Origin of the sequence: Alcaligenes faecalis, assembly GCF_005311025.1 — a bacterium.
Taxonomy (GTDB): Bacteria; Pseudomonadota; Gammaproteobacteria; order Burkholderiales; family Burkholderiaceae_B; genus Alcaligenes; species Alcaligenes phenolicus.
This window is the reverse complement of record NZ_CP031747.1, coordinates 56215-170834: the sequence shown is the minus strand read 5'-3', so window position 1 is coordinate 170834 and position 114620 is coordinate 56215. Positions and strand designations below refer to the sequence as shown.

Sequence of the window (114620 nt, the reverse complement as noted above, 5' to 3'; positions counted from 1 at the left end):
CACCCCGGTGCGACCGGCCAGGGAGGCCTCGACCGCACGAGCGGTCAGGACGTCCCCTTCAAAGGCAGGAGCCAGGTAATCGATAGTGCAGCCGGACGCAACAGTCGGTGCATTGCGAGAATTGCAGGCAAACGCAAAGGTGCTGTCAGCCAACGCAAAAATGAAACCACCGTGACAGGTCTTGTGCCCGTTGAGCATGTCGGCGCGCACCGTCATGCTCATGTCGGCCTTGCCCGGTGCCACGCTATCCAGGCTCAGGCCCAAAGCCTGAGATGCCTGGTCATTGCCATACATATGGTCACTGACCTGCTCGGCCAGTGCTTGTGGGTCTTCAACAGCCATTGCGTTGCTTTGCATTACTTTCCTTTAAATTGGGGGGCACGCTTGCCCAGGAATGCATTAACACCCTCGCGGTAATCCTCGGATGCACCCAGTTCACGCATCAAGTCGCGCTCCAGATCCAACTGTTGATCAAGCGAATGGGCATCACTGGCATAAATCGCTTTCTTGGCGTAAGCCAGACCTTTGGTCGGTGCCTGCGCAAAATGGGCGGCCAGTTCGTTCAGGCGAGCCTGGAAAGCGTCATCGTCCACGCACTCCCAGATCAGGCCCCACTGCGCTGCCTGCTCGGCCGAGAGCTTGTCACCCAGCAAAGACAGGCCCATCGCGCGTGCCGTGCCCACCAGACGAGGCAGGAAGAAGGTACCGCCAGTGTCAGGCAGCAAGCCCAGGCGGCAGAATGGCTGGATAAAGCTGGCCGAACGAGTGGCGATCACGATGTCGCCGGCCAGAGCCAGGTTCGCGCCAGCACCGGCGGCCACACCATTGACACCCACCACCACAGGGGCCGCCAGCGCACGCAGACGGCGCACCAGCGGTGCGTAGAATTTTTCAATGGTGGCACCCAGATCCACGGGGGCATCGCCCGCGCTCATCTGACGCTCGGACAGGTCCTGGCCGGCGCAAAAGCCACGGCCATTACCGGTCAGAATCAGCACACGCAGATCCGCGCACTGTTCCACTTTATCCAGAGCCTGAGCCAGCTTGCCGTGCATATCGGCCGTGAAGCTGTTGAGCTTGTCGGGACGATTCAAGGTAATGCGTGCTACGCCATTTTCCAGCTGAAATTGAATACTTTGGTCAGTCACCTGGCCACCCTCCTTTAGAAATGCCAGCGAGTCTGAACGACGCGGAAGCGGTTAGCAACGTAGGCCGAATCCGACAGGGATGCGTTGGCAGCCGGGTTGGCGCCGGTGCCGTGGAAGTCACTATAGGCTGCGGTCTGGTTGATGAACACAGCGCCGGTCAGGTTCAGGGACAGAGATACGCCGGAACGCTCGGCCATGCGCTGAATCTTGGCGGTCACGGCATCATCGGTGCTGTAAGCCGACAAGGTCAGTGCGCCGTGCTCGATCACGTTGCGACCTGCCACTTCAATGCTTTGCTCGGTCGAATCGGTTTGCACCACAAAAACGATGGGGCCGAACCATTCTTGTTGAATCTCGGGCTGATCCACACGGGCCTGCAAGACCAGCGGTGTACGTACGCGGGCACCGGGGAATGCGGGGTGTTCCAGCGTTTGGCTATCAGCCAGGATAGGCATGCCCAATTGGCGAGCCTGATCAATACGCTGTGCGCAGGCTTCGTTTTGCACGGCACCCGTAATTTCAACGGCACGGGCCGGATCGGACACCAGCTTTTGCACTGCCTGGGCCAGACCTTGAGCCACTTCGTCAAAGCTCATCACGCCATCGGCAGTACGGATACCGTCACGAGGCACGTAAATGTTTTGAGGGGCGGTACACATCTGGCCGGAGTACAGCGCAAAGGAGAACGCCAGGTTGCGGGCAACCGCTTTGAAATCCTCAACCGAATCAATAATCACCTGATTCACACCAGCTTTTTCGGTGTAGACCAAAGCGTGGCGAGCATTTTCTTCCAACCAGTTGCCGTTCTGGCTGCTGCCGGTAAAGTCGATCAGCTTGACGGCCTTGTTCAGTGCCAATTGCTGGGCGGTGTCTTCCGATGGCTCGTGAGCGGCCAGCAAGACCACATTAGGATTGAAACCGGCTTCGGCCAGCACTTCGCGGGCGACAGCAACGGTAATGGCCAAAGGCAGAATCGCGCCAGGGTGCGGCTTCACAATCACGGTATTGCCGGTTGCCAAGGAAGCAAACAGGCCTGGGTAACCGTTCCAGGTTGGGAAGGTGGAGCAACCAATCACCAGACCAATGCCACGGGGCACGACTTTGAACTGTTTCTTCATCTGGATGGGATCGTGCTTGCCCTGGGGCTTGATCCAGTCAACCAGACCGGGGATACGGGACATTTCCTGCCAGGCGTAGGCCACGGCTTCCAGCGCACGCTCCTGGGCGTGAGGGCCACCGGCCTGGAAGGCCATCATGAAGCCCTGACCCGTGGTGTGCTGCACAGCGTGAGCGATCTCGAAGCTGCGCTGATTCAAGCGATGCAGGATTTCCAGGCAAATGCCAACCCAGGCTTGCGGGCCAGCATCGCGCCAGCTGTCCAGCGCCAGTTGCGACTGAGCCAGCAATTGGTCCACCGGCACTTTGGGGTAGCTAATGCCCAGATCAAAACCAAAAGGCGATTGCTCGTTGCCGACTTCACCTTGTGCGCCTTCCAGCGTCAAGGGAAAGGCTTTGCCACGGTAGGCTTCAAAAGCAGCCTGACCATCCTGAGCCGCGGTTTCACCGTAGGCGCGCGGGCTGGGATTTTCAGGATAAGCGCTCCAGAAGTTGCGCTCCAGAATACTGCTCAAAGCCTGATCCAGCGTTGCCTGATGCGTCTTGAAAAAATCTGCTGCCATACAATGTGCTCCTGAAACTAGTAGGACGCCAAGCTGGGAAGCTGGCGTCCAGATTCTTGAAAAACCGCTATGTTGCTGCGGTCTTAGGTTTCCTGATCGAAGTCAATCACCACCCGGTCGGTAACCGGAAAGCTTTGGCAACTGAGCACGAAACCGCGGGCGACTTCGTAATCTTCCAATGCAAAGTTGGCGTCCATGTCCACTTCGCCCTCTACCACTTTGCAACGGCAGGTAGAACAAACCCCACCTTTACAGGAGTAGGGCAATTCCAGCCCTTGCTCCAGTGCCGCGTCCAGAATGCTGCTGTTGCTTTTGCTGATAGTCAGGTTGCGGGTAATGCCGTCCTGAATCACGGTCAGCTCGCACTCTTCCTTGCCCGGAGCCTTGCGCGACTCTTCGCCCGTACGTAGTGCTCGTGGGCCTTTGGGAGCGCCGAACAGCTCGAACTTGATCTGGGATTTTTCCAGGCCGTTTTCCTGCAAGGCCGCAACCACCTGCTCGCTCATGTCCTGGGGGCCACACACAAAGGCCACGTCCACACTGGCCGGGTCAAACCATTGCTGCATCAGCTGGCGCACTTTTTCGCCATCCAGACGGCCGTTGAACAGGTCGATATCCTGTGTTTCCCGGCTCATGATATACACGATGGAGAAACGTTCCATATAGGTGTTTTTCAGGTCCTCGATCTCTTCGCGGAACATGATGGCCGAGGAAGCACGGTTACCGAAAAACAGCGTGAAAGTGGACTTGGGCTCGGTATCCAGCGCGGTTTTTACCAGCGACAGAATAGGTGTAATGCCGCTACCGACCGCAAAGGCGGCGTAACGGTGAGCCTGGCTGGGATCAAAGTCCACGGTGAAATTGCCATCAGGCGGCATCACTTCCAGAGTGGCGCCCGCTTCCAGATGGCTATTGGCCCAGGTGGAGAAAGCGCCATCATTCACACGCTTGATCGCCACGCGCAGCAAACGATCGTGCGGAGCCGCACAGATCGAGTAGGAGCGGCGCAATTCCTGGCCATCCAGGTGGGTGCGCAAGGTCAGGTACTGACCGGGACGAAACTGAAACACATCCTGCAAATCCTCGGGCACGGTAAAGGCCACCACCACGGCGTCGCGGGTGCTGCGGGAGACCGAAGCCACAGGAAGAGAATAAAACTGACTCATAGGACTAATGCGCCTTAAAGTAATCGAATGGTTCACCGCAGCTGATGCAGCGATACAGCGCTTTACAGGGTGTGGAGCCAAACTGGCTGATCACCCGTGTATGCGTGGAGCCGCATTGAGGACAGGCCACCACGGGCGCCTCGGGCTGACGCAGCAAACCAGAAATATCAACCGCACTTTGGGCCGGAGGAGCGATACCGTAGTCGCGCAAGGCCAGCTTGCCCTGCTCGCTCATCCAATCGGTCGTCCAGGCCGGTGACAACTTGGTATCCACCCGAACCTGCTCGATACCGGCCTGTTGCAAGGCCTGTTCAATCGAGTGGCTCATTTCGTACATCGCCGGACAACCGGAGTAGGTCGGTGTGATGGTGACCACACACACGTCCTGCTCCCAACTCACGTCACGCACAATGCCCAGGTCCAGCAAGGAGATCACGGGGATCTCCGGATCTGGAACCGTGGCCAGCACTTGCATGACCTGCTCGGTGCTCCAGGTCTGTGTCATGGCGATCACCAAGTGGCGTCAGGATACATACGTGGCAGGTGCTGCATTTCTGCCAACAGAAACCCTAACGCTTCCGTGTGACGGCCTTGCGGACCACCACGGTAGGCCTTGTGCTGAGCATCCTGCTCGGCCGGGCAACGCAAGGTGGCGCGCTCCAGCGCATTCTGGATGTACTCCAGGCAAGGCTGCCACAGGCTGGCCATCAAAGGCACAGCCTGACGCTGAGCCAGTTCCTCAGTGACCTCGTCATCCAGGAACAGCTCACCCAGGTAGAACCAGGCATCATCAATGGCTTTTTGCATGCGCTTGTGGCTTTCCGGGGTGCCATCACCCAGGCGCACGATCAAGTCGGTCGAGCGGCGCAGGTGATACAGCACTTCTTTATGTGCCTTCTGGGCAATCTCGCGAATCTGCTCGTCGCTGGATTCGATCAACTGCTCCAGCAGGAAGCAATGCCAGGCATCAAACAGGAACTGACGTGCCAGCGTGTCGCCGTAGTGACCATTCTCACGCTCCACCAACAAGTAGTTGGTGTACTCGTGGACGTCTCGGTGATAGGCCAGACGATCTTCGTCCCGGCCCTGACCTTCGGTCTCACCTGCCAGTGTCAGCCACATACGGGCCTGACCCAGCAAGTCCAGTGCCGTATTGGCACAGGCCAGTTCTTCTTCCAGAGCCGGGCCGTGGCCAGTCCACTCACCCAGGCGCTGAGCCAGCACCAGGGTGGAATCGCCCATGCGCAGGGCGTAGGAAAACAAAGCTTTGTCCATACCAGTTCCTACATATTGATGCCGTCAGGCATGGGGAAAAACGTAGGGTGACGGTAGACCTTGGTGTTGGATGGCTCGAACAGCGGGCCTTTGTCACCAGGGCTGGAAGCAGCGATATCGGCTGCACGTACGACCCAGATGCTCACGCCTTCGTTACGGCGGGTGTACACATCACGGGCATTGTTGATGGCCATTTCGGCGTCCGGAGCATGCAGGCTGCCTACGTGCTTGTGGGCCAAGCCATGCTGGCTGCGAATGAAAACTTCCCACAGGGGCCAATCGTTCTTGCTCATAACTGAAAATTCCTTGCTGTGCAGCGGCGCTGTCAAAGCGCCTGCTGCGAATCGGATCGAATCAGAAACCGTGCTGGTTTCCTAGCCTTCTTGATCAGGCCACCTTGCGGACGGCTTCCTGCTTTTGGGCATGTGCATCCAGTGCATCACGGAACCAGGCGCCGTTCTCGTGGGCCTGGACTCGGGCTTCGAGTCGCTCACGATTACAGGGACCATTGCCCTTGATCACCGCCCAGAATTCTTCCCAGTCGATCTCGCCAAAGTCGTAGTGACCGCGCTCTTCGTTCCAGCGCAGATCAGGGTCAGGAATGGTCAGACCCAGGTACTCGGCCTGAGGCACGGTCTGGTCCACCATCTTCTGGCGCAGTTCGTCGTTGGAGAACAGCTTGATCTTCCACTGCATGGACTGGGCGCTGTTGGTAGAGTCCGCATCCGAAGGACCGAACATCATCAAGGCAGGCCACCACCAGCGGTTGATGGAATCCTGAACCATGGCCTTTTGCTCCGGCGTACCGTGCAGGCACATCTGAATCAGCAAGTCGTAACCCTGGCGCTGGTGGAAGGACTCTTCCTTGCACACGCGCACCATGGCACGGGCATAAGGACCGTAGGAGCAGCGGCACAGCGGAATCTGGTTGATGATGGCCGAGCCATCGACCAGCCAGCCGATCATGCCGATATCGGCCCAGTTCAATGTTGGGTAGTTAAAAATACTGGAGTACTTGGCTTTGCCCGACAGCAGATCGTCGACCAGTTTGTCACGGCTTACGCCCAGCGTTTCGGCCGCGCTGTACAGGTACAGACCGTGACCGGCCTCGTCCTGCACCTTGGCCATCAAGATGGCTTTGCGCTTGAGCGAAGGGGCACGAGTAATCCAGTTACCTTCGGGCAGCATCCCGACAACCTCGGAGTGTGCGTGCTGAGAAATCTGGCGAACCAAGGTTTTGCGATAGGCTTCGGGCATCCAGTCCCTGGCTTCGATGCGGACACCCTCATCGATGCGCTCTTGGAACCGACGCTCTTCGTCGGACATCTGCTCGATATCCTGGACCTGCTTGACGCCTGTCTCTACAAGTTGTGCATACATGACCATCCCCGGTAAGAGTGCAGAAAGCGCCCAAACAAATTTGTTTCGACGCAAACCATATACACTTCATTATTTAATACGAAAAATGTGATGTCAATCGTAAAACCGTATCATATGGCCTTGAAGCAGATACTTTAAGGGTAAATACTTAGACGTAAAAAAACCGAGGTGCGACAAATCGCTATCCTCGGTTTTGATCCTGCCAATGTGTCCCCGCCTACAGCTGCAGCGCGCTCACGAACCGTGCCGGGACCCGCATCCCTTCCGCCCTGCCTGCCCTTCCCGTTTACAGACGGATGAAGTGCTCGCGGTAGTGTTTCAGCTCGTCAATGGACTCGTAAATATCGGCCAAGGCCTCGTGGCGGCTTTGCTTGACGAAACTTTTAACCACTTCAGGCTTCCAACGCAAAGCCAGTTCTTTCAGAGTGCTGACATCCAGATTGCGATAGTGGAAGAAAGCCTCCAGACGAGGCATGTAGCGGTACATGAAACGACGGTCCTGGCTGATGGTGTTGCCACACAGGGGCGACTTGCCAGCCGGTACGTGCTCTTTCAGGAATTCCAGCAACTGATCCTCGGCTTGCGCTTCGGTCAGGGTAGAAGCTTTGACCTTGTCGATCAGGCCGCTACGGCCATGCGTACCCTTGTTCCAGGCGTCCATGCCATCGAGCAATGCATTGCTTTGATGAACCACCAGAACCGGGCCTTCCGCCACCAGAGTCAAGTCTGCTTCTGTTACCACGACCGCAACTTCGATGATGCGCTCTTTGTCCGGATCCAGTCCTGTCATCTCCATATCGAGCCAGACCAGACGCTGTGTATGAACCGCCATATAATCATTCCTCAAAACGCCCATTTTACATATAGCCGCCTACATGCTGACTTTGTTGTTCATTATCTTTCTGCTTGCAGACGTTTTGCTGCGCTTTTATTTAGGCCTGCGGCAGATCCGGCACGTTTATCGTCATCAGAACGAGGTGCCGGCCGAGTTTTCCGAACGCATTGGCCTGCATAGCCATCAACGTGCGGCACGCTACACCATCGCACGCACCCGGCTGGGTTTAAGCGAGCGTCTGGTAGAGGCCCTGGTCTTGCTGGGCTTTACGCTGCTGGGCGGTCTGCAATGGCTGGATGTCACGCTGGGCAACTGGATCAGTCATGAACTGCTGCGTCAGCTAACCCTGATTGGCGCTGTCCTGGCGATTATGGGTGTCGTGGGCCTGCCTTTTGCCTGGTATCGCAAGTTTGTACTGGAAGCGCGCTTTGGTTTTAACCGCATGAAGCCTGCCCTGTTCTTTGCCGATACCGCCAAAACTCTGATCATCGTCCTGATTCTGGGTACACCCTTGTGTGCCGCCCTGCTCAGTCTGATGGATTGGGCAGGCCCTTCATGGCCCTGGTACGGCTGGGGTCTGTGGCTGGTTTTCAATCTGCTGGTGCTGTGGCTGTACCCGCGCGTTATCGCCCCCATTTTCAATACCTTCAAACCACTGGAAGATGCCAGCCTGCGTGAACGCATCAATGCCCTGGCACAGCGTTGCGGCTTTCAAGCCAATGGCTTGTATGTGATGGATGGCTCGCGCCGCTCTGCCCATGGCAATGCATACTTCACCGGTCTGGGTCGCCAAAAGCGCATCGTGTTTTTTGATACCTTGCTGAACAAGCTGCAGCCCGAAGAAGTGGAAGCCGTGCTGGCGCATGAGCTGGGCCACTTCAAGCATCGCCATATCCAGCGCCGTCTGCTGATCAGCGTATTCACATCCCTGATCTTTTTTCTGCTGGCCGGCTGGGCCTGGGGCAAGGTGGGTTTTTATACCGGGCTGGGCGTGATTCCCCAGTTAGGTCGCCCCAACGACGCCCTGGCCCTGATCCTGTTCTTTATGGTGGTGCCTACCTTCACCTTCTGGATGGGCCCCTTGAGCGCCCTGCTCTCGCGCCGGGACGAATATCAGGCCGACAGCTTTGCCGCCCTGCACAGCCAGGCCCAGGACTTGATCAGCGCCTTGCTCAAGCTCTATAACGACAATGCCGCAACCTTGACGCCCGACCCTATGCACTCTGCCTTTTACGATAGCCACCCCAACGCGATTGATCGCATTCGACACCTGAAAAGCCTGGCATGACATCTAAATACATTAGCGGTCTGGTGACCGCCGCCCACGGTCGTCACTACTTTGTCGAACTGCCTGATGGCGAAACGATCAAGTGCTTCCCTCGTGGAAAAAAAGCCGGGATTGCAGTGGGCGATCAAGTCGATGTGTTGATGCAAGCCAAAGGGGAAGGCTCTATTGAGGCGGTGCAGGAACGGCGCAATCTGCTGTATCGCTCTGACGACTTCCGCACCAAGCAGTTTGCCGCCAATATTGATCAGCTTCTGATTGTGGTGGCACCGGAACCCGTGTACTCCGAAGACCTGCTGGGGCGTGCCCTGGTCGCGGCCTGGAGTGTGGATATTGAGCCGGTGATTATTCTGAACAAGGCCGATCTGAGCACCCACCTGGAACGGGCACGCACCAAGCTGGCCCCTATCGCCGCCCTGGGCGTCCCTATTCTGGAAATGGTGGCGCTGGAGCCAGAACAGACACGGGAAGCCCTAGCTCCCTGGCTGGCGAACAAGCGCACATTGCTGCTGGGGCAAAGTGGCATGGGTAAATCCACCCTGCTCAATGCTCTGGTCCCGGATGCCGGCGCACTGACCCAGGAATACTCGCAAGCCTTGGGTGCGGGCCGACACACGACCACCAGCACCCGCCTGTATCACCTGCCCAATAGCGGCGACCTGATCGACAGCCCCGGCTTCCAGGCCTTTGGCCTGTCGCATATGACACAGGAAGATATTGCGCACGGCTTCCCCGATTTCCGAAAAGCGGTGGAGTCCTGCCGCTTTTATAACTGCACCCACAGGCATGAACCGGGCTGTGGCGTGCTGGCGGCCATCGAAGCAGGCAGCATTCACCCTGAACGGCACGCGCTATACCAGCGTTTGCTGGCCGAGCACGAAAACAAGCCACGCTATTAAGGGAACAAGGGGCAAAGCAAAATGCCCCTTTTTTGTGAAGGCGGGATACGCTGCAAAGCGCCCGCCTGTCAGGCCTGCTTACAGGCCTTTGTGAGTATCCCCACCGGCAGACAACTGCACCCAGGCAGCCGACAAGTGGTGGTAAAGATTACGGATCAAGACCGCCGTAGCACCCCAGATAAAGTACGGCCCCCAAGGGATGGAGAAGTAGTAACGCCCTGCCCCGTCCGGCAAATCGGCGTGATGCAATTGATGACGCTGCGGGTCCAGCAGGACCGACAAGGGCACTTCAAAGACCTCGGCCACTTCAGAGCTATCGGGCAACACCTGAAAACCCTCTTGCAGCTCGCCAATAATGGGGCGCATCGCAAACTGGGTACTGGTTACAAAAATAGGATGCTGACCCAGATAACGCACAAAGCGCGGCTCGATGCCGATCTCTTCCTGGGTTTCACGCAAGGCGGCTTCGACCGGCCCCAGATCCGAGGCTTCAATACGACCACCGGGAAAACTGATCTGCCCCGCATGATTGTGCAGGTGCATGGCCCGACGCGTAAAAATGACGGTAGGTCCTTCGGGGCGCTGCATCACGCCAATACAGACGGCGGAGCGCACATTCATGGAACCGGGCAAAAACTCTGGATAAAAGGAGCTGCGAAACAAAGGCTCGACCTGCCACTGTATGGGCTGGGCAAAAGCGCTACGCAGAAAATCCAGTTGCTGGGCCTGAGCAGGCAATTCAGGCAAAGAATCTAATGCAACCAGAGGCTGGCTGCGAGGGTCGAATCCAGGAACGATAACGGGCCTGATACGAGGCTTATCCATAAGAACTGGTATGTGATCCCACATAAAAACAAAGGCACCCGCCTGGGTGCCTTTGCATCGCTGTTCGCTTGGGAATTAGTTACCCGAACGACGAACGAGTTTTTCTTTGATGCGAGCGGCTTTACCCGAGCGATCGCGCAGATAGTACAGTTTAGCACGACGCACAGCGCCACGACGCTTGACTTCGATGCTGGCGATCTGAGGGGAATACAGCTGGAATGTACGCTCAACAGCTTCGCCCGAAGAAATCTTGCGAACGATGAAAGAAGAGTTCAGACCACGATTGCGACGGCCGATAACCACGCCTTCGTAAGCCTGGACACGCTTACGCGTACCTTCAACCACGTTTACGTTCACAACAACAGTGTCACCAGGACCGAACTCGGGAGGCAGCTTGCCACCGGTCAGGCGCTGGATTTCTTCTTGCTCAAGAATAGCGATCAAATCCACGATTGACTCCAAAACCATCGTATCAGCCGCACACATTATAAAAATCGCGCTGACAGAGGATGAAAAAATGATTAGCCCATGATTCTATCAGCAAAAAGCCTGAATTACCAAGCTTTTTGACTGATCGCAGCGTCGTTTCCCGGCGTTTAACTACGCTAAAATACGACACTTTGGGCACGGTGCCCCCGTATTAAACGCAGCAAAGGCGGAAATTTACTCGCTTCGCCCTCCCCTTGGCAAAAAGGGGCCGACCTTATCAAAGGACACAGTCTATGCATGCTGAATACAAAGTCCCTGGCGGCAAGCTGGTCGTGATCGATCTGGATGTCAAAGACCATATGATCGAACAAGCACGATTGAGCGGCGACTTTTTTCTGGAACCCCCCGAAGCACTAAGCCTGATCAACCAGGCTCTGCAGGGTCTGTCCGTCAACAGCAGTGCCGAAGAAATTGCGGCTCACGTTAGCCGCGCCCTGCCTGCCGACATCGAAATGTTCGGTCTGGACCCGCAGGCCATTGGCGTGGTCGTGCGGAGGGCCTTGGCATGATGAGCTGGAACGAGTTGCCCTGGGAACTGGTCCATATGGAGCCGCAACCCGCTGCCCTGCATATGGCCCTAGATGAAATCATCACCCAGGAAGTCAGTGAAGGCACCCGCGCCCCCACCCTGCGCATCTGGGAGTGGCAAGAAGCGGCAGTGGTGATTGGGCGTTTCCAGTCCCTGCGCAATGAAATTGAAGCCGAGGCAGCTGCCCGTCACGGTATACGCGTCGTGCGCCGTATCAGTGGCGGTGGTGCCATGTTCATCGAGCCAGGCAACACCATAACGTATTCGCTTAGCGTACCCAAGCAGTTTGTAGCCGGCATGACGTTTCAGGAGTCCTACGAGTTTCTGGATTCCTGGGTGATCGAAGCCCTACGGGAAATTGGTATTGATGCCTGGTACCAACCGCTGAACGACATTACCAGTGCTGGTGGAAAAATTGGCGGCGCCGCACAAGCACGCCGTGGCAATGCTGTATTGCACCATGTGACCATGGCCTACGATATTGATGCTGACAAGATGCTGGAAGTCCTGCGCATCGGTAAGGAAAAACTCTCGGACAAAGGCACCACCAGCGCCAAGAAACGCGTGGACCCTATCCGCAGTCAAACCGGCATGAGCCGCGAGGCTGTGATTGAAGCCATGCTGGACGTGTTCCGCAAAAAGACGGCACTTCAACCCCGCACACTGGAAACACCCACACTGGAGCAGGCCGAAAAACTGGCACGGGACCGTTTCCTGTCAAACGACTGGACACAACTGGTGCCCTGATCGCCCCTTGGAACAGCACAAGGGCGTGGCCTTAAAACCCGCCCATGCTGCCCAACCACAACAAGCCAGGAATACTGGCACCCCACACGGCAACCAAACATACATCCATGACCTTGGCCTTGAAAGACAGAGGCTTGGTAAATGGACTGGACGAGGCCGCGGAACGGACAGGGCCACGGAAACGTGGAGTGGCTTGAGGACGGTAATGACGGCTTGGACTGGACATGGCTAACTCCGTTTACTGTTTTCTTATACAGTACTGTACTTAAAACCAGCATCGAGTGCAATTAGTACCTGCGCTGATGTTGCGCCTTGTCCACTGATGCGCTGAGCCCAAGCGAGAGCCGTCTACCTGAAAAGGCTGTACCCACAAAAAAGCCCTCGTACCATAAGCAGGAGGGCTTTTTGTCTGAGCCTAAAGGCCAAGTGGCGATTACTTGTTAGGCTGAGGCGTCACACGCAGGTAAGGACGGATCTCGGTGTAGCCTTTGGGGAATTTCTGCTTCAGAACTTCCGGATCTTTCAGGCTGGGAACGATGATCACGTCGTCGCCGTCTTCCCAGTTCACTGGCGTGGCCACGCTGTGGCTGTCGGTCAGTTGCAGGGAATCGATCACGCGCAGGATTTCGTTGAAGTTGCGGCCCGTGCTGGCTGGGTAAGTGATGATCAGACGCACTTTCTTGGCCGGGTCGATGATGAACACCGAACGTACTGTCACGGTGGTGCTGGCGTTGGGGTGGATCATATCGTACAGATCCGACACCTTGCGGTCAGCATCAGCCAGGATGGGGAAGTTAACGGTGGTTTTTTGAGTTTCGTTGATGTCATCAATCCACTTGCCGTGGGAATCAACGTCGTCAACGGAAACGGCAATCACTTTCACGCCGCGCTTGGCGAACTCATCCGCCAGCTTGGCGGTGTAACCCAGTTCGGTGGTGCACACAGGCGTAAAGTCGGCTGGGTGGGAGAACAGAACGCCCCAGCTATTACCCAAGAACTCGTGAAACTTGATGGTGCCAGCGGAGGATTTTTGTTCAAAATCAGGGGCCAGGTCACCCAGACGAAGTGTAGCCATTACGTTCCTCTTTTCGAAATGCAGCCGCGATCAGGAGATCACCGACTTAAATAATCAGGACTAGTCAGATGATTTTGTCAGTATAAAGAGTACGTTTCAAATAATTAAACGTTATATCAATATACCCAAAAAAGGCCCGGCAGCCAAAGAAGCTGCGCGGGCCTTCATGCCTTGGGGCTGATCGAGTTACAGCAACTCAGTCGACAGGTAAGGAGTCAGCTCCACACCATCCGCTACGGACTGTGCCAAGGCACCGGCACGTGGCAGCAAGTGGCTGGCAAAGAACACGCTGGTCGAGAGCTTGCGGCGCAGGAATGGATCCTGACTGCCTTCGCTCAATGCTTTCTCTGCAGCCAAAGCGGCACGGGCCATTTGCCAGCCAGTCAGCACATAGCCGGACAGCATCAAGAATGGCACGCTGCCAAGGAACACGGCAGGCAGGTCTTTCTGAGCGTTCATCAAGGTGAACATGGCAGCGCGTTCCACGCTCTTCACACCGGCTTCCAGACGATCGGCGATCAGGGTCAAGGCCGCTTTGTGATCACCGCCTTGAGCCGCACGTTCACGCAGCTTGGCAACAGTTGCGCCCAACTCGGGAGCCAGACCCTGGATCACAGCGCCGGCATCACGCAGAACCTTGCGACCGATGAAGTCATTGGCCTGAATCGCGGTTGTCCCTTCGTAGATAGGCAGAATGCGCGAGTCACGGTAATGCTGGGCCGCACCAGTTTCCTCGATAAAGCCCATACCACCGTGCACCTGCACGCCCAGGGAAGTCACTTCCAGGGACATTTCAGTGCTGAAACCCTTGACCACAGGCACCAGGAACTCGTACAGGGCCTGGTAGCGCTTGCGGGCATTTTCGTCAGCACTGTGACGCGCCTTGTCATTCACACCGGCAGCAAAGTAAGCCAAGGCACGGGAGCCTTCTGTCAGAGCACGCATTTGCACCAGCATGCGCTGCACGTCGGGGTGATGGGCAATCGACACAGCCTTGCCGCCAGTCAGAGGCGCACCCTGCACACGCTCGTTGGCGTACTCAAGAGCCTGCTGGAATGCACGTTCGGCCACGGCGATACCTTGCACGCCCACCGCGTAACGGGCCGCGTTCATCATGATGAACATGTACTTCAGGCCTTCGTTTTCCTTACCGACCAGGTAGCCGACGGCACCCTCGCCCACATCACCCTTGCCCGAGCCGTACAGCAGCACAGCGGTTGGGCTACCGTGGATGCCCAGTTTGTGCTCCAGCGAAGCACACCAGACATCGTTACGCGCGCCCACGGAACCATCGTCGTTCACCATGAACTTGGGCACGATGAACAGCGAGATCCCTTTCACACCGGCAGGCGCATCAGGCGTACGAGCCAGCACCAGATGGACGATGTTCTCGGCCATATCGTGCTCACCGTAGGTGATGAAAATCTTTTGACCGCTGATGCGGTAGCTGCCGTCATCCTGAGGAACAGCACGGCTGGCAACCTGGGCCAGATCCGAACCGGCCTGAGGCTCGGTCAAGTTCATGGTGCCGGTCCAGCGGCCTTCCAGCAAAGGAGGCAGGAAACGTTGTTTCTGTTCTTCCGAGCCAACCATGGACACAGCTTCGATTACGCCGTCGGTCAGCAAAGGACACAGGGAAAAAGCCAGGTTGGCAGCATTGATGTTTTCACATGCCACGGCGCCGATCAGCTTGGGCAAGCCTTGGCCACCCAGTTCGGCTTCGTGCTGCAAACCCTGCCAGCCAGCTTTTGCAAATTCTTCAAAGGCTTTCTTGAAGCCGGGTGTGGTGGTGACCACACCATCATTCCACTTGGCGCCATTCTGATCACCGGCGCGGTTCAAAGGTGCTACTTCCTGCTCAACGAAGCGGGCGTTCTCATCAATAATGGCATCGATCAACTCGGCCGAGAAATCCTCAAAGCCAGGCAATTCCAGCACACCAGGTAAATCAGCCAGCTCTGTAAGTGCAAAGCGGATGTCTTGGGTGGGTACACGATACGTCATGAACACTCCTACACAGAAACAAAAAGGACCGAAGCCACAATCAGGCCCCTAGGATATACGCACTGAAAAAAAGCCTGCTGGAGAAGTCCCCAGCAGGCCGATGGGCGCTTAGAGCGCTTTTTCTAACTCAGGCACAGCTTCAAACAGATCCGCGACCAAACCGTAGTCGGCCACGCCAAAAATAGGCGCTTCGGGATCTTTGTTGATCGCCACGATAACCTTGGAGTCTTTCATGCCAGCCAAGTGCTGGATGGCACCGGAAATACCCACGGCCACGTACAGCTGAGGAGCCACGATCTTGCCTGTCTGACCCACCTGCCAGTCGTTCGGAGCATAGCCGGCGTCCACTGCAGCGCGCGAAGCACCCAGTGCGGCACCCAACTTGTCAGCCAGACCGTCCAGCAATTTGAAGTTTTCGGCGCTGCCCATACCGCGACCACCGGACACGACCACACCGGCACCCGCCAGCTCAGGACGGTCGCTCTTGGCCACTTCACGGCTGACGAACGTAGAACGGCCCGAATCAGCCACGGCGCTCAGCTCTTCGACAGCGGCGCTACCACCTTCAGCGGCCACAGCGTCAAAGGCGGTGGTACGCACGGTGATCACTTTAACGGCATCGCTGGACTGAACAGTCGCCACAGCATTACCGGCATAAATAGGACGGGTGAAGGTATCCGCCGACTCCACGGACAAAATGTCCGACACTTGGGCAACATCCAGCTTGGCCGCAACGCGAGGGGCAATGTTCTTGCCCGAAGCGGTTGCCGGGAACAGGATGTGGCTGTAATTGGAGGCGATGGCCAGCACTTGGGCAGCCACGTTCTCGGCCAGTCCTTCAGCCAATGCAGGGCCATCGGCCAACAGGACTTTGCTGACACCCTGAGCCTTGGCAGCCGCCTGGGCCACGCCAGCAGCCTGGTTACCTGCGACCAGAACATGCACATCACCGCCGATCTTCTGAGCGGCAGCCAGGGCGTTGAGTGTTGCAGCCTTCAGCTGCTGATTGTCGTGCTCGGCAATAACAAGGATAGCCATTTAAATCACCTTCGCTTCGTTCTTCAGTTTCTCGACCAGTGTGGCAACATCGGGCACCATAATGCCGGCAGCACGAGCTGGAGGCTCAGTCACTTTCAGAGTTTTGATACGAGGAGCCACATCAATGCCCAGTTCTTCGGGAGTCAGGGTTTCCAAAGGCTTTTTCTTGGCCTTCATGATGTTGGGCAGTGTCACGTAACGAGGCTCGTTCAGGCGCAGGTCGGTGGTGATCACAGCGGGCAGGCTCAGTTTCAGTGTTTCCAGACCGCCGTCCACTTCGCGAGTGACCGACACGCTGTCGCCCGAAACTTCAACTTTGCTGGCAAAAGTGGCTTGTGGCCAGTCCAGCAAGGCAGCCAGCATCTGACCAGTCTGGTTAGCGTCGTCGTCGATCGCCTGTTTGCCCAGGATCACGAGCTGAGGCTGCTCTTTGTCCACCACGGCCTTGATCAGCTTGGCCACGGCCAAGGGCTGCAATTCAGCGTCGGTTTGCACCAGGGTGGCCCGATCCGCACCAATGGCCAAGGCCGTGCGCAGCGTTTCCTGGCTTTGTGCAACGCCGCAAGAAAGAGCGATCACTTCAGTGGCTGCACCGCTTTCTTTGAGGCGAGTGGCCTCTTCGACAGCGATTTCGTCAAAGGGGTTCATGGACATTTTCACATTGGCAATGTCCACCCCGGTTTGGTCAGATTTCACGCGCACCTTGACGTTATAGTCAACTACGCGTTTCACGGGTACTAACACCTTCATGTAATGTTCTCCAGTGCAGTCTTAAATAAAAATTATTCTGTTGAAATAAGGCTTTAGAAGAATTCCAAAGCCCGAAGCCACTCGCCTAAAGCCCGGCGAAGGCCTTGATGTGAGCCACCACGCTGCGCCCCAGGGACGAGGGATCGTACCCCCCTTCCAGCATACTGACCAGACGTTGTCCGGCACTAGGCGCACTGGCCTGGACCACCATAGCGGTCAATTCCGCATAATCGGCCTCAACCAAGCTGAGCTGTCCCATTTCATCTTCACGGTGGGCATCAAAGCCGGCCGAGAAGAAGACAATTTCAGGGGCAAACGCCTCTATGCGGGGCAAACAAACCTGTTTGAACAGATCGATAATCTGAGCAGACTTGGTGTAGGCCTCAACCGGTATATTTACCATGTTTTGCGCCGCCGGGTCCTGAAAGGAATCAGGAAAAAACGGGGACTGAAAGAAACTGCACATCAGAACCCGCTCGTCGCCGGCAAAAATCTGCTCGGTTCCATTGCCGTGATGCACATCAAAATCCACGATCAGCACACGCTTGAGGCCATATTTTTCCATCGCATAGGCCACGGCCACAGCGATATTGTTAAAAAAACAAAACCCCATCGCCCGCGCCCGCTCGGCATGATGACCGGGAGGTCGTACCGCACAAAATGCGCCCGTCGCCCCTTCGTCCATGACGCCATCGACTGCATCCAGGCCCGCTCCGGCAGCGGCATAGGCTGCTTCCAGAGTGTGCGGATTCATCAAGGTGTCCGGATCGATATTGAAATACCCCTGCTGCGGCAATTGCTCTTTGAGCTTTTGCACATAAGCGGCATCGTGTACCCGCAAGATATCCTCATCCGTCGCCAGCCTTGCCTGTCGCTGAGCCAGATAGGATGCCAAACCGCTTGATAGCAGTTGATCGTTTATGGCATCCAGTCGCTGCGGACTTTCCGGATGCCATCGGCCCATCTCATGCAAATGGCATGATGGATGGATAAAATATAGTGTCTCCATGAGGATGGATTATGTTCAGACCCACTCGAATTTTGCAAGCAGTACTGATCGCGCTGAGCACTGCCGGCTGCGCCACAACCACTTCCCAAGCTCCGTCCACGGACACCAAACCCAGCAGCGGCGCGGCTTTCCAGACCTCGGCCAAAAAAACCGGCACCGTCGCAATCAAGGCTTTGGCCGAACCTGCGTCCATTCAGGCCGGTGAATCTCGCTCTGGTCGGACACAATTTTTTAAATTAAACGGTGAATTAAACGATGATATTGCGAGCTACGCCCAGGAAGTGGCGACAGTACGCAAGATCCCACTGGATGTCGTCACCGATATGTTGCAGCAAGCTCAATATAACGAGACCGCCGCCAAATTAATGCGCCCCACCAAAGGGCGCATCAAGCGCAGTTGGGTAACGTATAAAAAACGCAATGTAGACCCGGCCCGCATTCAAGGTGGCGTCCAGTTCTGGCAAAAACATCGCCTGGCCTTGGACCAGATTTCCAAAGACTATGGTGTACCGCCCTCTATTATTGTGGCCATCCTGGGCGTGGAAACCGTCTACGGCAAAATCATGGGCGACTTCAAAGTGCTGGATGCCTTGTTTACGCTGGGCTTTGCCTATCCGGATGACAGCCGTCCCGAGCGTGGTCAGTTGTTCCGTGATCAATTAGCGGACCTGATCGAATTGCATTATCAAGGCGAGCTGGACGCACGTATTGTTCAAGGCTCGTTCGCAGGCGCTATGGGTATGTCCCAGTTCATGCCCGGCAGCTTGATACGCTATGCCGTCGATGGCGATGGAGATGGCCGTATTGATCTGCGCAATAACCCAGCCGATGCCATGGCGTCGATTGCCAACTTCTTGCGTGCACACGGCTGGGAACCCGGCCTGCCGGTTTTCGCTCCGGTCGAATTGAGTAACGCAAGTAAAGCGATGGTGGACGGCGGCATTTATCCCAAACTTAGTTGGGCACAATTGAATAATGCCGGTGCGACGGTGAAAGGTCAGAGCCAGAACGCAGGCCCCTGGCAGCAGGCTCAATTAGGTGTAGTGAACCTGGTGGACGAGCCACGCAATACCACCGAGTATCGCCTGGGCACGCCCAACTTCTTTGCCATTACCCATTACAACCGCAGTTACTTTTATGCCAGCTCGGTCGCCGATCTGGCTTCCGAACTGGCCAAACAAATGGGCTATGGCAACCCTAATTAATTAAAGATGCCGGTAGACAGGTAACGGTCGCCACGGTCGCACACAATGAACACGATCGTGGCGTTTTCTACGCGCTGAGCAACGCGCATGGCAGCCACCAAGGCACCGCCGGACGAAATACCGGCACAGATCCCCTCTTCAGCGGCCATACGGCGCGTCATGATCTCGGCCTCTTGCTGGCCAATTTCCTCGAACATATCCACTTTGGAGGGATCGTAAATTTTGGGCAGATACTCTTCTGGCCATTTACGAATGCCGGCAATTTGCGCCCCTGGTGCAGGCTGAGCCCCCACCACCACTATGCCGCTGTTCTGGCTGCGCAAGTAATTACCCACCCCCATGATGGTGCCCGTCGTGCCCATGGCGCTGACAAAGTGAGTGACCTGACCATCGGTTTGCTGCCAGATTTCCGGGCCGGTGCTATGCACGTGCGCCGCTGGATTATCCTTGTTGGCAAACTGATCCAGCACCTTGCCCTGCCCTTCAGCCTGCATCTTCAATGCTAGATCACGGGCATATTCCATACCGCCTTGATCCGCAGGCGTCAGAATCAACTTCGCGCCATAGGCTGTCATGGAAGCACGACGCTCCAGCGACAGGTTATCGGGCATGATCAAAATCATTTTGTAGCCACGCACGGCCGCAATCATGGCTAAGGCAATACCAGTATTGCCACTGGTGGCCTCGATCAAGGTGTCTCCCGGCTTGATATCACCGCGGCGCTCGGCCTCTTGAATCATGGAACTGGCAGCACGGTCTTTCACCGAACCGGCAGGGTTATTGCCTTCCAGCTTGGCCAACACGACATTACCGCGTGCCTGCCCAAACTCGCCTGGAATACGCTGCAAGCGAACCAAGGGGGTTTGGCCAACGGTATCTTCAATGGTGGGATAGTTTTTCATCGATCAATCTCTTACCTTGAGCAAGAAGGCAGCCAGCTCGCACTGACTGCCCATGCAGACTAAACAAACTACTAGCTTAAAGCGAGTCTACGCCCAGGGCTACGGCTTTCTTCTTATATCCGCATCGACCGTATTGGAAACCGCCTTGCTGGCGGCTTTGGCAGGCTCCACTTTCAGGCCCGACTGCTCCATCGTAACGATCTTTTTCGCGCCTATCCCTTTGACCCGGTCCGCCAAATCCTGCAAAGAGTCGAAAGGGCCACCCCGCTGGCGCTCCTCCAGAATCAACTCGGCCGTGCGGGGGCCTATACCTTTAATTTGCTGCAATTGTTGAGCATCAGCCGTATTCAAATCCACCGCGGCAGCCAAGTTCCAGGGCCCCAATAAGCATAGGGCAAGCAGAAAGCGAAGAACGGACGCACGCCAACCTTGCATTGAGTGCAACCAGCGATGGGAAACGGGGGACAAAATCAGGGAGGTAGACATGATAAAGGCTCCTTGGAAAGAAGCCTTTATGGTGCTGCCTGGGTGAATGCAAAAGCGGGCCGGAGACCGCATTTAGCCATGCGTGGCAGCCCGCATGGACTTTAAAGCCCTACTGCTTAGCGCAGAGCCCCCGACTGCAGCAGACGGCGTACGTACTCAGCGACACCCGTCTGTACATCGTGGAAAGGCTTGTCGTAACCAGCCGCACGCAGCTGTGTCAGGTCTGCCTGGGTGTGGCTTTGATAACGGCCTTTCAGATCATCGGGAAACGGGATGTATTGCAGAAACTGCTGCGTCACCAACTCTTCCAATGTCAGGGTAGGCAAGCCATCATGCTCACGCAAGGTGTTGACGACGGTCTGGGCTACATCATTGAACGGCTGGGCACGTCCCGAACCGCAGTTGAACACGCCCGACTGCTTGTCCTGACCCAGGAAATGCAGATTCACCGACACGACATCATCAATAAAGACGAAGTCACGTTGCTGACCACCATCCACATAGCCATCCCAGCCACCAAACAAGAGCACATGACCGTCGCGACGGTATTGCAGCATATTGTGATAAGCCACCGAGGCCATACGACCTTTGTGCTGCTCTTGTGGACCATAGACATTGAAGTAACGCAGGCCGACCACTGGCGCACGCAGACTATCCAGATGACGACGCAGCACTTGGTCGAACAGAAACTTGGAATAGCCGTAGACGTTCAACGGCGCTTCGTTGCTGAGGTCCTCGGCATACAAGGGACCCGCACCGTAAACAGCGGCGGACGAAGCATACAAGAGAGGAATACGCTTGGCCTGGCAGTACTCGAAGATTTCCAGCGTCACGCGGTAGTTGTTGTCCATCATGAACTGACCATTGCGCTCGGTCGTATCCGAACATGCGCCCTGGTGCAACACAGCTTCAATATTGGAGAACTCGTCGCGCGCCAACCGGGCACGGAAATCGTCCTTGTCCATATAGTCGGCAATTTGGCCATGCACCAGATTGACGAACTTGTCGCCATCGCTCAGGTCGTCCACCACCAGAATGTCAGTCACACCCTGCTGGTTCAGGCCTTTCACCAAATTGCTGCCAATAAAGCCAGCGCCACCGGTCACTACGATCATGCCAATTCCTTTGCCGTCACAATGGACGTACCCAATTTTCCGACCACGATACCACCCGCGCGGTTCGCCCAGCGCATGGCCTGCAACCAGTCCAGACCTGCCGCTCGCATCACCGCCAGCGTTGCCAATACCGTGTCCCCGGCACCCGAGACATCGAACACCTCTTGTGCCTGCGCATCCACATGCTCACGCCCCTGCTCGGTGAACAAGGTCATCCCTTGTTCGGAACGGGTAATCAGCAAGCATTCCAAATTCAGCTTGCGACGCAAATCTTGAGCGCGTCGCATCAAATCATCTTCATCTTTCCAGGCGCCCACGGCTTCCTGCATTTCGGAACGATTCGGCGTCAGGATAGTAGCCCCTTGATAGCGCTCGTAGGTTTTGCCTTTGGGATCGACCAGAACAGGAATGTTCTTCGATCGTGCCAACGCAATCAAACTTTCTACCTGGGCCAAAGCGCCTTTCGCGTAGTCCGACAAGACCAGCACCTGATGCTGATCCAGCAAGTCGCTCATGTTTTGCTGCAACTGATCCAAAGCGCTGCTGGCCGGGCTTTCTTCAAAATCCACGCGCAGCAATTGTTGCTGGCGACCCAGCACGCGCAGCTTCAACGACGTAGGCATGATCGGGTCTTGTACCCAGTGAGCCTGAACATGGTCCGCTTCAGCCAGTTCACGCACGGTCTTGCCCGCTTCGTCCTGCCCAATCACGCCCAAGAGACTGGCCTGGGCACCCAAAGCGGCAATATTGCGTGCCACGTTGGCGGCACCACCCAGACGGTCCTCTACCCGCCCCATCTTGACCACAGGAACGGGTGCTTCGGGAGAGATACGATCCACATCGCCAAACCAGTAACGGTCCAGCATGACGTCACCCACGACCAGCACACGGCTGGCAGCAACAGCCTCACCAGGGAAGGTCATCATTTCAGCTCCTCAAGGCGGCGAGGTGCATAGGTTTCCCAGGAGTTGCAGCCGGGACATTGCCAATAGAAATGGCGAGCCTCAAAACCGCAAGAACTGCAGGAATAACGATCCAGACGCTGGGTGTGACGATGTATCAAGGAACGCAGCAGGCTTAAATCCGCACCTGCAATAATCTGATCGACACCGACAGCCTCCGCGCCTTCGGTACTTTCCTTGCCCTGCCCTTGATCCTGGAGTTCAACTTCCAGCATCTTGTCCAGACCCAATAAAGAAGGATGGGCACGCAAGGCATCACGGGCAAACGCCCAAGCCTGCAAATGGCCTTCCTGTTCGCGCAGAACACGGAACAGCACATTGAAAATATCCAGGCTGGGATGCTGCTGATAATGACTGCGCAACATGGCAACGCCCTCTTCGCCCCGACCCAGCTTGCGGTAACTGTCCAGCAGCTCGGTCGCGTACAGGCCCACATATTCAGGCGCACTGCTCAAAATGGAAACCAGGTAAGCCCGCTCCTGCTCGCTCTGGCCTTGCATACGCGCCACACGAGCACGCAAACCGGCAACCCGCGCCTGAGAAGCATACATGCCTTGGCCCGTGCCCAGCTTGCGAATGGCATTATCCGCCTCGTCCAAAGCTTTGGCGGCACGTTCAAAATCAGGCTGCTTGCCTTGCAACGCCCCTTCAGCCTGCTCACACTGGTAATGCACCAGTTGCGGCACAGGCTCATCGACCAAGGCACGCAAACGGCGCACCGCTTCAATGGCACGCGGCCAATCGTGCTCGGACTCATAAATACGGATCAAGGCGCGCATGGCCGGAATAGCAAAGCGCGTTTCACGCACCGCTTCAAAAGCGGCCTCGGCCCGGTCCAGCATGCCAGCTTTCAGGAAATCCTGGGCAATCTGAAACTGGGCATTTTCACGATCTGCAACCGGCAAATCAGCGCGCGACAGCAGACTTTGATGCACTCGGATGGCGCGCTCCATTTCACCACGACGGCGAAACAGGCTACCCAGTGCAAAGTGCAGCTCGGTGGTTTCGGGGTCCAGCTTGGCCACTTCCACAAAGGCGTCAATGGCACGATCCGGCTCTTCATTGAGCAGGAAGTTCAAACCCTTGAAATAGGAGTCCGGCAAGGTGCGAGTTTCGGACATCATCTGTCGAAAATCCACCCGCGCGGCGACCCAGCCCAAGGCAAATAGAATTGGTACAAAAACCAACCACCAGGTTTCAAAATCCACTGTTTACTCCAAGGACTTACAAAGGCGCCAGCGGGGCGACGGTCTCGGGCGCCACAGCAGCCGTATTCACGGGCGATTGCTGCGCTTGCTCCAGTCTGTCTTGCAGACGGTCCATTTCGCGGCGCAAGCGGTTGACCTCGCGACGGCGGCGCATCACCGCGCCCACCATCAAAAGCAGCCCCAACACCAAACCTAAAATAAACGCGGCCAGCATTACGACGATCAGCGGAACGTCTTGAATAATATGCTCGGCGAAAAAGCTGACTTGCACCGGTTCCGTGTTTTTCAGTGCGAACAGCAGCACGATCACAAAAACGAGCAGACGCAGTACCCAGACTAGATAGCGCATTTTTAGGGCTCCAACAGTGTTTTTATAATGTCTGATTGTACGTGCAAGCGGAATTTAGCGCACACGCAAAACAGGCCCTGAAAAGGGCCTGTGTAATCAGTATGCAAGTAGGTCTTAACCGTGACGGACTCTCGCATTGAGCTGCTCGAAGGCAGACGACTGGTCGTCTGCTTCGATTTGCTCTTGCTCGAGAAAGACAGAATCGACTCGCTCGCGCAATTCCTTGCCGGCCTTGAAGTGCGGCACCTGTTTACCAGGCACCATCACTTTTTCACCCGATTTGGGATTGCGCCCTACCCGCGGCGAGCGGGTAGAGAGCGAAAAGCTGCCAAACCCTCGGATTTCGATCCGTTGACCGCTGGCCAGGGCCTGGGTCATAGAATCCAAAACCGTTTTCACGGCGAAATCCATATCGCGCAGAGCCAGCTGCGGATAGCGGCTGGCCAACAACGCGATCAGCTCAGACTTTGTCACGCTGATTAACCGTCGTCACGTTGCTGCTGGTCCAGCTTGGCACGCAGCAGAGCACCCAGATTGGTCGTACCGGACGAAGCGCTGGCTTCGGTCAGGCGGGCCATGGATTGAGCGGTTTCGGCGGTATCACGAGCCTTGATGGACAACTGAATCGAACGGGTCTTGCGATCCACGCTCAAGATCATGGTTTCGATTTCCTGACCTTCTTTCAGAGCCGTCGTGGCATCTTCAACACGGCCCGAGGAAATCTCGGAGGCGCGCAGGTAGCCTTCAACGTCCAGCGACAGAGTTACAACAGCACCCTTGGCTTCCACGGACTTGACGACGCCGCTAACCACAGCACCCTTGTCGTAGGTTGCTACGAAGTTGTTGAACGGATCGCCTTCCAGCTGTTTGATACCCAGGGAAATGCGCTCTTTGTCGGTGTCGATGCCCAGAACCACGGCGTCAACTTCGTCGCCCTTCTTGAAGTTGCGAACGGCTTCTTCGCCAGTCTCGGACCAGGACAGGTCGGACAGGTGAACCAGACCGTCGATGCCGCCAGGCAGACCAACAAACACGCCGAAGTCGGTGATGGACTTGATGCCACCGCGAACCTTGTCGCCGCGCTTGAAGTTGATGGCGAAATCTTCCCATGGGTTGGCACGGCACTGCTTCATGCCCAAGGAGATACGACGACGATCTTCGTCGATTTCCAGAACCATGACTTCGACTTCCTCACCCAAGGTCACAACCTTGCGTGGGTCAACGTTCTTGTTGGTCCAATCCATTTCGGATACGTGAACCAGACCTTCGATACCGTCTTCCACTTCAACAAATGCACCGTAGTCGGTCAGGTTGGTAACCTTGCCGAACAGACGGGTGTTTTGTGGGTAGCGACGTGCCAGACCGATCCATGGATCTTCGCCCAGCTGCTTGACGCCCAGGGAGACGCGGCTCTTTTCCTGATCGAACTTGAGGACCTTGGCTTCGATTTCCTGACCCACCTGCAGAACTTCGGATGGGTGACGAACACGGCGCCATGCCATATCGGTGATGTGCAGCAGACCGTCGATGCCGCCCAGATCCACGAACGCACCGTAATCGGTGATGTTCTTGACGATACCTTTGACGATAGCGCCTTCGGACAGGGTTTCCAGCAGTTTCTGACGCTCTTCGCCCATGGAGGCTTCCAGCACAGCGCGACGCGACAACACGACGTTGTTACGCTTGCGATCGAGCTTGATGACCTTGAATTCCAGGGTCTTGCCTTCGTATGGCGTGGTGTCCTTGACAGGACGCAGATCAACCAGCGAACCGGGCAAGAAGGCGCGGATGCCGTTGGTCATGACGGTCAGACCGCCCTTGACCTTACCAGTGATGGTACCGTTGACCAGTTCGCCGGACTCAAGCGCTTGCTCGAGGGACAACCAGGCCGACAGACGCTTGGCGCGGTCGCGGGACAGAATGGTGTCACCGTAGCCGTTTTCGAAGGCGTCGATTGCCACGGAAACAAAGTCACCAGCTTGAACTTCCAGTTCGCCCTGATCGTTCAGGAACTCTTCCAGAGGGATCAGTGCTTCGGACTTCAGGCCAGCATTGACCAGAACGTAGTTGTGGTCAATACGCAGAACCTCGGCGGAGATAACTTCGCCGCTTTTCAGGTCTTGGTTTTTAATGCTTTCTGCAAACAAATCGGCAAAGCTTTCGCCGCCCGTTGCGTCTGTGTGAAGGTTAGTGGACATTAAATCAATCCGTTAGCCAAAATGGCCATAAAAAACACACCAGGCAGAACCCGGTGGAGTGAACAAAGCCCGATCAGCACGGGATTAGGCTGTCGGGACCGCAATGCCCGACCAAAGGTCGAGCACCTTATTTACAACTTCCTGGATGCTGAGCTGGGAAGAATCCACAATGTGGGCACCCGGCGCAGGCACAAGCGGAGCATGAGTTCGAGAACGATCACGTTCGTCGCGCGCACGCAAGTCCGCCAAAAGACTCGTAAGATTAGCAGAAATACCCTTTTCGCTCAACTGTTTACAGCGTCTTTGGGCTCGCACCTCCGCATCTGCCAGCAAAAATATCTTTAAAGGTGCGTCCGGGAACACAACTGTGCCCATATCGCGCCCATCGCCCACCAAACCGGGGGCAACGCGAAAATCCCGCTGCCGTTGCAAAAGTGCCTCACGCACCAGAGGCAAGGCCGCCACCTGAGAGGCCAGATTTCCTACCTCTTCCTGACGAATAGCGTCGCTGACGTCATCGCCATCCATGTAGATATGGGGGTAGTCAAAATGCACGTTCAGGCTCTGGGCCGCATGCTGGACCTGGGCCTCGTCCTGGACATCCACGCCGCGACGCAGGCAGGACAAGGCGGTCAGGCGATACAAGGCACCGCTGTCCAGCGTATGCCAGCCCAGCCGCTGCGCGACCAGGGAAGCAATCGTCCCTTTACCGGAAGCGGTAGGGCCATCAATGGTTATGACGGGAATGCTCAGCTCTGTCATGCCTGCACCAATTGTTCAAAAACAGAAAAATACTCGGGGAACGTCTTGCTGACACAGCCGGGATCCAGAATGGTGACCGGCACCGGGCCAAAGCTGGCCAGTGAAAAACACATGGCAATGCGGTGGTCATCATACGTTTCGATGCTGGCCGAACGCCATTGATCGGCGGCAATAGGATGCACAGTCAGCCAGTCCGGCCCGGATTCTACTGTTGCCCCCAGCTTGCGCAATTCGGCCTGCATGGCATCAATACGGTCTGTCTCCTTCACGCGCCAGCTGGCGATATTGCGCAAGGTGCAAGGACCATCAGCAAACATGGCCATGGCAGCTGCCGTCATGGCGGCGTCAGGAATATGGTTGAAATCCAGATCAAAGGCCTTGAGCTTGTCGCCCTTGGCTACGCACTGACCAGAAACGATCAGTTCATTGGCATGACGCTCGATACGAGCACCCATGGCTTGGGCCACATCCGCAAACTGAATATCGCCTTGCAGACTTTCTGTACCCACGCCCTGAATACGTAGCGGGCCACCGCCAATAGCTCCCAAAGCGATGAAATACGAAGCGGACGAGGCATCGCCCTCCACCACGTACAAGCCGGGGCTGACATAAGCCGCATCGGCGGGGACAGTAAAGCTGCTCCAGCCGTCGCGCTCCACCTGCACACCGAAACGCGCCATCATGGCCAGCGTGATTTCAATATAAGGCTGAGAGATCAACTCCCCTTCCACCCCGATACGCAAAGGCTGGCCCGTACGAGCAGTCAACAAGGGAGCGGCCATTAACAAGGCTGTCAGGAACTGGCTGGATACCGAGCCTTTCACCGACACACGACGCTGATCAGCCTGTGCCAACTCACCAATCGCCAAGGGAGGATAGCCCTCTGCCCCCAGATATTGCACCTCAGCTCCCAGGCTGCGCAGCGCATCCACCAGATCCCCAATGGGGCGCTCGTGCATGCGGGCAATACCGCTAAGGTTGAAGCGACCACCCATCAAGCCCAAAGCGGCGGTCAAGGAGCGGAAAGCCGTACCGGCATTACCCAAAAACAGATCCGCATCGCGATGCGCAAAAGGAGCCCCACCGTCGATCACTACCGTGCCCTGCCCCAGGTCCTGCACAGCCACGCCCATTTGCTGCAGAGCGGCCATCATGACGCGGGTATCGTCCGAATGCAGCAAGCCTTCCAGGCGTGTTTGCCCTTGAGCCAAGGCGGCCAACAACAGGGCTCGATTGGAAATGCTCTTGGACCCTGGCAATTGCAGTTGTCCGCTAGCGCGGCTGACGGGGTTCAAAACAAGACTGTCGCTTTGGCTCATTGCAAACCACTCCTACTTGCCCAAAAACGGCGCGCCAAGGCAGCACGCTCTAAAAATTCGTATAAAGCCTGACCATCCTGGTCCTGCAAAGCCTGCTCGGCCTGATCCAGGGCCTGACGTACTTCCTGCAATTGGCCCAAGACAGCCTCGCGGTTGCTCAGAAAAATGTCGCGCCACACTTCGGCTGATCCGGCTGCAATGCGGGTGAAGTCCCGAAAGCCAGTTCCTGCCAAGGCAAAGCGCTGATCCGAGTTGGCACTGGAGGCCACCTGCCACATAAAAACCGAGGATAAAAAGTGCGGCACATGACTGACCGATGCCAGCACTTCGTCATGCGTGGCCGGGTCCATCAACATGACACGCGCCCCGCAAGCCTCCCACACGGCAATCAAACGCTCGCGTGCGCTGGCACTGTTTTCTTCCAGGGGGGTCAAGATGACGTTGCGACCGTCATACAGATCAGCACGCGCCGCTTCGGGACCTACGGTCTCCGCACCGGCGATGGGGTGGCCGGGAACAAACTGGCTGATACGATCACCCAGCGCATCACGCGCCACACTGACCACATCGACCTTGGTGCTACCTGCGTCGCTGATCAAGGTGTCGTCACGCAGATGGGGTCGCAAGGTTTTCAATACCGAGGCCATGGCCCCGATAGGCGTAGCCAACACAATCAGGTCCGCTTGCTGCGCGGCTTGCTCAAGCGTGGCGACCTCGTCGATCAGGCCCAGTTCTTGGGCACGTCGCAAGCTTTTCAGCTGCCGACCTACGCCCAGCACTTTTCCTACCGCCCCGGAGCGCTTGAGCGCCAGAGCCAAAGAGCCGCCAATCAAACCGACTCCGACGATCGCCAGCACCGGAACCAAGGGCGGCGGCGCCATAGTTTCTGATGACGCTATCATGATTAATTCCGTTCCCTCTCAGGCCGTCCATGCTGCGCGTATTGCGTGAAATAGCACGAGCAAAACCGGGATATTGATGCAGACTTTGCCAGACTGCTGTGTAAACCCCATCAAAGGATTAAAGCAACGCGCAAAGCCTCTATTTTGTCTAGCCAGTTCTTGATGACACAGCGCACCAAGCAACTGCGCAAGACAGACCGAAACAAGCAGATCCTGTGCGAGCCACTCGTCCTGACAAGGCATGTCCTGAACAGGCATGTCCCACACAGACAATAAGGCCTTGAGGGGGAAGCCCCCCCAGGCCTTTCTTGTTGCTGATGCTTAAAAGTCGTTTACGGGGTAAGAACCCAGAATCTTGAAAAAGGCGACTTGTTTCTTCAGTTCTGCCAAAGCAGCAGCCATGGCTGGCTCATCACGATGGCCGATCAGGTCTACGTAGAAATAATATTCCCACTGCCCTGTCCGTGCAGGACGCGACTCCAGGCGAGTCATGGACACGCCATGCACAGCCAAAGGAGACAGCATGTCATAAACAGCGCCAGCCCGGTTGGGCACCGCCAGAATGATGCTGGTCTTGTCATTGCCGCTAGGCAGGGACTCGATATTGCCAATGGCCAGGAAACGGGTGCGGTTGTGCGGATCGTCCTGAATACCGGCCTCGACCACACCCAGATTCCAGGCGGTAACAGCTGTATTGCCCGCAATCGCTGCAACCGTAGGATCGGACGACGCAATGCGTGCTGCTTCAGCGTTGCTGGAGGCGGCCTCACGCAAAAGCTGTGGGTAATGCTTTTGCAGCCAGTTCTGGCACTGCGCCAAAGCCTGAGGATGGGCCATCACACGGGTGACGCCTTCCATCGTGCCAGTTTGGGTCAGCAAATTGTGATGTACACGAATCGAGCGCTCGCCCAAGACACGCAAGGGCGAGTTCAGCAGCAAATCCAGCGTGCGGTTCACAGCACCTTCGGTCGAGTTCTCGACGGGCACCATGCCTACTTCAGCCTGACCCACTTCGACGCTGCGGAAAACCTCGTCGAAGGAGTCACATTGCAGGCCATCCAAAGCATGGCCGAAATGCTCGTAGGCGGCCTGCTCGGAAAAAGAGCCCTGCGGGCCCAGATAAGCCACGCGCAATACGCTTTCCAGACCGCGACAGGCAGAAATAATCTGCCCCCACACCGCTTCGACTGCTGCCGGTGTGAACGGGCCATCATTTTCAGACTGCAAGCGACGCACAATACGTGCCTCGCGTTCGGGCTTGAGGATGACTTCCTCTGTATTGAAGTCCTGCTTGATCTTGCCTACTTCCAAAGCCGCACGAGCACGCTCGTTGAGCAACTCCAGGATCTGGCGATCCAGCTCATCAATACGATTGCGCCAAGGGAGCAGGCGCTCAGTTAAGGTATTAGCCATTCCGTCGTTCAAATTCAGTCATGAAATCGATAAGTGCCTGCACACCCTCCAGCGGCATGGCGTTATAGATTGAAGCGCGCATACCGCCCACGCTCTTGTGTCCTTTCAGGGAAGTCAGGCCTGCAGCCGTAGCCTGTTCCAGGAACAGGGAATCCAGGGACTGATCACGCAACAGGAACGGAACGTTCATACGCGAGCGATACGCCGGATGCACGGTGTTGTTGTAGAACTCGGACGCATCCAGAAAGCCGTACAAGGCCTCGGACTTGGCCGCATTGCGTGCCTGCATGGCAGCCACACCACCCTGGCGCTCCAGCCACTTGAACATCAGCCCGGCCATGTAGATCGAGTACGTAGGCGGCGTGTTGAACATGGACTGCTGCTTTTCAATGTTGGCGTAGTTGAACGCCGACGGGCACAGATCCATGGCATGGCCCAGCAAGTCCTTGCGTATCATCATCAAGGCAATACCGGACATGCCGGCATTTTTCTGGGCACCGGCGTAAGCAACCGACACGCGCGAGAAATCGATCGGGCAGGACAGAATGTTGGACGACACGTCAGCAACGACGGGGACATCCAGCTTGGGAATATCATTGAACTCCACGCCACCAATGGTTTCATTGGTGCAAACGTGCAAGTAAGCCGCATCCGGGCGCACATCCCATTGGGAAGGCTCGGGGAACCAGGTCCAGGGCGCCCATTCCTTGCCCTGATCCTGCCATGCCTGACCACTGGTACCGGCAACGTGAATATCACCGTAACGCTGAGCCTCTTCGCAGGACTTGACCGACCAACTGCCCGAAAGCACGTAGTCGGCCTTGCCACTGCCATTGCGCTGAATCAGGTTCAAGGGCAAAAGGCCATTCTGGCCTTGTGCCCCACCCTGAACAAACAGCACCGCGAAATCATCGGGCACGGACAACAAACTGCGCAAATGGGCTTCTGCCTCGTCACGCACACCCATATAGTCCTTGCTACGGTGGCTCATTTCCATGATGGACATGCCGGTGCCATGCCAATCTGTCATTTCAGCAGCGGCTTGCTCCAGCACTTCCAACGGCAGCATTGACGGGCCTGCCGAAAAATTCCATACACGCATTACTCGTTTTCCTCGCCGGAAGGGTCCGCCTGGTCTTGGGCGGAATCAAGTTGATTATCCTGCTCCTGACCTTCTGGCGCCTGACCCTCTTCGGCCAGCTCGGCGTCGACCTCGTCATCGGTCTCTACCACGCGGTACACACCAGACAGCTCGCTGTCATCGTCCACGCTGATCAAGGTCACACCTTGAGTCGCACGACCCATTTCGCGGATTTCAGCCACGCGAGTGCGTACCAGCACACCAGCGTTGGTGATCAGCATGATCTCGTCGGTTTCACGAACCAGCACCGCACCCACGACCTTGCCGTTACGGGCCGAGGTCTGGATGGCAATCATGCCCTTGGTGCCACGACCGTGACGCGTGTATTCGCCAATCGGGGTACGCTTGCCGAAACCGTTCTCGGTGGCGGTCAGCACGGATTGGGTTTCGTCTTCGGCCACCAGCAGGGCAATCACGGACTGACCTTCTTCCAGCGTCATGCCGCGCACACCACGGGCTGCACGGCCCATTGGGCGCACATCGCCCTCGTCAAAGCGCACGGCCTTGCCGGCGTCAGAGAACAACATGACGTCATGGACGCCGTCGGTCAGCTGAGCACCGATCAGGTAGTCGCCCTCGTCCAGGCCCACAGCAATAATGCCGGCCTTACGGGGGTTGGAGAAGTCGGATAGCGGGGTCTTCTTGACCGTGCCGCGCGAGGTCGCCATGAACACGAACTGATCTTCGCTGAATTCCTTGACGGACAGCACCACGTTGATCTTCTCGCCATCTTCCAGAGGGAACATATTGACGATAGGACGGCCACGCGAGTTGCGCGAACCTTGTGGCACTTCCCAGACCTTGAGCCAGTACACACGGCCACGGTTGGAGAAGCACAGCAGGTAATCGTGGGTATTAGCGATGAACAGCTTGTCGATCCAGTCGTCCTCTTTCATGGCGGTGGCCTGCTTGCCACGGCCACCACGACGCTGGGCCCGGTACTCGGACAGCGGCTGGCTCTTGATGTAGCCGGTATGCGAGAGCGTCACCACCATATCCATAGGGGTGATCAGATCCTCGGTATCCAGCTCGGTGGCGTTGTGCTCGATCTGCGAGCGACGAACGTCCTTGCCAGTGGCCGAGAACTCGTCGCGCACGGCGATCAGCTCGTCACCAATAATGGCGGACACACGGGCCGGGTTGGACAGGATGTCCAGCAAATCAGCAATCTTGTCCATGACCTCACGGTACTCCTGAACAATCTTGTCCTGCTCCAGGCCAGTCAGGCGCTGCAAGCGCATGTTCAGAATTTCCTGGGCCTGCACTTCGCTCAGACGGTACAGACCGTCTGTGTTCATGCCAAATTCAGCACCCAAATCATCCGGACGGTAAGCCTGACGGCCACCCACAATGGAGCTGGTGTCGGCACGGGCCAGCATCTCGCGCACCAGACCGGAATCCCAGGACCGAGCCATCAGCTCGACACGGGCAACCGGTGGCGTTGGAGCCGCTTTGATGATTTCGATGAACTCATCAATATTGGCCAGGGCCACAGCCAGACCTTCCAGCACATGACCGCGCTCGCGCGCTTTGCGCAACTGGAATACGGTACGGCGAGTAACCACTTCGCGGCGGTGGCTCAGGAAGTAATCCACCAACTGTTTCAGGTTGAGCAGACGGGGCTGGCCATCGACCAGTGCCACCATGTTCATCCCGAAGGTTTCTTGCAACTGCGTGTTCTTGTAGAGGTTGTTCAGCACAACTTCCGGCACTTCGCCGCGCTTTAGCTCAATGACCAAACGCATACCGTCCTTGTCGGACTCGTCGCGGATATCGGAGATACCCTCGATGCGTTTTTCGTTGACCAGCTCGGCAATGCGTTCCTGCAGCGACTTCTTGTTGACCTGGTAAGGAATGGCGTCGACCACGATGGCCTGACGGTTGCCCTTTTCCATGTCTTCAAAGTGTGTACTGGCGCGCATAATGACGCGGCCACGGCCCGTGCGATAGCCTTCGCGCACACCGGACATGCCATAAATAATGGCGCCGGTCGGGAAGTCGGGGGCCGGGATGTATTCGATCAGCTCATCAACCGTGCACTCGGGGTGGCTCAGGCAGTACAGACAGCCGTTGACCACTTCAGCCAGGTTATGCGGCGGAATATTGGTAGCCATACCCACGGCAATACCCGAGCTGCCGTTGACCAGCAGGTTGGGCAGACGCGAAGGCAACAGGGCCGGTTCTTTTTCGCTGCCATCATAGTTAGGCACGAAATCCACGGTTTCCTGGTCGATATCGGCCAGCAGTTCGTGGGCGATCTTGGCCAGACGGATTTCGGTGTAACGCATGGCCGCGGCGTTATCCCCGTCGATGGAACCAAAGTTACCTTGTCCGTCGACCAGGGTGTAGCGCATGGAAAAGTCCTGCGCCAGACGCACGATAGTGTCATAGACGGCAGAGTCACCATGAGGGTGGTACTTACCGATCACATCACCGACGATACGAGCCGACTTCTTATAGGCACGATTCCAGTCGTTATTGAGTTCATGCATGGCGAACAGAACACGGCGATGCACGGGCTTCAAACCATCTCGCACGTCGGGAAGAGCACGGCCCACAATCACGCTCATGGCGTAATCGAGGTAGCTGCGGCGCATCTCCTCTTCAAGCGAAACGGGAAGCGTCTCCTTGGCAAAGGAATCCATAGGTCAATTCTTTATAGATATGGGTTAAGCAGTAAGCCAGCCGTAAACGGACAAGAGGAAATTCTAGCACTTTCACATAGAGGGACGCAGCGTAGCGAGGCGAGAAGGCGGGCGATATGTGATTGAAACGGTCGATTCGCCAAAAATCCATCGTCCACTAATCGTATCGATGATGGATTGAAGAAGCGGCCCCACCCTTTCCCTGTTGCCTAAAACCAACAATAAAAGGAAAGAACAAGGCTAATTCCACGCATCTTCACGAATCGTTCCCCGTCCCCCTCACGCATGTGGCCGAAATGTCTTAAGATTCGACCTAACACGCATGAAACCCAGCGCAAGCAAGTCTTTGTTCCGTTCAAAGGATTGCTATACTGGTTCCGTTAATCAGCGGCAGGGGTTCGCTGCGGTCACTTAACAGCATCAGCTCAACGAGGAGAAATATGAACAAACCCTCCAAAATCGCACTTGTACTCGCCATTGCCGCCGCATCGGCCACTAGTGCAGTTTCCGCACAAGAGTCCGGCGAAGTTAACAACTGGCGCAATCCGTTCGGCGACGTTTGGAAAAACGGCACCAACGAACTGTGCTGGCGCAACAACTTCTGGACACCTGCTACAGGTATTCCAGGTTGTGACGGTGTGCCCGTTGCCCAAGCCCCCGAAGCTCCTGTCGTCGCTCCTACTGTCACCAAAGTGACTCTGAACGCTGACACGTTCTTCGACTTCGACAAATCCACCATCAAGCCAGAAGGCCGCCAGGTTCTGGATCAAGTGGCTGACACCGTTCAGTCCATCGATCTGGAAACTCTGATCGCTACCGGTCACACTGACTCGATCGGCGCTGAAGCTTACAACCAGAAGCTGTCCGAGCGTCGCGCCAATGCTGTTAAAGCATACTTGGTCAACAAGGGCGTACCTGCAGACCGTATCTACACCGAAGGCAAGGGCGAAGCTCAGCCAGTGGCGTCCAACAAGACCCGCGAAGGCCGTGCTCAAAACCGTCGCGTAGAAATCGAAATCGTGGGCAACCGCAAGTAATTCTTGCTGCATCACGTATTTCTGTAGCTAAGGCTACAATTAAGGCTCCGCTTTTGCGGGGCCTTAATTTTTTTGGATGAGCCATGACCGCTTCCACCGTCACTAACGTCAATGTCGATCCCGCAGAGATCGATAAATTCAGTGCACTGGCATCCCGCTGGTGGGACCCTGACAGCGAGTTCAAACCGCTGCACGCCATCAACCCTTTGCGTCTGGACTGGATTCTGTCCTACACCGGCTCCCTGGCGGGCAAGCAGGTATTAGACGTCGGTTGTGGTGGCGGAATCTTGTCGGAAAGCCTGGCCCAGTCCGGCGCCGACGTCACCGGCATTGACCTGGCCGAGCGCTCCTTGAAGATTGCCCGTTTGCACAGTCTGGAATCGGGCGTACCCGTCAAATACGAGATGATCAGCGCCGAAGACATGGCCGATCAGCACCCTGGTCGTTTTGACGTTGTCACCTGCATGGAAATGCTGGAACATGTCCCCGATCCGGGCTCCATCATTGCGGCCTGCGCCAAACTGGTCAAACCCGGTGGCTGGGTCTTTTTCTCGACCCTGAATCGCAATCCCAAATCTTTCTTGTTTGCCATTGTGGGTGCCGAGTACCTCTTGCGCCTGATTCCCAAGGGCACGCACAGCTATGAGGGCTTCATCAAACCCAGCGAGCTGATTTCCTCGGCCCGCCGCAGTGGTCTGGATGCCCTGGCATTGAAAGGTCTGGAATACAACCCGATTACCGAGCACTATCGCCTGTCTGGCGACACCTCCGTCAACTACCTGCTGGCCAGCCGCCGCCAAAGCTAAGCCCTCATGAATAAACTGGTTCTATTCGATTTTGACGGCACCTTGGCCGACTCTGCTCCGGATCTGGCTGCTACGGCCAATCGCATGCGCAAGGAACATGGCCTGCCTGATTTGCCCTACGAAGCGCTGCGTCCCTATGCCTCGCACGGTGCACGGGGGCTGCTCAAGGTAGCGCTGGATATCAATACCGATCACCCCAACTACGCACAATTGCGAGCGCAGTTCCTGCAGGACTACAACGATCACATGACGGAGCTGACCTATCTGTTTGAGGGCGTAGCCCCCATGCTGAAACAGCTAGAGCAGGCCGGCTACACCTGGGGCATCGTCACCAACAAGCTGGAATATCTGGCCCTGCCCCTGATCCGTCATTTAGGACTGGAAGCAGGTTGCGCAGTCACCGTCGGCGGCGATACCACCCAGCACACCAAGCCTCATCCCGCCCCCTTGTTGTATGCCGCCGAGAAAACGGGCTTTGATCCCAAAGACTGCCTGTACGTAGGTGATGATCTGCGCGACATCCAGGCAGGTCAGGCGGCGGGCATGGCTACCATGATTGCCGCCTACGGCTACTGCGCGCAGGACGACAGCCTGAGCACTTGGCAAGCCGATATGACCGTGCATCACGCCTCTGATATCTGGGAAGGCGTACAACGCTGGGCCAACGGTCAGCTATCCCGCCCTTCCCCGCTGGCCTGCTAAACAGGCTTAAGGCAGCAGCTCCGACAGGCGCTGCTGCATCCACACTGCCGCAGGGGGCAAAGTTTGTCCCTGTCGCCACAGCATCCGCACTGGCAAGGGTGGCAAAACCATCTCCCGGCAATGCAACTGCGCCAACTTGTTGCGCAAGTTTTCATACTCCGCAATGTTCAGCGGCAAAATCGCCCAGCCCAGACTATCGGCCACCATATCGGCAATGACATAAAAGCTGTCTGAGCGCCACACACTGGGGCTGACAACCGTCTGCTCTGTCCCTTCGATATGAATCAGCAATTGTCGATGTGCCGTCAGCTCTTTACGGCTGACCTGATGCTGACTGGCAAGCTGGTGCGTACGCGCCACACAAATCGCTTGGGGCACAGCGCCAATATAGCTTTGCGCAAATGACGTGGCATCAGCTCCGCGATCAAACTGAAAAGCCATATCCGAGCGGCCTTCCTGCACATAGTCCATTACCTCGGAAGCGGTTCCGTTCCAGACCGTCAACTCCAGCGCAGGCCAGCGTTCAGCCAGCTCTTTGAGCAGCAGCCGCAAGGGCTCTTGAGGCAAGGCTTCATCCAGAGCAATTTCCAGTCTGGTCGGTTGTCCTTGCGAGAAATCCAGTGCCCGACGATTCAATACGTCTACCTGACGCAACAGAGCCTTGGCTTCCAGCAGCATGATTTCGCCCGGCACCGTCAGGCTTAACGTTCGTCGTGAACGATCAAACAGCTCCAGATTCAGATCCGCTTCCAGCAGGGAAATCGAGGTGCTGACGGCTGACTGCACCTTGCCCAACTCTTTCGCGGCCTGAGTCATGGAGCCAGTTTCTGCCACAGCGACAAAATGTCGAATACGTTCTAGTGTCCAATCCATTTATCTATTTTATAGATGCTAATCAACTTTGACTGTTGATAATATTGATAGATCATACTTGCTTTCCTACCCCTCTGGTCTTTTATGCTGCACAGCTCGATTACCCATCAAGCCCACACTGCTCCCCTCTCCCCAAGCCGTCGCTGGTTGATCCTGGCAATTGTGTCGGCAGCTCTTCTACTGATTGTGGTGGACATGACGGTGCTCTACACCGCCCTGCCACGCCTGACCCATGATCTGCAGGCCTCGGCCTCGGACAAGCTGTGGATCATCAACAGCTACGCTCTGGTCGTCTCCGGACTGCTGCTGGGCATGGGCACCCTGGGTGACCGCCTGGGTCACAAGCGCCTGTTCCTGTCGGGTCTGGCCATGTTTGGTCTGGCTTCAGTCGCAGCCGCCTACTCTCCGAACCCAACAGCCTTGATCGCCGCACGCGCCTTTTTAGGTGTGGCAGCGGCCATGATGATGCCCGCCACTTTATCGCTGATACGCATCACCTTTCATGATGAGCGCGAACGTGCGGTGGCCTTCGGTGTCTGGTCTTCTATCGCCTCCGGTGGTGCCGCCTTTGGTCCGGTTCTGGGCGGATTCCTGCTGGAACATTTCTGGTGGGGATCAGTCTTTCTGATCAACGTGCCCATCGTGCTGATCGCGCTGCCTATGGGCTGGATTCTGGTGCCCCGCTCCACGCCAGATGCATCGCGCCCCTGGGATATCAAAGGCTCATTGCTGATCATGGTGGGCCTGGTAGCCAGCACCCTGGCTATCAAGGAAATGGGCAAGCTGCATACGGATTGGGGTTTGACCGCTGCCGCCCTGCTGATCGGCATCTTGTTTCTGCGCTGGTTTGTCCGTCAACAAAACCGCAGCCCTTTCCCTTTGCTGGACTTTGCCCTGTTCAAGGACGCCACGCTAAGCACCGCCGTACTCTCTGCCTTGACGGCCTCAGCGGCCTTGATCGGCATGGAACTGGTTTTCAGCCAACGCCTGCAATTGGTACTGGGTTTCTCACCATTGGAAGCGGGCCTGGCCATTATTCCTTTGCCACTGGCAGCCTTTATAGCCGGTCCCTTGGCCGGGCGCCTGCTGGTCGTCATCGGCAGCAAGCGACTGCTGATTGGCGCCCTGAGCCTGGCGGGAGCAGGCATGGCCGCTTATCTGCTGTGGCATAACAGTGCACAGCCTCTACAAGTGATCAGCCTGGTCATGCTGGGCCTGGGTATCGGTGCGGCCATGACGGCGGCTTCCAGCACTATCATGCAAAGCGTGCCACCTTCACGCGCTGGCATGGTGGCCTCGGTCGAGGAAATGTCTTATGAACTGGGTGGTGCGCTGGGCGTGACCATTATGGGTAGCCTGCTGTCCTTCGTATATAGCGCCAGCCTGATCTTGCCACAGGAATTAAGTGACCGCGCCCTGGCCTACGACAGCCTGGATCAAGCCTTGTTGATGGCAGAAACCATGCCACAGAATCTGGCTCTGACCTTAAGTGAACTGGCCCGCGACTCTTTTGATAAAGGCTATGTCGCTGTACTGGCCAGTTGTACGGCTTTGCTGGTGATTGCGGCCTTGGCGGTCTGGTACTTCCAACGCAACAACAGCCATCAGAAAGCCCATTAATCTTTCTTCAACAGCGCCAACTTGTCGGTCTGAGTCGCCCAGTACTCATGATCCGGCAAGGGCGCTTTTTGTTGACTGATACGCTTCCAGGCCGGGTCCTCGCTCAAGGTCCGGTTCAGTTCCACATAGACCTGCTGCTCGGGCGTCACATCCTGATCACTGACAATCGCCCCCACCGGACACTCGGCCACGCAAATGGAGCAATCAATGCACTCGTCAGGATGAATGACCAGGAAATTCGGGCCTTCAAAAAAACAATCCATGGGGCACACCGTCACACAATCGGTGTACTTGCACTGGATACAGGCTTCCGTCACTACATAGGTCATGAAACAGCTACTTCAACAAATAAAGACGGGGCATAGCATAACAGCTGAACATGAACATCATGTGATCGCTGTCGGCTATGCCCCGGGTATTCAACCTGGGCTCAAGCTACCCTGAAGCGGCCTGAACCACCAGGCAACTTAGATGGCAGGTGCTTTCGCAGGCAAGAACTGGAAGGGCTTGGCAGGTTTGAAGTGCTCCAGCGCTTCACCCATATACACCGTGCTTTGCTCGGGACCCAGATCCAGCTTCATGACCTTGCCGGTCTCGGCCGAGAAATCGACCTTTCTCATATCGACCCAGAACGCACCGGGCGACAGTACCGAGTCAAAGTAATACAGGCTGCGCTGGTGATCGAACACTGTACGCCAGCGAGTCGAAGAGTTGTTGGGCTGGTCAGGTACGGTCATGCCGTAAGGTGTGGAGGCATTGCGCATCACGCTCAGTACGCTGGCTACGGCCTTGTCATCGCTAAGGTTGCGAGGCACGGCATCAATATAGAAAGAAGCACGGGCAAAACGATCAGCGGCACGGCTGGTGCCCGGCAACATGTTCATGCCTCCCACAGATTGCCAATAATCCCGGATTGCCAGTTGCTGATCGAAAGTCGGTGAGTTCGTCAGCACCTGATACTTGCGGCTATGGTGAATATGCTGCTTGCCGTCGATGTACTCAATAATGGCGCTGTCACCAGACGAGTCCGACATGGACAGGTGCAAGGTTGCCAAACGCTCTTCGTTGGGGACTTTGTCGCTGATGACCACGAAGGGATTCTTTTCCAAGGCAGCCACCGCCTCAGCCACCGTGGCGAAGTTATCCAGAACATACTGCCCCCACAAGGACATACTCAAGGTTTTGTCGCCCTTTTGAGGTGTGGGGTATTGCGACTCCACCAACCATAGCAAGTTGACGTTCAGTCCCTTTTCATTTGCACCGTCCGTGGAGGCCAGGTCATAACCCGACGCAATCACGCTGCCGTATTTCGAGGTCCACTCAATGGACGAGGGGCCAGCTTCGCCAGTGCGTTTTTCACCGCGAGGAAAAATCCAGAGGTTGGTGCCGACATCCAGCTTCCAGTCCATGGAGCGACCGGTAATCACCTGTCCGTTATCACCCAGAAAAACAGCTCGGGTACACGCCTGAGAGGCCGCAGGCACCAAAGCCAGCCCAACTGCACATGCCAGCAAAGTACGACGACATTTTTTTAGCAACATCTTTCTCTCCAGAGACGGCTAGCCGCCCAATCAATGAAACAAAAAAACCGACTGCTTTCACAGCCGATACATTGGACACGGGTGTAACAAAAACAGGATTAGGACATTGCGTCAAGCCAAGTTAAGTCTTGTGGTGCAAGACCGACAAAAACAGAGCATGAAATCCCTTGTTTTGAGAATAAAAACATTTGCTAACTCATGATCGACCGCAATATTATTTTTTTTCCTGATCGCCTTGAAGCTGCGCTTTTCACTCTGAAAACGTGGGTAGCTGCCTTATCAGCCCGCGTATAAATGAACCAAATACGATCTCCAAACTAAACACGCCTTTTTCTTGTTTTTAAAAAACTTAAAAATAGTCATTCAGGTCTGAAAACACAGGCGATGTGTGCTCGAAATCTTTTACCCAGAACTGGAAGATCATTAATGACCAGGAATGGCCAAATCCTATCCGTAGGCACAAGGAACGGCATAATGCCTCGACACGGACTTCAATAACATGCAATAAAAAACAGCCCGTAACGGGCTGTTTTGCAAATTCGTCTAAAACTCCAGGCAATCAAAAAACCCCGGCAATCCTGCATAGCTATCCATAAGCTGGTCAATGACATAAGCACTGTCACGGGTTTCCAGAGCCAGCAGGTTTTCCCGGTAATCTTCTTCAGCCAAGCCAACGGCTATGCGGCCCGGTTCGACACGGGCACCGGCCAGCAGCTCGGACAGCTTGGGGTCCTGCATCGCCTCCAGGGCAGCGCGCAAGGCCAGTTCTTCGTCCGTGAAACCAACTTGTCCGGTGCGATCAGCGTGTAACGCCGCTTGCACTAAGGGCAACAAATTATCAATATCTTGCTTGCTAAGGTAAAACACATGCATGACACGTTCTCCACGGGTTGGTGATCGGCTAGTCCAGCATACCGAAAGGCACAAGACTGGCGCTAGTGCGCCGTCATTTACAGAATTAAAAAGGGGGTCCATGACAATGATGCGTAAACTCACTCATTCCCGCTGGCTATTATTGGGAATCTTGCCACTGGCCAGTCTGGCTCATGCCCAAGTGAGTGCTCAACGTCCAGACGCCATGTCCGACAGCACGACTTCGCCACACTATGCCGTGCAGATTACACCCTATGCCTGGATTACCGGCTTGTCGGGTGAGTCCTCCCCCTTCAAACGCGCGCCCTCCCTGGATATAGAAAAGTCCTTTTCAGATGTCCTGCACGATCTGCGTGCCGCGGCCTTTCTGAACGCCTGGGTGCGTCGCGACCGCTATGTGTTCAACAGTGACCTGCTCTACGTGAACACACGCGAAAGTGAAGTGGTAGGTGGTTTGCCTTTGGTCGGTGCTGCAGAAGGGACCGTGGACACACGTCTGTTCATGGCCACGTTGCAAGGTGGTTACCGCATCTACGACACTGAACAAGCCAGCCTGGACGCACTGGCCGGTTTTTCTTTTTGGGATATACGCACCCGTGCCCATCTGAGTACGGCTGGCCGAACCCGACATCATCAGGAGAGCTTCAATTGGGTGGACCCCATGATAGGACTGCGTGCGTTCTATCGTTTCACCCCGGAGTTTTCCACTCAAGCCCAGATCCACTTGGGCGGCTTTGGCGTGGGCTCGCGCCTGAGCTATCAAGCTACCTTGACCTTGAACTACGACCTGTCAGAGAACTTCTCCATCGCTGCCGGATACAAGATGCTGGATGTGGACTATCGTCGCTCCGGCCATGTCTTTGACACTCGCATGTCGGGCCCCGTGCTGGGGCTGAGCTGGCGCTACTGACGGCACGTGAAAGGGGGCGGCACCGCCCCCTTTTCACAAGACATCAGGCCATACCATCTACCTGATGGCGTCGCTCCCAGAACCGTGAAGACACTTTTTCAAGCAGATCATCACCGGTTTTGATGACGAACACCCCCTTGTCCACTGAAACGCCTGCCCGGTCCAGCAAGGGTTGGGCTGCGCCGTTATGACCAATTGCTTTCAAGTGTCCATAGGCGTCGGCTACAAAATCCACCGCCGCCTTGTTAGTGCACAGTTTTGAAGCTTCTTCCTGGGTAAGCAGCAAGGCCACCGCATCAAACAGAACCGAAGGCGCACCCGCAATCTTTTCGTCGGCAGCCAATTGTGTGCCGTCTGACAGCGTCACTCCCCCTACTTGCGGAGCGATAAGCTTGACGGCCACCCCGGCCTCCTGAGCCCCTGTCAGCAGCATTTCCAGCAAGCCCTTGTCAGCTCCGTCCGTTACCAGAATACCCAGCATCCGACCGGCAATCGGCGACTTCTGGGCCAGTATGGACAAGGCTTTGGAAGGTGCCATGTCGATCGGCTTGCGGGCGGGCTTGGCAGGAGGCGGCAAATCCAGCCCCAATCCCTGAGCCGCTCGTTTGGCCAGATCCTCATCAATGACACGCATGTGCGAGAGCACACGCACACGAACATGATTGAGCTGGACCTTGGACAGTTCAAATACCAGCCCGGCAATCAGATGTTCCTGCTCAACTTCAGTCTGAGAGCGATAAAACAATCGGGCCTGGCTGTAATGATCCGAGAACGACTCAGCCCGTACACGCAGTTTTGCGCCATCGTCTACGGTACTGGGGAAGGTGCGAAAGCCATGCGGCTGCGCGCGCGGTCCGCCCGATTCACCCGCCTCCTCCAGGCTATTGGGCTCGTAGGTCGCACGGCCCTTGGGAACCTGCGTCTGCATCATGCCGTCGCGCTGCATATTACTGAATGGGCAGCGGGGTGCATTGATAGGAATCTGATGAAAGTTGACCGTTCCCAGTCGAGACTTTTGCGTATCCAGGTAGGAGAACAAGCGGCCTTGCAGCAAGGGATCATCCGTAAAGTCGATTCCCGGAATGATGTTGGACGGCAAGAAAGCAACTTGCTCGGTCTCTGCAAAGAAGTTGTCGGGATAACGATCCAGAACCATACGACCCACGATCTTGACGGGCAGACTTTCCTCGGGAATGAGTTTGGTCGCATCCAGCACATCGTAGTCCTGCTTGTCCGCCCACTCCTGATCGAAAACCTGCACACCCAGTTCCCACTCCGGGAAGGCTTCGTTTTGAATCGCCTCGTACAAATCGCGTCGTAGATAATCCGAGTCCGCCCCGGAAATCTTGACCGCCTCATCCCACAGGGTGGACTGCAATCCCTGCTTGGGCTTCCAATGAAACTTCACAAAGTGCGACTTGCCCTTGGCATTCACAAAACGGAATGTGTGCACACCAAAGCCCTGCATCATGCGAAAGGACCGTGGCAAGGCTCGATCAGACATCAGCCACATCACGGTATGCAAAGACTCGGGCATCAGGGAGACAAAATCCCAGAATGTGTCATGGGCTGACGCTGCCTGGGGAAAGCCCCGGTCCGCCTCGGGTTTGACGGCATGGATCAGATCCGGGAACTTGATGGCGTCCTGGATAAAAAAAACGGGCATATTGTTGCCCACCAGATCCCAGTTGCCTTGCTCGGTATAGAACTTGACCGCGAAACCACGCACGTCGCGTGGTGTGTCTTTGGAGCCTTTAGAGCCGGCTACCGTTGAGAAACGACAGAACACCGGCACCCGATGTCCTTCCTTTTGAAATACACAGGCCTGGGTCAACTCCGGGATTGCTTGCGTGCATTCAAAATAACCATGTGCTCCTGTGCCGCGAGCATGAACAATGCGCTCCGGTATACGTTCATGGTCGAAATGGAATATTTTCTCGCGCAGGACAAAATCTTCCAACAAGGTCGGGCCACGCGCCCCGAAACGCAAGGAATTCTGATTGTCCGATATCGGTACGCCATGATTGGTCGTCAACTCAGCATGGCCAAACTGATGTAACTCCCCACCTTGCCCCACGGTATCCTGATTGGTTTTGGCTGCGGATTTTTTCGTCACCATATGTCCTCCAATCAAATCAAACGAAAACCCCGTTCCACTGGGGTGCCCTTGGGAAAAAGCCTAGAAGTTTTAATGACTTGATGTGCGAAGCAATCTCTCAAAACGTAATCAAGCATGTCCACCTTTTTTCGTGACAGAGCCGTAACTGTCTGCTGAGCTCTGACATCATGCCCACTTCCTCGCTCTATACTGGGCACGCTTTATCGCCTGCTCAAGTGCGGGCTCCCCGTTTCTTTTTGGAATGATTTCGTGTTTCAAGTCGCTGCCCTCGTTTTTGCCCTGTATGTCGCCTGGCGACTGATCAAACCGCTGAAGATCCGCCCCTGGATCAAGTGGCTGCTAAGCGCCTTGGCCATTGCGGCCACACTCCACCATTACACCGTAGCCCTGTTCTGGGGGTCGCGAGCTTCTCCGGAAATCCCTGCACAAGTCATCATGGTCCTGGGCTGGGCTTTTGGGGCCGTCCTGCTGGCCGCCTGCTTTACCTTGATCACCGATCTGGCAGGTTTACTGATGCGCGCTCTGTACAAGCCAGCCGGGCTGCTTCTGTTGCGCTCCCCTGCTTTGAGGGGCGTGCTGGGCATGGCAGCTGTCAGCCTGTCCGCACTGGGTGTCTGGCAGGCAGTGCAAGTCCCCGAGCTCAAGTCCATCGAAGTAAAGGTCAAGGGTCTGTCCCCCAAGCTGGATGGTTTCAAACTGGTGCAACTGACTGATCTGCACGCCAGTCGTCTGCTGCAAGGCCCCTGGATACAAGCCATTGTTGATAAAACACAGACTTTGAAACCGGACCTGATCGTCATTACTGGTGATCTGGTCGATGGCACGGTGAAAGCGCGCCGCGATGATGTCGCCCCCTTGCAAGCCCTGTCTGCCCCGCAAGGGGTGTGGGTAATTGCAGGCAACCACGAGTACTACACCCAGTACCAACCCTGGATCGAGCACTTCAACAGCCTTGGGCTACGTATGCTTCTGAACGAGCACAGCATTATTGAACAAGACGATGCTGCTTTTGCTTTGGCTGGCATTACCGACAAGTCGGCAGCCGTGCATGGGCAACCCATGCCCGATGTGGCTGCAGCAGTCGCCGGGATCCCTGCTGGCATGCCCATCATCATGTTGGCCCACCGCCCTGACACCGCCAAGGAAAGCGCTGCGGCCGGGGCGGCCTTGCAGTTGTCGGGCCATACCCATGGCGGCCATATTGTGGGCATGCACAAGATCGTGCAGATGGCCAATGATGGCTATGTGGGTGGACTGTATCAAGTGGGGGATATGCAGCTGTACGTCAGCTACGGTGCCGGACTGTGGGCGGGCTTCCCGCTGCGACTGGGGCGCGCCTCAGAAATCACCTTGATTACCTTGCGCGCCTCCTGATTCCAGGACTGGAACCGGAGCATCAAGACACGCTGCGCAGCGCCCGTCGACACAGGCGCTGCACAGCAGCATTATCCGGCGCTTGCATCTGCCATTGAGCACATAGATCACGCACCCACTGCGGCTGATCCTTGGCCGCATCATTCAAGAAATTGGCTACCGAGTCCTGCACATACACACTGCCATCCCGATACAAGAGCTCAAGAATCGGCAACATGCGTTCCGGTTCTTTTTTCAGGATGGCAATATGTGCGCACCACACTCCCCGAGGGCGCAAAGCCTCACACGCAAAGCGACGCAGATATTCCGAGTCTGAGCGCGCCCACTGCTGCAAGCTCTGAATCGACGCATCCAGCTCGGCCACCAAATGAGGACGTACCGCCATCCAGGACCATTCACGCACACCGAAATGCGCATCATCTGCCAAAGGGCGCAGTACCTCCAGGCGCTGAGGCACACTTAAGGATGCACGGGCTCCCACCATAAAGCAGGCCCAGCCCCGCACCACATCAGCCGGGTGATCTAAACAGCGCGTCCAGGCCATCTCGCCATACGTGTCCAGCAAATACTCCCCAATGGCTTTCATTCGCTTGAGAATGCCCAATTGGGCCAGGGTGTCGATGTGCTCTGCGCCCTGCTCATCCAATTCCGGAAATACGGTCGCCACCAGCACGCGCTGATCGATGGCCAAGGACTCGGTCAGAGTAAGACCCTGGATTTCCCCTTTGGACAGAGCCAGCAAAATATCAGCCGGTATATCCGCGACCTTGGCATAAGCCTTGCGGTTCTCGATACTCATGACGCGTCTTCTCCGCCAGCGGCTTTGTTCAACAAGGCGCTAAGCTGGGTGCACTCCGCCTCGGACAAATGCCGGAACAATTCGCCTATCCACTGGGCGTGAGTTCCTACCAGCGTCCTGGCCAACTCCGCCCCCTGAGGGCTGAGTTTCACCATGACAGAACGCCGATCGGTCTGGGCCGCAAAGCGCTGCACCAAGCCCGCTTTCAGCAGCCCATCCACCAGAGTTGTGACAGTCGCCCGCGTCACGCCTGCCCGTTCAGCCAGGATGTGGGAAGGCATGCCGTCGGGTGCTTCTTCCAGCAGGAACAAAAGCACAAAACGGGCTTCACTCAAGCCATGGGGCGCCAACAAGGCGGCGCAGTCCCGATCAATACGGGCAGACAAGGACAGGAGCTGAAAACACAGGGACATGCCCTGAACGTTGACGCCCTTTTGCTGCTCTGCGTGCGAGAGCAAGGCCCGATATTTCGCTTCCAGTTTCATAGTTCGACATCAAATGATTTGATGTCGAATCTTAATCTCAGAGCGCTTCAAAAACAAGAAAAATAAAGGAGGGCTGATTTCACATCATGCCAATCCAATCCATAAAGCGGAATATGTCCAGGTAGTAAGGAGCCTATCGACAAAAGAGTGTCGCCAAAATTCGACAATGCCACATTTTAAGCTTGATGCTTACAAGACAGGCCCACGCATGCGGTAAGGTATAAGGCTGGTCAGGCATCAGCCCTGCCACCGTTCATTAGCAGCACACATGGAATCCGATTACCAGCATCATGAATAGCATCAAGAAATCGAGCAAATTGGCGAATGTTTTGTACGATATTCGCGGCCCCATCATGGACCGGGCCAAACAAATGGAAGACGAGGGCCAGCAACTGATCAAGCTCAATATCGGCAACTTGGCGGTATTCGGTTTTGACGCCCCGGAAGAAATCCAGCTCGACATGATCCGCAACCTGCCCAACTCTTCGGGCTACTCGGATAGCAAAGGTATTTTTGCCGCGCGCAAAGCCGTCATGCACTACACCCAGGAACAAGGGATCAAGGGCGTGACGCTGGAAGATATTTACCTGGGCAATGGCGCCTCTGAGCTGATTGCCATGGCCACCAACGCCCTGCTGGACGACGGTGACGAACTGCTCCTGCCCATGCCCGACTATCCGCTGTGGACGGCTGTAACCAGCTTGTCCGGCGGTACACCCGTGCACTACTTGTGTGACGAATCCAAAGGCTGGATTCCGGACCTGGACGATATCCGCTCCAAGATCACCCCACGCACCAAGGGCCTGGTTGTCATCAACCCAAACAACCCCACCGGCGTGCTCTACCCCGACTCGGTGCTGCAAGCTCTGGTCGATATTGCTCGCGAATTCAATCTGGTGCTGCTGGCCGACGAGGTCTACGACAAGGTCCTGTTCGACGACATGAAGCACACCGCCATGGCCAGCCTGTCCAACGACGTACTGACCCTGACCTTCAACTCCCTGTCCAAGAGCTACCGCGCATGTGGTTACCGCGCAGGCTGGCTGGTGATTTCGGGCGACAAGAAAGCCGGTGCCGACTACATCGAAGGCCTGAGCATGCTGGCCAATATGAAGCTGTGCGCGAACGTGCCCGGCCAATGGGCCATTCAGACCGCCTTGGGCGGCTATCAAAGCATTAACGACCTGGTATGCGAAGGCGGACGCCTGCGCCGTCAGCGCGATCTGGCTTACGAGTTGATCACCGCGATTCCCGGGGTCAGCTGCGTCATGCCCCACGCTGCCCTGTACATGTTCCCGCGTCTGGATCCCGAGGTTTATCCCATCAAGGACGACCGCCAATTCTTCCTGCAACTGCTGGAAGCCACCCGCGTGATGCTGGTGCAAGGCACGGGCTTTAATTGGCCTCATCCGGATCACTTCCGCATGGTGTTTCTGCCCCACGAGCCGGACCTGCGCGAGGCCATCAACCGCATCGCCAAGTTCCTGAAAGACTACCGTATCAAGCACGGTACAGAACGGCCTGAGTTTGCCCAGGCGACCATTCCAGTCGTAGACAGCGCCGAAGCTGAATAAAAATCGGACTCAATGAAAAAAGCCAAGGATTCATTCTCCTTGGCTTTTTTTCTGGCACTCAAGATACTTGAGTCAATTGCTCCGCAACCCAATCAATAAAAACACGCAGCCGAACATTCGTATGTTTGCTGCGATGAAAAGCCACATACAAGGGCATAGGGTCCATCGTCCAATCCGGGAATAACGCGATCAGGCGCCCTGCTTGCACCGCTTCCTTGGCCAAATACGCCGGCAGGCAAACCAGCCCCAAACCCGCTTCACCCGCTGCCAGATAGGCGTTGCCATCATTCACGGCCAAGCCATAACGGCCTGGCAAAGAAACCCGTTCTTTATCGCGACGCAAGGCATAAGGAAACGGTTTGTTCTGATGTTCCCACAGGTACCCCACCATTCGATGTGCAGACCCGTCCAGCTCTTTAGGATGCACAACGGTACCAAACCGCTCCAGATACAAGGGTGCAGCATAGATGGACAGATGCAGCGCCCCCACCCGCTTGGCGATCAAGGACTGGTCTTGAATCTGACCACCTCGAACCACACAGTCCATGCTTTCATCGAGCAGATCTACCGTCTTGTCGCCTACGCCCATATCCAGCTGAATATCCGGGTAGCGTGCGTAGAACGACGGCAAGGCAGGCACCAGCACACGGCTGGCTAAAGGGCTGGGCACATCTACCCGCAAGCGGCCACTGGGCGAAGCCAAGGCTTGGGCCAGATCCCGCTCACTGTCTTCCAGATCGGCCAGCAATTGCACCACACGCTCAAAATAAAGTGCCCCAGCGCTGGTCACACTGACCTTGCGCGTCGTGCGATGCAGCAAGCTCACCTGCAAGCGTGCCTCCAATTGCTGCACCAGATGCGTGGCCCGGGTTCGGCTCAGATGCAAAGCTTGGGCCGCCTTGGTAAAGCTGCCCGTTTCCACCACCTTGGCAAAGGTACGCATCGCTTCGAAACGGTCCACGTATTGTCCCCAATCGGTTGCAGTGATTGTTTGGATTATAGAAATAGTGTTGTCTGCCATCCAGCGTTTATCTGTCCACGCACAAGACCTACAGTGCATAGCTCAATGAACTTCACCTGCCCAGCAGGCACTGGAAAGCATGATGACTACCTTACGCCAAGCCGTCTTCCCCACCGAACGCCAAGCCTTGTATGAGCGTGGTCACTACTCACCGGCGATTCGTTCCAATGGCTTTTTGTTTATTTCTGGCCAGGTCGGCAGCCGCGAAGACGGCTCACCCGAGCCGGACCTGGAACAGCAAATACGCCTGGCCTTTGAGAACCTCAATACCGTGCTGGCCGCAGCAGGTTGCAGCTTTGCTCATGTGCTGGATGTGACGCTGTTTTTGGTGAACCCGGAAGCCAATCTGGAAACCCTGTGGAAGGTTCTGCCGGACTACTGGGGTGATGCGCCCTACCCGGCGTTGACAGGTGTAGGGGTGCCTTGGTTGTCAGGCTTTCAGTTCGAGATCAAGGTAGTGGCGCAACTGCCCGAACAAGCCTGATACGCAAGCGCTTGTCGCCTTGATCGATAGGCTAATAGTGCTAATCGGACTCACTGCCAGGCAATGCGGCCAATACTGCAGCCTGCATACTTTGCGTAAACGCGGTATCGCCCATGGCCCGACTGATCATCCCTGTCCCCAACATGGCGGCAAACAAGAGCATGACTTGCTCTTCGGTCTGCTCGGCACACGCTTGCATGGCAACGCCACGAAACTGCTCAAACAAGCTCTCTACGCCTTCACTGTAAATTGCCGTGGTCTGCGCATCCGCAGGCAGGCCGCTGGCCAGGGAAGAAAAGGCCAGGATCGGGCAGCTTTGGGTTTGAGGACGGTGCTTGAAATATCGCCGCATCAAGGCTTGAAACCCTTGCACGGCGTCCTGTTCATAGCGCTGGTTGATACGCTCCCAGGATTCGGAAGACTGGGTAAAAGCAAATCGGGAGGCCTCGTCAATCAAAGCCTCCTTGGAGACAAACTGCTTGTAGAAAGCGCCTGCCGTCAAGCCCGCCTCTTTCATGATGTCCCCGATCGAGACCCCTTCCACTCCATGTTTGCGAAACAGTCGGCAAGCCGTCTCCAGCACACGCTCGCGGTTGCGTTCGGCCTGCTCACGCGAGACACGCCCCATTCAAACCTCCGGACGACGAAAGGCAATCAGCTTGGCAATCAGGCGCTGGCACACCTCATTGTTCTGATTCAGGGTGTGAGACTCCACCACCACCATGCCTCTGTCCGCTTTGGAGCGGGAGGGCTGAATGTCGATGATTTTACTGAGCACATGCAAGACATCGCCAGGGCGCGTAGGCCGTGGCCAATCGATTTGCCCGCCTGCACCAATAATCCCCTGACTGAATACCAAGCTGTCCACCAAAAGCTTCATGGTAATGGCGGCGGTATGCCATCCACTGGCGGCCAGCCCCTGAAAGAACGTGCCCTTGGCCGCCTCTGCATCCAGATGGAAAGGCTGCGGATCAAACTGGCGGGCAAAGCTGATAATTTGCGCTTCATCCAGAGCATGTTCTGCGCTGCGAAACTCCATTCCCAGGGCCAGATCCTCAAGATAGACAGGTGCTTTAAGGCTCATCCGAATACTCTCCAGAAAGTGTGTGTGAGTGCGCGTCGCTGCCCGCGTTAATAGATTATGGATGGCAGCTATCCTTGCACAGCTTTCCTGGGAAAGCAAGGATAGATTATGGTCATACTCTATTTTTAAAATGGTAATAATTCTGCTTTTTTTACTGCGGAACAAACCATCCAGAAGCTTGCAAGCAGGTGCCTGAACACCGAAAAACAGTCTAAAAACCAGTTCCTTGCGGCCAGATGAAGGCACAGTAGCCAGTGACACACCCGTCAGGCACGCCCCTGCTACTACAGGGACAATGCATCTTGAATGCTACACACCCCTCCAAAAACCAACGCCTGAGTTTTCTATGGTTCTGCTTCCTGATTACAATCACACTCTTGCGGTTTTGTCGGAACGAACGGTGTTTCATACCCGTCTTTCCTTCCCAGGCACAACCAGTCCTTACCCTGCCCTGAGGCCACAAGCTTGTTGATTCAACAAGTCTTTTATACCCGCTTCAAGCATGGCTAACCCATTGATTAAGAGGAGATCCTACACCTATGTGCAAATTCATTTATGCACTCTTCTTTGGTATAGAGAACGGCTCAAGTTTTCGATTTCGCAGCGCGATAATCTAGACTTGAGCGAAGCATTAACTTACTGAAGGACTTCACTCAGGCCTCAAGAATTATCGTCAGCTTCTATTGACGAGGATGCGCTGTACCCGCGCACCCAAAAAACTTGAGCATGTCATGAGTACTTTACTGTCAGTCCACTCACTCTCTTACGAAACCCTTTCCGGTCCTTTATTCAAAGAAATTGCCTTCACTATCAAGGCCGGAGATCGAGTTGGACTTATAGGCCACAACGGTTGTGGCAAAAGCACCTTAATCAGCCTGCTTTGCGGCGAACTGACGCCCAGGCAAGGCAGTATTTCACTAGCAAACCACTGCATTCTGGCGCGTGTTGAGCAATACCTGCCAGCGGATCTGCACGCCTTGAGTTTGCTGAACGCCGTACTGGCTGCCCTGCCCGCAGAGCAGCACGATACGGATGCCTGGCGCGCAGAAAGCTTGCTTGGCGAGATGGGCTTTCAGGCACTGGACTGGCATACCCAGGTCAATGCCTTAAGTGGTGGGCAATACACTCGCCTGCTGCTGGCACGGGCCTTGATTACCCAGCCTGATCTGCTCTTGCTGGACGAACCCAGCAACCATCTGGACTTGCCTTCCCTGCTTTGGCTGGAAGGCTTTCTAAGCAGTTGGCGCGGCACATTTGTGCTGGTCTCTCACGACCAGCGCTTGCTGGATCGCGTGTGCAACAGCACCATTATTTTGCGCGATCGTACGCTGTCTTTTTTCTCTCTACCCTGCTCGGCTGCGCGTGAAGCGTTGCGCAATCGAGATGAGGCGGATTTGCGTCGTTATCAAGGCGAGCAAAAGGAAATTGATCGCAACGAACAAAGCGCAAAACGCTTGGCTATCTGGGGACAGGTCTACGACAACGAGACCTTTTCCCGCAAAGCCCAAAGCATGGAAAAGCGCCTGTCCAAACTGCGTGAAAACCAGACCGATCTGACGGATGGCACACCCTGGACCTTGCAGCTGCATGGCCTGGACATGAAGGCAGATCGCCTACTGGATATTGCAGATATGGTCGTCAGCCCGGCACAGAACCTGCCTGCTCTCTTTCAAGCCCATGGCCTGCAAGTGCGCAGCGGGGATCGCATCGGATTGGTCGGTCGCAATGGTTGCGGTAAATCCTCTTTATTGCGTCAGCTATGGCGCTACTGGCAGGACGAGGCGGACATGGACGGGCTGAAGTTTCACCCGCAATGCCGCATTGGTTACTACGACCAGGACCAACAGCAACTGGATGGTTCCAAGACCTTGCTGCATGCCTTGCAGGACTTTTCGCCCTTGCCGGACGATGTCAGGAAAATGGCGCTGATCAGCGCCGGTTTTCCTTATCTGCGGCATGCACAGAAGGTGGATAGCTTAAGTGGTGGCGAGCGTGCTCGGCTGATGTTTATTGCCCTGTCGCTGGCCAACTATCATCTGCTCTTTCTGGACGAGCCAACCAACCACCTGGACCTGGAAGGCAAGGAAGAACTGGCAGAGGAACTGTGCGAATTCAAAGGCGGTTTTATCCTGGTCACCCATGACCGGGAGCTGCTGGAGAAAAGCTGCAATCGCTTCTGGCTGGTGGACGAAGGTTCCTTGACGGAAATGCAGGACTTGACGCAGTTATATGCCGCTCTGATCCAGACAGATCAGCCAGAGAAATCCTCACCCATCCTCAGTCCGGGCACAGGGAGCACAACAAGGGCTCAATCAGCCCCCTCCAGCAACGACACATTGCTGGAGCAACTGATTGAACTGGAAAGCAAACTGGAGGCTGATCTGGCACGCAAGCCCAAGCATCAAAAGCCTGGCTTGCAAGAGGTCTGGCAAGCGGAAATCCACAAGCTGCGCCAAGCCTTGAACCTGGAGTAATCCAGACCTTATGCCTTGACTGCTCAACAGATCCGGCAAGGCATAAAAACAGCCCCTTGTTGTCAGATTCAACAAGGGGCTGTCTATATCAGCTGGGCTTCAGTCTGCTAAATCCAGCACCAAGGTCTGTGACATCAAGGACGAACCCTCACGCAAAGGCTCGGGCTCTCCGCTGGGCACAAAGCCATAACTCTCATACAGCCGGACGGCTGCTTCATTCGTCGGGGTCACGCCTAAGCGAACACCGGCTGCTTGCCTGCTTTTTGCCCATTGCACTGCGGTATCCAGCAGAGCAAAACCCGCTCGCAAACCTCGCGCCGACGGCGCCACCCACATCTGATAAATATCGGCCAGAACGGGCTCTGAGGCAGACAACTTGCACCAGACCAGGCCGCAAGCCTGCCCCTCTTTTTCAGCGAACAAGACGCGGTCCGTCTCGGACGCACAAGCAGCTTGAATCCGCTCCTGCCAGAAATGCTCTGGATGTGTGGACTCCACGGCATAGGTACTCCCAAATGCATCGGGACAATCACGCAAGGCGCCAAGACGCAATGCTTGATACAGGCGCCATTCCTGCGCCTGAACCGGACGAATAGAGATCACAACACATCCTTTTCAAGAAAAATCTGGCGGCGATCAAGGCCGTACAGCCGTCACCTCCAGCTCGACCAGCCAGCCTGGGTTCACCAGAGCCTGGACCGCCATGGCTGATCGCACAGGCAGATTTGGCTGCTCCTTGGTTCCAAAGTACTTGGAATAGCCTGCCATGAAGCCGTCAAAATCCAACTTGCCGCCCTCCGGAGCAACCAGGAAGGCCTGCATCTTGATAATGTCCCCTACCGACATGCCCATGCCTTCCAGTTGAGCCTTGATCTGCTCCATGATGGACTCGGTTTGCTGCTGCATATTGCCGTAGGCTGCCGTGCTGGCTGCATCAGCCGACTTGTCGCGCACAGCGGGAACGGTACCGCTCAAGTACACCGTGGTTTTACCGGCAGGCACTTCCACTGCCGTCAGAATCGGGAAATCCGAATTGGGAATAGGATGGCGCTTCACATCCTGCGCCAACGCCGGCGCAGCCAGGCTACTGATCAAGGCAGCAGAGGCAAGCATCTTCACGACATTCATAGTTTTCTCCTGATTGAAGGTTCAAAAACCAAGACTTCATTAGGTACAAGCTCTTCCCTAAAGCCTATTTAATTTCAGAAAGCCGCTCTAAAGTTCAGACAGTTATCTTTTGATTCAAAAAAACTGTCTTTCTGTAGTCTGTGCAGCGGGCTGTTATCCAGGCAGCAATCGCATCCACAGAAAATCTCTAAGGAGTCCAAGGCTTAATGCAAAGGCCTCAACAGCAATAAAGCACACAAAGCCAGCATGAAAACAGCGATGCTGCCATCCAGTACACGCCAGGCCAACGGCTGACGAAACACAGGTTGCAGCAACCGCGCCCCATAGCCCAAGGCCAGAAACCAGCTGGCACTGGCCGCACAGGCCCCCAAAGCAAATGCCCACTGCAAGTTACCGGGATAAGGCGTGGACAGACTGCCCAACAGCACCATCGTATCCAGATAGACGTGGGGGTTCAAAAAGGTGAACGCCAGACAGGTCAGCAAGATACGACGACGATTGCGCTCGCTCCCCTGCCCGGCCATCAGGCTTCCTTTACCCGTCCAGGCCCGCTGCGCGGCCAGCAGCCCATACCAGGCCAGAAAAGCCGCGCCACCAAAGCGCAGAACTTGCAGCAAACCAGGCCATTCCTGTACCAACGTACCAATGCCAGCCACGCCCCCCAGAATCAGGACAATGTCGGCCAGCGCGCAGATTGCCACCACCAGCCCCACATGACTACGCTCCAAGCCCTGTCGCAACACAAAGGCATTTTGAGTGCCGATAGCCATGATCAGGCCCGCCCCCGTCAGAAAGCCAGTTGCAACAACAGAGAAGAACATGCCAGCCATCCACAGAATTGAAAAACTGCGTTATGGTGCTGTCATTTACAGTTTAAGAAAAGCTAATTATTCTTCACTTAATTAAGAATAATTAATCAAACAAGCCAATTATGGATCTGCTGCACCCACAACTACGAGCATTTACGGCCGTCCTGGAAGAAGGCAGTTTTGAAGCAGCCGGGCGCAAGCTGTACATCACCACCTCAGCCATCTCGCAGCGTATCAAAGCGCTGGAGGACAGACTGGGGCAAGTGCTGGTCCTGCGCCAGCCGCCTTGTCGTCCAACACCGGCGGGAGAGTTGCTGCTGCGTCGTGTACGGCCCATGCAGGTTCTGGAAGCCGAGGCCGTCGCAGACTTCCTGCCAGAGCAAAACGGCCCACGACGGCCTATCGCCATTGCGGTCAATAGTGACTCGCTGGACACCTGGTTTCTGGAAGCCTTGTCCCGGCTAAGTCAGGAATATGGCTACCTGTTTGATGTGCGCGTGGATGATCAGGACCACACACTGGAATTGATACGCAATGGCTCCGTGCTGGGCGCGGTCACTGCCGAACCTGCCCCCCTTCAAGGCTGCGAGGTGCAGGCCTTGGGCATCATGCGCTATCAGGCCATTGCTTCTCCCGAGTTTGTGGCCCGCCATTTTGGATTGGGAATAGACGCAGCATCCCTGGCTCAAGCCCCCATGATCGTCTTTAACCGCAAGGACGAATTACAGTGGCGCTTTATACGCCAAATCACGAATGAATCCGTAGCCCCTCCCATCCACTACCTGCCCACCTCCACCGGCTTTGTGAAAGCAGCGGCTTTGGGCCTGGGGTGGTGTCTGGCACCCGACTCCATGGTCAGCGATGCCTTGGCCGCCGAAGAGCTGGCTTTAGTCGCCCCCGGCCTGTGGCTGGATGTGCCTTTGTATTGGCAACATGCGGCTATCCGCTCCGACACCTTGCGCAATATGGGTAGAGCCCTTCAAGAAGCGACCCGCACCTCACTGCTGCCAGCGCCTTCTTGAACAGCTCTTTGAGGTCCGTACGGGGAAACAATGGGTGGAGTTTTCCACTTCAGGAAGATGGCAGAAGTCTGATTCATGCCGGCTCTTGCCACAGACTTGTCGAGAACAGCACTCAGGACTTTCGTTTGGTTCTGGAAGGTCGGGCAAGCTCAGAAATAATGCGCGCCAGCTTCTGCGCCGCTTCCTTCATCTGCTCGGGACTGAATGCGCTCAAACCCAGAATCAGTCCCGAAGGCCCCTGCCCAGCGTGATACATGGGTGAGACGGGACGCACTGCCACGCCTTCCTTCATGGCCCGCTGCGCCACCACCACATCATCAACCGGCGAGGCCAGCCACAAGACGGAATGCATGCCTTGATCGCTTGGCTGCAAGCTGGCCAAGTCACTGGGCAAAACCTCGCGCACAATCTCAAAAAGGTGGTTACGACATTGGGTGTAGATCCCGCGCATACGCCGAATATGGCGCTCCAGATGCCCCTCTGAAATAAAGCTGGCCAAGACATGCTGGTCTGCACTGGGCGGATGCCGATCCAGCAGAACGCGCGCTCCGCAAAAAACCTGGACCAACTGCGGCGGCACAATCGCATAGCCCAGGCGCAGCGAGGGAAACAACACCTTGCTGAAGGTCCCCAGATAGACCACTCGCTCCGGGTCCAGGCCTTGCAAGGAAGGAAAGGGATGGCCACTGTAGCGGAACTCGCTGTCGTAATCATCTTCGACAATCCAGGCGGACCTATCGCGTGCCCAGGCCAACAAGGCATTGCGCCGCGCCATGCTCATGGGCATGCCCAAAGGATATTGATGCGAGGGAGTGACAAAGGCAAGCCGCGCATCTGCTTGCAAACGTATGCCCGCAGCCACATCCAGCCCCTCTTCATCCACAGGTACACGAACCATCCGTTCCGGCGAACCTATCGTATTCAAGATCGCGGTAATACCGGGATAGGCGGGGTTCTCTACCCAGGCAAAATCCTGCCTGCCCATCAACACCAGACAAGCCAGAAACAAGCCCTGCTGTGTACCCGTCGTCACAATGACCTGCTCCGCCTCGCAGCGCACCGAGCGTGACCGGCGCACGTACTCTGCGATAGCCTCTCGTAAATGCAAGACGCCTTGAGGGTCCCCATAACCACCCGGCGCGCCCTGACCATGGGCCCGCAAGCGATTCCCCAAGCGTCGCCAGATGGGGCCTGGCGCGGCGGCACCCAAGGGGATCGACACGGCAAACGGGGCAGAGGGCAAAGGCTGAAATTGAGCCGCAACCGTATTGAATGGCTGGGCGGCAAGTGGTGCAGGCTGGGCAGGCAGCGATGCCGTCCTGCGCTTCTTCGGCCTTGTTTCGGGATTGGCCAGCGAGTGAGCGATGTAAGTGCCTACGCCCGGCGAGGACTCCAGAAAACCTTCGGCAATCAGTTGCTCGAAAGCCTCTACGACCGTGCCGCGGGCGACACCCAGGGACGCTGCCAAGGCTCGTGTGGAGGGCAAGGATTCACCCGGCTTGAGCGCACCGTTTTTTACTGCTTCGCGCAACTTCTGCGCCAACTGACGGCCCAGGCCCCCTGCACTTCGGTCCAGTTCGCCAAGGGAAGGAATCTTTGGATTATGAGCAGTACGAGACATGAATTGTGGTCCATAAAAATAGCGCCAAACTGGTACAGATCAATGATCCAGAATAGACCAATAATAGACACATTGATCCTGAATCCCAAGCCAAGAAAGACAACGATGTATATCCCCGCTCACTTCAATGAATCCCGGCCTGAACCACTGCACGAGCTGATCGCCCAGCATCCCCTGGGCATTCTGGTCGCCCATGGCAAAAGCGGATTAAGCGCGAATCACCTGCCCTTCATGCTGCATCCCCAGGAAGGTGCACAAGGAGTACTGCACTGCCACGTCGCCAGAAACAATCCCGTCTGGCAAGACCTGGAAAACGGCGACGAAGTGATGGTGATATTCCGTGCAGGAGACGCCTACATCTCCCCACAGTGGTTTCCAAGCAAACTGGAAACACACAAGCAAGTCCCGTCCTGGAACTACATCGTGGTACACGCCTATGGGCGAGTAAGAATACGCGATGAAGAACGCTATGTTCGCGGTGCCGTGGCACGTTTGACCCGCATCCACGAAGCCAGCCAGCCCGTGCCCTGGAAGATGACGGATGGCCCCAAGGACTATATCGACGCCATGCTGAAAGCCATTGTCGGGATTGAAATTGAGATCACTCGGCTGATCGGCAAAACCAAGCTGAGCCAGAATAAGGAGGCTCGGGATGTGGAGGCCGCATCAGCAGCGTTGATCAGCCAAGGAGACAATTTCATTGGCAGTGCGATGCAGGCGGTGGCAGCAGAAAAACGGGCACAAGAGGCCAAGAAATAAGCAAGGTGACGGCCAACTGCAAAGTACAAACCACCCCGATCTGACTATCCGATTCGTGCTACTTATAATGTGACATCGTGCACCGGGACACCCTCCCCCCTTCCCCGGTGCATTACAAGGTCAAGAATATGAGAAGTGATAGTCGGCTCTCCCGCATGCTGCATGTTTTGCTGCACATGGCCAGGCACGATCAGCCATTTACCTCCGAGCAAATCGCCACCATGCTCAGCACTAATCCCGTGGTCGTCCGACGCACCATGGCAGGCTTGCGCAAGGCGGGTTACGTGCGCTCCGAAAAAGGCCATGGGGGCGGCTGGACACTAAGCTGTGATCTGCAAGAAGTCACGCTGCTGGACATACACAAGGCGGTTGGGGGACCGCGTATCTTCTTTATCGGCCACGAGAACGAGAACCCAAGCTGCGGTGTCGCCAAAGTGGTTAACGCCGCCTTGGGCGATGTGCTCAAGGAAGCAGAGGCCCTGGTCATGCAAAGGCTGGAAGCCATCCCCCTGGCAGAGCTATTGGCCGAGTTTGAGCAGCTCTATAAGGCAGAAATGGCAGAGCTGGACAGGAAAATAGCGGAGCAATAATCCGCAGGCTCTGCTTGGTTCAGGGCAGGATCAATACAAGAGCAAAGGTTGAGCAATTAGGCCTGATCATCCGCATAGGCTACCCAACCCCGGAACGAGAGCCCTGCATAGAACAAGGCTGGTGCGGTGAACCCGGCCTCCCGCAACAAACCCTCTTCCTCCTGCGGGCTTAACAGCGTCAAATGCCGGGCCATGTTTGATGCAGAACCTATCGCTTCCACCGTAGTTTCCGTCCCTGTAGCAAAGGCGATGGATCGGGCTAGCCAGTCCCCAGTTACCCCCTCCTCTGGCCGACAATGATGAGCCACCACAAGCGCCGCCCCCGGCTTCAAGCGTGCACGCAAGGACTTCAACAGCGACAAGCGCTCTGCTTTTGACAAGAAATGCAGAGTCAGCAGACAAGTAGCACCATCAAACAGCTCCAGCGGTGCATCGTCCACATAGCCTGGTATCAAATCCACTTGCGAACCCAAAGGCCCTAGCACGTGGGCCGCCAGATCCAGCATGGCTTGCGAGGGATCGACTCCCGCAAACGACCAATCTGGACGGGCTTGCGCAAAAGACTTCAACTCCAGCCCGCCACCTGCTGCCAGGACCAGAATCCTGGCATTGCTCGTTACCCGTTCGGAAAGCAGGATCAAAGCCATGCGATGAAGATCATGGAAGCCAGGAATGCGCCGTGGCGTTGTATCGGCATACCGGGCGACCAAGGCAGGATCGCTAAAGGGCTGGACGGAAGTGGGTGTTTTCATTGAAATCCTGAGCGGGTGGTAAGCAATGGCATGGGTACACCCTATGCCATTACTCGGTCTGCGTGGAGTTTGGCGCTGGACGTTACTCTGGCCTCATGCAGCCTTTTCAGAGCTGGCTCCCCCCTGCTCCGCCAAGCCGTAAATCAGGGAGTGATGTGCCCCACCTGCAGCCATCACCCCCGCGGCGGCTGCGAGGGTGGCATTAGCCATGGGACTGGCAGCATCACCCGCCGCAAACACACCCGGCACGGACGTGTGCTGCATGGGGTCCACAGCAATAAAAGACCCCGTAGGGCCCGCTGTCAGCTTGCAACCCAGCTGTATGGCCAGGTCACTGGCCAGCTCTGTTTTGGGCGCTACAAACAGGCCGGAAATAGCCACGATTCTGCCATCCTGCAAACGCACTGCCTCCAGCCCAGGCTTGCTTCCCAACAGCTCTGCAATCGGTGTCTTTTCGATCTGCACGCCACGCGCTATCAGTTGGACTTCCTGCTCTGCACTCGGTGTAAATGCAGCTTGAGTAAACAAAGTGGTCGGCCCCCAATCTGGCACCAGCATGGCTTGATGTATAGCCAGCTCGCTGCTGGCCAACACACCCAACGGCTGCTGGTTCAGCTCAAAGCCATGGCAATAAGGACAATGCAGCACGCTGCTGCCCCAACGCTCCTGTACACCGGGAATATCAGGCAAGCTGTCCTTGACGCCAGTGGCCAGAATCAGACGACTCGCACGGACTGTCTGGGCGTCCTCGGTCAATAGCTGAAACCCACCCTCAATGGCATGAACCTCCACAGCACGCCCGGCTCGCTGCTCGACCGTCTCGTACTTCGCAAGCTGAAGTTTTGTCGTCGCCATGATGGCCGCCGGAGCCTGCCCGTCTTGCCCCAGAAAACCATGAGAGGCCTGGGCAAAGCGATTCCGGGGCTGTCCCGCGTCCAATAAAAGTACGCGCCGCCGCGCCCGACCCAATTGAATCGCCGCAGCCTGACCCGCAAAACTGCCACCGACGATGATGATGTCGAAGTCCATAAATTCACCTTCTCTTTAACGTATCTTTTCATGTTACGTATTAGAGAAAAACAGGTCAACTCATGGAACTATGTTTGTTACGATTTTGATTCGGGAATAGGAAGAGAGGCGTTACGCCATGCTGAACACAGCGCAACGCATATAAAGAATGCCGTTCAGGCAGCGGCCTCGGTTACCGCTTTGCGCACGGCTTCACGCGCCCCTACCCGCTCCAGATAAGCACTTAGTTTGGGAAATTGGCTCATATCGACTGCATCCCCCTCCAGCCAACCACCTACTGTATACAGATAAGCATCAGCTACGCTAAACTGATCGCCCAACACCCAGGGACCCACAGTCAAGGACTCCAGATAAGCCGCACAAACCGTCATGTTCTGCGGCACCTTGGCGCGCATGGCTTCTTCCGCCGCTGGATCATCTGCCCAACGAGAACCACGGCGCTTATGTGCGTGGGCCACATGCACCGTGGACGCCAGATAGCTATGCAGCTCCTGCATACGGGCGAATCCAAAAGGATCATTCACAGGCGCCAGCTTGGCATCCGGAAAGCTCTGCGCCACAAAAGCCAGCAAAGCCGGAGTTTCCGTCAAAGCCCCCTGCTCTGTCACCAGTGCCGGCACACGCCCCTTGGGATTGACGCGCAGAAACTCCGGGCTTTGCTGTTGATTCGCACCAAAATCCAGCTTGACCACATCAAAGTCAGCCCCTGCTTCATGCAGTGCAATATGAGTGGCAAGCGCGCAGGTCCCTGGCGCGGAATAGAACACCCAACGAGACATGTCGATCTCCTTTTGTCCATAAAACGAAAGGATCATTATGACGCTGAGGCCTTGTTGGGCAAGCAGAAAACAAAAAACCCAACAGCCGTTAAGCTGTTGGGTTTCTTGGGATATCTTGGTGGAGTCGGGGGGAATTGAACCCCCGTCCGCAAGCCGTCCACAGACAGTTCTACATGTGTAGTCAATTAATTTTAAGTTTTAACCTTGGACTGTGCCAATTGACAGGCCTTTCCTTGGCGATCCACTAAGTTTTAGAACCGGACTTCGTGGCGCAGGCCGATTCGATTCTTTGTAAATAACACTGCTGTAGGTTGCCCTACCTAACCCAAAGACAAATTAGTGCAGTGGCCCAGCCTTAAGCGGCTAGAGCGAAACGCTCGTCGTTGGCGTTTGTAGTTTTCCAGTGGATTTACGAGCGTACTGGTGCTCGACACGCCCTGATCTGCTTCTTGACCCACGTCGAAGCCATGTCGACCCCATGTGGATTAGCAACCATATCACATCGGCTACAAAATGTATAGCACCTGGTGCTAGAATAACCCTCTTCCGCGCTCTGGCTGAGTCCTCGCCAGAGCGCTTTTCACGTACTTCACGCCTACCCATTTGTTTGGAGTCACTTTTCATGGCCCATCCCGCCAATCAAGCCAGAGGCCCATTAGGCTTTATCCTGCACGGCAGTCTTGTTACTCAAATTGTGATCGGTTTGGTCGCCGGTATTTTGCTGGGACGCTTTGCTCCCGATGCCGCGCACTCGATCGCCCTGCTGGGCCAATTATTTGTCTCTGCCTTAAAGTCGGTTGCGCCGATTCTGGTGTTTGTTCTGGTGATGTCTTCCATTGCCAACCAAAAAGCCCAGTCCTCCACCCGCATGGGTCCTATTTTGCTCTTGTACGTGCTGGGCACCTTCCTGGCTGCACTGATTGCCGTAATCGCCAGCTTCGCCTTCCCCGTCAAGCTCAAGCTGGATCTGGCCGATGCCACCTTGAACCCTCCTGGCAATATCGTTGAGGTATTGCTGGATCTGCTGACCAGCATTGTGGTGAACCCGGTTGATGCCTTGCTCAACGCCAACTACATGGGCATTTTGGCCTGGGCTATTGCTCTGGGCCTGGCACTGAAACACGGCTCGCAAGGTTCTCGCGACCTGCTGACCGATATGGCCAATGCCGTGTCGTCCTTGGTGCGACTGGTCATTCGCTTTGCGCCGCTGGGTATTTTTGGTCTGGTAGCAGTCACCATTGCCGAGTCCGGCTTTGATGCGCTGCGCCAATACGGTTTGCTGCTGCTCGTGTTGGTAGGCTGCATGTTGGTGGTGGCTCTGGTCATCAACCCCTTGATCGTGTTTGCCAAGCTTCGTCGCAACCCCTACCCGCTGGTATTCACCTGCCTGCGTGAAAGCGGTATCACAGCCTTTTTCACCCGCAGTTCTGCGGCCAACATCCCTGTGAACATGGCTTTGTGCGAACGCCTGGGCCTGCATAAAGATACCTACTCGGTGTCAATTCCACTGGGTGCCACCATCAATATGGCCGGTGCTGCCGTTACGATTACCGTCCTGACGCTGGCTGCGGTGCACACACTGGAAATCCCGGCTGACCTGCCTACCGCCCTGCTGCTGAGCCTGGTGGCTACCATTGCGGCTTGCGGTGCGTCTGGCGTGGCCGGTGGCTCTTTGCTGCTGATTCCACTAGCATGCAATATGTTCGGAATTTCCAACGATGTCGCCATGCAAGTCGTTGGTGTAGGTTTCGTGATTGGGGTGGTGCAAGACTCGGTAGAAACGGCCTTGAACTCCTCGACCGACGTGCTGTTTACCGCTGCGGCAACACTCGAACCAGGCCGTGCCTGATTTGATATCTTGACGCACAAGGGGCCAGCCATTCAGGCTGGCCCTTTTTGTAGGCCGATCAAGCAACGCCTGATTGCCTCAGCCCAAGTACCCGCCGCCATGCTTGAGTGCGCAGGCACTCAATGCTTCTGCAATCAGACTCTTACCAAGGAATCTTCGTGGATTTAGCCAGCCTTTCTCTGTATATCGTCGCAGTATCGGCCGTCACTATCATGCCGGGTCCCACCATGCTGCTTGCCTTGAACAATGGTGCACATGGCGGCAAACGGATCGCAGCATGCGGTATTGCGGGTGCGGCGCTCTCGGACCTGATTCTGATTGCTGCCGTCGGCTGTGGACTGGGCGCGCTGCTGCTTGCCTCCGAGCAGCTTTTCACAGTGGTGAAGTGGATAGGTGCGGCGTATCTGCTCTATCTGGCCTATGGTCTCTGGCACGCTCCGGTCAGCTCTATCCAGACAGACACTCCCACGGAAAAAGTTCGGACGGGTCGCGCGGCTTTTCTGCGATCTTTGCTGGTTGCCCTGTCCAACCCTAAAGCGCTGCTGTTCTTCTCTGCATTTTTGCCGCAATTCATTCGTCCGGAAGAAGCGATTGCCGTTCAGTACATCACACTGGCCTTGGTCACAGCCCTGATTGATATGGCTTTAATGACTGTCTACGCCGTGGGTGGCCATCACGCCATGCGGCTGCTTTCCGGCAAGGCTATGCGTTGGTTGAACCGGGCTTGTGCTGGCATGCTGGCAGGTCTGGGTATTGCGTTAAGTCTGTATCGACGCGGTAATACCAACTGAAGATCGCAACCTCCAAGGAAAACAAGGGACCTGAATCGGTCCCTTTTTCTTATGTGCTGCAAGCCAGTCTTGCCTACCACAAGACTGCACCTCACCATCCGTGACGCTAGAGCAACAGGCCAAACGAAAAACCGCAAACCCGTGCCAGGTCCTTTCACCCAGCGCCATGTTCAGGCTGATGGGATCGTATATCATCATTCAGATGGCCACCACGAATAGCCTGCTATGGGTTCAGAACAGCCATGTCTCACAAATTCCGGTTTGCCCCAGCGGCCAGCAGCCCAGCCTGAACCGGCACGATTTCCCTTCACCCCGAATCAACAAGGAGCCAAGATGAAGCGTATCTATTTAGCGGGTCCTGATGTGTTTTTCAGCGATGCCACCGAGCGTGCCAAGCTGCACAAGCAATTGGTACGAGACTTTGGCTTCAAGCCCTTGCATCCCGTTGATCAGGAAGAGATCGAGGCCTCGGCTATCTACCACCATAATATTCGTCTGCTGGACCAAGCCGATGCGGTTCTGGCCAACATCACGCCCTTTCGAGGCGCAGAGATTGATACCGGCACCACTTTTGAAATCGGTTACGCCGTAGCCCAGGGCCTGCCTGTTTTTACCTACCGCTCTACCGCCGATACCGTTCTGGACACCGTACGCGAGCACTACAGCCCAGTTGTGCTGGACCCGGCCAGCCAGATCTGGCGTGATCGCAATGGTGCGCTGATCGAAGACTTTGGCCTGCCCTCGAACTTGATGGTGGCGATCAGCACGGAGTTTGTACACGGTTCCTTTACGGATGCCCTGATCGCCGCACAGGATTATTTCAAAGCTATTGGCTAATTCATTTTCGGAAAAAATACTGCTGATTAATCAATCACAAGCAGTCAAACTGAGTCAAAATTAAACGGTTTTCAGGGAAATTAAACGCATCTTGTACTCAGGTATGATGTGCACTTGAAATTCCCTGCCCGTACACAGGAACCACAATTGGTTCCCCGCAGCACCCGCTTTTCCTGAATCAAAAAAACAGGGCTATGCCCAACACCATGCCAGACACCAGCAACATCTCTTTTCTTGATCGTGTACGCGCCATTCTTAGTGATCTCCCCGCCTCCGAGCGACGTCTGGCCCAATTCACACTGGATTTCTCGGGTGATTTATCCAGCTACAACGCCTCGGAACTCGCCAGTCTGGCCCAAGTTTCCAATGCCACTGTCACACGTCTGATCCGTCGTCTGGAATACGCCAACTACGAAGCGGCGCGCAAGCAGATTCGCACGGAAAGAACGGATGACTCCTTCACCTCGGTCCACCAGCCGCTATCTCCGGGCGAGGCCGCCTTGCACTCACACTTGCAGGAAAGCTATAGCAAGCTGGGCAATACCTATCGGCATCTGTCCCATTCTGTTCTGCAGGAAGCCAGTCAGGCCATCAGCCGTGCGCGGCAGGTTTGGCTGGTGGGTTTGCAGGCAAACTACTTTCTGGCCGGGCATTTTTACTGGCATTTGTCCAAACTCATGCCGGGCGTACGGCTTATCCCCGGAGCGGGGCAAACCGTCTCCGACTACCTGGCCGACATTCAGCACCAGGATGTCGTGATTGTTTTTGATTTGCATCCACGCCCCAGCCAAATGCCGGAACTGATCGGACGCCTGGAAACACGCTGTACGGACATCGTGCTGATCACCGACCAGGATTACAAAGAGCGGCCCAAGACCCGCTGGTCCCTTCCCTGCCAGCCTGGGCCTGAAGCGCTGCCTGATAATTCGGTGGCCGTTGCCAGCCTGTCTCATCTGCTGCTGTCCGAAATACTGAAAGTACGTGGCGCTGATCGCCGTGATGAATCAGAACAAGAACTGGCCACCGCTGACGCGCTGTTTTGAACTAACAAAAAACTCCCTTTTCAAGCTCTGCGAGCCACTCAGAGCAGAAGAGACCAGCTTTTGTGCCTGTGCGTCTCCTGCATCATTTGCCCCGCCCAGCTAAACCAAGGCTCCAAAATCAGAGCCTTCTCCTCCCTCATCTACGACCAAAGTCGCCTGTTGGGAAAAGCTGATTCGTTCTATACATGCTGTACACAGAGCGCCCTCAAGCGCCAACTCTCTGTACACGCCGTGTTTAGAGAGCCTCGATGCCAAGAATCATCAAACCCCATAAGGAGACATAAGAATGAGCTCAGCCAATACTGTCGTGACGGCAGTAACTCAGCACCCTGCCTATCAAGAACTGCTTAGAAGACGCAACCGCATGAGCCTGATTTTTTTCGGCTTGACCGTGATTGTGTACGCCGGTTTTATCTTGACCCTGGCCTTTGACCCCGAACTTTTCAGCCGTTCTGTCGGTTCCATGACCATGACCATTGGCGTACTTAGCGCCGCCATTGTGCTCATTAGTGCCGTCGTCCTGGTGTCCACCTTCGTCTACATTTCCAACAAGGTGTATGACCCCTTGCTGGCTCAAATCATGAAGGACGTGACATGAAGAAACTACTTCTGAGCCTGGGCCTGTTTGGCATGGCCAGTGGCAATGCCATGGCAGCCTCTTCCGGCCAGGCCAATACCTCTGCCATTGTGATGTTCCTGATCTTTATTGCCGGGACCATGGTCATTACCTGGTGGGCGGCCCGCCGTACACGCACCACGTCCGACTTTTACACCGCCGGTGGCGGTTTGACCGGCTTTCAAAACGGCCTGGCAATTGCCGGGGACTATCTGTCCGCCGCTTCTTTCCTGGGGATTGCGGGCATGGTGTACGTCAGCGGTTTCGACGGCATGATTTACGCCATCGGCTTCATGTTCGGCTGGCCGGTTGTGATGTTCCTGATTGCAGAGCGCCTGCGCAATCTGGGCCGCTACAACTTTGCCGACGTCACCTCGTTTCGCCTGTCGCAAAACCCCATGCGGATTTTGGCGGCCAGTGCCTCCCTATTGATCATCGCCCTGTACCTGATCGCGCAAATGGTCGGCGCTGGCAAGCTGATCGTGCTGCTGTTTGGTCTGGACTACAACGTGGCCGTGGTGATTGTAGGTTCGCTGATGATGATTTACGTCACCTTTGGCGGCATGACGGCCACCACCTGGGTGCAAATCATCAAGGCCGTACTGATGTTGTTCGGTGCCACGCTGATGACAATTCTGGTTCTGGCAGCATTCTACTGGGATGTGGACAGCATGCTGGCCGCTGCCGTGGAAACGCACCCTACCGGACACGCCATTCTTGAGCCCGGCGCTGCCGTCAGCAGCAACCCGCTGAACGTGCTGTCCCTGGGTATTGCGCTGGCCTTCGGTACCGCAGGTCTGCCCCATATCCTGATGCGTTTCTTCACTGTAGCGGACGCCAAGGAAGCCCGTAAATCCGTGATCTATGCCAGCAGCTTTATTGGTTACTTCTACCTGCTGACCTTCATCATCGGTTTCGGTGCGATTGCCTTGCTGGTCAAGCATCCCGAGTACTTCCAGACGGGTCCGGACGGCTCCTTCAATATGCTGACCAACCTGATTGGCGGCACCAATATGGTGGCGGTGCACCTGGCCAATGCAGTAGGCGGCAACCTGTTGCTGGGCTTCCTGGCAGCAGTTACCTTCGCCACGATTGTGGCCGTGGTTGCAGGCTTGGCCTTGGCCGGTGCCGCCGCCATTTCGCATGACCTGTACGCCAACGTCATTGCCAAAGGCCGCGCCACCGAAAAAGACCAGATGCGCATTTCGCGTATCTCCACAGTGGTGTTGGGTGTGCTGGCGATTTTGCTGGGCATTATCTTTGAAAACCAGAACGTCGCCTTCATGGTGGGCCTTGCCTTTGCCATTGCAGCCAGTGCCAACTTCCCGGTCCTGGTGCTGTCGATTGCCTGGCGTGGCTGCACCACGCGTGGTGCCACCATTGGCGGTTTTCTGGGCCTGGTCACCGCCACGGTGTGGGTGGTCCTGAGCAGCACGGTGTGGGTGGATGTCTTCGGTTTTGCCGAGCCCATCACCCCCTTCCCTAACCCTGGCATCCTGTCCATTCCGCTGGCTTTCTTCTCGATCTGGCTGTTCTCGACCCTGGATAACAGCGCCCGCGCTACCCAGGAACGCGAAGCCTTCGAGGCTCTGACCGTACGCAGTCAAACCGGCATTGGTGCTGCCAGCGCCAGCGCTCACTAAACCTTTTTAACGCTGACTTAATCAGCACGCAGGGACAAAAAACAGGGCATTTCGGTGCCCTGTTTTTACTGATGTGCAGCTCATCCTGGCAGGCACCATTACAGATACTTGAACATGGCATAATCCCCACATGAATGAACTGCTCATTGCTGACGATCACCCACTATTTCGTGAGGCGTTACGAGGCGTCGTCGCCAACCTGTTTCCCGGCACGGCCATCTACGAAGCGGATCGTATCTCCAATTTGTATCCCCTGGTCGACGACCATCCTGACGCCGATCTGCTCTTGCTGGATCTGGATATTCCAGGGGCAATCGGTTTCAGCGCTTTAGTCCATTTACGCGCGACCTACCCCTGCCTGCCCATCATTCTGGTCACCGCCCATGAAGAGGCACGCTTCATGCGCCGCGCCATGGATCACGGAGCCATGGGCTTCATCCCAAAATCCATTGATGCACAGACGCTGGGCGTAGCCCTGCAGGTGGTTCTGGATGGCGGCACCTGGTTGCCGGAAATCGGCTCTTCCTCTCCGGGCATCAGTCTGGACGAACGGGAGGTCGCGGCGAAATTGCGCGAGCTGACACCGCAACAATTTCGCGTTCTGCAGATGCTTAGTACCGGACAACTGAACAAGCAAATTGCCTACGAACTGAATGTCTCGGAGGCCACCATCAAGGCGCACATGACCGCCATCCTGCGCAAGCTCGGTGCTTCCAATCGCACCCAGGCGGTCTTGATGGCCAGTCATCTTGGCCTGAACCAGGACGAATCCCAGGACGCTAATACGTTTTAATTTGCGCGGTCAGAAAAGCTCGCAGCGAAGCGGGCTTTACCGGCTTGGTCAGCACCAGATAGCCATATTGTCGAGCCGCCGCTTTCAGCTCGTCGCTACCATCCGCCGTCAACAAAGCGCCTTGCGCATGGGGCAGATGCAGACGCAATAGTTGCAGTGCCTGCAAGCCGTCCAGCCTATCATGCAAGTGATAATCCACCAGCAAGACATCGGGACTCAAGGCAATTTTCTCCAAAGCGCTATCTACCGTATTGGCGGTGATAATTTGTGCTCCCCAACGCCCCAGCAGCACTTCCATACCCGCAATAATATCCAGATCGTTATCCAGACACAGCACACGCAAGCCTGTTAAAGGCAAGCCATCGGCTGGCTTGCTGGACTCGTTATTTTGCTGACTGCTGGCCTGCGTAGCGTCACTCAAAGGAACGCGAATGGAGAACATGCTGCCACGCCCCACTTCGGATCGCACATCCAGCGTATGCCCCAACAAGACCGCAATACGTTGGCAAATGGACAGGCCCAAGCCCAGGCCACGGCCATCCCAATCGAAGGCTTGTTCATAGCGATGAAACTCCGCATAAATCTGCTGAATATGATGTGGCGGGATACCCTGGCCTGAGTCCCAGACCTGAAACTCCAGCTCCTCGCCCCGGACACGCACGCCAAACACCACTCGTCCTTCCTGGGTGTAGCGCAAGGCATTGGCCAGGAAATTCTGCAGCACGCGCCGCAACAGACGATGGTCGCTATACACCTGCAAAGGTCGAGCATGAATCCGCAACTGGATACCACGTCGTGCAGCCATAGGAGCGTATTGGTCTGCCAAATGCTGCAGCAGATGCTGCACATTGATCACGCCCAGATCCGGCTTCAAGGCTCCGGCATCCAGACGGGAAATATCCAGCAGGCCTTCCAGCAACTCCTCCGCCGTACGCAAAGAGGTATCGACTCGCTCGGCCAGATTGGGCATCTCCGCCAGGTCATGCGTATCGCGCAAGGCCGACGCAAACAGACGTGCCGCGTTAATCGGTTGCAGCACATCGTGGCTGACGGCCGTCAGGAATCGGGTACGAGACTCCTGGGCTTTTTCCGCCTCCTGCGTACGCACCGCGACACGCTGCTCCAGGCTGTCGTTCATCTCCCGCAGCTCGCGCTCCACGCGCTTGTAGTGCGTGATATCGCTATAGCTGGTGACATAACCGCCGCCCGGCAAAGGCCGCCCCCGCAGCTCGATCACCTGCTTGTCATTCAACATACGCTGAGTCACATAGGAAGAGCCTTCGCGCATGAACTGAATACGACGTTCTATAGCTTGTTCCACCCCTATGCTTTCCACGCCATCGACCTTGCCCCGCTCGGCATTAAAGCGAATCAGATCCGCCACGGACCTCCCCACGTACAACATGCTGGGCGGGTAATCGAATAACTGCTGATAGCGCTGGTTCCAGGCGACCAGCCGCATGTCCGCATCCACCACACTGACACCCTGATCAATGTTCTCCAGGGTGGCCAGCAAAATATCCCGATTGAAACGCAGTTCCTGCCCCGCCTCATCCAGCACGGCCATGATGGCAGCCACCTCCATGCCCGAACCACGCAAGGCGCTGGTCAGCACCAGGCGCGCGGACGCGGCCCCCACCGCAGCTGCCAGCAATAGCTCCGTGAAATGCACCCAGGAACTATCCGCCCGCAAACCAGGCTCCAGCGATTGCTTGGCCTGTCTGGCCTGCGTTTCAAAAGCCCGCTTCGCCATTTTTTTACCAACGATACGCTCTGCCAAAAGCAGCAAATCCTGGACCGACAAATCCCCATAAGAATGACGGGCCGCCAAGGTCTGCCGCTCCGCATAAGGATTAAGAAACGGTTCGGCCCGCAAGCGCTCTCCCAAGCCCGGACGCCGGCGCCAGGACACCCACAAAAAGGCGCTGATATTGCACAGCAGGGACCAGAAAGTGCCATGTGTCAGCGGGTCCCAGCCCTCTACGCCAAAAAGTTGATAAGGGCGCAGCCAGGACAGGCCAAATGGCCCATGATACAACCAATCATCCGCCAGCCAGCCCACCTCGGTCAGCGTCGGCAAGAGCAAGGTATAGACCCAGATGGCAAAGCCCAATAGCAGTCCGGCCTCTACGCCCTGTCGACTGGCACCGCGCCAATACAAACCACCAATCAAGCCCGGCCCAAACTGCGCAACCGCCACAAATGCCATCAGCCCATAAGCGGCCAAGGTCGTATCGCTGCCGCTGAGCATGTAATAGCCGTAAGCCACACCCGCCAGCGCCATGATGGCGACACGGCGTATCCATAGCACTGTGGAAGCCACCGTACTTTGCTGATACTGTGCCCAGCCACGACGCAGCAACAAAGGCATCACCAAGTCATTACTGACCATGGTTGAGAGCGCCACACTGGTCACAATGACCATGCCAGTTGCAGCCGAAAAACCGCCTATGTAAACCATCAAGGCCAAGCCAACCTGGTTTTGCGACAGGGGCAAGGCCAGCACAAAACTATCCGGTGCCACGCCCTCGCCCCCGACGCCAAACAAGCTGACTCCTGCCGCGGCAATCGGCAAGACCATGACGCTGACCACCAGCAGATACGCCCCAAACAACCAGCGCGCCCGCCGTATATCCACCACGTCACCACATTCCACAATGGCCACATGGAACTGACGGGGCAAACAAATAATCGCGGCAAAGGCCAGCAAGGTTTGACCGACAAAACCCACCGGCGGACTGTTCTCGAACAGTGTGCTGACGGCCCCCACCATATTCAGTTCAGTCTTGCCAAACCAGCGAAAGGCGAACAGGCCAACCGCCACCAAGGCCACCAGTTTCACCACGGACTCAAAGGCCACGGCCAGCATCAAACCCGGTCTATGCTCGGTCGCGTCCACCTGGCGTGTTCCAAACAGAATAGAAAACAAGGCCATCAAAATCGCAACATACAAGGCCGGATCGCCAAACAGTCCGGCGTGAAACTCGGTCCCGGCCAGCACACTCAAACTCAAGGCCACCGCCTTGTATTGCAGGGCCAGATACGGCACGGCCGCCACCACGGCAATCCCCGCCACCATGGCCGCCAAGCGCTGCGAGCGCCCATAACGACTGGCCATGAAGTCCGCAATGGAAACCGTGTTCTGGGATTGAGCCACCAGCGCCAGGCGTTCAATAATCCGCCAGCCAAACAGCAGCATCAGCATGGGGCCAAGATAAATAGGCAGAAAACCAACGCCATAGCGCACGGCCGACCCGACCGCGCCGTAAAACGTCCACGACGAACAGTACACAGCCAGGGCCAGGCTGTAGACCGTAGGTCGCAACCAGGGGCGCTGGGTATACAAAGGATTCCTGTCCCCGAACCAGGCAATGGCGAACAAAATTGCGGCGTAAATCAACGAGGCCAACACCACCCAAGCTGGCGTCATCTGCACTGTCTCCTACTTTGGTATAACGCGATGATTTTTCTCGCGATTGTGAGTAATACTAAGACAGTTCCAGCAGGATCTGAGCTCGGAAAACTAGGGCTTATCACCTATACCCAATTTGATTTTCAGGACAGATCTCTTGGGCAGGCAGCACCCGCAGCATCATGAGCCACGGTGAGGATCACCTCACGCACCGATAAACCCGGAACGATGCCTGCATTCCTGTCCTCATGTCGCATTTAACAAGCGCAGCAAAACAATGCGCAGGCGGTATTCAAGCCAGCGCTGCATCACCTGTTTGGACGAAGAGCTTTCGTCTGGCATCACAAGAAGAAATAGAGCGTTTGAAACCGGGGAGTCACTGCTCCAGTCCAGAACTCATCTATCACTCGCAAACGAAAAACGCCCCGACAAAAAAACTATCTTTCATCGTCATGCGGGGCAAATTAAAGGAGGCAATATGAACCACTCAACATTGAACTTTGATCGCTATCCACAGCAACCGCACGGTGGAACACTGGTCAACCAGGTTGTCCCGGAGGATCGCGTCAAGGACGAGATCGAACGTGCGCGCACCCTGCCCAGCATCCGCGTGGATCTGGAAGCCGTCATCACCATCGAGATGATTGCTACGGGCGTGCTCTCCCCCAACAAAGGCTTCATGAACGAGGCCGACTACAACTCCGTGCTCAAAGAGGGTCGTTTGAGTAATGGTGTGGTGTGGCCTGTGCCGCTGAGCTTCGCCCCGATTGGCGATCGCAACCGCGACATTATTAAAGGACTTTCGGTCGGCTCTGAAGTGGCGCTGACCAATAGCGACAACGAGCCGGTAGCCATCCTGAGCATCGAGGACATCTTCTCCTACGACAAGGAGCAGCGCGCTCAGCAACTGTTTGGCACCACGGACAGAAATCACCCCGGTGTGGACTCCATTTACCGCCGCATGGGCGATGTGTCCCTGGGTGGCACCTTGCACCTGCTGCAGCGTGTGGACTGGGGCCCGTTCGAGAAGCTGCGCCGCGAACCCAAAGACACCTGGCGCCTGTTCTATGAAGAAAAGAAATTCAATTCCGTGGCAGGCTTTATCACCGGTGCGAATCCGCTGCACCGTGGCCACGAGTACATTCACCGCAATGCGCTGGAAGGGATTGATGGCCTGTTCCTGCAGCCACTGGTAGAGATGGCCAAGCGTGAATACGTGCGCCACGAGTTCCGCATGATGGCCTACCGAAACGTACTGGATACCTACTACCCCAAGGACCGTGCCATCCTCTCGCCGCTGCGCGTCACCTATATTTTTGCGGGTCCGCGCGAAACCATTTTGCATGCCCTGATCATGAAGAACTATGGGTGCACCCACGCCTTGATTGGTCGGGATCACGCCGGGATTGGCAGCTACTACGACAAGTACGCCAGCCACAGTATTTTCGATCAGTTCAGCCCCAAGGAAATGGGCATTGATGTGCGCCTGTTCCACGAAGTGTTTTACTGCACGCGTTGTGCCTGCCATGCCACTTCCGAGACCTGCCCGCACGATGATCGCTTCAGGCTGACCATCTCCGGCACCGGCATTCGCGAGATGCTGCGTCACGGCATCATGCCGCCCAAGGAGATTTGCCGCCCTGAATCCATTCTGCCGGCCATGCAAGGCGTGCAGCCCAAAGGACTGTGCGAGGAAGGCGAAGCAATCCAGCCTGTCAGCAAGGTTATCCAGAGCATGTTCCCCTACTACACCCAGTACACCCGTCTGGGCGGGGCCAAGCGTAGTGAACCGCTGGATCCATCTCAGCTGACGGTGCGCGATCTGGAAATCGCCAGCCACGACGTGCGGCACCATGCGGGAGATATCTACAACGGGGTGTACACCGAGTACAGCGCCGTGGTGGATCACAACCGCAGCATGCAAGCCGCCTGGATTGAGGATGCGCGTGCTGCTCTACGCTTCCAGCAGGAACGTCTGATCAGCGATCTGGAAGAAAAGCAGCAGCAAGCACCGGAAGAAGCCTCGGACGAGTTCATGTATCAGGACAAGCAGGAAGTCGTGCGCGAGCTGCATTCGGCCCGCAGCTTGCTGGATGATATTCCGACCGTGATTTCTGCCAAGCAGTTGACCAAAAGGACCTGGAACGTCCTGCCTTACCAGCGCTATCGTGGGGCGGATAAGGAATAAGGCTCTATCCAGCTTCCCCCTGAACAGAAAAAGCCCCTGACCTTAACAAGATCAGGGGCTTTTTCATCACGAAATCTGCCCGAAGGCAGACTCAAACTGTCCAGAACCTGCTTAACAGACCTCTTCCAGATTGACCTCATTCACAGGCATCAGGCGGCGGTAAAAAGTAGGCAGAGCAAACAAGGCACCATGAATATCAGCGTTGTAGAACTGCAGGGAATCCTGGTTCTCGTTGCTCATACGCTGCTCCAGTCGTTCCTGGATTTGATCGGCGGAGAAAGCACGCGGGTTCAGCTCGTCGGAGGCAATTGCCAGCCCCCAGTAAGAGCCGTACAGCGGGATATGCAGACCGTAGCCATGCACTTGTGCAAACACACTGGCCAGAGATTCGCTCAGGTTCTTGACCTGCTGACTTTCGTGGAAAGGCGAACCCAGGTGCAATACCAAAGCACCACCACTTGCCAGCGCACGTTTGCAGGACTCAAAGAAGGCCGCCGTGTACAAGGGACCGGCCGGAGTTTCGGGGTCGGTCAGGTCCAGATAGATCAAGTCAAAGCGTTCCTGTGTATGGGCCAGGAACTTCGCGCCGTCTTCGATCTGAATTTGTACACGCGGGTTATCAAACGCCCCCTTATGAATGGACTGCAAGTGCTCGCGAGCCACCTCGATCACTTCCCCATCCAGCTCAACCAGAGAGACTCGCTCCAGGCTGGGGTACTTCAACAACTCTTCCAGGGCTCCACCATCCCCACCGCCCACAATCAGGGCACGGCGTGGATTCGGGTGAGACATAGCGGCCGGGTGAATCAGACCTTCGTGGTAGAAGAACTCTTCGGCCTCGGAAGTCATCATGCAACCGTCCAGACGCAAGGTCTTACCCAAGGTTTCGGAACGCAGCAACTCCAGACGCTGAAAAGCAGTCTGGCGCTCCAGCAAGCGCTCGGTGAAGCGAAAGCCGTACAGCGCATCCTGATTCAGGTTTTCCGTCAGCAGTTCACCAGCATGGGCCGGGCCATCAGCCTCGCCACGCCACAAGCGATTACGCTGGGCTTGGCCGGGCTTGAAAGCCTGCTCAATACCGTCAATTAGGCGGGTCGCCTTGCCCGAATTGTCCTGCATGAAATTGCAGACATAGACGTCCAGCGTCACGCCACCACGCTCTGGCCAGGTATGGATGGCCAAGTGAGACTCGGCCAATAACAGTACCCCGGTAACACCACCAGGCTGCCCTTCAAATTCGGGAAATGCCTGCCACTCTTCACCAACAATCGTCAGCCCTGCATCAATAGTCTGCTGACGGCAAAAATCAGCCAGTTTCTGGGCATCGATCAGCAGCTCCGGGCTGCATGCACATTGGTAAAGGTCTGCGGTCAAGTGCAAGCCTTGCATAATCGTGTGCTCCTTTAACAGATTTTGCGCTCCCTACCAACGAGACGACCGCAACGTAAAAACTTCAAAGCGAGGTGCACCTGGAATGGCGATCACCTCGCTTCATCGAAAAGAGCGCAAATTGTACCTTATATCAAACTTAAATATATGAAAATAACCCTATTTTAGGGAAGATTAAGGTATATACGACGCGGAAGGCAGCAGAACCAATTCCATGACCAAATGCGCCCCTGGACCCGGACGGTCCTTGAAATAGACTCTGCCCCCGTGGTGGTGAACAATCGAGCGCAAAATGGACAAGCCCAGACCGCTTCCTTGCACCTGTTGGCCGGGCAGGCGATAGAACTTGTCAAAGACCTTCTCTTTATAGAGCGGATCAATTCCCGGCCCTTGATCCAGGACCTCTATCCGAGCCCAACCGGTTTCGCCCGGCTGCAAGCGCAGGGTCACCATGGTGTCTGGCGCGGAGTACTTCAGGGCATTTTCCAGCGCATTGCGCAGAGCTACCAATAAAGGAACGATATCCACCTTGGCCCATAAGCCATACTCGGGCACATCCAGGTAAATGCGGTGGCGCTGTTCGTGAAAAGGGCGCAGACTCAGGCGCAGCACGGCACGCAAATCGGACTCGCGCCATTCCTGCATGCTCGTCCCCTCGTACTCCATGCGATTCAAGCGCGTCAAATCATCAAGCAGCACATCAACGCCACGAACCTTTTCATGTAATTGAGAGTAGATCTTGCTGGCCCAGGCTGACGGGGTTGTCTCCAGTTGCAGCAATTGGATATAGCCGCTGATGGCGGCCAGCGGGGAGCGTATTTCATGGGCAGCCATGGCAAAACAGTCGGCACGATCGCGCTCCTGTTGCATTTTTGTGCTGACATCGCGAATCATCAACAAAGTTGCGCTGTCTGAATCGGAGGCCGCATAGGCATGAAACTCCAGGGCACGGGCCTGTTCCCCTTCCCCATCCCGGTGCATGTAGTAAAAAGGATTTTTTTCGCGGTTAATAACCTGACTAATCCCAGGGAGCAAATACGCTAAATCTGCCCGTATTCCTTTTTCCAGATTCTGGAAAAAATCGATTAAATCATCGTTGTCATTGGCCAATTCCGGCGTATCCAGCAAACGCCGCATGGCCCGATTACAACCCTCAATTCGCCCACAGGAATCGAACATGACAATGGCATCGGGCAAGGCATCCAGCATTTGCTCAAAGCGATGTGCTTTTTCATAAGCCTGTCCCGGCCATTTAGGCACGCTCGCTCGGTCAAACAAACGTTGCCCGATCAAAAAACTGGTAAATAGTGTGAGCAACAAGCCAATCCCCTATTTTCGTCCCAAAACAAGCACCAGGCCTGCCTCAGTGTGGTTTCAATCTCCATGCGACAAAAAGCCAGTCCAGCGGATAAACCAAGCATTTTTCTAGATGGGATTACTGATCTGCCAATGCCTTTGCATCAGCCTGGGTGAAAAAACGGTTAATCGCCTAATAAATAAATTTCATAACAATCAGGCGGAACAATAAGAAAGGGATTAGTACTTTTTAAAAGTTTTACTCCAAAACCACCGCCCATACTGCTTAACGGCAGAAACAGCCGTATCATAAGGCGCATAAATTTTCTTTGAGGAAACAAGGGAACTTGTACAAAATGGATTCCTATTTATTTCATAAAGACTGACCAGGATCAAGACTAACGATAAAAACAAGTGCTAGGGTGCTAACACCCTTTTTCTCGGCCCGACAAGCCGAGCACCGCCCGGACCCGCCCGTAACATCAACACTTATAAGTGTGTTCAGCTCCCCACACTGGGCCCGTCCGGTAACACGACAGCGCAAGGGATACGCGTAAAATCAGCAAGGCGAGTCCAGGTTCACAGGCCCGCCCGATTGAAGTGAGTCCCTGATGAAGCATGAACATCTGAAAATCGGAGATATTAGAAGCATGTGTGTCGAATACTCTGCCTATCACTTGGCGTGAACAGGCCACTTCCCATTGCCATTAGTAGTATTTCTGTACTTACTAATACCGTCTCTACACTCTGCACTGCTACATCGGGGCCCATAGCCTTTCTTTCCCCGGTCTGGCCTGCTTTCATTTTGTTGACTCCATGAACGACGCCGTTTACTCCACTCGGCAGGCTGCTGATTTACTAGGTGTGTCTGTACGCACCGTACAACTTTGGGTAGAAGCCGGGACCCTGAAAGCCTGGAAAACCCAAGGCGGGCACCGACGCATCGACCGCGATTCCGTACAAGCCATCTTGCAAGAGCGCCGTGGGCAAACCAGCCCCCCGACGCCTGATGCTCCGATCACTCCCAGCCTACCTGTTTGCAGCGGTGAACCCTGCCTGCGCGTACTGGTCGTTGAAGACGACCTGGATTTGCTGGCGATTTACCGCATGGCCATGGAACATCTGCCCTTCCCGGTCGAATTGCGCTGCGAACAAGATGGCCTGAAAGGTCTGATTGCTGCCGGCAATTTCTACCCTGATGTGCTGATCGTGGACCTGAACCTGCCCAAACTGGATGGTTTTGCCATGCTCAAGGCGCTGGCCGATGCCCCTGAAACCGAACATACCCAGATTTATGTGATTTCTGCATTGAGCGCCGCCGATATTCACGCGCGTGGCGGTCTGCCCGGCAAAGCAACAGCCCTGGCCAAGCCCATTCCCATTGCCCTGCTCCTGCAGCTGCTCAGCGAAGCCTTCCACGCCCAATACCTGCCCTCCTGAGCACGTCCTCTTCCCTTTATCAGCCAGGATCAATTTTTTCAATTTCGATCTTTTTGTGACAAAAACTTTCATTTGATTATCATTTTTTTATTTTTAGACATAAAAAACGAATCAAATGATACTATTCACGAAAATTCACAACAAGAAATTGATCCGTTTATCTCGAGTCTTTTGCTGATACAAAAATACAAAGGGAAAGGCTATGCGCAAGAACCTACCAATTACCGGCATCGAAACCGAGCTGCTGGACGAGCAATATCTCATTTCCAAAACTGACCTGGCCGGCCGCATCATTTATGCGAACCCGGCCTTTGTCGAGGTGAGCGGGTTTAGTCGGGGAGAATTGATTGGCGAGCCGCACAATATCGTGCGTCACCCCGATATGCCATCCGAAGTTTTTGCAGATTTGTGGCATACCTTAAAACAGGGCCGTTCGTGGGTGGGGGTGGTAAAGAATCGCCGTAAAGACGGCGGTTTTTATTGGGTTCTGGCCCATGCCAGTCCCATTATTGAACAAGGGGAATTAACCGGCTTTGCGTCGGTTCGTGTGCGCGCAAAACCTCAGGATATTCAAGCAGCTGAACAGTTTTATCAGGAATTGCGCGAAGGTCGAAATCGTTCCCGAACGATACGCGCTGGCCAAATTACGGCTCGCAGCTGGCGTCGCCCTTTTGCCGGCCTTCGTTTCCTGGCTGGTCCCAGTTTGCTGGCCGCCTTTTTACGAAAAGGCCTGTTGAATCTGGGTATTACCGGCGGGATTATTGCCATGATCCTGAATACGGAAATGCCACAGCAAAGCATGATCCTCCTGGCCAGTTCTCTGGGGGTGGGAACATTGATGATTTTGGGCTATCAGGCCGTGCTGATGCGACGGGTTTTGGGATCGTTTAAAACGGCCACGCACATCGCCCAACAAATTGCCGCAGGCAACCTGACAGTCAACACACGCGGACCCGCTGTGAAGAAGCTGGAAACGCTGGGCCAGAATCTGGATCTGATGCGTAAGAGCCTGATGAGCATTAGTACCGACGTGGACCATAGCTGCAGCAACAATCAAATGGTGTCACGCAAGCTCTCGGATAACAGCGCCTTGCTGGAAGCACGCACTCAAGAGCAAGCGGCCTCCATGCAGCAGACCACTGCCAGTATGAGCTCCTTTGGGCAAGCCGTTCTACAGACCGCGGAAAACGCCAAGGCCAGCCACGAACTGGCTAGCCGCAGCGCGGATATCGCGGGTCGCGGGAACGAAGCGGTTCAGAAAGTCAGCTCATCCATGCAGCAGATTCTGGAAAGCTCGCAGCATATCGGCAATATCGTGTCGATGATCAATAACATCGCCTTTCAAACCAATATCCTGTCGATCAACGCCTCAATTGAATCGGCCCGCGCCGGAGAGGCCGGTAAAGGCTTTGCGGTGGTTGCCTCTGCCGTGCGTTCGCTGGCTCAGCAAGCGGCTCAAGCGGCCGATGAAATCAAGCAACTGGTCACCGAAACCCAAACCCTCAGTGCTGAAGGTGCCACCCACGCCGCCCATGCGGGGCAGACCATGCAGGAAATCCTGACATCCGTGTCTGAGGTTGCGGGTTTGATGGGTGAGATTTCTGCTGCCACCAGCGAGCAGAGCATCGGTTTGGGCCAGTTGACCCAGGCCTTGAAACAGGTGGACCAAATCACCAGCGACAATGCCGCTCTGGTCCATGACTTGAGTGAAACAGCGCAGGAACTGAACCAGAATGGGGCCGAACTGCAAGAGGCTATCAGTGTCCTGAATCACGGAGAAAGTGCGCATACTCATCCACCCACTCGCTCTGCTGCCCCCTTGATCCTGGCCCCGGTTGTGAAAATGGACGCCGCTCGTCGCAAACCAGCCCACCCAGGCCGACTACGACAATTGGCATCCAGTACCTGAGTTCGCTAAAAGCCCAGGCTTTCAGCCCCTCCCAACAAGGCCAGCACGCCCAGCACAGCAAAGATACAGGCAGCAATCCGGTGTACCAACTGAGTCGGCAAACGGCGGGCAATGCGCTCGCCAAACAAAACGGCAGGTGCGTTGGCCAACATCATGCCCAAGGTCGTGCCTAGCACCACCAAACCGAACTCTTGATATTTAGCAGCCAAAGCGACCGTCGCAATCTGTGTCTTGTCGCCCATCTCGGCCAGGAAGAATGTCACCAGCGTGGTGCCAAAAACACCAAAACGCGTACGGGTGGCTTCGGCATCATCGATCTTGTCAGGAATCAGAATCCATATGGCCATGGCCAGAAAGGAAATACCCAGCACCCAACGCAGCACTTCCGGATCCAGCAAAGCGGGAACCCAAGCACCAATGGCGCCAGCCAGACCGTGATTAACTAAGGTTGCTATGAAAATAGCGAGAATGATGGGCCAAGGGCGTTTGTAGCGGGCTGCAAGAATAAAAGCCAACAATTGGGTTTTGTCCCCAATTTCTGCCAAGGCAACCACACCCGTGGAGATAAACAACGCTTCCATAACAACTCCTGGCCGGATAAAAGACAAATGACCACAAACCCTCCCGGCCAAACGCGAAGGTCCATGGTCAAAAGTCTTGCCAGGCTAAGTTGCTATCAGCGCCATGACCCTGTGTAGGTCAAGTATGTTGACGCTGATCTTCGGTAAACCGAAGCGGCTACTCCCTAATGACGAAGCGCATCGTAGCCCAGATTAAGACACCTGTCCAATCGGGGCTTTTCAACGCACAAGAAGTACACTTGCTTATTTTCACGCTTTCACCAGACGCATGACTGCCCAAAACCCAGCATCGGCTCAGCCCAACACCTACCAGCGCTATGTGCTGCTGTATCTGTTATTCATGATTTTGCTGTGGACCGTTTTGATGGCAATTAGCCATAAAGCCCCCGATCTGGACGGCATGGAAGAACTGGTCTGGTCGGCCAGTTTCGAGCTGGGCTATTTGAAGCATCCGCCCTTCCCAGCGTGGGTGATGGCCGCCTTGACCAGCGTAGTCGGACGCCCGGCATGGCTGACCTTTGCCGCGGGCATGACAGCTTCGGTGCTGGGGCTATGGTTTATCTGGAAACTGGCCTGCGAATTTCTGAATCCCGAACGCGCCTTCATGGTCTTGCTGATCAGTTCTGTCAGTATTTACTTTTCCTTGCGCAGCACCATTTTTAATCACAACACGGCACAACTGTGGTCCGTAACCGCCGCGACCTGGTTTTTCTATCGCGCCAGCCGCGACCAGAAACCGGCAGACTGGTTATGGCTGGGCGCCGTCGCTGCGCTGTCTACGGTCACCAAATACAGTGCCGTGATTCTGTTCACCGCCTTCTTTTTGTATTTCCTGCGCAGCGGTATGTGGCGTCAGCGGCAGACCTGGATAGGGCTGGGCTTGGCCCTGCTTGCCTATGTGCTGGTCTTGTCGCCCCATCTGTACTGGCTGGTGAAGCACGACTTCGCCCCCTTCCGCTATATGGACGGCTCGCTGGAAACACATACCCGCTGGGAGGCCTACAAGGAACTGCTGGCGTTTAGCCTGGACCAGCTGGGGAGACTAAGCCCCATGGTTGTGGCCATGATTGCGCTGGGTATCTGGAATCGTCGCGACAGGAAAAAGCTGGCCCCATCCGACGCGGCCTTGCAAAACAAGCAACGCTACGCCGATGATATTTCCCGCAGCGACAAGCAATTCCTGCTGTGGGTGGGCCTGACTCCGATCGTCAGCACCGTCTTGATTTCAGCCATGATGGGCACCCGTCTGGTCGCTTCCTGGGCCACCACTTTCTTTGTTTTGTATGGCTTTTTTGCTCTTTGGCTCATGCACGGCAAGGACAAGATCCAGCTGCGGCGCGTGGCTATTATTGTGATCGTGTTGCAGATATTGCTGGCATCGGGCTACGCCTTGGCTCGTGGCCCATTGGCCTGGCATAAAGGTAGGGACTCTCGCTCCACCTTCCCCGGCCCGGAAGTGTCTGCCCAAATGCAAGCCATCTGGAACGAACACATGCCCGGCATCCCACTTAAAGTCGTAGTAGCCGATACCTGGCTAGGCGGCAATATTGCCGTTCATGCCGGCCAGGATGTGATGGTCTTTATTGATGCTGACCCGGCTGCTTCACCTTGGCTGACACTCCCGCAGGATATGGAATGCGGCGCTCTGATTGTGTACAGCATCCAGACCCGTGGGAAACCTCCCGCATCCTTGCTCCAGCTGTACGAGCAAGCCCCTATCAAGGGGCAGGCCGAGCAGCGCTGGTCTTCCGAACGCAGTCCCATGATTGATCTGAACTGGGCCATTCTGCCCGCACAAAGCAGCTGCCCCTTTACAGCCACTGCCCGCTGAATCACTTAAATTTTAGGGTGATGCACCGGCAGTTGCTCACCCAGATAATCCAGAAAATGTCGTACCGCCGGGGCCATGCCTCGGCGGGAAGCAAACACAGCGTGAATAATCCCCGGCAAGGGTGCCCACTGTGGCAATACCTGCACCAGGCGTCCGGCTTTCAAGGCCTCGCAACACATATAGTCGGGCAAGATACCCACACCTATGCCCTGCTCCACCCCTTCACGCAACGTCAGCAAATCCGAGGCCATATAGCGCGGCCTGTGCGTTACCGTCAGGCTGGCGCCCTCGGGACCATACAGCTCCCATTCGTTTTGACCTTGTCGGGCCGACATGGCCACCGTGGGCAATTTCACCAAATCAGCCGGGCCGCGCACCGGATCAAAACGCGCCAGCAGTTCAGGCTGAGCAACCAGAATTGCCCCTGTTTCACCCAGGCGCTTGACGATATAGCTCGCACTATCACTTAAGGTGCTGCGCACTCGCAAAGCCACATCAATCCCGTCCGCCACCGGATCAACCACCCGGTTGCTGACTTCCACCTCCAGCTCAACCTGAGGGTAGCGAATCAGAAACTGTGCAAACACGGTCGACAAGACCGTATGGGCCAAGGTGACCGGGCAACTGATACGCAAGAGACCGCGTGGTTCTTGCTGCACTTGAGCCACCGCAGAATACGCAGCTTCGGCCTCGTCACGCATGGCCTGGCAATGGCGCAGGAACACCTCTCCAGCAGGGGTCAGAGACAGGCTGCGCGTGGTGCGTTGCAGCAGGCGCACACCGACTTCAGCCTCAAGACGGCTAAGACGTCGCGATACTCGCGATGGCGGCATGCCCAAGTGTCGGGCAGCAGCACTAAAGCCGCCACGCTGTACCACTTCGGTAAACAGCACCATGTCATTTAAGTCATACATACAGGGAAGTTTTCCAGGATTACAGACAAAAGTAGAATAATCTTTCTCAGAAAAACCGGCTTATCAAAGGTATGGGCATCAAACATAATGACACCATTCCTTCATCGCTTTGGACACCAAACATCATGAAACTGCTACACGTAGACTCCAGTATCACCGGCGCCAACTCCGTTTCCCGCGAACTTTCGCAATTTGTGGTTGATCAGCTGCGCCAGCAAAATGAGCAAGTCCAAGTGGAGCATGTAGATCTGGCCCTGAACCCGCCACCTCACTTTTCGGCTGACTCCCTGGGCATGCGTCTGGGTCTGGACCCAGCTACCCTGAGCGAGCGTCAGCGCGCCGAGAACGCCATCACCGAACAATACCTGAGCCAGTTCCTGGCCTCCGATGTGGTGGTGATTGGCGCCCCCTTCTACAACTTCACCATTCCTAGCCAACTGAAAGCCTGGATGGACCGTCTGGCTCAAGCTGGCCGCACTTTCCGCTACACCAGCAATGGCCCGGAAGGTCTGGCTGGCGACAAAACGGTTTACCTGGTTCTGAGCCGTGGTGGCATCTACTCCGAATCGGAGCAAGGCCAGGCCATGGAACATCAGGAAAGCTACCTGCGTGTGATGTTCGGCTTCATGGGTGTAACGGACCTGCGTATTGTGTACGCCGAAGGTCTGGGCAAAACCCCAGAGCTGCGTGATCAGATTGTAGAGAACGCCAAGGCCAGTGTCAGCGCCTTGCTGGAAAAGAGCCCTGCCTAAGACCGGGAAGGCCTGGTTCGACCAGGCCTTGGCTGTTTAGTTCTGCACAAGCAGCCACCCGCCCCTTCAGCGCTCAAGCCTGAGCAAGCAAAGATAAAGCCGGATCCCAATCCCTGCGTGGACATCGGATCCGGCTTTCTCTTTTGCATTGCCTGCCAGCAGGTAGCACATCCTGATCGCGCTGAATCTCCACCAGAGAAAAACACAAAGGGCCAATTGATGGCCCTTTGTGTTGATACCGCGATAAGCAGGAACGAAATCGGAGCAGAATCAATTTCTGCCCGCGCGCCCCTTTTTATTCGTCTGTTTCCAGCCAGTGGCCCAAGCGCAGACGCTTGGTGTTCAGGTAAGCCTCGTTAAAGGGATTACCTTCAATTTGATGCGGCACACGCTCCACCACATCAATGCCAATTTCCTGCAGGGTTTTTACCTTGCGCGGATTATTGGTCATCAGACGCAGCTTCTGGATACCGACGTGCTCGAGCATATCCTTGCAAATATCATAGCGACGCATATCCGCAGGAAACCCCAGCTTCTCGTTGGCTTCCACCGTATCCGCACCCTGATCTTGCAGGTTGTAGGCACGGATCTTGTTCACCAGACCAATACCCCGCCCTTCCTGGCGCAAATACATCAAGGCACCACGGCCTGCCGTAGCAATACGCTCCAGCGCCAATTGCAGCTGAGGGCCGCAATCGCAGCGCAGGCTGAACAAGGCATCGCCCGTCAGACACTCGGAGTGGACACGGGCCAGGACAGGCTCGCCGTCGGCCACATCCCCCAGGGTCAGCAAGACGTGTTCTTTTTGATTGCTGCGCTCTATAAATACATGGATTTGGAATACGGCCCAGGGGGTAGGCAAACGGCTGGAGCTGACGTAGTCCAATAAAGCGCCGGGTTTGGCCTGCTGGGCAGCCAGCGTGGAGTCCGATTCTGATGCCAGTGCGGCATCCGGGATGGATTGCATAATGAGTCTCTGCTGCAACGAAGAAATGCGGCTTGGCCCCATCCGGGGCAACCTAGCAATGATAGCCCAATTCACTCCATTTCTTTAAGCCTGAGGCAAGATGCTTTTCAGGACTAATTTCGCCAGTCCCCCTATGACACAGACATGAAACATTCACCTTATGTGCCTATCCTTATAGCGAAAAGTTCTGCGATCCGGTATTCTACGCAACAAGAAAATACATAAAATGTTATGAAACTTACAAATACAGATGATCTATGGCGCTTTGTGTTTTTCACTGAGCCTTGATCATCCTCTTACTTGATTGATCATGCCCGCCACTAAGGTCGTTATTCGTTATGTTGTGATTGGGCTCGGCTTGGCCCTGCAACCGTTTGTCGCCCATAGTGCGGCAAGCCAGACCTGGCCCCAGCCTCCTTCTCAATTAAGTCTGGACAGCCCCTACGGCACCTTGCAAGTGAGCCAAAGCGATTATGTCTATGAGGCACAACTGCAACTGGACTCGCAAATCATCGCGCCCGAACTCAAGGGCTTGATCAATATTCCCTACGCCTTCAGACAATCCAACAACCAGACAGCGTTGATTTCGGTGGACAACGGCCTGGGGGGTTGCTCGATTTATTATCACTGGGTCACAGTGTCATCCAAGGGCTATACCGTCTCGCCAGCGTTTGGGTCTTGCAGCGCACAAATTCGAGTACGCCACCAGGGCCAAACCCTGATCATGGAAACCCCCAGCCTGGATAATCCCACCCTGATCGACGAGTACCGTTACGACGGTCGCAAGATCAGTTTGCGCAAGCGCAAACACCGCGCTCAATAAGAGAAGGAACCCGCGGCGGAAAACGGACTCCAAGACAACACTGACTATAATCAGATGTCTTAGTCTCTCCGGATTTTCCCTATGCACGCCTCCTCGACTCGCCCTTTACTCATCTGGGATCTACCCACCCGCCTGTTCCACTGGCTGCTCGTGATCAGCATCGTGGGCTGTTTTGTGACGATCAAGGTTGGCGGTTTGTGGATGGACTGGCACGTACGCTTTGGCTTGCTGGCCCTGGGGCTGCTGGCATTTCGTCTGGTCTGGGGCCTGATTGGTGGTTACTACTCCCGCTTTAGCCACTTCCTGCCCAACCCTGTGCGCAGCCTGCGCTACTTGCGTGACAAGCCCGCGGTTTACCCCGGCCACAACCCCATCGGTGCCTGGTCCGTCTGGATCATGTTGATTGTGTTCGGTTTTCAAGCGGTCTCGGGCCTGTTTGCCAATGACGACATCTTCACGACTGGCCCTTTGGCCTATCTGAGCAGCGACTGGTCCAAAACCCTGACCGGCCTGCACAAAGCCAATGAATGGATCATGCTGGCCATTATTGCCTTGCATATCCTGGCTATTTTCCTGTATCGCGTGTTGCGTGGTCAGAAATTAACCAGCGTCATGGTCAAGGGCAGCATGCCGGTTCCCGCCGATGCCAGCCTGCCTGCCAGCAAAGACAGCTGGAAAACCCGTTTTCTCGCTCTGATCATTGTGGCGCTGATTGCCTGGGGTGTGTACTGGATGACAGGTCTGGCACCCGTAGGCGGTGGCATGGACGACTTTATGTAAGCCCGACTTATCCCCAGAAGCTGTGAATAAACCTGGGGATAATGCGGGGACTGTTTGGGCTGAGCCGCATTTTTACTAGCCGTCTTTTAAACTGGACGGTGACTAGCCGCTTGAGCACTTCCTGCGCAGAAAGCGACGGCCTCAAGATACTTCTTAGCGCCGTCGCCAAAATCCCCACAAAACCAGAACCAGACCCAGCACAGCGGCTAATAAACCCGCCCAGCTGAAAATAGTCAGACCCAGCCATGCGGGACCGCGCGTAACCAGCACCGGACCCAAAATCAATACAAAAGCCGCCGTCACAATCGCAATGGCCAGACGGGTGGCCGCCTTTTCCAGCGACGAGGCCAGACGCGGCATTCCCTCGATTTGAATACGCGCGGAGATCTTTCCTTGCCGCACCCTATGCATCAACAGACGCAGCAATTGGGGCGCATCCATGGCCAACTGCCGGGACTCCAGCAAACTGCGTTGCAGGTCCGCATAAACACGACGTGGCGAGTACTGCTTGCGCATCAAGCCCATAATCACGGGCTGCGCGACTTCGACCACATCAAACTGCGGGTCCAGACGCTTCAGCACACCGTCCGCCGTGATAAAAGCCTTGAACAGCAAGGCCAGATCCGGCGGCAGAATTAAATGGTTCTCGCGCGCCAGAGCCATGAAGTCCAGCAAGGCAGCCGAGATGGACAACAGCCCACTGCTTTGTCGGGCTACATAACGCTGGGCACTTTCTTCCAGACGGCTCCAATCAAAGTCCTCTGCCCCGGACCAGTCCAGCAAGGTCGTTGCCACCCCATCTGCCTGTCCATCCACAATCGCCCGTAGCAACACCAGCAATTGCTGGCGGCGACGTTCCGTCAAATGGCCCACCAAGCCGAAATCAATAAAGGCAACCTTATTGCCCGGCAAGGCCATCATATTGCCGGGGTGCGGATCAGCATGAAACAGCCCGTCCTCCAGCACCATATGCAGGAACGCCAAGGCACCTCGGCGGGCCAATAAAGGACGATCCGCCTCAATAGCTTGCAACTGTGCCTCTTGAATGGGCGAGACCCCGGGGACAAACTCCTGCACCATGACGGTCGCGCTGGTCCACTCCATATAGACACGCGGAACCACAATGTCCTTGAAAGGCTGCATGTTCTCGCGCACCGCCAAGGTATTGGCCGCTTCGCGGGTGAAGTCCAGCTCATCGGCAATGGCTTCAGCCAGGGCACGCACGATATCGTAGGGGCGATACTCGGGCAGCAGGCCTTGTTGCTGGACCAGGCGGGCAATCTGTTTCAACAAACGCAAGTCAGCCTGAATCAGTGGCTCCAGACCAGGGCGCTGCACCTTCACCACGACTTCGGTGCCATCCCGCAAACAGGCGCGATACACCTGTGCCATGGAGGCCGAGGCCAGCACCTGGGTGTCAAAGCGCGCAAAGGCTTGCTCAACCGTTTGCCCCAAAGCCTGCTCCAGCTCGGGTCTGATCGTTTCCCAAGGCACCGGCGCGGCATGACCTTGCAGCTTCTCCAGCTCCTGCGTCCACTCCAACGACAGCAAATCATTACGTGTAGCCAGAATCTGACCCAGCTTGATAAAGGTCGGACCCAGCTCTTCCAGCGCACGTCGCAAACGTTCAGGTGCCGAGCGCTCGGGCATTTCGGCCGCCACCGGGGTCTTGTTACCGGGCAGGAGGTCCGACAAGCCCAGGCGATGCATCACATCCCCAATCCCGTATCGAGCTATGACCGCTCCAATGGCACGGACTCGTGCATGGTCGCGCAAGGCCAACAAGGTTCCTCCCAACATACTCGCTCTCCAGTAGGGTACGCTCTGAGAAAAGTAGCATACCGCAGTGTCCCGGTGACTTACTTATCCACTTATCCACATTTTCAGTGGGCAAGCTCGGGGATAGCCTTTGGACAAGTCACATTAAGCCAAGCAATTCAATGACTTGTCATGGTGGGGTAATTAACGCCCCCTACCCGTTTTCCGATGACAAGAATCGAAAATGCCCCTGCTCTATCCACGGAAATCAGAGTACATTGACGTTTTCCAATTCAAGGAGAGCGTGATGCGTCTGGATAAGTCTCGCTCCAGCCGTAATGTCGAGGACCGCCGTGCCAATGGGCCACGATTGAGCGGCGGCAAGATCGGCCTGGGGACAATCGTGCTGGCCCTGGTGGCCATGTACTTTGGGGTGGATCCCAGTGTGGTGCTGAACCTGGCCGACGGCCCTACCAGCGCCCCTCAGTCTCAACCCGTTGCAGCCTCGGATGCACAGGGCCAAACCATTGCCAAGATCCTGGGCGAAACCGAGGATGTCTGGCGTGATGTTTTTGCCAAGCAAACCAATGGCAGCTACCGCGATCCCGTGCTGGTGCTGTACCGGGGCGCTACCCCGACCGCCTGCGGGGCGGGTCAATCTGCCATGGGGCCGTTTTACTGCCCTGCCGATCAAAAGCTTTATATAGACTTGGGCTTTTTCACCGAGATGGAGCAAAAGATGGGCGTCAAGGGCGACTTTGCCCCTGCCTATGTGATTGCGCATGAAGTGGGCCACCACGTTCAGAACCAGTTAGGCATGATGCGTCGTGTCGATGAGGCCCGTCGCAGCGGCTCCGCCTCCCAGGCTCGTCAAGCCTCCGTACGCCTGGAGCTTCAGGCTGATTGCTATGCCGGTATTTGGGCAAACCACGCTGACGCGCAACGCCAGATTCTGGAACCAGGCGATATTCGCTCGGCCCTGGATGCCGCTCAAGCCGTAGGCGATGACACCTTGCAAAAGCAATCGCAAGGCTATGTAGTCCCCGATTCCTTTACCCACGGCAGCTCGCAACAACGCATGGCCTGGTTCATGGAAGGCTATAAAACCGGACAGCTGAAAATGTGCGACACCTTCACCCGTCCTGACCCGGTCTCCTGATAAACGTAAAATTATGTAACCTCGTCTTGCGCTAGATAATTTCCGTTCTATAATCTTTTTCTTCGCAGGAAACGGGGGTCGTTAGCTCAGTTGGTAGAGCACTGGACTCTTAATCCATTGGTCGACAGTTCGAGTCTGTCACGACCCACCACATGTCCTGCTGCTTACGGTACACCATGCCGTAACATCGTAAATCAGCCCGCTACTGCAGCGGGCTTTTTTGCGTCTGAACACTATCCCTGAGAAGCTCAAGGGCCCTGCCAATTTTTGAGTGGCAGGGCTTGGGTGACAATACTGCACACGATCAATAGTCGTGGCACCCCTTCTGTAATTCGGTCATGAAGCGGCCCGCATGAAACCCGTCACACACAGCATGATGCAACTGAATGGCCACGGGAATATAAACCTTGCCGTCCCGTTCAAAGTATTTGCCTAGCGTGACAATAGGGGTGAACAAATTATGCAGGCTCGCGAACTGCATACTGAAGCTGGTGAAGGAAACCCACGGCAAGGCGGAAATATAGAATACGTTTTCAGGCGTATCGGATCGTGGAAAGTAACGAGTGTCCTCGCCGTACTTTTCCAGATCCCGCTCATACTCGGCCAGAAAGTCCTCTTTCTTCTCGTGGTACGCACTCCAAATAGATGAAAAACTTTCTTGCTGCACGTGCGGGATGGTGTAGCTGGGGTTGAGTCGATCGTAGACAATCAGCTCATCGTCCTTCATGGCCATACGAAACTCGGGATAGCGATTAAGGACAGCAGCTACCTCATGGATCATTGCCGGGTAAAACTTGCAGCGCCTGACCTTCACCCAGTTCAGAAACCCGGTAATTTCAATTTCAACCGTAATACTGAACGCATTTTGAGCATACGTTTTAAAGACTTCAAAATGCTCACGCCGCCCCCAACTCTCAAGATCGAACTTCTGGTAGCTTGCCATCATCTTTTCCTGAATCTCCATACTGTCCATCCAGGCAAGTGTATAGAAAAACACGGTAAGCAGTGCCACTCTGTGTTCTTCAAAACCTTGCCTTAAACAGAGGCCGGACCGCTCACAGGACCTCCTGCCTTTGCCTGAATCTGCGACAGCGTGCGGGAAGGATCCACCAAGATGAAACCCAACACGGCTCCCATTAGTAAAAGCACGGCCGTCAAGGCAAAGCCCTGGTGAAAACCGGCAAGACCGGGCTCGGCCTGAATCAGCCTTCCCATCACAATGGGCGCAACCAGGCCCGCTGTTGTGGACAATGAATTGGTGATGGCCAGTGTGGAACCCCGCTTTTCAATCGGGCTGATTTGCGCTGAGATTGCCGAACAGAGCACAAAACCGACCTGGGGAAAACTCAAGCCCAAGGCGATCAGCACAATCCCCGCAGTCGGACCCAGCTTCAAGTAAGCGGCCGCCAGCAGGCACAAGGCCCCTGCCAACAAGAAACCGACCGTGACCAGACTGCGTGCCACTCGGGACGAATACCCTTGACGCAAGAAGCGGTTGGACAGGTAAGAGCCGCCCGACACAATCGGGATTGCCACAAAAATACACAGGGAAAATAGCCATCCAGCCGTGTCCGACGAGAAGTTCAGACCGCGTTGCAAATAAGCGGGCAACCAGGTAAAGACCAGTGCAGCACACCAGTACGCTACCCAGTACATCAGCAGGTTGCCGATGAAACTACGATTCAAAAGCACATCACGGTACGAACAGCGAGACTGCAGCTTGCTCTTGCCAACGGCGGGCGTCGGATTCGCACTGATGGGACCATCCTTGCCCAGTAAGGCCCATACCACCAGCCACATCAGCCCCGCTGCCGCTGTCACCCAAAACACCGAGCGCCAGCCGTGGCTGATGGTCAAATACCCCACCAGGGGGCCGGCCAACAGCATGCCCACTTGCCCACCCTGCATCACAATGGCCGTAGGCCAGGTACGCTCCTGATCCGGAAACCACTTGTAGCACGCGTGCAAGGCCAGGGGGTAGGCAGGGCCTTCCCCCACGCCCAGCAAAATGCGACAAGCCATTAAGGCAATAATCGTGCTGGCTCCCATAGCGATCGGAACCTGGGCTACAGACCAGATAATGACCAGCCCCACCAGCAGCAAACGCGAGGACACCGTATTGGACACAAAACCCACCACAATGCCCGAGATCGCAAACAGGAAGAAAAAGCTGCCTGCAATGGTGCCAAACTGCTGTGGCCCGATGGCCAGCTCCTCCATCAACGGCACGGCGACCAGACCAAATATCGCCTTATCGGCAAAGTTGATCACCATGAACAAAAACAACAAGAACACCACGACGTAGCGCTGTCCTGGGAAATACTTTTTCTGGTTTTCCATGTCTCCCCCCAACTTGTCAAAAGTACAGCGATACGATCAATAAGGGCGGTCACCAATAATGGTGGCTCGGGCCATTTTGCGGGGCAAAGGAAAATAGTCCTGAACGGCATAATGCTGGGTGGCCCGGTTGTCCCAAAACGCAATGGTGTGAGGCTGCCATTTCAAGCGCACCTGATACTCCGGGTGACGGGCCTGATCCACCAAATACTGCAGCAGGAAATGAGCGCCGCTTTGCAGCTCGGGCATGCCACGGAAAAAGCCGGTTTCGATGTAATTGGCCAGATGGGTAGTCCAGCTGCTGACATACAAAATCCGCTGGCCAGTTTCTGGATGAGTGCGCACTACAGGGTGAGTCTGCGCTGGAAAACGATCTCGCAACGCAGCTCTGTCTTCCTCGGGGATACGGTCTATGAAACCGGGCAATAAATCGTGTACGGCTTCCAGCTCGTGCAAAATATCTTTGATGTGAGGCGGCAAGTTCTCATAGGCCAGTGCCATATTGCACCAGATCGTATCGCCCCCGGCGGGTGGACATTCAATGCAACGCAGAATGGAACCCATGGAAGGTTCGGCCCGCCAGCTGACATCGCTATGGTAGATATTCTCACGCCCCGGCTGCGTGTTATTGCCCCCCAGCAGCACCAGCTCGGGATAGTCCGGATCGTGTGGAAAAACCGGATGCACTTCCAGCTCACCAAAGCAACGGGCAAATGCAACATGCTGTGCCGCATTCAAAGGCTGGTCGCGAAACACCAGCAATTGATGCTTCAACAACAAGGCGCGCAGCTCCTGTACCTGCGTATCCTCCAGGGCCTGAGTCAAATCGACACCCGCTACCTCGACACCGATAGCGGGCGACATGATTGTGGTTTCCAAGCGGCTGGCTGCGATTGGGCTGTCTACGACCTGCGTCATGATCCTCTCCTGAATATTGTTTCGTTTCAAACGAAACAATATTAGCGTGAGAAATATCCAGCACAACTCGGTGATTACCCTTGAGACTTCAAATATGTGCGTCGCCGCTGAAATCGCTGCCAAAGCGCTGGACCATACGGTTCTCCAGGCGCGTCATCATCTCTTTAAAGGAGCTGAGCTCTTCCTGGCTAAGCACGGACGTCAGCTCCTGCTCCAGGCCCAGAGCGATGGGCACAATGCGATCGTGCACTTGCTGGCCCTGCTCGGTCAGACACAGCAGATTGCTGCGCATATCGTTTTCATTGTCGCGACGAGCAATTAACTGAGCGGCTGTCAGGCGAGAAACGGCACGGCTGACCTTGGCCTTGTCCATGCTGGTGCGCTCGGTCAAACTGCCCGAGGTCAGGGTGCCATAGCGTCCCAGGGTCGCAATGATGCGCCACTCTGGAATGGACAAACCAAATTGCTGTGCATGCTGACGCGCAAAGGTCACCGCAATATGCGAGGCCAATATCGTGACTTGATAAGGGAGAAAATTCTCCAGGTCCAGGGTGGTTTTTTCCAACTCGCTTCCCAAGGCGCTAGTCCGCTTTCTGTAAGGAGTTTGATCATAGCATCGCCAGGCAATGGCTTCGCCGATTGGCTACCCACCTTCTTTTCGATGCAACAAGAAAAAACAAGAGCGGCCTGCCCTGCAGTCATAGTTGTTTACTTTAGCTGCGCCCTAAATCCGATACGCTGGAAGATCACTTCAGTCAGGAGATGTTCATGCCAATTGCCATTGATCCCACCAAAGCACCCGACACCACTCCTCCCGGCAAAACGCCCAACCCCGAGCCGGACCCTAAAAAGATTCCTGGCAATGAGCCGCCATCCAAAAAATAGTCAAAGGCCAGAGCTTTTGACGCTGGTATTCGCAGGAATTTGAACACTTGCTCGCCATACGCAGGTCGCATGTCATTACATTGAGATGCGGCCTGAAACGGCTGTCACATTTTCTGCAGTACAGTGAATCGTGGTGATATTTATTACAAACCATCACCCTACGCCGATTGGCAAGCCAGTTTGCAAACGCTATTACATCAACCACAAAATTATTTGAGGAGCATTGTATGGCCCAGCTAGATCGAGGCACCATGTGCATCATGTGCCAAACCCTTCCACTATCGCAACCCAACGCTCAACGACATCCTTACCTCAAACCCATCAGACGAGTCGATGACACTGACGAACAAAGCACCGAAAGCCTGTATCACTGCACTGTTTGTCACACCCATTGGCTATACCAACGCGACAAATGGGACGCCTGCCTGGGATTCAAATTATGGCAAGGCGGTCTGCAGGCATTTAACCGGCGGCATGTACCGCTTACTTTCCCCACTCAGAGCACGGAAAGCAAAAAAACCAGAAAGCACAAAGGTCCTGAGCTGCTCTCTTGATCCTTGCTAGTCGCAGAACTAGCTCTATCGATACACGGGCAGCGCTGACACGCGGGCTGCCCTGTCGATCCTCCTGGCGCCCTGCCTGCCATTCAGACACGGCAATTCCAGCACGAACAGGTCTGTTTTGCCTACTCTGCAGCCGGTCATTTTTCTGAACTGAATGTTGCAAAGTTAAGACTATTAAAAAAAAAAGCGCACTTGTTGCGCCGCAACATATATTATTTTTCCATAGTCGTTGTTCCTGCGGTGGTGAGATGAGCGGAGACAGGCGTCACAGAGCGCTGCTGTTATCTCGCTGCCCACCGACTAGGCAAGACCGGGGTCACGTGCCTAGCTAGCTTACTCGCCTTGCCGGAATTGTGTTGCTCTTCAACCTACAACACAGGTCCGCTTGCCTACCACTTGCGTTCGCGCTGTCGCACACCCTGCTGACAGCCGGAGAGTCGCTCAAACCGGCGTTGCCCGGTTGCACTCAAGCCATCCACCAGGATTACCCATCCCGGTCGGCCCCCTCTCAACCGTCTCCTACCCCTCTCGGTGTTCCATTGCATCCGCAAGGCCAGCTTGCCTGTGTTTACTTCAGGAACACCTATGAAATTGATTACCGCCATCGTCAAACCCTTCAAGGTTGACGAGATACGCGAGGCCCTTTCCGATCTGGGCATACAGGGGATGACGCTTACCGAGGTCAAGGGATTTGGTCGCCAGAAAGGCCACACCGAGCTTTACCGCGGTGCGGAATATGCAGTCGACTTCCTGCCCAAGATCCGCATTGAACTGGCTATTCCCGACGAGCAGTTGCAAAGCGTTCTGGAAGCCATTCAAAGCAGTGCCCGCACCGGACGTATTGGTGACGGCAAGATCTTTGTCCAGCCGCTGGACCATGTCATCCGCATCCGCACCGGCGAATGCGATGAGCAAGCCCTGTAATCGGAGACTCCATCATGAACAACGCTGATCTATCGTGGATGCTGGTCTCCACGCTTCTGGTACTGATGATGGCCGCGCCGGGCCTGGCCCTGTTTTACTCGGGGATGGTGCGTCAAAAAAATGCCTTGTCCATGTTGTCCCAGACCTTGCTGGTGTTCAGTCTGGGGGTGGTGCTGTGGTTTATCTATGGCTACTCACTGGCCTTTACCGCTGGCAATCCCTTGATTGGCAGTTTCGACAAGGCCTTGTTCAACGGCATGTTCACCGCTGCTGACCAACAGTTCTCCATGTCGGGCACCTTGCCTGAACTGCTGTTTGCGTCTTTTCAGGCCACCTTTGCCGGCCTGACTTGCGCTCTGGTTGTCGGTAGTCTGGCAGAACGTACCCGCCTGTCCGCCATCCTGGTCTTTACCGTGATCTGGTTCACTTTGGCCTATCTGCCCATTTGCCATATGGTCTGGTTTGCCGATGAACAGAACGGCGGCTTGCTCAACTCCCGTGGCGCGCTGGACTTTGCCGGTGGCACGGTGGTGCATATCAACGCCGGTATTGCCGGTCTGGTCGGTGCCTGGATGATTGGCCCCAGACTGAACTACCGTCGTGAAGCCATGCCACCTCATAACCTGCCCCTGACCTTTATTGGTGCTGCTCTGTTGTGGGTAGGCTGGTTCGGTTTCAACGCAGGCTCGGCTTTGTCGGCCAATGAAAATGCCACGCTGGCATTCTTCAACACCATGCTGGCAGCCGCCATCGGCGTTGTGGCCTGGACTTTGGGTGAATGGATCAGCAAAGGTCATCCTTCCTTGCTGGGTGCCTGCTCGGGTGCGATCGCAGGTTTGGTCGGCATTACCCCGGCAGCCGGTTTTGTGGCTCCTTCCGGCGCACTGGCCATTGGCCTGATTACCTCCCTGGCGTGCTTGTGGGGTGTGAATGTTCTGAAGCGCTGGTTACGCGCCGACGATACGCTGGACGTTTTTGGCATTCACGGTTTGGGCGGGATTGTGGGCGCTTTGCTCACAGGTCTGTTCAACGCACCTGTTCTGGGTGGTCCTGGTACTGCCGCTGGTAACAGTATCTGGATGCAGTTGTGGATTCAGCTCGAAGGCGTGCTGGTTACGCTGGTCTGGTCCGGTGTGGCTGCCTGGATTGCCTTCACCGTTGCCAAGCTAGTCTGCGGCGGTTTACGTGTCGATGCTGACCACGAGCGCGAAGGTCTGGATATCCGTACCCACGGTGAAACGGGTTATCAACACTGAGATCCCATCATGATTCTTGCCAATCTTGCCTGCAGGCAAACTGCTCCCTTCAAACACAGGCACAGGCCTAAAAGAAAAAGCCCTCTTTCGAGGGCTTTTTTTATAAGCAAACCTGTTGCTTATTTTTCTTTGCGGTAAGCGTCGTGACAAGTCTTACAGGACTTGCCCACATTACCGAAAGCCACGCGGAAGGCATCAAAGTCGCCCGAATCGGAAGCCACTTTCAGCTTGTCGATGGCAGCGGTGAAATCATCGGTAGCTTGCTTGAAACCCTGAGCATCGCTCCAGGCCTCAGCTTTGGTCTCGCCGCCTTCGGTACCAGCGCCAAATGCGCCCCAAGGCAAAGCCGCCAAAACCGTCAGCACTTCTACGTTTTTAGCGATTGCAGCCGCATCATACGGTGCTTCTTTTTTGGCCACGGGAGCCATACGACCAAAGTGCGAGCCAATCAGCGACATGCTGGCTTGACGGTAGTTCACGGCCTGTTCTGGCTTGGCAAACTGGGCGGTAGCAGGCGTGACAAACGCAGCGCACAAGGCGGCAGCGGCAGTCAGAAACGCGAATTTTTTCATGTGAACTCCTGTGTGATGAAACATAAAACACTTCATAAAGCACTGGCTCAAGAAACCCGGCCGGCTGTGCCCTTGTGCAAGAACACAGCCGTTTGGATTTAGATCGCCTGGGCCAACTTTACTGCCACGCCCAGATAGCTGCGTGGAGTTAGCTCAAGCAAATAGGTTTTAGCGTCGGCGGGCAGTTCCAGACCGCCAATAAACTCGCGCAACGCTTCCTGAGTAATACCACGACCACGTGTCAGGGCTTTGAGTTGCTCGTAAGGCTGGGGCAAACCGTAGCGGCGCATCACCGTTTGAACCGGCTCGGCCAGGATTTCCCAGCATGCGTCGATGTCCGCATCGACAGCCGCGGCGTTCAGTTCCAGTTTGCCCAGACCACGCAGGCAGGCGTCGTAAGCCACCACGCTGTAACCCAGAGCCACGCCCAGGTTACGCAGCACGGTCGAGTCGGTCAGGTCACGCTGCCAACGGGAGATAGGCAGCTTTTCGGACAGGTGGCGCAGCATGGCATTGGCCAGGCCCAGGTTGCCTTCCGAGTTTTCAAAGTCAATCGGGTTGACCTTGTGCGGCATGGTGGACGAACCGATCTCGCCTTCTTTGAGGCGCTGTTTGAAGTAACCCAGGGAGATGTAGCCCCAGACGTCACGGTTGAAGTCCAGCAAGATGGTGTTGGCGCGAGCGATGGCGTCAAACAGAGCGGCCATCCAGTCGTGGGGTTCGATCTGAATGGTGTAGACGTTTTGCGTCAGACCCAGACCAGCCAGCACTTTCTGGCTGAATGCAGGCCAATCAATTTCGGGGTAAGCCGAGAAGTGAGCGTTGTAGTTGCCGGTGGCACCATTCATTTTGGCCAGAGGCTGGACCGCAGCAATGGCCGCAATGGCGTTTTGCAGTCGAGCGGCCACGTTGGCAAATTCCTTGCCCATGGTGCTGGGGCTGGCTGGCTGACCGTGGGTGCGCGAGAGCAAGGGCTGCTCGGCGTGCAAGCGGGCCTGAGCCTTGATGGCATCACACACTTCTTGCAGTTGCGGCAGGATCACCTGCTCACGGGCACGCGTGAGCATCAGCGCATGCGAGGTGTTGTTGATGTCTTCAGAGGTGCAGGAAAAATGGATGAATTCAGCCGCAGCGGACAGCTCGGCGTGGTCGGCCACTTTTTCTTTCAACCAGTATTCCACGGCTTTCACGTCGTGGTTGGTGGTGCGCTCGATGGCTTTGATGCGGGCGGCATCGTCTTCCGAGAAGTTCTGCACCAGGCTCTTGAGTACCTCGCGAGCTTCGGCGGAGAAAGTAGGCAGTTCGGGCAGACCCGCGTCGGACAGGCCGATCAACCAGGCCACTTCGACCTCTACGCGATGCCACATAAATGCGGCTTCGGACAACAGGCCACGCAAGGGGGCGGTACGGCTGCCATAACGCCCGTCCAATGGGGACAAGGCATTCAGAGTGCTCAGGGTATCGGCTATGTGCATCGTTCTACAGAAAAGAAGGGGGAATAAAGTCAGCCCGCATTCTAACATTGCAGGCTGGCACCCGTATGCCACGCGTTCAGCATGGGGTCAGAATGCGACGGCTGTTCGAGGCTTTGACGAATAAACCACAGTTTTCCAACATTGTTTCCAGCGACAGGTTCAGGCCCGGCCTGCGGGACGTTCGCCCATAGGTTCCTGCTATACTTTTTGAGCCTGCAACTTTTGATAGCTTTTTATGAAACTTCTAGCTTCCCTCACCAGCCCATACGCGCGCAAAGTGCGTGTTGTCATGGCGGAAAAAAAGCTCGACTACGAGCTGATTCTGGAGGATGTGTGGGCCGATGACAGCGATATTCTGAAGCACAATCCACTGGGCAAAGTCCCCTGTCTGATTATGGATGATCAGGCAAATCTGTTTGACTCCCGCGTGATCGTCGAGTATCTGGATACCCTCTCGCCCGTCGGCCGCCTGATTCCCCAAGCCGGACGTGATCGCGCTGCAGTCAAATGCTGGGAAGCCATTGCCGATGGCTTGCTTGATGCCTGCGTTGCCATCGTGGTGGAAAAACGCCGTCCCCAAGAGCTGCGTCTACCCGCCTGGATTGACCGCCAAAACAGCAAGATTACCGCCGCCCTGCAATCCATGAACAACACCTTGGGTGACCAGTCCTTTTGCATGGGCACCAGCTTTAGCCTGGCCGACATTGCCGTAGGCTGCGCACTGGGTTATCTGGATCTGCGCTTTCCTGAACTGGACTGGCGCTCGCAGTACGGCAATCTGCAACGCCTGGATGAAAAACTCCAAGCGCGCCCCTCGTTTGCCAGCACCTTACCGCCTACGCAGTGAGCGTTGCGCCAGCAAGCCAGGGCCCATTCTTTTGAATGGGTTTTTTTATGCCTGCTGGTTCAGGCCTCGCCCAGCAATCGGTACATCCAGAAGGCCTCATCAGACTTCATGCGCTGGGCGAACTGGGCAGGTGAAAAGCCCGAAACCCGTTTGACCTCTCTGCCAAAATGAGACTGGTCGCTATACCCGGCTTGCAACGCCACATCAGACCAGACCGGATTTTCCTGCTGCTGCACCAAGGCAAAAGCACGCTCGGCACGCACATACAGCTGCAGCTCACGCTGGCTCTGCCCGGCCCAACGCTTGAATTGCCTTTGCATCTGACGCAAGCCCGTTCCCGTGCGTGTTGCTACCATCCTCATCCCCAATGCCGTCAACCAATGATGCAAGGTGGCAGCACCTTCTGTCGCCAGACAGCCATGAGCACAACGATGAATTGCCGCCTCCAGTTGTTCGAATAAAGGGCCTTCTTCTGTGCCAGCTTGCCCAAGTGTCTGACAGCTGGCAGCGGGCAAGACCTGCTCCATGGGCAGTACCTGATCCAGAAAGTCGCTGGCCTCGATACCAAACACACGTTTCAAGGCATCCGGGTACAGTCCAATCGAAATCGCATGGACAGGCCCCGGAGACCAGCTAATGGAAGGTGCGCGCGAAGGCCCGGCAAACAGCATGCCGGGCAGGGGCTCTGACAGTACCGGACTCCCTCCATCCACGGGCGTCTGCACCATGTGCAGCTGGCCATGGAAAACCCAGGACAACACCACCAGGGGCGAAGCCGGATAACAGTTCAGACGTTGCTGCGGCAGCAGATCCAGAGCACGGGTATCACGCTCCACACCCAGATGGATAATGGACGCCGTTTTTCGGCTGGGGTGATGCAAACGGGCACAAGGCAAAGCAGACATGGGAGGTCGTTTCCGTTCTATCCGGCCCAGGCAAGCCGGGCCACACTGAAAGTCCTTTTATCCTACTTCAGCCCCGCCCTTTTATGCCCAAAACTATCTTGCAAGGATCCTGGTCTCATCGTTGCCGAAGCGCCCTCGCCCTCTGGGCCACCACCATAGACGTACTGGCTCGACGTATCATCGCCAAGCCGCTAGTGCCCGGCTGGTCTGTGCCTTTTGAAATCGCCACCCTGTTCTATCGCAAGCAGTTCAACCACGCCTTCCGCTTGCCAACCATAGCTGAAGGCCGCGCCTATTTCGACAGCCTGTACACGATTGCCGAACCGGACTTGCCCGTCCAGATGCAGGCCAGCACGTCCCCAGAACCACGGGGTGACTGGTTCATTCCAGATCGCCCGAACAGCAGCAAAACCATCTTGTACTTTCATGGCGGCGGCTATGCTTTCTACCCAATCGTGTCGCGCCACTTCATTCGTCTGCTGGCCTACAAGCTGCAAATACCCATCTTCGCCGTGGACTACCGCCTGACCCCGGAGCACCCTCACCCGGCCCAACAGGAAGATGCGCTAGACGCCTACCGCTATCTGCTTGGATGTGGAATCCCCGCCCAGGATATTGTCCTGGCAGGCGACTCGGCAGGCGGACACCTGGTGCTGATGAGCTTGGTCGGCCTGCGTCAAGCGGGACTGCCCCAACCTTCTCTGGCCTTGGCACTAAGCCCCTGGACGGATATAGGACGACGCGGCGCCAGCCAGTTTGGTCATGATCGCTACGATATGGTGCAGGGCTATCAAACGCTGCAATACGGTCAATGGCTAAAGGGCAACGGCCCCTGGAGTGATGATCGGCTCTCGCCCATTGCACAGGATCTGCGCCATCTGGCCCCCATCTACATTCAGGCAGGCGGCAAGGAAATTCTGGTCGACATGATCCGGGATTTTGCCCGAGAGGCGCACAAGCAGGGGGCCAATATACGGCTGGATGTCTGGCCGGATATGACGCACGAATTTCATGCTTACGGCAGCACACTGCCGCAAAGCGAGCAGGCAATGACTGCGCTACGGACAGCAATTCACTGGACAGCTGGGGGAGTTTTTGAGCCGGCAGAAGAAACCGAGCTGAATGGGCTGGACTGTGCGTATGGCAAAGTCCAGCCAGAAAACATCAAGCCTGTGTGATGGCCTGCGTAATCATGTAGATCGCCAGCACAGTCAACATGCCAGCAAAGATGCGCTTGAGCGTCACCTGATCGATCTTGTGGGCCAGACTGGCCCCCAGGGGGGCGGTACAAATACTGGTGGCCGAAACAATCAACAAGGCCGGCCAGTAGATAAAACCAATCATGCCGGGGTGGCTGCCAAAGGTGGCCTGCCCGGACCAGATATAACCCACGCTATTGGCCAGAGCAATGAAAAAGCCCAAGGCGGCCGAGGTAGCGACGGCCTGTCGCACAGGCACATTGCCGCGCAGCATGAAGGGGACAGACAAGAAGGCCCCACCCGCCCCCAGCAGACCGGACACGAAACCGATCAAGGCTCCCATGGCAGCAATCCAGAATGGGGCTGGCAAAGAGCGGCCTTGCACCGGGGCCGACTTGCGTGCCATTTTGGAGGCCGAATACAGGACGAACACACCGAACACAATCGCCAGCGCCGTGCTGTTGATCATGGCAAAAATCGCGCCGCCCGACAGCAGCCCACCCAGGATCAGGCCGGGCACCATGACCTTGACCACATCCCAGCGAATGGCACCATGTTTATGGTGCGCCCTCACGCTGGACAAGGAGGTGAACAGAATCGTGGCCATGGCCGTGGCAATGGAAGCATGCACGGCCAGCTCTTGCGGCACACCAAACAGCGGTAGCAGAAAGGTCAGGAACGGCACCAGAATCATGCCTCCGCCAATCCCCAGCAGCCCGGCGGCCAAACCAATACCGGCACCCAGCACCAGCAAACTGATGACAAGAATGGGATCCATGCCCGCCTCTTATTGAATGATGCCGCCGCCCAGGCAGCGGTCACCGTCGTACAGGACCACGGATTGGCCCGGCGTTACGGCCCATTGGGGCTGATCAAAATGAAGAGACAGGCTGTCGCCTTCGGCAGCCAGGATCGTGCAGGCCGCATCGGCCTGGCGATAACGGGTCTTGGCATGAATCGGGCCCAGCGCTGGCGGATGGCCCGCTACCCAACTGGTCTGCTCGGCCTTCAATTCAGACTGCAACAGCCAGGGGTGATCGTGCCCTTGCACCACATACAGCGTGTTCGTGGTCAGATCCTTGCGGGCGGCATACCAGGCGTCGGCGGTACCGTCTTCGCGCTGCTTGCCCTTGACACCACCAATGCCCAAACCCTTGCGCTGACCATAGGTGTGGAAAGCCAGACCCACGTGCTGACCCAATACCTGCCCTTCCGGTGTTTTGATAGGACCGGGTTGAGTGGGCAGATAGCGATTCAAGAACTCGCGGAAAGGACGCTCGCCAATAAAGCAAATGCCGGTCGAGTCTTTTTTAGCCGCATTGGGCAGCTTCAGTTCCTCGGCAATACGGCGTACTTCCTGCTTGTTGATCTCGCCCAAGGGGAACAAGGTGCGCGACAGCTGCGCCTGGTTCAGGCGGTGCAAAAAATAACTTTGATCCTTGGAAGCATCCAGACCTTTCAGCAACTGGTAGTCGGTGCCGCCCCCGGCCATGGGCACGCCACGCACACGGGCGTAATGGCCGGTGGCAATCCAGTCGGCGCCCAAGGTCATGGCGTGATCCAGAAAGGCCTTGAACTTGATTTCCGCATTGCACAGAACATCGGGATTCGGGGTGCGACCTGCCGAATATTCCCGCAAGAACTCCGCAAACACGCGGTCCTTATATTCCGCAGCGAAGTTGACCGCCTCGATCTCGACCCCGACCAGATCGGCCACGCTGGCCGCGTCCAGCCAATCCTGGCGCGAAGAGCAAAATTCGGAGTCATCGTCGTCTTCCCAGTTCTTCATGAACAGGCCCACGACTTCATAGCCTTGCTCTTTAAGCAGCCAGGCCGAGACAGAGGAGTCCACGCCGCCGGACATTCCGATAACGACGCGACCTTTTTTGGTGGAAATAGTCATTGCAGTGATGATGAGAGGTGCCGCATTGGCTGGGCTTTGCGCCCAGTGCGCACCTGACTAACTAAAAAAGGCATTGTACGCCTGCCCTGACACATGTACAGGCAGACACCGCCCGTACCTGGGGTTTCTGGAAAACTGTGCTGCCCAAGACACAAAAGCCCAGACGACATGGTCTGGGCTTTCAAGGCGACTACCGCAGAATCAGTCCAGAGGACGCGGGGGCAACATCTTGCCGGGATTCATGATGTTGTGAGGATCCAGCGCCTGCTTGATGCTGCTCATCACATCCAGTGCATCCTGACCGTGCTCGGCCAGCATGAACTCCATCTTGTGCAAGCCCACACCGTGTTCGCCGGTGCAGGTGCCCTGCATGGCAATGGCACGCTCTACCAGACGATGGTTCAAGCGCTCGGACTCGTCCCACTCTTCCTGACTATCGGCGTCCAGCAGCATCAGGACGTGGAAGTTGCCATCGCCCACGTGACCCACGATGGTGTACGGGAACGGAGCCTGATCCATATCGGCCGCGGTTTGCGCCACACACTCTGCCAAGGCGGAGATAGGCACACAAACGTCCGTGGTGCTGGAGCGGCAACCAGGACGCAGTTGCAAACCGGCAAAGTAGGCATTGTGTCGAGCCGTCCACAAGCGGGAACGATCCTCAGCCTTATCGGCCCACTCAAAGTCCATGCCGCCGTTATCACGAGTGATTTCCTGGACAACCTGAGCCTGCTCCTGCACACCACTGGGGCTGCCGTGGAATTCAAACAGCAGCAAGGGCGATTCTTTCAGCGTCAGCTTGCTGTAGGCATTGGTGGCACGTACGGCGGCCGTATCCATGAATTCGACACGCGCAATCGGGATACCCATTTGAATGACCTCGATCACGCTTTGCACGGCAGAGCGCAGATCGGGGAAATTACAGATAGCCGCCGAAATGGCTTCGGGCTGCGGGTACAGACGCACCGTCACTTCGGTAATGATGCCCAGCGTGCCTTCGCTACCGATAAACAAGCGGGTCAGGTCGTAACCGGCGGAGGATTTCTTGGCACGGTTAGCCGTATCAATAATGCGGCCATCTGCCGTCACAACCTTCAAAGTCAGGACGTTTTCGCGCATGGTGCCGTAACGCACGGCATTGGTACCCGACGCACGCGTTGCGGCCATCCCGCCCAGGCTGGCATCCGCACCGGGGTCGATGGGGAAAAACAAGCCCGTATCACGGATGTGCTCGTTCAAGGCCATGCGTGTCACGCCAGCTTGCACTGTGGCGGTGAAATCTTCGGCATTAATCGCCACGATCTCATCCATACCGGACAAGTCCAGGCTGACGCCACCTTGAATCGCCAGAAAATGCCCTTCCAGCGAGGAACCAGCCCCGTAAGGAATCAGGGGCACATGGTGTTCATGACAATGACGTGCCACCCAGGCCACTTCTTCTGTGCTGCGAGCAAAAACAACCACATCAGGCAGCATGGGTGGATACGGCGATTCATCCCGTCCATGGTGTTCACGCACAGCGTGAGAAAGCGAGCAACGCTCTTGGAACTGAGCCTGCAAGGCTTCTACAAAACCTTCAGGTAAAGGGCGCCGCGCTAGGTCGGCATGACCGGGAGCATTCATGATGCATTCCAAAAAGGCAAAACCCTATTATGAGTGGCTAAGTGCCCCCTCTTCAAGAGCGACTCGCGCCTGACGACGCTGACGCACCGCTTCAGCCAGTTTTTCCAGAACCACCACCGTGTCATCCCAATCGATGCAACCGTCGGTAATGCTTTGGCCGTAGGTCAAAGGCTTGCCTTCCACCACGTCCTGACGGCCGCCTACCAGATGGCTTTCGATCATCACGCCGCAGATACGCATATCGCCGCCCGAGATCTGACCAGCAACATCGGCCAGCACTTCGGGCTGACGGCGGTAGTCTTTATTACTGTTGGCGTGGCTGGCATCGACCATCACACGCGGCACCATGCCGGCCTTGATCATGGCCTGGCTGGTTGCCTCAACGTTTTCAGCGTCGTAGTTCGGCGTCTTGCCACCGCGCAAAATCACGTGGCAATCGTTATTGCCCACGGTGGACACAATGGCGGAGTGACCGCCCTTGGTGACCGACAGGAAATGGTGAGGCTGGGAAGCGGCCTTGATCGCGTCCAGAGCAATACGGATATTGCCATCCGTGCCATTCTTGAAGCCGACGGGGCAGGACAATCCGGAGGACAGTTCACGGTGAACCTGGCTCTCTGTCGTGCGAGCACCAATGGCGCCCCAGGAAACCAGATCAGCAATGTACTGGGGAGTAATCATGTCCAGGAACTCGCAGCCAGCGGGCAAATCCAGCTGGTTGACGGCCAGCAGCAATTCACGCGCCGTACGCAAACCCTGATTGATGTTGAAGCTGCCATCCATGAAGGGGTCGTTGATCAGCCCTTTCCAGCCCACGGTGGTACGTGGCTTTTCGAAGTACACGCGCATCACAATTTCCAGCTCGGGGGCAAAGCGCTTGCGCTCGACCGTCAGGCGACGCGCGTAGTCCATGGCGGCTTCGGTATCGTGGATGGAACAAGGACCCACCACGACCACCAGACGATCATCGCGTTCGTGAAGGATCTTGTGAATGCTGCGGCGGGCCTTGTGAACCGTCGTCGATACAGCAGAGGTACACGGGAACTCGCGCATCACATGGGATGGGGGAGACAGCTCCTTAATTTCACGAATCCGTAAATCATCAGTATTGTGCGACACGATTGAACTCCAGTTGGTTTGCCAGGTCCGGGGGCAAACGAAAAAAAAGCCGCCCGGTCTATGCTGGCGGCTTATTTCAGGATTTAGGTCTTACTTGTGTTTGGTGCAACCCGTCCTTTCCTCCACCAGCGGCATCGGAAAAGCATAAAAATAAAAGAAGAAAACGGGGGTTGCGAAAGTCATGGGAAAAATCCTAACACAGTTCCTGACGCGCCGCCAACAAAACCAGCAAGATTCATCCACAAAAACGCTGAACAACAAAATATTTATACCAACATGGCACTAAAAAACAGCATCAAACGAAATCATTGTTTCGTTTTGAGTTTTTTATTGGCCCTTTTGTTTCGTGTTATCGCGAAAAACCACGATAAATCGTTTAGATGCCTTGTTTGTCTTATTTTTACATCTACATACAAACCTGATGACACACTGCCAGGCACAAATGCAAAAGGGCCAGAACACTGGGTTCTGGCCCTTAGCCGCCTAATTTAGCAGCAGGCTATACGCCCTTTGCCACCGTACCGGGCTTGCTGTCTCTCCCGGAAAAACTCGGCGTACTCCATCGGTTTCTGATCCGGGTGGTTCACCCGCATATGATTCAGATAGGTTTCGTAATCAGGCACGCCCACCATCAGACGCAAGGTTGTGGCCAGATAACGCCCGGTGCCCCGCCCTGCCTGGGCACTGCGCGAAATGGCTCCTGTCAATAATCCTTTCATATCAAGCTCCTGCTGCCGCTTGAGCCGGCAGTGGCTCGTACGGAGTCTCGGCAGAATGCGGCTCCGTGCTGCGACGTGCTTTCAGCACGCAACGGATGCCAAAGAACACCATGCTCAAGACCACAAAGATGAACAGACCGCACAAGGTGGAGTTCACGTAATCGTTGAAAATCACCTGTTGCATCTGCTCCAGAGATTTGGCCGGCGCCATGACAGTTTGTTCCGCCAGACCTTTTTGATAAACCTTGGCGTGGGCCAAAAAGCCAATCTTGGGGTCGGGGTGGAACATTTTCTGAAAGCCTGCCACCAGCGTGCAAATCAGCAGCCAGATAGTGGGAACCACGGTCACCCATGCGTAGCGGTCTTTCTTCATCTTGAAGAGCACCACCGTACCCAATACCAATGCCACCGCTGCCAGCATCTGGTTGGCAATACCGAACAAAGGCCACAAGGTGTTGATACCACCCAGTGGATCGACCACACCCTGATACAGGAAGTAGCCCCACGCCGCCACGCACAAGGATGTGGCAATCAAGTTGGCGACCAGCGACTCCGTACGCCGCAAGCCCGGCACAAAAGTACCCATCAAGTCTTGCAACATGAAGCGGCCTGCACGCGTACCGGCATCTACCGCCGTCAGAATGAACAGGGCCTCAAACAGAATGGCGAAGTGATACCAGAAGCTCATCATCGCCGGCCCGCCGATGACGTTATGCAAGATGAAAGCCATGCCCACCGCCAGGGTAGGAGCCCCACCGGCACGGGAAATAATGCTGTTTTCACCCACGTCGCTGGCCATTTGGGTCAGATCAGCGGGAGTAATCAGGAAGCCCCAGCTGGACACCACTTGCGCGGCCTGCTCAGGCGTGGTGCCAATCAAGGCGGCTGGGCTGTTCATGGCGTAGTAAATGCCCGGCTCGATCACGCAAGCCGCAACCAGGGCCATGATGGCTACGAAGGACTCCATCAACATACCGCCATAGCCGATATAGCGCGCCTGGGTTTCGTTTTCGATCATCTTGGGCGTGGTGCCCGAGGAAATCAAAGCGTGGAAACCGGACACGGCACCGCAAGCAATGGTAATGAACAGGAAGGGGAACAAGCTGCCGGACCAGACCGGGCCTGTGCCGTCAATAAACTTGGTGGTCGCTGGCATTTTCAGCTCGGGCGCCACAATCACAATCCCGATGGCCAGACCCACAATCGTGCCAATTTTCAGGAAGGTGGACAGATAGTCACGCGGAGCCAGCAGCAGCCACACGGGCAGCACAGCAGCAATAAAGCCGTAAATAATCAGCGCCCAGGTCAGCTCCTCGCCATTCAGGGTGAAGAAGGGCCCCCAGGTCGGGTGGGCCGCCACGTTCTGACCATAGACAATCGCAGCCAGCAGGAAGATCAGCCCGATCACCGAGACCTCGCCAATACGGCCCGGCCTCAGGAAGCGCAGATAAATCCCCATGAAGATAGCCAGCGGAATCGTCGCTGCCACCGTGAAGGTGCCCCATGGCGAATTGATCAGGGCCTTGACCACTATCAGCGCCAGCACAGCCAGAATGATGACCATGATCATGAAAGCGCCAAACAAGGCGATCACACCGGGCACCGTGCCCAGTTCGGACTTGATCAGATCCCCCAGCGAGCGCCCGTCGCGGCGCATGGAGATGAACAGAACCGTGAAGTCCTGCACCGCCCCCGCAAACACCACACCGGCCAGAATCCAGAGCATGCCGGGCAGATAACCCATTTGCGCAGCCAGCACTGGCCCGACCAAAGGGCCAGCCCCTGCAATGGCGGCAAAATGGTGCCCAAAAAGCACGTGTTTATTAGTCGGTACGTAGTCCAGACCATCGTTATGACGCCACGCTGGCGTCATGCGGGTCGCGTCCAGCTCAAAAACCTTGCGAGCAATGAAACGGCTGTAATAACGATAGGCAATTAAATAGACGCAGACTGCGGCGACTACGATCCATAGAGCATTGATGCTCTCCCCCCGGCTTAGTGCCACCGTTCCCAGGGCAAAGGCCCCCAGCACCGCAACCAGCACCCAAATCAGATGCTGTTTTATAAAACCGCCCTCTTCTCTGCTCATAGAGCCTCCACGATTTTGCATTAAGTAAGCCTGTCACCAACTTTTTCTTCTGGCCGCGCTTCTGATCTGAAGAAGTCGCCAGCTGCCTGTACAAGAGACGCAATACCGAGTGTGGCAGGCGTTCTTGCGGGGTCAGCACAGTCGTTTGGTACCGTGCATTTCCCGAACCGGCAGGGTTTGAAAGCGCGCCAAAGCGCACTTTCCAAAAGGGTGTCGGCGCGCCCGAAGACGCGCCGAACTCATTCATGAATCAATCTGGGGTAGGCATAAGCCAGGCGCTTTTGAGAGGACAAGCGCTCTTTAATCCTTGGGAGCATAGTGAAAACACGTACTCAAGACACCACGCATTTTCCCTAAGACCTGCCACTTTCTTTATATAGAAAGGCTAAGCAGACCCTTTACTCGATAGTTTCTATACATTTAATTTGAGTACGAATGATTTTATAAGCTATGATTTCCCTGCAAATCTTTCGTAAAACAAATCATTTATAACGAAATGGTATAGGCGAGAAAAGGACTCATGATGAAACTACAATCCAAGCCCCTCTGCGCGTTGGCCTTTGCCCTGCTGGGCACCCTGGCTGCCGCCTCCAGCGCCCAGGCAGTCACGCTGGAACAAGTCAAAGAGCGCGGCGTGATTCGCGTCGCCGTTGCTAATGAAATTCCGTACGGATACATGGACATGTCCGGCAAAGCCCAAGGCGCTGGCCCCGAAGTGGCCCAGGCCATCATGGAGCGTCTGGGCGTCAAAGAAATCAAATGGGAAACCGCTAATTTCGGTTCCCTGATCCCCGGCCTGCAAGCCAAACGCTTTGATATGGTGGCCGCCGAAATGGCCATCCTGCCGCAACGTTGCAATACCGTGCTGTTCTCCGAGCCCAACAGCTCCTACGGTGAAGGCCTGCTGGTCGCCAAGGGCAACCCCAAGAACATTCACTCGTACGAAGACTTCGCCAAGACTGATCACAAGATCGCCATCATGGCCGGTGCCGATCAACTGGAAATGATGCAGGCCCTGGGCGTGCCCGATAACCGCATGATCACTATTTCCAACAACGCGGATGCGATCTCCACCGTGGCAACCGGCCGTGCCGATGCCTATGCCGCAACTGGCCAGACTGCCAGTGATCTGGCCTCCAAAGGGGGCGGCAAAGTCGAGCTGGCCGCCGAGTTCAAGGACCCCATCATTGATGGCAACCCGGTTCGTAGCTGGGGCGGCTTTGCCTTTGCCAAGGAATCCGAAGACCTGCGTGACGCCGTGAACAAGGAACTGGCCGAATTCAAGAAAACCGATGAATGGAAAGCCATCCTGAGCAAACACGGCTTTACCGAAGAAGACGCCAAGCACTCATTTGAGAAATCCACGGAACAGCTGTGTAAAGCCTGATCCTTCACCTGCGGGTAAGGCGGCCGCACGGGCCTGCGCGGCCCCTTGCAAGGGCCGACAGCGCACTGAAGGTGTACCGCCTGCCCTTGTCTGGAACCTGATATGGATTGGTTAAGTTACAGCTCGGCCCTGATGGACGGAGCCTGGGTCACCATACAGCTCACCCTGTATTCAACCGTGGTGGGAGCCATCGCCTCCTTTGCCCTGGGCATAGGCAGGCTGTCCCACTCGGTCGCCTTGCGCTCGCTGTCCGTCACGATTATTGAAGTTTTTCGCGGCACCTCTTTATTGGTACAGCTGTTCTGGCTGTACTTTGCCCTGCCCATTCTGGGCGAGTCCATGGGTCTGGACTGGCGTCTGGACCCGGTCGTGGCCGGCACCCTGGCCCTGGGCCTGAACATTGGCGCTTACGGTGCCGAAGTGGTGCGCGGTGCCATCCAGGCCGTGCCACACTCCCAACTGGAAGCGGCCAAGGCCCTGGACTTTACAGAGCGCCAAACCCTGTGGCGCATCAGCCTGCCCCAGGCCATCCCAGAGATGATGCCCAGCTTCGGGAATCTGGCCGTGCAAAATCTGAAAGACACCGCCCTGGTCTCCCTGATCAGTCTGGGCGACTTGAGCTTCAGAGCTGAACAAATACGCAACTTCACCCAGGACAGCACCACTATCTATACCCTGCTCTTGCTGATGTACTTCGGCATGGCACTGGTGCTGACCGTCCTGATGAAATTGCTGGAACGCGCAACCGGCCGCTGGCGTGCGCAAAGGAGCTGAACATGCTGTTTGGTATTGAATGGGACACCAGCAGCAACGGAGCATTTGCGCTGTCTATCCTGCCTATTTTGCTTAAAGGCTTATGGGTCACCATCCAGGCCGCCGCACTGGGCTTTGGTGTTGCGGCTGTCTTGGGACTGATTCTGGCAGGCCTGAAAAGTGTGCGTCTGCGCCTGATTTCCTGGCCCGCCTATGTGCTGACCGAATTCCTGCGCGACACGCCTTTGCTGGTGCAATTGTTTTTCCTGTACTACGTGCTACCGGACTACGGCATTGTGCTGCCCGCCTTTCTGACCGGCGCACTGGCGCTGGGGGTGCAGTACAGCGCCTATCTGTCCGAGGTCTACCGAGCCGGTCTGGAGTCCGTTACCCATGGCCAGACTGAAGCAGCCCGCGCCCTGGACATTTCCCCGCTGCGTACCTTTATGGTCATCACTCTGCCCCAGGCCATCCCGCGCATCATTCCGGCCATGGGTAATTATCTGGTGTCCATCATGAAAGACGTGCCTGTACTCTCTGTTGTATCGGTACTGGAAGTTCTGAATGTGGCCAAGATTATCGGTGACCGTACCTTTAACTACATCATTCCCCTGTCCATGGTGGGCGGCCTGTATCTGCTGCTGACCCTCCTGGCATCCGCTGGGGTACGAGCGCTGGACCAGCGTTTGCCCAAGCAAGGAATCCCCCTGCGATGACTGACTCTACGAACCCCATCATTCAATTTGACAATGTCACCAAGAAATTTGGTGATGTCACCGTGCTGGACGCCTTGAACTTTCAGGTGGAACCAGGTGAAAAAGTCACCATCATCGGCCCTTCCGGTTCCGGTAAATCCACCGTGCTGCGCATTCTGATGACGCTGGAGACCATCGACGAAGGTGTCATCACAGTAGCGGGCAAACCCCTCTGGCACGAGCGGGTCGATGACAAGCTGGTGCCCGCCAGCCAGAACCACTTGCGCGAGATGCGCAAGGAAATGGGCATGGTGTTCCAGCAGTTCAACCTGTTCCCGCATATGACGGTGATGCGCAATGTGACTGAAGCGCCCACCCATGTGCTGGGCCTGTCCAAAGAACAGGCGCGCGAACGGGCCACCAAGTATCTGGATCTGGTGGGCCTGATCGACCATGCCGACAAATTCCCCAGCCAGCTCTCCGGCGGACAGCAACAGCGCGTGGGCATCGCCCGGGCCCTGGCGATGGAACCCAATATTCTGCTGTTTGACGAACCCACCTCGGCTCTGGACCCGGAACTGGTGGGCGAAGTGCTGGGCGTGATTCAAAAGCTGAGTCAGGAACAGGATCTGACAATTCTGCTGGTCACCCACGAAATGCAGTTTGCCAAGGAAG

At 55.9% G+C, this 114620-nt stretch carries 109 protein-coding genes, 1 tRNA gene, 1 other RNA gene and 1 riboswitch (2 of these 112 only partly in view); of the genes, 42 read left to right on the top strand and 69 right to left on the bottom strand.

Features of this window, described 5'->3' with window-relative positions:
- The 9 genes from paaI to orn all read right to left on the bottom strand — a co-directional run.
- Positions 1-357: the 5' portion of a hydroxyphenylacetyl-CoA thioesterase PaaI gene (gene paaI, locus D0C27_RS00830; protein ID WP_009455979.1), read on the bottom strand. It extends 105 nt beyond the left edge of the window; only the first 357 of its 462 coding nucleotides appear in the window; it begins with the start codon at positions 355-357; its stop codon lies beyond the left edge, outside the window.
- On the bottom strand, positions 357-1148 hold the full coding sequence (gene paaG / locus D0C27_RS00825; RefSeq protein WP_137430208.1) for a 2-(1,2-epoxy-1,2-dihydrophenyl)acetyl-CoA isomerase PaaG: 792 nt from the start codon (positions 1146-1148) through the stop codon (positions 357-359). The genes paaI and paaG overlap by 1 nt, the downstream gene beginning before the upstream one ends.
- A gap of 14 nt (positions 1149-1162) precedes the next feature.
- Positions 1163-2827: a phenylacetic acid degradation protein PaaN gene (paaN, locus tag D0C27_RS00820; protein WP_022983271.1), complete on the bottom strand. Its 1665-nt coding sequence runs from the start codon at positions 2825-2827 to the stop codon at positions 1163-1165.
- A gap of 83 nt (positions 2828-2910) precedes the next feature.
- On the bottom strand, positions 2911-3993 hold the full coding sequence (gene paaE / locus D0C27_RS00815; RefSeq protein ID WP_009455981.1) for a 1,2-phenylacetyl-CoA epoxidase subunit PaaE: 1083 nt from the start codon (positions 3991-3993) through the stop codon (positions 2911-2913).
- A gap of 4 nt (positions 3994-3997) precedes the next feature.
- Positions 3998-4498 (bottom strand): 1,2-phenylacetyl-CoA epoxidase subunit PaaD, encoded by a 501-nt coding sequence (paaD, locus tag D0C27_RS00810; RefSeq protein ID WP_009455982.1) that lies wholly within the window; start codon positions 4496-4498, stop codon positions 3998-4000.
- A gap of 5 nt (positions 4499-4503) precedes the next feature.
- Positions 4504-5268, bottom strand: coding sequence for a 1,2-phenylacetyl-CoA epoxidase subunit PaaC (gene paaC / locus D0C27_RS00805; RefSeq protein WP_035272706.1), 765 nt, complete (start codon positions 5266-5268; stop codon positions 4504-4506).
- An 8-nt stretch (positions 5269-5276) separates the two neighbouring features.
- Positions 5277-5561, bottom strand: a complete 285-nt coding sequence (gene paaB, locus D0C27_RS00800) for a 1,2-phenylacetyl-CoA epoxidase subunit PaaB (RefSeq protein WP_003799192.1) — start codon at positions 5559-5561, stop codon at positions 5277-5279.
- Positions 5562-5655: 94 nt separating this feature from the next.
- Positions 5656-6648 carry a 1,2-phenylacetyl-CoA epoxidase subunit PaaA gene (paaA, locus tag D0C27_RS00795; RefSeq protein WP_009455984.1) on the bottom strand — a complete coding sequence of 331 codons (993 nt, stop codon included), beginning with the start codon at positions 6646-6648 and terminating at the stop codon, positions 5656-5658.
- 286 nt (positions 6649-6934) lie between these two features.
- On the bottom strand, positions 6935-7480 hold the full coding sequence (orn, locus tag D0C27_RS00790; RefSeq protein ID WP_009455985.1) for an oligoribonuclease: 546 nt from the start codon (positions 7478-7480) through the stop codon (positions 6935-6937).
- Between the two features lie 43 nt (positions 7481-7523).
- Here orn and D0C27_RS00785 point away from each other — a divergent pair, with 43 nt between their 5' ends.
- Both D0C27_RS00785 and rsgA read left to right on the top strand, forming a co-directional pair.
- Positions 7524-8771, top strand: coding sequence for a M48 family metallopeptidase (locus D0C27_RS00785; RefSeq protein WP_137430207.1), 1248 nt, complete (start codon positions 7524-7526; stop codon positions 8769-8771).
- Positions 8768-9667 (top strand): ribosome small subunit-dependent GTPase A, encoded by a 900-nt coding sequence (rsgA, locus tag D0C27_RS00780; RefSeq protein WP_115633857.1) that lies wholly within the window; start codon positions 8768-8770, stop codon positions 9665-9667. The genes D0C27_RS00785 and rsgA overlap by 4 nt, the downstream gene beginning before the upstream one ends.
- 78 nt (positions 9668-9745) lie before the next feature.
- Here rsgA and D0C27_RS00775 read toward each other — a convergent pair whose 3' ends face one another.
- Both D0C27_RS00775 and rplS read right to left on the bottom strand, forming a co-directional pair.
- Positions 9746-10414: an NUDIX hydrolase gene (locus D0C27_RS00775; RefSeq protein WP_137431491.1), complete on the bottom strand. Its 669-nt coding sequence runs from the start codon at positions 10412-10414 to the stop codon at positions 9746-9748.
- Positions 10415-10567: 153 nt separating this feature from the next.
- On the bottom strand, positions 10568-10942 hold the full coding sequence (gene rplS / locus D0C27_RS00770; protein WP_003799181.1) for a 50S ribosomal protein L19: 375 nt from the start codon (positions 10940-10942) through the stop codon (positions 10568-10570).
- A gap of 272 nt (positions 10943-11214) precedes the next feature.
- Between rplS and D0C27_RS00765 the strand changes: the two genes are divergently transcribed.
- Both D0C27_RS00765 and D0C27_RS00760 read left to right on the top strand, forming a co-directional pair.
- Complete coding sequence (locus D0C27_RS00765; protein ID WP_137430206.1) at positions 11215-11490, top strand: lipoate protein ligase C-terminal domain-containing protein; 276 nt, start codon at positions 11215-11217, stop codon at positions 11488-11490.
- The gene (locus D0C27_RS00760) at positions 11487-12257 is read left to right on the top strand and encodes a lipoate--protein ligase family protein (protein ID WP_035272697.1); all 771 of its coding nucleotides are present in this window, start codon (positions 11487-11489) and stop codon (positions 12255-12257) included. Before D0C27_RS00765 ends, D0C27_RS00760 begins: the two co-directional genes overlap by 4 nt.
- A gap of 31 nt (positions 12258-12288) precedes the next feature.
- On the opposite strand, the gene D0C27_RS00755 is transcribed toward D0C27_RS00760, so the two are convergent.
- The 6 genes from D0C27_RS00755 to D0C27_RS00730 form a co-directional block, all read right to left on the bottom strand.
- Positions 12289-12483, bottom strand: a complete 195-nt coding sequence (locus tag D0C27_RS00755; RefSeq protein WP_026482961.1) for a hypothetical protein — start codon at positions 12481-12483, stop codon at positions 12289-12291.
- A 207-nt stretch (positions 12484-12690) separates the two neighbouring features.
- Positions 12691-13332 (bottom strand): peroxiredoxin, encoded by a 642-nt coding sequence (locus D0C27_RS00750; protein WP_009455994.1) that lies wholly within the window; start codon positions 13330-13332, stop codon positions 12691-12693.
- Between the two features lie 186 nt (positions 13333-13518).
- Entirely contained in the window at positions 13519-15336 is a 1818-nt protein-coding gene (locus tag D0C27_RS00745; RefSeq protein WP_083053350.1) for an acyl-CoA dehydrogenase, read from the bottom strand.
- 108 nt (positions 15337-15444) lie between these two features.
- Positions 15445-16374 carry an electron transfer flavoprotein subunit alpha/FixB family protein gene (locus tag D0C27_RS00740; protein ID WP_026482963.1) on the bottom strand — a complete coding sequence of 310 codons (930 nt, stop codon included), beginning with the start codon at positions 16372-16374 and terminating at the stop codon, positions 15445-15447.
- On the bottom strand, positions 16375-17124 hold the full coding sequence (locus D0C27_RS00735; protein WP_009456000.1) for an electron transfer flavoprotein subunit beta/FixA family protein: 750 nt from the start codon (positions 17122-17124) through the stop codon (positions 16375-16377).
- Between the two features lie 85 nt (positions 17125-17209).
- A complete protein-coding gene (locus D0C27_RS00730) occupies positions 17210-18133 on the bottom strand; it encodes a histone deacetylase family protein (protein ID WP_170978526.1) in 924 nt (307 codons plus the stop codon).
- A gap of 11 nt (positions 18134-18144) precedes the next feature.
- Here D0C27_RS00730 and mltB point away from each other — a divergent pair, with 11 nt between their 5' ends.
- Entirely contained in the window at positions 18145-19338 is a 1194-nt protein-coding gene (mltB, locus tag D0C27_RS00725; RefSeq protein ID WP_137430205.1) for a lytic murein transglycosylase B, read from the top strand.
- On the opposite strand, the gene cysM is transcribed toward mltB, so the two are convergent.
- The 14 genes from cysM to gyrA form a co-directional block, all read right to left on the bottom strand.
- Entirely contained in the window at positions 19335-20240 is a 906-nt protein-coding gene (gene cysM, locus D0C27_RS00720; protein ID WP_009456005.1) for a cysteine synthase CysM, read from the bottom strand. The two genes, mltB and cysM, sit on opposite strands and share 4 nt — an antisense overlap.
- A 99-nt stretch (positions 20241-20339) precedes the next feature.
- The gene (locus tag D0C27_RS00715; RefSeq protein ID WP_115633863.1) at positions 20340-20726 is read right to left on the bottom strand and encodes a ComEA family DNA-binding protein; all 387 of its coding nucleotides are present in this window, start codon (positions 20724-20726) and stop codon (positions 20340-20342) included.
- A 116-nt stretch (positions 20727-20842) separates the two neighbouring features.
- Positions 20843-21841 carry an ADP-glyceromanno-heptose 6-epimerase gene (rfaD, locus tag D0C27_RS00710; RefSeq protein ID WP_083053346.1) on the bottom strand — a complete coding sequence of 333 codons (999 nt, stop codon included), beginning with the start codon at positions 21839-21841 and terminating at the stop codon, positions 20843-20845.
- Positions 21838-22767, bottom strand: a complete 930-nt coding sequence (gene rfaE1, locus D0C27_RS00705) for a D-glycero-beta-D-manno-heptose-7-phosphate kinase (RefSeq protein ID WP_083053345.1) — start codon at positions 22765-22767, stop codon at positions 21838-21840. Before rfaE1 ends, rfaD begins: the two co-directional genes overlap by 4 nt.
- On the bottom strand, positions 22764-24011 hold the full coding sequence (gene lapB / locus D0C27_RS00700; protein WP_009456011.1) for a lipopolysaccharide assembly protein LapB: 1248 nt from the start codon (positions 24009-24011) through the stop codon (positions 22764-22766). The genes rfaE1 and lapB overlap by 4 nt, the downstream gene beginning before the upstream one ends.
- A gap of 16 nt (positions 24012-24027) precedes the next feature.
- Positions 24028-24360: a lipopolysaccharide assembly protein LapA domain-containing protein gene (locus D0C27_RS00695; RefSeq protein WP_009456012.1), complete on the bottom strand. Its 333-nt coding sequence runs from the start codon at positions 24358-24360 to the stop codon at positions 24028-24030.
- Between the two features lie 114 nt (positions 24361-24474).
- Positions 24475-24834 carry an integration host factor subunit beta gene (locus tag D0C27_RS00690; RefSeq protein WP_026482971.1) on the bottom strand — a complete coding sequence of 120 codons (360 nt, stop codon included), beginning with the start codon at positions 24832-24834 and terminating at the stop codon, positions 24475-24477.
- A gap of 5 nt (positions 24835-24839) precedes the next feature.
- The gene (gene rpsA, locus D0C27_RS00685; protein WP_022983279.1) at positions 24840-26558 is read right to left on the bottom strand and encodes a 30S ribosomal protein S1; all 1719 of its coding nucleotides are present in this window, start codon (positions 26556-26558) and stop codon (positions 24840-24842) included.
- An 84-nt stretch (positions 26559-26642) separates the two neighbouring features.
- Positions 26643-27320 carry a (d)CMP kinase gene (gene cmk, locus D0C27_RS00680; protein ID WP_137430204.1) on the bottom strand — a complete coding sequence of 226 codons (678 nt, stop codon included), beginning with the start codon at positions 27318-27320 and terminating at the stop codon, positions 26643-26645.
- Positions 27317-28639 carry a 3-phosphoshikimate 1-carboxyvinyltransferase gene (gene aroA / locus D0C27_RS00675; RefSeq protein WP_137430203.1) on the bottom strand — a complete coding sequence of 441 codons (1323 nt, stop codon included), beginning with the start codon at positions 28637-28639 and terminating at the stop codon, positions 27317-27319. The genes cmk and aroA overlap by 4 nt, the downstream gene beginning before the upstream one ends.
- Positions 28636-29520, bottom strand: coding sequence for a prephenate dehydrogenase (locus D0C27_RS00670; RefSeq protein WP_088450366.1), 885 nt, complete (start codon positions 29518-29520; stop codon positions 28636-28638). The genes aroA and D0C27_RS00670 overlap by 4 nt, the downstream gene beginning before the upstream one ends.
- 342 nt (positions 29521-29862) lie before the next feature.
- The gene (pheA, locus tag D0C27_RS00665; protein WP_009463912.1) at positions 29863-30954 is read right to left on the bottom strand and encodes a prephenate dehydratase; all 1092 of its coding nucleotides are present in this window, start codon (positions 30952-30954) and stop codon (positions 29863-29865) included.
- Positions 30947-32056 carry a 3-phosphoserine/phosphohydroxythreonine transaminase gene (gene serC, locus D0C27_RS00660; protein WP_137430202.1) on the bottom strand — a complete coding sequence of 370 codons (1110 nt, stop codon included), beginning with the start codon at positions 32054-32056 and terminating at the stop codon, positions 30947-30949. The genes pheA and serC overlap by 8 nt, the downstream gene beginning before the upstream one ends.
- The gene (gene gyrA / locus D0C27_RS00655) at positions 32056-34740 is read right to left on the bottom strand and encodes a DNA gyrase subunit A (RefSeq protein WP_137430201.1); all 2685 of its coding nucleotides are present in this window, start codon (positions 34738-34740) and stop codon (positions 32056-32058) included. Before gyrA ends, serC begins: the two co-directional genes overlap by 1 nt.
- Positions 34741-35180: 440 nt before the next feature.
- On the opposite strand from gyrA, the gene ompA reads away from it, so the two are divergent.
- From ompA to gph, 3 genes are all read left to right on the top strand, one after another.
- Entirely contained in the window at positions 35181-35777 is a 597-nt protein-coding gene (ompA, locus tag D0C27_RS00650; RefSeq protein WP_009464175.1) for an outer membrane protein OmpA, read from the top strand.
- An 83-nt stretch (positions 35778-35860) separates the two neighbouring features.
- Positions 35861-36583, top strand: coding sequence for a bifunctional 2-polyprenyl-6-hydroxyphenol methylase/3-demethylubiquinol 3-O-methyltransferase UbiG (gene ubiG / locus D0C27_RS00645; RefSeq protein WP_009464176.1), 723 nt, complete (start codon positions 35861-35863; stop codon positions 36581-36583).
- A gap of 6 nt (positions 36584-36589) precedes the next feature.
- The gene (gph, locus tag D0C27_RS00640) at positions 36590-37285 is read left to right on the top strand and encodes a phosphoglycolate phosphatase (RefSeq protein ID WP_083053339.1); all 696 of its coding nucleotides are present in this window, start codon (positions 36590-36592) and stop codon (positions 37283-37285) included.
- A 6-nt stretch (positions 37286-37291) separates the two neighbouring features.
- On the opposite strand, the gene D0C27_RS00635 is transcribed toward gph, so the two are convergent.
- Complete coding sequence (locus D0C27_RS00635) at positions 37292-38158, bottom strand: LysR family transcriptional regulator (protein WP_035272676.1); 867 nt, start codon at positions 38156-38158, stop codon at positions 37292-37294.
- An 84-nt stretch (positions 38159-38242) separates the two neighbouring features.
- Between D0C27_RS00635 and D0C27_RS00630 the strand changes: the two genes are divergently transcribed.
- Positions 38243-39778 carry an MFS transporter gene (locus D0C27_RS00630; protein WP_137430200.1) on the top strand — a complete coding sequence of 512 codons (1536 nt, stop codon included), beginning with the start codon at positions 38243-38245 and terminating at the stop codon, positions 39776-39778.
- On the opposite strand, the gene fdxA is transcribed toward D0C27_RS00630, so the two are convergent.
- The 3 genes from fdxA to D0C27_RS00615 all read right to left on the bottom strand — a co-directional run bounded on the left by fdxA (position 39775) and on the right by D0C27_RS00615 (position 42192).
- Positions 39775-40107 carry a ferredoxin FdxA gene (gene fdxA, locus D0C27_RS00625; protein ID WP_009464181.1) on the bottom strand — a complete coding sequence of 111 codons (333 nt, stop codon included), beginning with the start codon at positions 40105-40107 and terminating at the stop codon, positions 39775-39777. The genes D0C27_RS00630 and fdxA overlap by 4 nt on opposite strands.
- 138 nt (positions 40108-40245) lie before the next feature.
- Positions 40246-41319 (bottom strand): linear amide C-N hydrolase, encoded by a 1074-nt coding sequence (locus D0C27_RS00620; protein WP_137430199.1) that lies wholly within the window; start codon positions 41317-41319, stop codon positions 40246-40248.
- A 543-nt stretch (positions 41320-41862) separates the two neighbouring features.
- Positions 41863-42192: a hypothetical protein gene (locus D0C27_RS00615; RefSeq protein ID WP_009456315.1), complete on the bottom strand. Its 330-nt coding sequence runs from the start codon at positions 42190-42192 to the stop codon at positions 41863-41865.
- 106 nt (positions 42193-42298) lie between these two features.
- On the opposite strand from D0C27_RS00615, the gene D0C27_RS00610 reads away from it, so the two are divergent.
- Positions 42299-43102, top strand: a complete 804-nt coding sequence (locus D0C27_RS00610) for a hypothetical protein (RefSeq protein WP_035272669.1) — start codon at positions 42299-42301, stop codon at positions 43100-43102.
- Positions 43103-43145: 43 nt separating this feature from the next.
- Here D0C27_RS00610 and D0C27_RS00605 read toward each other — a convergent pair whose 3' ends face one another.
- Complete coding sequence (locus D0C27_RS00605) at positions 43146-45221, bottom strand: catalase (RefSeq protein ID WP_137430198.1); 2076 nt, start codon at positions 45219-45221, stop codon at positions 43146-43148.
- Positions 45222-45470: 249 nt separating this feature from the next.
- On the opposite strand from D0C27_RS00605, the gene D0C27_RS00600 reads away from it, so the two are divergent.
- Positions 45471-46595, top strand: coding sequence for a metallophosphoesterase (locus tag D0C27_RS00600; RefSeq protein WP_137430197.1), 1125 nt, complete (start codon positions 45471-45473; stop codon positions 46593-46595).
- A gap of 22 nt (positions 46596-46617) precedes the next feature.
- Here the strand turns inward: D0C27_RS00600 and D0C27_RS00595 are convergent, their stop codons facing one another.
- Positions 46618-47394, bottom strand: a complete 777-nt coding sequence (locus D0C27_RS00595) for a DNA alkylation repair protein (RefSeq protein ID WP_035272663.1) — start codon at positions 47392-47394, stop codon at positions 46618-46620.
- On the bottom strand, positions 47391-47879 hold the full coding sequence (locus D0C27_RS00590; RefSeq protein ID WP_022983289.1) for a MarR family winged helix-turn-helix transcriptional regulator: 489 nt from the start codon (positions 47877-47879) through the stop codon (positions 47391-47393). The genes D0C27_RS00595 and D0C27_RS00590 overlap by 4 nt, the downstream gene beginning before the upstream one ends.
- Positions 47880-48169: 290 nt before the next feature.
- Between D0C27_RS00590 and D0C27_RS00585 the strand changes: the two genes are divergently transcribed.
- Positions 48170-49453 carry a pyridoxal phosphate-dependent aminotransferase gene (locus tag D0C27_RS00585; protein ID WP_009456304.1) on the top strand — a complete coding sequence of 428 codons (1284 nt, stop codon included), beginning with the start codon at positions 48170-48172 and terminating at the stop codon, positions 49451-49453.
- 58 nt (positions 49454-49511) lie between these two features.
- On the opposite strand, the gene D0C27_RS00580 is transcribed toward D0C27_RS00585, so the two are convergent.
- Positions 49512-50414, bottom strand: a complete 903-nt coding sequence (locus tag D0C27_RS00580) for a LysR family transcriptional regulator (protein ID WP_137430196.1) — start codon at positions 50412-50414, stop codon at positions 49512-49514.
- 142 nt (positions 50415-50556) lie between these two features.
- On the opposite strand from D0C27_RS00580, the gene D0C27_RS00575 reads away from it, so the two are divergent.
- On the top strand, positions 50557-50958 hold the full coding sequence (locus tag D0C27_RS00575; RefSeq protein ID WP_022983255.1) for a RidA family protein: 402 nt from the start codon (positions 50557-50559) through the stop codon (positions 50956-50958).
- Positions 50959-50998: 40 nt separating this feature from the next.
- On the opposite strand, the gene D0C27_RS00570 is transcribed toward D0C27_RS00575, so the two are convergent.
- Positions 50999-51586 (bottom strand): TetR/AcrR family transcriptional regulator, encoded by a 588-nt coding sequence (locus tag D0C27_RS00570; protein ID WP_088450381.1) that lies wholly within the window; start codon positions 51584-51586, stop codon positions 50999-51001.
- Positions 51587-52042, bottom strand: a complete 456-nt coding sequence (locus D0C27_RS00565) for a MaoC family dehydratase (protein ID WP_035272656.1) — start codon at positions 52040-52042, stop codon at positions 51587-51589.
- Between the two features lie 731 nt (positions 52043-52773).
- Here D0C27_RS00565 and D0C27_RS00560 point away from each other — a divergent pair.
- Positions 52774-54516, top strand: a complete 1743-nt coding sequence (locus tag D0C27_RS00560) for an ABC-F family ATP-binding cassette domain-containing protein (protein WP_137430195.1) — start codon at positions 52774-52776, stop codon at positions 54514-54516.
- 99 nt (positions 54517-54615) lie between these two features.
- On the opposite strand, the gene D0C27_RS00555 is transcribed toward D0C27_RS00560, so the two are convergent.
- From D0C27_RS00555 to D0C27_RS00545, 3 genes are all read right to left on the bottom strand, one after another.
- The gene (locus D0C27_RS00555; RefSeq protein WP_137430194.1) at positions 54616-55119 is read right to left on the bottom strand and encodes a GNAT family N-acetyltransferase; all 504 of its coding nucleotides are present in this window, start codon (positions 55117-55119) and stop codon (positions 54616-54618) included.
- 33 nt (positions 55120-55152) lie between these two features.
- Positions 55153-55644: a RidA family protein gene (locus tag D0C27_RS00550; RefSeq protein ID WP_009456291.1), complete on the bottom strand. Its 492-nt coding sequence runs from the start codon at positions 55642-55644 to the stop codon at positions 55153-55155.
- 203 nt (positions 55645-55847) lie between these two features.
- A complete protein-coding gene (locus D0C27_RS00545) occupies positions 55848-56465 on the bottom strand; it encodes a LysE/ArgO family amino acid transporter (RefSeq protein ID WP_009456290.1) in 618 nt (205 codons plus the stop codon).
- 110 nt (positions 56466-56575) lie between these two features.
- Here D0C27_RS00545 and D0C27_RS00540 point away from each other — a divergent pair, with 110 nt between their 5' ends.
- Positions 56576-57475, top strand: a complete 900-nt coding sequence (locus D0C27_RS00540; protein ID WP_137430193.1) for a LysR family transcriptional regulator ArgP — start codon at positions 56576-56578, stop codon at positions 57473-57475.
- 112 nt (positions 57476-57587) lie between these two features.
- Here the strand turns inward: D0C27_RS00540 and D0C27_RS00535 are convergent, their stop codons facing one another.
- The gene (locus D0C27_RS00535; RefSeq protein WP_137430192.1) at positions 57588-59096 is read right to left on the bottom strand and encodes a PLP-dependent aminotransferase family protein; all 1509 of its coding nucleotides are present in this window, start codon (positions 59094-59096) and stop codon (positions 57588-57590) included.
- Between the two features lie 105 nt (positions 59097-59201).
- Between D0C27_RS00535 and D0C27_RS00530 the strand changes: the two genes are divergently transcribed.
- Both D0C27_RS00530 and D0C27_RS00525 read left to right on the top strand, forming a co-directional pair.
- Positions 59202-59855, top strand: coding sequence for an FMN-binding negative transcriptional regulator (locus D0C27_RS00530; protein ID WP_137430191.1), 654 nt, complete (start codon positions 59202-59204; stop codon positions 59853-59855).
- Between the two features lie 128 nt (positions 59856-59983).
- A complete protein-coding gene (locus D0C27_RS00525; protein ID WP_060185299.1) occupies positions 59984-60445 on the top strand; it encodes an Rrf2 family transcriptional regulator in 462 nt (153 codons plus the stop codon).
- Between the two features lie 56 nt (positions 60446-60501).
- On the opposite strand, the gene D0C27_RS00520 is transcribed toward D0C27_RS00525, so the two are convergent.
- The 4 genes from D0C27_RS00520 to ssrA all read right to left on the bottom strand — a co-directional run bounded on the left by D0C27_RS00520 (position 60502) and on the right by ssrA (position 63483).
- Positions 60502-61197 (bottom strand): class I SAM-dependent methyltransferase, encoded by a 696-nt coding sequence (locus D0C27_RS00520; RefSeq protein WP_137430190.1) that lies wholly within the window; start codon positions 61195-61197, stop codon positions 60502-60504.
- A 93-nt stretch (positions 61198-61290) separates the two neighbouring features.
- Positions 61291-62226, bottom strand: coding sequence for an NAD(P)/FAD-dependent oxidoreductase (locus D0C27_RS00515; RefSeq protein ID WP_137430189.1), 936 nt, complete (start codon positions 62224-62226; stop codon positions 61291-61293).
- Between the two features lie 155 nt (positions 62227-62381).
- A complete protein-coding gene (locus tag D0C27_RS00510; RefSeq protein WP_137430188.1) occupies positions 62382-63005 on the bottom strand; it encodes a glutathione S-transferase family protein in 624 nt (207 codons plus the stop codon).
- 116 nt (positions 63006-63121) lie between these two features.
- Positions 63122-63483, bottom strand: a transfer-messenger RNA (tmRNA) gene (ssrA, locus tag D0C27_RS00505).
- A 144-nt stretch (positions 63484-63627) separates the two neighbouring features.
- Here ssrA and sstT point away from each other — a divergent pair.
- The 7 genes from sstT (at position 63628) to D0C27_RS00470 (ending at position 70577) form a co-directional block, all read left to right on the top strand.
- Complete coding sequence (gene sstT, locus D0C27_RS00500) at positions 63628-64854, top strand: serine/threonine transporter SstT (RefSeq protein WP_060186886.1); 1227 nt, start codon at positions 63628-63630, stop codon at positions 64852-64854.
- A gap of 158 nt (positions 64855-65012) precedes the next feature.
- Positions 65013-65645 (top strand): LysE family translocator, encoded by a 633-nt coding sequence (locus tag D0C27_RS00495; protein WP_137430187.1) that lies wholly within the window; start codon positions 65013-65015, stop codon positions 65643-65645.
- Positions 65646-65978: 333 nt separating this feature from the next.
- Positions 65979-66482 (top strand): nucleoside 2-deoxyribosyltransferase, encoded by a 504-nt coding sequence (locus tag D0C27_RS00490; protein WP_137430186.1) that lies wholly within the window; start codon positions 65979-65981, stop codon positions 66480-66482.
- Between the two features lie 194 nt (positions 66483-66676).
- Positions 66677-67525, top strand: coding sequence for a MurR/RpiR family transcriptional regulator (locus D0C27_RS00485; protein ID WP_060186888.1), 849 nt, complete (start codon positions 66677-66679; stop codon positions 67523-67525).
- Between the two features lie 286 nt (positions 67526-67811).
- A complete protein-coding gene (locus tag D0C27_RS00480) occupies positions 67812-68123 on the top strand; it encodes a DUF485 domain-containing protein (protein ID WP_009456280.1) in 312 nt (103 codons plus the stop codon).
- Entirely contained in the window at positions 68120-69784 is a 1665-nt protein-coding gene (locus tag D0C27_RS00475) for a cation acetate symporter (protein WP_035272637.1), read from the top strand. The genes D0C27_RS00480 and D0C27_RS00475 overlap by 4 nt, the downstream gene beginning before the upstream one ends.
- Positions 69785-69914: 130 nt before the next feature.
- Positions 69915-70577 (top strand): response regulator transcription factor, encoded by a 663-nt coding sequence (locus D0C27_RS00470; protein WP_035272636.1) that lies wholly within the window; start codon positions 69915-69917, stop codon positions 70575-70577.
- Here the strand turns inward: D0C27_RS00470 and D0C27_RS00465 are convergent.
- Complete coding sequence (locus tag D0C27_RS00465) at positions 70564-74007, bottom strand: hybrid sensor histidine kinase/response regulator (RefSeq protein ID WP_137430185.1); 3444 nt, start codon at positions 74005-74007, stop codon at positions 70564-70566. The two genes, D0C27_RS00470 and D0C27_RS00465, sit on opposite strands and share 14 nt — an antisense overlap.
- A 460-nt stretch (positions 74008-74467) precedes the next feature.
- Between D0C27_RS00465 and D0C27_RS00460 the strand changes: the two genes are divergently transcribed.
- Positions 74468-76177, top strand: a complete 1710-nt coding sequence (locus D0C27_RS00460) for a sulfate adenylyltransferase (RefSeq protein ID WP_035272635.1) — start codon at positions 74468-74470, stop codon at positions 76175-76177.
- Positions 76178-76288: 111 nt separating this feature from the next.
- Here D0C27_RS00460 and speE read toward each other — a convergent pair whose 3' ends face one another.
- Positions 76289-77566 (bottom strand): polyamine aminopropyltransferase, encoded by a 1278-nt coding sequence (gene speE / locus D0C27_RS00455; RefSeq protein ID WP_060186889.1) that lies wholly within the window; start codon positions 77564-77566, stop codon positions 76289-76291.
- A 174-nt stretch (positions 77567-77740) separates the two neighbouring features.
- A complete protein-coding gene (locus tag D0C27_RS00450) occupies positions 77741-78886 on the bottom strand; it encodes an ATP-binding protein (protein WP_026483007.1) in 1146 nt (381 codons plus the stop codon).
- A 792-nt stretch (positions 78887-79678) separates the two neighbouring features.
- On the opposite strand from D0C27_RS00450, the gene D0C27_RS00445 reads away from it, so the two are divergent.
- Positions 79679-80302, top strand: a complete 624-nt coding sequence (locus D0C27_RS00445; protein WP_026483008.1) for a helix-turn-helix domain-containing protein — start codon at positions 79679-79681, stop codon at positions 80300-80302.
- A gap of 202 nt (positions 80303-80504) precedes the next feature.
- Complete coding sequence (locus D0C27_RS00440; protein WP_137430184.1) at positions 80505-82211, top strand: methyl-accepting chemotaxis protein; 1707 nt, start codon at positions 80505-80507, stop codon at positions 82209-82211.
- A gap of 5 nt (positions 82212-82216) precedes the next feature.
- Here the strand turns inward: D0C27_RS00440 and D0C27_RS00435 are convergent, their stop codons facing one another.
- Positions 82217-82792 carry a TMEM165/GDT1 family protein gene (locus D0C27_RS00435; RefSeq protein ID WP_009456260.1) on the bottom strand — a complete coding sequence of 192 codons (576 nt, stop codon included), beginning with the start codon at positions 82790-82792 and terminating at the stop codon, positions 82217-82219.
- Positions 82793-82970, bottom strand: a riboswitch (yybP-ykoY riboswitch). It abuts the gene before it with no gap.
- Positions 82971-83060: 90 nt separating this feature from the next.
- Between D0C27_RS00435 and D0C27_RS00430 the strand changes: the two genes are divergently transcribed.
- On the top strand, positions 83061-84623 hold the full coding sequence (locus D0C27_RS00430; protein WP_137430183.1) for a glycosyltransferase family 39 protein: 1563 nt from the start codon (positions 83061-83063) through the stop codon (positions 84621-84623).
- Between the two features lie 5 nt (positions 84624-84628).
- Here the strand turns inward: D0C27_RS00430 and D0C27_RS00425 are convergent, their stop codons facing one another.
- Positions 84629-85537, bottom strand: coding sequence for a LysR substrate-binding domain-containing protein (locus D0C27_RS00425; protein WP_009456252.1), 909 nt, complete (start codon positions 85535-85537; stop codon positions 84629-84631).
- A 125-nt stretch (positions 85538-85662) separates the two neighbouring features.
- On the opposite strand from D0C27_RS00425, the gene D0C27_RS00420 reads away from it, so the two are divergent.
- Positions 85663-86289: an FMN-dependent NADH-azoreductase gene (locus D0C27_RS00420; protein ID WP_026483011.1), complete on the top strand. Its 627-nt coding sequence runs from the start codon at positions 85663-85665 to the stop codon at positions 86287-86289.
- A 295-nt stretch (positions 86290-86584) separates the two neighbouring features.
- Here the strand turns inward: D0C27_RS00420 and ribA are convergent, their stop codons facing one another.
- On the bottom strand, positions 86585-87256 hold the full coding sequence (gene ribA, locus D0C27_RS00415) for a GTP cyclohydrolase II (RefSeq protein ID WP_137430182.1): 672 nt from the start codon (positions 87254-87256) through the stop codon (positions 86585-86587).
- A gap of 310 nt (positions 87257-87566) precedes the next feature.
- Here ribA and D0C27_RS00410 point away from each other — a divergent pair, with 310 nt between their 5' ends.
- Positions 87567-88079, top strand: a complete 513-nt coding sequence (locus D0C27_RS00410; RefSeq protein WP_035272627.1) for a hypothetical protein — start codon at positions 87567-87569, stop codon at positions 88077-88079.
- An 81-nt stretch (positions 88080-88160) separates the two neighbouring features.
- Positions 88161-88859 carry a cytochrome b/b6 domain-containing protein gene (locus D0C27_RS00405; protein WP_115633886.1) on the top strand — a complete coding sequence of 233 codons (699 nt, stop codon included), beginning with the start codon at positions 88161-88163 and terminating at the stop codon, positions 88857-88859.
- 153 nt (positions 88860-89012) lie between these two features.
- Here the strand turns inward: D0C27_RS00405 and D0C27_RS00400 are convergent, their stop codons facing one another.
- Positions 89013-90659: an ABC1 kinase family protein gene (locus D0C27_RS00400; protein ID WP_035272623.1), complete on the bottom strand. Its 1647-nt coding sequence runs from the start codon at positions 90657-90659 to the stop codon at positions 89013-89015.
- Positions 90660-90924: 265 nt separating this feature from the next.
- Between D0C27_RS00400 and ypfJ the strand changes: the two genes are divergently transcribed.
- Entirely contained in the window at positions 90925-91776 is an 852-nt protein-coding gene (ypfJ, locus tag D0C27_RS00395) for a KPN_02809 family neutral zinc metallopeptidase (RefSeq protein ID WP_060186892.1), read from the top strand.
- A 75-nt stretch (positions 91777-91851) separates the two neighbouring features.
- Positions 91852-91927 (top strand) — tRNA-Lys (locus D0C27_RS00390).
- Between the two features lie 153 nt (positions 91928-92080).
- Here D0C27_RS00390 and D0C27_RS00385 read toward each other — a convergent pair.
- The 4 genes from D0C27_RS00385 to D0C27_RS00370 all read right to left on the bottom strand — a co-directional run bounded on the left by D0C27_RS00385 (position 92081) and on the right by D0C27_RS00370 (position 95596).
- The gene (locus tag D0C27_RS00385; RefSeq protein WP_431188468.1) at positions 92081-92788 is read right to left on the bottom strand and encodes a CatA-like O-acetyltransferase; all 708 of its coding nucleotides are present in this window, start codon (positions 92786-92788) and stop codon (positions 92081-92083) included.
- Positions 92789-92811: 23 nt separating this feature from the next.
- Positions 92812-94116 (bottom strand): MFS transporter, encoded by a 1305-nt coding sequence (locus D0C27_RS00380; RefSeq protein ID WP_137430181.1) that lies wholly within the window; start codon positions 94114-94116, stop codon positions 92812-92814.
- Between the two features lie 36 nt (positions 94117-94152).
- Positions 94153-95031: a TauD/TfdA dioxygenase family protein gene (locus D0C27_RS00375; RefSeq protein ID WP_035272619.1), complete on the bottom strand. Its 879-nt coding sequence runs from the start codon at positions 95029-95031 to the stop codon at positions 94153-94155.
- 88 nt (positions 95032-95119) lie between these two features.
- The gene (locus tag D0C27_RS00370) at positions 95120-95596 is read right to left on the bottom strand and encodes a MarR family winged helix-turn-helix transcriptional regulator (protein WP_009456231.1); all 477 of its coding nucleotides are present in this window, start codon (positions 95594-95596) and stop codon (positions 95120-95122) included.
- Between the two features lie 1468 nt (positions 95597-97064).
- On the opposite strand from D0C27_RS00370, the gene glnK reads away from it, so the two are divergent.
- The gene (gene glnK / locus D0C27_RS00365; protein WP_009456229.1) at positions 97065-97403 is read left to right on the top strand and encodes a P-II family nitrogen regulator; all 339 of its coding nucleotides are present in this window, start codon (positions 97065-97067) and stop codon (positions 97401-97403) included.
- A gap of 14 nt (positions 97404-97417) precedes the next feature.
- Positions 97418-98659 (top strand): ammonium transporter, encoded by a 1242-nt coding sequence (locus tag D0C27_RS00360; RefSeq protein WP_137430180.1) that lies wholly within the window; start codon positions 97418-97420, stop codon positions 98657-98659.
- A 119-nt stretch (positions 98660-98778) separates the two neighbouring features.
- Here the strand turns inward: D0C27_RS00360 and D0C27_RS00355 are convergent, their stop codons facing one another.
- Positions 98779-99231, bottom strand: coding sequence for a c-type cytochrome (locus tag D0C27_RS00355; protein ID WP_083053307.1), 453 nt, complete (start codon positions 99229-99231; stop codon positions 98779-98781).
- A 98-nt stretch (positions 99232-99329) separates the two neighbouring features.
- Positions 99330-100706, bottom strand: coding sequence for an adenylosuccinate lyase (gene purB, locus D0C27_RS00350; protein ID WP_009456227.1), 1377 nt, complete (start codon positions 100704-100706; stop codon positions 99330-99332).
- A gap of 235 nt (positions 100707-100941) precedes the next feature.
- Between purB and D0C27_RS00345 the strand changes: the two genes are divergently transcribed.
- On the top strand, positions 100942-101553 hold the full coding sequence (locus D0C27_RS00345; protein WP_009456225.1) for a glutathione S-transferase family protein: 612 nt from the start codon (positions 100942-100944) through the stop codon (positions 101551-101553).
- A gap of 59 nt (positions 101554-101612) precedes the next feature.
- Here the strand turns inward: D0C27_RS00345 and D0C27_RS00340 are convergent, their stop codons facing one another.
- Positions 101613-102458 carry a helix-turn-helix domain-containing protein gene (locus D0C27_RS00340; RefSeq protein ID WP_137430179.1) on the bottom strand — a complete coding sequence of 282 codons (846 nt, stop codon included), beginning with the start codon at positions 102456-102458 and terminating at the stop codon, positions 101613-101615.
- 83 nt (positions 102459-102541) lie between these two features.
- Here D0C27_RS00340 and D0C27_RS00335 point away from each other — a divergent pair, with 83 nt between their 5' ends.
- The gene (locus D0C27_RS00335; protein ID WP_137430178.1) at positions 102542-103636 is read left to right on the top strand and encodes an alpha/beta hydrolase; all 1095 of its coding nucleotides are present in this window, start codon (positions 102542-102544) and stop codon (positions 103634-103636) included.
- Here the strand turns inward: D0C27_RS00335 and D0C27_RS00330 are convergent.
- The 4 genes from D0C27_RS00330 to aroG form a co-directional block, all read right to left on the bottom strand.
- Entirely contained in the window at positions 103623-104435 is an 813-nt protein-coding gene (locus tag D0C27_RS00330; RefSeq protein WP_009456212.1) for a sulfite exporter TauE/SafE family protein, read from the bottom strand. The genes D0C27_RS00335 and D0C27_RS00330 overlap by 14 nt on opposite strands.
- A gap of 9 nt (positions 104436-104444) precedes the next feature.
- Positions 104445-105560 carry a tRNA 2-thiouridine(34) synthase MnmA gene (gene mnmA / locus D0C27_RS00325; protein ID WP_137430177.1) on the bottom strand — a complete coding sequence of 372 codons (1116 nt, stop codon included), beginning with the start codon at positions 105558-105560 and terminating at the stop codon, positions 104445-104447.
- 201 nt (positions 105561-105761) lie between these two features.
- Positions 105762-107183: an FAD-binding oxidoreductase gene (locus D0C27_RS00320; RefSeq protein WP_022983265.1), complete on the bottom strand. Its 1422-nt coding sequence runs from the start codon at positions 107181-107183 to the stop codon at positions 105762-105764.
- 27 nt (positions 107184-107210) lie between these two features.
- Positions 107211-108305, bottom strand: coding sequence for a 3-deoxy-7-phosphoheptulonate synthase AroG (gene aroG / locus D0C27_RS00315; RefSeq protein ID WP_269465265.1), 1095 nt, complete (start codon positions 108303-108305; stop codon positions 107211-107213).
- Between the two features lie 93 nt (positions 108306-108398).
- Between aroG and D0C27_RS19375 the strand changes: the two genes are divergently transcribed.
- The gene (locus D0C27_RS19375) at positions 108399-108794 is read left to right on the top strand and encodes a hypothetical protein (protein WP_137430176.1); all 396 of its coding nucleotides are present in this window, start codon (positions 108399-108401) and stop codon (positions 108792-108794) included.
- On the opposite strand, the gene D0C27_RS00305 is transcribed toward D0C27_RS19375, so the two are convergent.
- Complete coding sequence (locus D0C27_RS00305; RefSeq protein WP_009456207.1) at positions 108791-109021, bottom strand: YbdD/YjiX family protein; 231 nt, start codon at positions 109019-109021, stop codon at positions 108791-108793. The genes D0C27_RS19375 and D0C27_RS00305 overlap by 4 nt on opposite strands.
- Before the next feature lies 1 nt (position 109022).
- On the bottom strand, positions 109023-111110 hold the full coding sequence (locus D0C27_RS00300) for a carbon starvation CstA family protein (RefSeq protein WP_083053303.1): 2088 nt from the start codon (positions 111108-111110) through the stop codon (positions 109023-109025).
- A 520-nt stretch (positions 111111-111630) separates the two neighbouring features.
- Between D0C27_RS00300 and ehuB the strand changes: the two genes are divergently transcribed.
- From ehuB to ehuA, 4 genes are all read left to right on the top strand, one after another.
- Entirely contained in the window at positions 111631-112497 is an 867-nt protein-coding gene (ehuB, locus tag D0C27_RS00295) for an ectoine/hydroxyectoine ABC transporter substrate-binding protein EhuB (protein ID WP_035272602.1), read from the top strand.
- A 102-nt stretch (positions 112498-112599) separates the two neighbouring features.
- Positions 112600-113271: an ectoine/hydroxyectoine ABC transporter permease subunit EhuC gene (gene ehuC / locus D0C27_RS00290; protein WP_009456199.1), complete on the top strand. Its 672-nt coding sequence runs from the start codon at positions 112600-112602 to the stop codon at positions 113269-113271.
- A 2-nt stretch (positions 113272-113273) separates the two neighbouring features.
- On the top strand, positions 113274-113966 hold the full coding sequence (gene ehuD, locus D0C27_RS00285; protein ID WP_088450437.1) for an ectoine/hydroxyectoine ABC transporter permease subunit EhuD: 693 nt from the start codon (positions 113274-113276) through the stop codon (positions 113964-113966).
- Positions 113963-114620 carry the 5' portion of an ectoine/hydroxyectoine ABC transporter ATP-binding protein EhuA gene (ehuA, locus tag D0C27_RS00280; RefSeq protein WP_009456195.1) on the top strand. The gene runs 128 nt beyond the window's last position, so the window shows 658 of its 786 coding nt (coding positions 1-658); the start codon lies at positions 113963-113965; the stop codon falls past the right edge of the window. The genes ehuD and ehuA overlap by 4 nt, the downstream gene beginning before the upstream one ends.

Bases quoted from the DNA above. Each gene is read 5' to 3' on its own strand.
- paaN (WP_022983271.1), bottom strand. From the start codon at position 2,827: ATGGCAGCAGATTTTTTCAAGACGCATCAGGCAACGCTGGATCAGGCT.
- paaE (WP_009455981.1), bottom strand. From the start codon at position 3,993: ATGAGTCAGTTTTATTCTCTTCCTGTGGCTTCGGTCTCCCGCAGCACC.
- paaD (WP_009455982.1), bottom strand. From the start codon at position 4,498: ATGACACAGACCTGGAGCACCGAGCAGGTCATGCAAGTGCTGGCCACG.
- paaC (WP_035272706.1), bottom strand. From the start codon at position 5,268: ATGGACAAAGCTTTGTTTTCCTACGCCCTGCGCATGGGCGATTCCACC.
- paaB (WP_003799192.1), bottom strand. From the start codon at position 5,561: ATGAGCAAGAACGATTGGCCCCTGTGGGAAGTTTTCATTCGCAGCCAG.
- paaA (WP_009455984.1), bottom strand. From the start codon at position 6,648: ATGTATGCACAACTTGTAGAGACAGGCGTCAAGCAGGTCCAGGATATC.
- orn (WP_009455985.1), bottom strand. From the start codon at position 7,480: ATGGCGGTTCATACACAGCGTCTGGTCTGGCTCGATATGGAGATGACA.
- D0C27_RS00785 (WP_137430207.1), top strand. From the start codon at position 7,524: ATGCTGACTTTGTTGTTCATTATCTTTCTGCTTGCAGACGTTTTGCTG.
- rsgA (WP_115633857.1), top strand. From the start codon at position 8,768: ATGACATCTAAATACATTAGCGGTCTGGTGACCGCCGCCCACGGTCGT.
- D0C27_RS00765 (WP_137430206.1), top strand. From the start codon at position 11,215: ATGCATGCTGAATACAAAGTCCCTGGCGGCAAGCTGGTCGTGATCGAT.
- D0C27_RS00760 (WP_035272697.1), top strand. From the start codon at position 11,487: ATGATGAGCTGGAACGAGTTGCCCTGGGAACTGGTCCATATGGAGCCG.
- D0C27_RS00755 (WP_026482961.1), bottom strand. From the start codon at position 12,483: ATGTCCAGTCCAAGCCGTCATTACCGTCCTCAAGCCACTCCACGTTTC.
- D0C27_RS00750 (WP_009455994.1), bottom strand. From the start codon at position 13,332: ATGGCTACACTTCGTCTGGGTGACCTGGCCCCTGATTTTGAACAAAAA.
- D0C27_RS00745 (WP_083053350.1), bottom strand. From the start codon at position 15,336: ATGACGTATCGTGTACCCACCCAAGACATCCGCTTTGCACTTACAGAG.
- D0C27_RS00740 (WP_026482963.1), bottom strand. From the start codon at position 16,374: ATGGCTATCCTTGTTATTGCCGAGCACGACAATCAGCAGCTGAAGGCT.
- D0C27_RS00735 (WP_009456000.1), bottom strand. From the start codon at position 17,124: ATGAAGGTGTTAGTACCCGTGAAACGCGTAGTTGACTATAACGTCAAG.
- D0C27_RS00730 (WP_170978526.1), bottom strand. From the start codon at position 18,133: ATGGAGACACTATATTTTATCCATCCATCATGCCATTTGCATGAGATG.
- mltB (WP_137430205.1), top strand. From the start codon at position 18,145: ATGTTCAGACCCACTCGAATTTTGCAAGCAGTACTGATCGCGCTGAGC.
- cysM (WP_009456005.1), bottom strand. From the start codon at position 20,240: ATGAAAAACTATCCCACCATTGAAGATACCGTTGGCCAAACCCCCTTG.
- D0C27_RS00715 (WP_115633863.1), bottom strand. From the start codon at position 20,726: ATGTCTACCTCCCTGATTTTGTCCCCCGTTTCCCATCGCTGGTTGCAC.
- rfaD (WP_083053346.1), bottom strand. From the start codon at position 21,841: ATGATCGTAGTGACCGGTGGCGCTGGCTTTATTGGCAGCAATTTGGTG.
- rfaE1 (WP_083053345.1), bottom strand. From the start codon at position 22,767: ATGATGACCTTCCCTGGTGAGGCTGTTGCTGCCAGCCGTGTGCTGGTC.
- D0C27_RS00695 (WP_009456012.1), bottom strand. From the start codon at position 24,360: ATGCGCTATCTAGTCTGGGTACTGCGTCTGCTCGTTTTTGTGATCGTG.
- rpsA (WP_022983279.1), bottom strand. From the start codon at position 26,558: ATGTCCACTAACCTTCACACAGACGCAACGGGCGGCGAAAGCTTTGCC.
- cmk (WP_137430204.1), bottom strand. From the start codon at position 27,320: ATGACAGAGCTGAGCATTCCCGTCATAACCATTGATGGCCCTACCGCT.
- aroA (WP_137430203.1), bottom strand. From the start codon at position 28,639: ATGAGCCAAAGCGACAGTCTTGTTTTGAACCCCGTCAGCCGCGCTAGC.
- D0C27_RS00670 (WP_088450366.1), bottom strand. From the start codon at position 29,520: ATGGCGCCGCCGCCCTTGGTTCCGGTGCTGGCGATCGTCGGAGTCGGT.
- pheA (WP_009463912.1), bottom strand. From the start codon at position 30,954: ATGGCTAATACCTTAACTGAGCGCCTGCTCCCTTGGCGCAATCGTATT.
- serC (WP_137430202.1), bottom strand. From the start codon at position 32,056: ATGCGTGTATGGAATTTTTCGGCAGGCCCGTCAATGCTGCCGTTGGAA.
- gyrA (WP_137430201.1), bottom strand. From the start codon at position 34,740: ATGGATTCCTTTGCCAAGGAGACGCTTCCCGTTTCGCTTGAAGAGGAG.
- ompA (WP_009464175.1), top strand. From the start codon at position 35,181: ATGAACAAACCCTCCAAAATCGCACTTGTACTCGCCATTGCCGCCGCA.
- ubiG (WP_009464176.1), top strand. From the start codon at position 35,861: ATGACCGCTTCCACCGTCACTAACGTCAATGTCGATCCCGCAGAGATC.
- gph (WP_083053339.1), top strand. From the start codon at position 36,590: ATGAATAAACTGGTTCTATTCGATTTTGACGGCACCTTGGCCGACTCT.
- D0C27_RS00635 (WP_035272676.1), bottom strand. From the start codon at position 38,158: ATGGATTGGACACTAGAACGTATTCGACATTTTGTCGCTGTGGCAGAA.
- D0C27_RS00630 (WP_137430200.1), top strand. From the start codon at position 38,243: ATGCTGCACAGCTCGATTACCCATCAAGCCCACACTGCTCCCCTCTCC.
- fdxA (WP_009464181.1), bottom strand. From the start codon at position 40,107: ATGACCTATGTAGTGACGGAAGCCTGTATCCAGTGCAAGTACACCGAT.
- D0C27_RS00620 (WP_137430199.1), bottom strand. From the start codon at position 41,319: ATGTTGCTAAAAAAATGTCGTCGTACTTTGCTGGCATGTGCAGTTGGG.
- D0C27_RS00615 (WP_009456315.1), bottom strand. From the start codon at position 42,192: ATGCATGTGTTTTACCTTAGCAAGCAAGATATTGATAATTTGTTGCCC.
- D0C27_RS00610 (WP_035272669.1), top strand. From the start codon at position 42,299: ATGATGCGTAAACTCACTCATTCCCGCTGGCTATTATTGGGAATCTTG.
- D0C27_RS00605 (WP_137430198.1), bottom strand. From the start codon at position 45,221: ATGGTGACGAAAAAATCCGCAGCCAAAACCAATCAGGATACCGTGGGG.
- D0C27_RS00595 (WP_035272663.1), bottom strand. From the start codon at position 47,394: ATGAGTATCGAGAACCGCAAGGCTTATGCCAAGGTCGCGGATATACCG.
- D0C27_RS00590 (WP_022983289.1), bottom strand. From the start codon at position 47,879: ATGAAACTGGAAGCGAAATATCGGGCCTTGCTCTCGCACGCAGAGCAG.
- D0C27_RS00585 (WP_009456304.1), top strand. From the start codon at position 48,170: ATGAATAGCATCAAGAAATCGAGCAAATTGGCGAATGTTTTGTACGAT.
- D0C27_RS00575 (WP_022983255.1), top strand. From the start codon at position 50,557: ATGACTACCTTACGCCAAGCCGTCTTCCCCACCGAACGCCAAGCCTTG.
- D0C27_RS00570 (WP_088450381.1), bottom strand. From the start codon at position 51,586: ATGGGGCGTGTCTCGCGTGAGCAGGCCGAACGCAACCGCGAGCGTGTG.
- D0C27_RS00565 (WP_035272656.1), bottom strand. From the start codon at position 52,042: ATGAGCCTTAAAGCACCTGTCTATCTTGAGGATCTGGCCCTGGGAATG.
- D0C27_RS00560 (WP_137430195.1), top strand. From the start codon at position 52,774: ATGAGTACTTTACTGTCAGTCCACTCACTCTCTTACGAAACCCTTTCC.
- D0C27_RS00550 (WP_009456291.1), bottom strand. From the start codon at position 55,644: ATGAATGTCGTGAAGATGCTTGCCTCTGCTGCCTTGATCAGTAGCCTG.
- D0C27_RS00545 (WP_009456290.1), bottom strand. From the start codon at position 56,465: ATGTTCTTCTCTGTTGTTGCAACTGGCTTTCTGACGGGGGCGGGCCTG.
- D0C27_RS00540 (WP_137430193.1), top strand. From the start codon at position 56,576: ATGGATCTGCTGCACCCACAACTACGAGCATTTACGGCCGTCCTGGAA.
- D0C27_RS00535 (WP_137430192.1), bottom strand. From the start codon at position 59,096: ATGTCTCGTACTGCTCATAATCCAAAGATTCCTTCCCTTGGCGAACTG.
- D0C27_RS00530 (WP_137430191.1), top strand. From the start codon at position 59,202: ATGTATATCCCCGCTCACTTCAATGAATCCCGGCCTGAACCACTGCAC.
- D0C27_RS00525 (WP_060185299.1), top strand. From the start codon at position 59,984: ATGAGAAGTGATAGTCGGCTCTCCCGCATGCTGCATGTTTTGCTGCAC.
- D0C27_RS00520 (WP_137430190.1), bottom strand. From the start codon at position 61,197: ATGAAAACACCCACTTCCGTCCAGCCCTTTAGCGATCCTGCCTTGGTC.
- D0C27_RS00515 (WP_137430189.1), bottom strand. From the start codon at position 62,226: ATGGACTTCGACATCATCATCGTCGGTGGCAGTTTTGCGGGTCAGGCT.
- D0C27_RS00510 (WP_137430188.1), bottom strand. From the start codon at position 63,005: ATGTCTCGTTGGGTGTTCTATTCCGCGCCAGGGACCTGCGCGCTTGCC.
- sstT (WP_060186886.1), top strand. From the start codon at position 63,628: ATGGCCCATCCCGCCAATCAAGCCAGAGGCCCATTAGGCTTTATCCTG.
- D0C27_RS00490 (WP_137430186.1), top strand. From the start codon at position 65,979: ATGAAGCGTATCTATTTAGCGGGTCCTGATGTGTTTTTCAGCGATGCC.
- D0C27_RS00485 (WP_060186888.1), top strand. From the start codon at position 66,677: ATGCCCAACACCATGCCAGACACCAGCAACATCTCTTTTCTTGATCGT.
- D0C27_RS00480 (WP_009456280.1), top strand. From the start codon at position 67,812: ATGAGCTCAGCCAATACTGTCGTGACGGCAGTAACTCAGCACCCTGCC.
- D0C27_RS00475 (WP_035272637.1), top strand. From the start codon at position 68,120: ATGAAGAAACTACTTCTGAGCCTGGGCCTGTTTGGCATGGCCAGTGGC.
- D0C27_RS00470 (WP_035272636.1), top strand. From the start codon at position 69,915: ATGAATGAACTGCTCATTGCTGACGATCACCCACTATTTCGTGAGGCG.
- D0C27_RS00465 (WP_137430185.1), bottom strand. From the start codon at position 74,007: ATGACGCCAGCTTGGGTGGTGTTGGCCTCGTTGATTTACGCCGCAATT.
- D0C27_RS00460 (WP_035272635.1), top strand. From the start codon at position 74,468: ATGAACCACTCAACATTGAACTTTGATCGCTATCCACAGCAACCGCAC.
- speE (WP_060186889.1), bottom strand. From the start codon at position 77,566: ATGCAAGGCTTGCACTTGACCGCAGACCTTTACCAATGTGCATGCAGC.
- D0C27_RS00445 (WP_026483008.1), top strand. From the start codon at position 79,679: ATGAACGACGCCGTTTACTCCACTCGGCAGGCTGCTGATTTACTAGGT.
- D0C27_RS00440 (WP_137430184.1), top strand. From the start codon at position 80,505: ATGCGCAAGAACCTACCAATTACCGGCATCGAAACCGAGCTGCTGGAC.
- D0C27_RS00435 (WP_009456260.1), bottom strand. From the start codon at position 82,792: ATGGAAGCGTTGTTTATCTCCACGGGTGTGGTTGCCTTGGCAGAAATT.
- D0C27_RS00430 (WP_137430183.1), top strand. From the start codon at position 83,061: ATGACTGCCCAAAACCCAGCATCGGCTCAGCCCAACACCTACCAGCGC.
- D0C27_RS00425 (WP_009456252.1), bottom strand. From the start codon at position 85,537: ATGTATGACTTAAATGACATGGTGCTGTTTACCGAAGTGGTACAGCGT.
- D0C27_RS00420 (WP_026483011.1), top strand. From the start codon at position 85,663: ATGAAACTGCTACACGTAGACTCCAGTATCACCGGCGCCAACTCCGTT.
- ribA (WP_137430182.1), bottom strand. From the start codon at position 87,256: ATGCAATCCATCCCGGATGCCGCACTGGCATCAGAATCGGACTCCACG.
- D0C27_RS00410 (WP_035272627.1), top strand. From the start codon at position 87,567: ATGCCCGCCACTAAGGTCGTTATTCGTTATGTTGTGATTGGGCTCGGC.
- D0C27_RS00405 (WP_115633886.1), top strand. From the start codon at position 88,161: ATGCACGCCTCCTCGACTCGCCCTTTACTCATCTGGGATCTACCCACC.
- D0C27_RS00400 (WP_035272623.1), bottom strand. From the start codon at position 90,659: ATGTTGGGAGGAACCTTGTTGGCCTTGCGCGACCATGCACGAGTCCGT.
- ypfJ (WP_060186892.1), top strand. From the start codon at position 90,925: ATGCGTCTGGATAAGTCTCGCTCCAGCCGTAATGTCGAGGACCGCCGT.
- D0C27_RS00380 (WP_137430181.1), bottom strand. From the start codon at position 94,116: ATGGAAAACCAGAAAAAGTATTTCCCAGGACAGCGCTACGTCGTGGTG.
- D0C27_RS00375 (WP_035272619.1), bottom strand. From the start codon at position 95,031: ATGACGCAGGTCGTAGACAGCCCAATCGCAGCCAGCCGCTTGGAAACC.
- glnK (WP_009456229.1), top strand. From the start codon at position 97,065: ATGAAATTGATTACCGCCATCGTCAAACCCTTCAAGGTTGACGAGATA.
- D0C27_RS00360 (WP_137430180.1), top strand. From the start codon at position 97,418: ATGAACAACGCTGATCTATCGTGGATGCTGGTCTCCACGCTTCTGGTA.
- D0C27_RS00355 (WP_083053307.1), bottom strand. From the start codon at position 99,231: ATGAAAAAATTCGCGTTTCTGACTGCCGCTGCCGCCTTGTGCGCTGCG.
- purB (WP_009456227.1), bottom strand. From the start codon at position 100,706: ATGCACATAGCCGATACCCTGAGCACTCTGAATGCCTTGTCCCCATTG.
- D0C27_RS00345 (WP_009456225.1), top strand. From the start codon at position 100,942: ATGAAACTTCTAGCTTCCCTCACCAGCCCATACGCGCGCAAAGTGCGT.
- D0C27_RS00340 (WP_137430179.1), bottom strand. From the start codon at position 102,458: ATGTCTGCTTTGCCTTGTGCCCGTTTGCATCACCCCAGCCGAAAAACG.
- D0C27_RS00335 (WP_137430178.1), top strand. From the start codon at position 102,542: ATGCCCAAAACTATCTTGCAAGGATCCTGGTCTCATCGTTGCCGAAGC.
- D0C27_RS00330 (WP_009456212.1), bottom strand. From the start codon at position 104,435: ATGGATCCCATTCTTGTCATCAGTTTGCTGGTGCTGGGTGCCGGTATT.
- mnmA (WP_137430177.1), bottom strand. From the start codon at position 105,560: ATGACTATTTCCACCAAAAAAGGTCGCGTCGTTATCGGAATGTCCGGC.
- D0C27_RS00320 (WP_022983265.1), bottom strand. From the start codon at position 107,183: ATGAATGCTCCCGGTCATGCCGACCTAGCGCGGCGCCCTTTACCTGAA.
- D0C27_RS00305 (WP_009456207.1), bottom strand. From the start codon at position 109,021: ATGAAAGGATTATTGACAGGAGCCATTTCGCGCAGTGCCCAGGCAGGG.
- D0C27_RS00300 (WP_083053303.1), bottom strand. From the start codon at position 111,110: ATGAGCAGAGAAGAGGGCGGTTTTATAAAACAGCATCTGATTTGGGTG.
- ehuB (WP_035272602.1), top strand. From the start codon at position 111,631: ATGATGAAACTACAATCCAAGCCCCTCTGCGCGTTGGCCTTTGCCCTG.
- ehuC (WP_009456199.1), top strand. From the start codon at position 112,600: ATGGATTGGTTAAGTTACAGCTCGGCCCTGATGGACGGAGCCTGGGTC.
- ehuD (WP_088450437.1), top strand. From the start codon at position 113,274: ATGCTGTTTGGTATTGAATGGGACACCAGCAGCAACGGAGCATTTGCG.